Here is a 108,232-nt window from a genome sequence, read left to right as displayed (position 1 = left end):
TTCATGTTATTGCCCACTTGATTTATACTTGCCGACATTTTTTCTACAACTAGCAGGGTATCGTGAGTTTCGCCCAATTGTACTGACGCATCTTTTGCCATACCGGCAATCGATGCCGCCACCTGCTCGGAAGCCTGGGCGGAATTAGCGGAAATCGCCATTAATTCCTCTGATGATACAGCAAGATGTTCGGACACTTGAGCTGTTTCGGCAATCATGCTTTGTAAATTCGCCACCATACTTCCAATGCTGTTTTCAAGAATACCTATTTCGTTTTTTATCCCGTTACGTGGAACAATTATATTCAAATCGCCACCAGCAATTCCTCTTGCCACATTGGACAATGCTGTTATTGGCCGGGCAATTTTACTGGAAGTCATCATAGTAATGATCAAACCAACAATCAATGTGACAATACTTAACAGAATAATATTGTTTCTGATTTCTGTAGCGATTTTATAAAGCTCCTGCGTTGGAAGAAACGTAGCGATAACCCAGTCTGAATTTGGCGTTTGCTTTGAAACAACAGAATAATTAGTATCTTTGATTGTCAATTCAGTCTGAACCTGCGGTGCCGCCAGTATTTTTTCAATTCCCTCAATTCCGATATCCTTTAAATATTTGTTATTGTGTTGGGGGTTGCGGGGATCTGCCAAGACCACGCCGGATTTATGTATCAGGATGCAATAGCCGGTTTCGCCGATTTTTATGCCGTTTAAAAATTCTGTGATTCTATCTGAGGAAACGTCAACTTCTATAACGCCGATTCCCCTCAGAGTTTTTTATTGGCGTGGAGTTACTGACAATTAGATTGCCGCTTACCGAATCAACATAGGGCTCTGTCCGGGAAATTTCATCTCCGCCATTGAGGGCAGCTTTATACCAAGGCCTTTTACGAGGATCGAAGTTTGCAGAGTTGCTGCTTTCCGGCCATAGAACATAGCCTCCTAATTCAGTGCCTATAGCTATATAAAGAGTTCCCGGATGAGTCTTTCCATAATTTTTCAAAGAACAGGAAAATTTCCTGCTCTATGCCACCATTTCTTGAAGGTGTCATGACTTTCTTTGTATCTGTGTTATCCATGTATTGGGTTAAGGTATTATCTGCTTTTAGAATGAGGGAATTAGTAGCAAGCATTTTTATGTCTTTGTCAATTGCTTCCTGATACAAATTGATTGCTTCGTTAGCTGTCTCGATCTGTTGTTCTGAAGTACTGAAATAATCCTTGAGAAGAGCTTTTTGGACTGTTGCATTTAGTATTACGCCTAACGGCAATACCGCAATAAGTATTAACAATAGCGAGTTGGCAATTAACTTAAGACGAATTCCTTGAATTTTTTTCTGTGTCATTGAAACCCCGCCTTGTTCAGAATTTCAAAACTGTCAAATACAAGTGTAAAGGTGAGCAAAACCATTGCCAGCATGCTTTGAGTTTTGCTCACCTTTTCCTCAGATGATAGTTCGTGTTTTATTCCTATTGGGACTAAGCCCAAATATCGCCAATGGTATAACCATTAATAAACAGGTTGCTAGGATCAAGAACATACACGTGCTATAACCGTTTTTCTCAAGCCACTTCATTTGTTCATATACAGTATTGCCTGGAATCTTGGGTACGCCGCCGGTGATTACCCGCATAGGTTCACCGGAATGGGTTTCCGCTGCGTTGAAAATTCTTTCTGTGATTCCTTTCGGATGGATATCTTTAATCGCGAGTGGCCTGATAGCATTCCGGAGTGCAAACCGTGGCGGTTGGCGGCGCACAATCACAATCTGCATCGCTATCATCTACAACACCATGGTTTTCCATTGTCAGGCACTCGCTGCACAGTTTGAAGGCTGCGAAAAAGCAGAGAATCATTAAGAATGAAATGGGAAGTCCAATCAAAACAAACACGCCTTTTATAGAATTTACGCCACCGGACGCTACCAGCAGATAGGAAACGGTAGTAATAATGATCCCCATTAGGATTTTGATCTTTTTAGGCGCTTCATCGTCAATCTGAAGCCTGCGCACACTGAGCGTGGATAAAACCGCCGCCATAGGGTCTGCAAGGCAACAAAAAGAGATGCAGGTCGAGACTATGAACGCAGCTATTAGCAGTGATCCCAATGGCATAGTAGACAATATTTGGAAAATAGCAGTCTGCATTCCATAGGTGTTAACAGCCTCCCAGATGTTTAAAACTCCCTTGGTTTGTAGACTGAGGGTCATGCTGCCAAAGATACCGATCCACATCATACAAAATATCGACGGTACTACCACACTGACCAATACGAATTGGCGAACCGTACGGCCTTTAGCCAGACGACTGAGAAACATCCCAATAACCGGTGCGTACACGAAGAAAGAAGCCCAGTACTGGATGATCCAATCCGCCGACCATTTATCTTCCGGAACCATTGCGTTGAGTGTGGTGGTTTTAGTCCCCCATGTGTCAATCATATTGCCAACCGCTTCTGTGCTGAGTTTGCTCATAAATATGGTATCGCCAAAGACGACCACAAATACCAGTACGCTGCTGAAAATACAGATTTTGATCGTAGATAGCCTTTTGAGGCCGTTTCCAATACCGGCTACACAGGAAATGGTGAAAACAACCCCAATACCAACTGCAATAATCAACCAAATCATTTTCGACTGTGGTATACCAAACAGCTTTTCAATGCCAGCACCAACCTGCAGCAGGCCGACGCCCATTGAGTTTGCAACAGCACCGCACAAACAACAGATAACAAGTCCGTGGACAGCGGTTGTCAGCCAGGGAATGGGTCTGCGGAACACGCACTCAATCAGCGAACCGAAGGAAAGGCACTGTTTACGGTTATAGGTCACGAGGGCAAAGGCAACCGCGCACATGGCATACACGGAATATTGGATAAACGACCAGTTCCACATAGCCTGTGAAACTGCAAAGATAGCGGCTTTTCTGGAAAAGGGTTCCACGCCTGCGCCGGTAGGCGGCATGGCATAATGGAAAATGGGTTCGCCCATGGCCCAGAACAATATGCCGGTTCCGATGGAGCCGGAAATTGTCATTGCCAGCCAGTTAAAGGTTTTGAAATCAGGTTTTGCGTCCTCGCCGCCAATTTTTACATCTCCATATTTGTAAATAACAAATGCCAGCACAATAAATATACAGCTAAGCGATAACAGGTTGATATACCAGCCGAAATAGTCAGCCATGCCATACAACAGGCTGTTTAAGAAAGCCCCAAGCTCTTTCTGAAAGAAAACCCCGCTGCCGATGAAAATTGCCAATACTGTAATTGCGGGTCCAAATGCCCATAGGTTCATTTGCTGATCAAGTTCTTTTTGTTTCACTCCGCATCCCTCTTCTCTATAATCACGTTTCTAACATCGTGCATTTTCTGTCTTAACTTTGCACAAAAGCTACAGTCGCAGATACTGGCCACAGCAGCCTTTAGTCCAACCGTTCCATAGGGTTATTTCGATAGTAGCTTCAATAATAAAGTATTTCGTTTCTTAGTTTTGTTCAGGCATAAGATGTAAAACATTTACAAATTTTCAGTCTTTTTATTATAAAGGGGGCGCCAAACAACTAGCTCCCCCTTCTTTTTCTCCAGGCTTGAATAATGCTGTGCCAGTTTCCATACTCTTACTGGTTGCAGCTCGCTGCATTAGCTATCTCGTCATAATCCAGAACAAGCAAACTAGAGATTATGCCCAGATATCGCCAATCGTATAGCCGTTAACGAATGGATCGGAAGGATCAAGCACATACGTGCTATAACCGTAAATCCAGGACTGTCCACCAATAGTAGGAATAACACCCTTATATTTTCCAATCTGAACTTCCTCAACCAAATGACCTGTATACACAGTTCCCATCAGCCCTTCATGACGGAACGGCTCATTCAACTTTAACTTGCCCTTGGCATACAGTGTGGCCATTTTCGCACAAGTACCGGTTCCGCAGGGGCAACGGTCGAGCGCGCCAGTCCAGGTGGCAGGATTATTGAAATCTACCGCTCCGCTGGCAACAGTAACGGCATTTTTCCAATCGGCCTCTGGATTATCAGTTGGGCCGGAAAGCTGCGAAATGGTAATTCCAACACCGGGATAATCCGGGTGCTCTACCGGCAGTTGATCCTGGGCAGCTCTCAGAATCAGAGAGGAAATCCTGGTAATTTCCCGACCCTGTTCCGGCACCAGCTTCACCCAGTCAAATTGCCGTATATCGGCGATAACGTAGAACATACCGCCCCAGCCAACATCGACTGTTACTTTACCAAGTTCAGGCACATCAATCACAGTATCAATATAAGGAGCAAAAGCAGGCACATTTTTAAATGTTACTTGTGTAACTTTGCCATTATGGCACTCGGCTTTAATCCCAATCAAGCCGGCAGGAGCCTCAAGTTGAAACTCGGTAACCGGCTCCTGCATCGGGATCATACCGGTTTCCAGTAGAACTGTCGCTACGGAAATGGTATTTCCCCCGCTCATGACAGGGTATTCCACTTGCTCCATAATAATGTAACCTGCGGCAGCATCCGGGTGTTTAGGCGGCACAATCAGGTTACAGCACAGCGGCGGATAGCCTCTTGGCTCGCGCAGCATCAGCATGCGCACCTGGTCATCATTTTTTTCAAGCCACTTCATCTGCTCATAAACCGTATTTCCTGGAATATTGGGCACGCCGCCGGTAACTACCCTCATAGGTTCCCCTGAGTGGGTTTCCACTGCGTGGAATATTCTTTTGAAGCTCATGTCTCTTCCTCCCCGTACATTAGTATTAGATATTGCCTTCTAAACCACATTCTTGCTGTTACTGTACGATTTTTCTTTTTTGCCTGGAGACTTTGTCGATTGCCGTTGGCTGCAAAAGTAATCATAGCGGCTTCCAGCAGGGCATCAGCAGGGATATTTCCCGCCTCTACCAACACGCGGGCAGGTTTGTGACCTCTAAAGAATGCAGAATAAGCCTCGTTGATTACTGCAAAATCATCAAGGCTTTTCACAAACACATCAACTTTGGCTACTGCATTCAGTCTGCCGCCGCCAGCTTTCACGGTCGAGAGCAGATTACTAAGAACAATTTGCGTCGCCTGTTTGATTTCTGTTATCATTTCATTTGTTTTCGGGTCCAGAGGAATCTGACCTGAAGTGATGATACTGTCACCGTATTTCGTGCCATGGGAATATGGACCAATTGCCTGCGGGGAACCCGCGCTTTTAAGAATCTCCAGAGATATGAGTTCACCTCCTTTCGTTGTCTATTACATAATATAGCATATCAACGATCACAAGCAGGTATAAGCAACCGGACGGAGATTGGCTAAATAACACTATCCTAGCCAAGCCTGATCAATCCCGATAGCTGATTTGAATATCCCAGATATCTACATGGTAAAGCATTTTAGTCTAACACAACTTAACAAATGGCAATTCGAACCGGAGCATGAAATCTCTTCAGCCTTTGCCAGCCATCCATCTTATTGGTACATTCTCCATACAGACTGCTCACAAGCATATACCAACCTGTATATTACCGTTGTAATGCTACATTTGTTAGCTAATCTTCAGCATTTATGCATTACGCTTTATGAAGTCGCCTTCTTTCATAATGATTTCCATATTATTGACAGCAATTGCCCTGATATTTTTCAGGGGGATTCCCACAACAATACTTTAGCGCGATTTATGGTAGACGCAGTAATAGCATCCATTTCGCTAATACCGGCTTTTTCAACAAACGCACACAGCTCTCCGACAGCGGTATCGCCATATGGCGTCATCTGCGAATTGAATGAATCAGACCCAATTGTGAACAAGATTCCTTTTTCATTGGCTTTTCGCAAGTTTTTGTATAAGCGCAGGTGGGTCCTTGCCATCAATTAATAGACCACCTTTAAAAGCAACCTTTTTCAACCGTTTCGCCTCCTTAAACATATTTGACTAATAACGCATCTGCAATGGAAACTCCGTTCTCGGTAACAAGCACAGGATTTAAATCCAACTCTTTTATCTTTCCTTTATATTTATCAGCGGTTTCGCTGATCTTCACTAGTACCTTATCAAGGCTAATCCAGTGAATACTGACGGTCTATTTTTCGCAACCCTTTGTTGTCGTCAGTCGGCATACTTCCGGTATGCCGACCGCCTCCGCTTTGGGTTGCGAAAAACAGTCTCGTCATTATCCTACCGTTTTAGTGTTACCAAGCCGTCTTGGAGGTCACAGGGTCTGGTTGTCCGCAGGGCTCGCCTCAGCCGCTGCAGCAAGCACAGTCTCCACGGGTTCTTCCTCAATAAAGTCGTCGTCAGGGTCCAACCTGTGCTTCTTGCTACGATACAGTCCCTTGGCCGCCTTGTACACGCCAGGTATCAAAATTATATAGAAGATGAGCATCGGCAGCCCCCCTATTACCATGAAGCTTTGCAATGTGTTCATGGCGTTGTCGTCACCTATCCACACCAGAAGGGCCGCCACTGCAGCCAGCAAAACACAGAACATGGCCCGCACCCAGACATACGGAACATCCATGTTGGTGACCTGCGTGGACATACTGTAAGCTACGCCGGCACCGGTATCAACCAAGTGAAGAGCCACAAGGGCTATGGCTATCGGTATCCAGATGGAAGACAGAGGGATATGATGCAGCATGGTGAAAAGCACGGAAGGTACTCCGAAATTATTGAAGGCGGCAGAGATGACTCCGGGATTCTGTATCTCAACTGCTATGGTCGGGCTGCCCAGAATAGCAAACCAGAAGTTTGTGAAGAGGGGACACATGACAGCAATGCCGATAAGCACCTCCCGCAGGGTGCGTCCCTTGGAAAGGGTTATGACAAGCACGGCCATGGAGGGTCCGAAGCTGAGAAACCAGGCCTCATAGAAAACAGTCCAGATGCTTACCCAGGAGATGTCAGCGCGGGAGAAAGCCATCTTGAAAAAATCGGTTATATAGATGCCATAGCCGGTTATGAAAGAATCGACAGAGAACAGCCCTCTTCCGAAGATCATCATGGCCGCCCCCAGCACCACGGTGAGGTAGACGGTAGCTTTGGCCAGGTAATCCATGCCCTTGTGCAATCCGGTACAGGCGCTGAAGATGAACAGCACCATGGCCACCGCGATGACGATCATTTGGGTGGCGACAGTATCGGGCACGCCCCATAGATCATGGAGCACAAAAGATAGTTGCAGGCCAATAAAGCCGGTGGGCCCTACAGTGCCGGCCGCGACGCCGATAAGAGCCAGGCCGTCCAGCACCTTGCCGGGCACACCCCGGACGCCTTTTTCACCCAGCACGGGATAGAGCATGGAACTCGGGCGCATGGGCAGGTTCTTTATCTCTTTGGCATAGACCAGCAGGGGAATACAGAATGCGGACGCTCCCCACACCAGAACGCCCCAGTGCAGGAAGCTCTGGGCCATCGCATAGTTCACGGCTTCACTGGTTCCGGACTGGATGCCTGGGAAATGCGCAGGCAAAGACATAAAATGTACAAACGGTTCCGCTCCGGCCCAGAACATGCCGCCGGCAGCAGTCATGGTCATGATAATGATCGAATACCAGCTGAAGGTCGACACAGCCTTCTTGGCATTCTTGCCTCCAATGCGTATCTTTCCACATTTGGAAAGTGCAATCATCATGACTATAATCCAGAATACCACCAGCATTACTTGAAGTAATCCGCCGAAATATCCGGCGACGAAGTCGAAACAGACCTTTACTATACTATAGGTGACATCCCTGTTTATCAGACAGGCTATGATAAAAGAGAATAGGAAACCACTGGACATCCCAAAACTAGCCCAGTTCATCTGCGTTTTCCATGAGTCTTTTTTCTTTGACTCCTTCTCCATAGTATTCCCTCCTCTATTTTTCCGTAAAACACCATATACGGCGCCTGCGGCCGGTGCCGCATATGGGCTTTACATTATCGCGAAAGCAGTAACAGCCGCCTCTACCGTGGCCCCCTCGGCCAGATCTCCGGCCTGTACCGTGACGCGGGCGGGTTTGTGGCTGCCGAAAAACTCGGCATAGGCATCGTTGAAAGCGTTAAAGTCTTTGAGGTCTTTCAGATATACGTCCACCCTGGCAATGGTATCCAGCCTTCCGCCACCGGCTACGACGACGGACAGCAGATTGCCGAGCACCATTTTCGTCGCAGCCTTTATTTCCGTTACCATCTCGCCGGTCTTAGGGTCCATGGCGATCTGCCCGGAGGTCAGGATAATATTACCGTACTTCGTGCCATAGGAATAGGGGCCAACAGCCTTTGGCAGCTCGGGGCTGCTGATAAATTCGATAGACATGATTTTCACCTTTCCTTTTTATTATAGTAGTTGCAAATATTCACAGCCGGCCAACAACAATGATTTTTGAATTCTATTCATAACCGGACACATTTATAGAAACTGTCCTGACACCTTTCAACAGCTTGTGCGGCCGGGTGAAAGCACTAAACAGGCAGCACAACTTCTCCAGTTCTTCGCCTCTAACGTTGTAATCGTTAGTTGTTGACGGAGAGAGGTGTGGTAAGAATTTACCGATATTTAAAAATTTTCAAATAATTATTCTCTTAGAAAATTTATATAAACAACTTTGACAGCTTCATTATTCTGCCGGCTGCCACCACACGGTATTAGCGTCTTCAGCATGCTCCGGAACGAACGGTCACGCCGGCATTGCAGCCATAACTAAGCGGCCAAGCTCGAACCGGAGCACACATCAACATATTAGTATATGGCGGTCTGTACTACCGTTGTAATGCTGCATTGCCAGCTAATCTTCAGCATTTACGCATTACGCTTTATGAAGTCGCCTTCTTTCATAATGATTTCCATATTATTGACAGCAATTGCCCTGATATTTTCTAGGGGATTCCCATTAATAACAAGTAAGTCTGCACTTTTTCCCGCTTCCAGAGATCCTGTGATATGATCAACCAACAATACTTTCGCGCCATTTATGGTAGCCGCAGTAATAGCATCCATTTCGCTAATACCGGCTTTTTCAACAAACGCATACAATTCTCCGACAGCGGTATCGCCATATGGCGTCATCTGCGAATTGAATGAATCAGACCCAATTGTGAGCAAAATTCCTTTTTCATTGGCTTTTCGCAAATTTTCATAGATACGATTTAGTTCTTTCTCGGTGACAGTCTCCCCCGAATACTTGTCATGAAGTGCCGGATCATACACAGGCGGGAACGTCTTAAACCATGCAGGCATGAAGCTGATAGTCGGACAGAAGCCAATATTCTTTTCAGCCATAATGTCCAGCGTCTCGTCATCGAGCGATTGTCCATGAATAATCAGGCTGACACCTGCCTTAGCCGAATTAAGCGCACTGCCAAAGCAATGAGACCATACCGGAATATGCCTCATGTTGCATTCATCGACTACCGCCTGCACTTCTTCCATGGTATAGTGCTGATCCATAGCCGTTTCCCATCGCCAGATTCCACCGCCGGTAGCCCAAATCTTAATGGCATCAGGATTTTCACGAAGCCGTCTTCTGACAGCTTTCCGTAAATCCCAGGGGCTGTCAACACACTCTCCCCATGGATGTGCTGCCTTGTTTTGTTCAATGGATACCTTATGCGAGTCGCCGTGACTACAGGTTGCACAGAAACCAAGGCCACTGGCAACAACACGCGGTCCTTTCATTACACCGGCTTCAACCATGTTGCGGATGTGGATGCCAAAACGTGAAATCTCGCCCACTGTTGTTAGCCCTGTTTCCAGACACTCACGCGACTGCTGCACAGCGACAACGGCTTTCTGAAGGTTATCTTCCGTAACCCACTCACTGTCGTTATCTGTCAGATTGCCAGAAAAATGAAGGTGGGCATCAATTAAACCAGGCATTATGGTTTTCCCGGCAATATCCACAATTTCATAATCTGAGGAAATTGCCTTGTCAGCACCGGCATAGGTAATTCTTTTTTCTTCAACCAATACAAGACTATTGGCAATAGCAGGTGCGCCTGTACCGTCAATCAGCAGGCCACCTTTAAAAGCAACCTTTTTCAAGTTATTTATCCCCCTCTTCTTAGATAATCCCTTTTTGCTTATACATATCCAATTGTTCATCTGTGAGCCCAAATACTTCCTTGTTGTGCTGACCAAGCAATGGAGCCGGCGTTTCTACCTTACCAGGGGTTCGGGAGAATTTTATCGGACACCCCGGGATACGCATATCGCCTATAATTGGATGCTTTATATCGACAATCATTTCTCTGGCGATAATCTGAGGATGATCAATTGCCTCCTGCATATTCAGAACCGGGCCACAGGGAATCCCCGCCTCTTCCAAAATCTTTTCAATAGCATCCTTACTTTTACTTCCAACCCACTCTTGAATAATACCCTGCAAACTACTCTTATAATTTTCGATCCTCAAAATATTGGTCAGGTACAATGGATTGAGTGCCAGATCCGGCATACCAATGGCATCACAAAACTTCGCAAACAGCTTGTCGTTGCCAACGCCTATGGCGATATAACCGTCTGTTGCCTTATAGATATCAAAAGGAGAGATGTCATTGGCGCTATTGCCTCTCCGCTCCGGTATCTCGCCGGTCATCGTAGTTGTTACAACGGCGTTTTCAAGCAAGCTGAAGATGGTATCAAGCATAGCAACATCGATATGCTGTCCTTCTCCGGTACGTTCTCTGTTATAAAGCGCCATCATGATACCCAGACACAGATGAACGCCTGTCGCACTGTCAGCGATAGAAGGTCCTACCTTTGTCGGCGGAGAATCGGGAAAGCCGGTAATATTCACCATTCCGCCCATAGACTGAGCAACCACATCATAGGCCGCCCGGTGCGATAAAGGTCCATATTGGCCAAAGCCGGAGCCGGAAGCATAAACAATGCCGGGGTTCATTGCCCGTAAGGTTTCATAATCAATACCCAATTTTTTGGTTACGCCCACACGATAGTTCTCAACAACAACATCTGCAGATTTTACCATTCTGTAGAAGAGCTCTTTTCCTTCCTCAGACTTTAAATTCAGCGTAACTCCCTTTTTATTCCGATTTAAAAAGGCAAAATAACCGCTTTCTCCGCTTTTTTTATCAATTGGCCCCCAATTTCTAACCTGGTCGCCGCTGAGAGGTTCAATTTTAATTACCTCGGCGCCGTTATCCGCCAATAAGGCAGTACAAAACGGGCCATTATATGCATGGGTCAGATCCAATACCTTAAGTCCTTCCAGAACCTTCATAAGTCATCCATCCTTCCTATTACTGGCTACCTTGCCGTTGCCTGCTCATAGCCAATATGGTAGCATTCCAGGTTTTTCGGGCTATTGAAGCCTTTTTTCTCAAAGTATTCATTAAGTTCCCTACCAAACTTGCCTGGGTCAATGAGTTTGGTGGCCTTTATCATGGCACCTAACATGACCAGATTGGCTCCGCGGCTGTTCTCCAGATGGCTTGCCTGACTGGTGGCATCAATGGCGAATACCTTGACATGTTTAGGGAATTCGCGTTCTTCTACCAGTGAACTGTTGACAATGACATAGCCGCCGTCACGCACATCGCCGATGAACTTTTCATAAGATGGCTCGTTCATAACCACCAAAATATCCAGCTTGGTGGGATAGGGGCTGCCTATCTCCTCGTCCGAAACTACCACACTGCAGCTGGCGGTGCCGCCGCGCATTTCAGCGCCATAGGATGACGTCCAGCTTACATTTTTACCGTCACGAGCGGCAATATCGATTAAAATCTTTCCGGCGGTCAAAATGCCCTGTCCGCCGAATCCGGCAAGAATGATGTCTGCCATTACTTGGCACCTCCTCTGTCAACATAGGTTCCCAAGGGGAATACCTTCTCTGTTTGGTTTTTAACCTTCTCAGCAGTCTCAACCGGTGTCATCTTCCAGTTGGTAGGACAGTTGGAAAGTATCTCGATAAGCGAAAAACCCTTCTTGTCACGTTGATTCTCCAGCCCGCGCTTAATCATACGCTTGGTTTGGTCAACATGCTTGGCATCATACAAGGCTCCCCTGACAACATATTCAACATCAAAATTCTTGAATACATTGAGCATGTCGACAGGCTGTCCGGCCTGTTCTTTGGTGCGCCCTTTTTTGGAGCTAAGCGTCTTATCGCCCAACAGGGTGGTAGCAAGGCAGAGCTGGCCGCCGGTCATACCGAAGATACCGTTATTAACAACAATCATGGTTATCGGAATATCCCGGATGGCAGTGTAGCAGGTCTCAGCCAGACCGATAACATAGGAGGAGCCGTCACCGGCATGAACATATACGGTTTTATCAGGACGAACCTTTTTTACGCCGGTAGCCACCGCTGCACAACGTCCGTGCGGGCCGGCAATAGCGTCATAGTCTAATGCTTCCAGCGACCAGTAGGAGCAGGCTATATCCACTACACTGATTGTGTCATCTGCCATGCCGAGTTCTTCCAGGCATTCGGCAATCAGCCGCTGGATAACGCCATGACCGCAGCCGCCACAATAGCCGACAGGTTTGATAATGGATACAGGTTTTTCAAATTTTGCCATCTTACAGCACCTCCACGGGCTTAACTTTTCCGGCCAGAATCTGTTTACAGTTCTCAATAATTCCCTCAGCAGTGGGAACGTTAACCCCTGTCAAATGACCATAGAGAGGCTTATTGTGCTTGCAGGCAAGCAGTATGTCTTCACCCATTTGAGTGGAAAGGCTCATTTCCACTGTCACATAGCCTTTAACGCAATCCGGCATTTTCTCGAAAGCCTTACGCGGATACGGCCATACGGAAATGGGACGAAGCAAACCGAGCTTCAGACCTTCTTTCCGGGCCTGCCGGACAGCGGATTTGCACACACGGGAAGAAATGCCATAGGCGACAAGCACAAGCTCAGCGTCATCGGTCATGACTTCTTCCCAGCGTTGTTCGTTTTCAAACATGGCAACAAACTTGTCTTTCAATATGGTATCAGCGGCTTCGCGCCCAATGGTGCGGTCCAGATTGGTGACCTTATTTTTCTTTACGCCCCGAGGTTTGCCGGTCAGCGTCCAGTCAAATTTGTCCTTGTCATGCTCATAGGTTGGCGGCAGCGTACATTTTTCGATCATTTGGCTGATGGCGCCATCACTTAAAATAACAACAACATTGCGGTACTTTTCCGCCAGTTCAAAAGCTTCATAGGTCAGTTGCGCGCATTCACTCACAGATGCCGGGGCCAGTACAATTTGCCTGCTGTCGCCATGACCACCGCCGCGAACAGCTTGCCAGTAGGAGTCCTGGCCTGTATTTCTCCGTCCCCCAGTCCGTACCGCATAACGTCAACGATAACGGCAGGCAGGTGATAGGACGAAAGGTAGGAAATGCCTTCCTGCTTCAAATCAAAACCAGGGCCGGAAGAGCTGGACATGCAGCGCGCACCGGCTGCTGCTGCGCCCCAGAGCATGCTCATACTGGCAATTTCGTTTTCGCCCTGAATGAAGGTGCCTCCCCACTTTTCCATGTTGCTTGCCATATATTCCAGAATCTCGTTTTGCGGCGTAATGGGATAACCTGCATAAAAACGACAGCCTGCTCTAAGCGCAGCTTCGGCTATAGCCTCATTGCCTTTCATCAACATGTAATCTGAATGCAATTGAATTCTCCTCTCCTAAGTTATTTAATAGTGAAGACATAGTCTGGGCAAATCTTGTAACACATGCCACAACCGATACACAGGTCTTCGTCCACCTTTACAATCTCATATCCCTTTTTGTTGACTTTCTCCAAAGGAATAATTGCTTTTTTAGGACAGACACCCACACATAATCTACAGCCTTTACATAGTTCGATATTTGCTATTGCTTTGGCCATCACTGCGCTCCTCCCATTTAGATATTTTGAAACGGTATATAGCAATTTTGAAACGCTATATACTTATTTTGTAGCGACAGTATCATAGTACATCTTATTTAGCCAAAAGTAAATATAATTTTTTAAATTTTATATAATTATCCTCGCAATTAAATTTACGCTTAAAACAACGCAAAAATTTGATTTATTTTGAAATACACACATTCTATTTGACAATAAAAAAACATAGATTGTATAATAATTAAAAAGTCACATAAATTTATGTGACATAATAAGGAGATATATAGAATGCAAATACCATTGGATGAAAATAAGATGGGATCTGTTCAAGCCATAGATCGTGCGTTTCTAGTCTTAGAGACCGTTGCAAAAAACGGACCCCTTAGTATAAATGATTTGCATAACAAGCTCGGCTTAAATAAAGCATCTCTTTCGCGCATTGCATCTACACTTTGCAGAAACGGATATTTGAATAGAGATATAAAAACGGGAGATTTTTCCTTGTCCTTACGAGCATTTGAAGTCGGAGTAAACGCTATGCGCAACCTGGACTATATCAGTCTAATTAAAAGTGCATTAGCTGAGTTAGCTTCAAGTCTGAATGTTGTCGCTCAATTTTCTGTAGAGGATCATAATGAACTTCTTTGCTTGGAAAGCTTTGACCAGCAAAATACTGGCTTCTCAATTTACACACGGGTTGGGCAGCGTACGCCATTATACTCCACAAGCGCCGGAAAAGCAATTTTAAGCACGTATTCCAATGAGGAGATTATTGACAAATGGGCTAAGATGGAAATTAAAGCATTAACGGCGAATACAATCACTGATGTAGAGACACTGTTGGTGGATATTGCCCAGATACGTCAGCGTAATTATGCGTTAGACCTAGAAGAGAGTGAACCAAGGCTGTTTTGCATAGGGACGGTACTTTTAAATTACAATCGTAAGCCCATTGGCGCTATAAGCCTGTCCACAAATTCCATGACGGAAGGGGAACAGCTTCGTTACAGTGAAGCGTTACTGCAACGTGTACAACGTGTATCCAATATGCTTGGATACACGCGCCTATAATGGCTTTCTATAATTAGACATTGGAATTTTTAGAAACTGATAAGGGTAGAAGGGTATCATCCAAAGTACAACTATTAAACCGGGTTATGACAAAACAAATAAAAGCAACGCTCCCGCTAGAAAAATCCTGCGGATGCGTTGCTTTATGTCTGTTAATTATTTAGTCTTTCTAACCTCGCTTTCGTCCCCTTGGATAAAAATTTTTTCAGAGCGATGTGATTGATAACAATTAGGCCTGAAATACCTCGTCAAGAGCCATTCTAGCACGATGACCGGCATCATGAAATACGTTGAGATCACAAGGCATCATTTGAAATTGCCGTCATTTGATTTATTCTAAACTTTATCCCCTTTAACAACAAAAATATCAGACCCAAAAGCCTGATGTTTTCTTCCTTTGTCTGCGGAAACATAAACCATAATTTTCCACAGCCCGTGAACCCAGTCCCCGCCTGGCTTCACGGGCACAGAGTAGGAGGGTGAATTTTCACCCTCCCCTCATCAAACCGTACGTGCGGTTTTCCCGCATACGGCTTTCCGATGTTCTTCTTCCTTCAGCATTCGGCATTCAAGCCGACAGTTTCACTATCCCTTTTAGCTTCAATAAGCTGTACATCTGCTCCATGCTGCCTCGCCGGTACCTTTTCTGCCTCTTGCCATTGCTCCATATCACAAATCGCAGTAGGACGTAGTTATCAATTTGGGCCAGTTTCCATCTTTCGCCTTTCCCTATGGCGTAATAATTCTTAAACCCTCTCAGTACGCGGTTTAGCTCATTCACCATATCATCCAGGCTTTTATAGAACTCTCTTCTCGGAGCCAGCAGGCTCCTTATTTTCTCTCTCATCTTATTCCTGGATTCCTTCGACGCCCAGCGGGTAGCAACCACCTTCACCGTGCCGTCTTTTCTTTCTGCTTCGATCTTTTTATGATGAAATCCAAGAAAATTGAATCCCGGTTTGCCCAATTGATTATGTACGATTCGCGTCTTTGTCTGGTGCAGTTCGAGTTCCAGCCGGGCGAGCACATCACCGATGTATTTCCTGGCATGGTTGAGTTCTTTGTATCTCCTGCATACGATCACGAAGTCATCGCAATACCGGATCAGTTCCCCAAGGTGCGAGTAATTCCGCTCCCACAGGGTATCAAGGTAGTTCAGGTAGATATTCGATAGCAACGGACTGATGACGCCGCCCTGCAGTGAACCGATTTCACTCTCTACCAATTCCCCTCCGTCCATGATTCCGGCCTGTAACCATTTTCTTATCAGACTCACTATCCGCCGGTCACTTATCCGCATTTCCACCAGCCTTAGCAGCTTATCGTGGTTGATATTATTAAAGTAACCTTTGATATCGGCGTCTAATATCCAATAGTATCCCTGGTTGCGCAGGTCTTTGAGCCTGTTCAGCGCCATATGGGCGTTTCTTTTCGGCCGGAATCCGTACGAGCATTCTTTGAAGTCGGCTTCGAATACAGGTTCGATGATAATCTTTGCCGCAGTCTGAACCACTCTGTCCTTCACAGTGGGAATCCCTAACGGGCGTTTGCTACCATCTTTCTTGGGTATCTGTACCCTCTTTACCGGCATCGCTTGATAGGTACCCTCTAAGAGTTCCTTTTCGATCTCTGCAAGAAATTTCGCCTCGCCGTAGGTTTTGACATCCTCTATTGTTTGGCTGTCTATTCCCGCGCTTCCGGCATTGGCTTTTACCTGGTTCCATGCCTTGAGTAGTACGTCTTTGCGATAAATCTTGTCGTATAGGGCGTGAAATCTGCGTTTCTTGTTTATCTTGGCTGCAAGGTATAGCTTCCTCTGAAGTTGTCGAACTTTATCAATGGTGTTATTAGCCTTATGGGCATTCACTCGCTCTTACCTCCGTCGAAAGCCTGAACAAAGTTGAGCCCCTTCCCTGGCCAAAGTTTTGTTGTCTTTGGCATCATCGGTATTATGGGCTCTTCTGACTCTCTCTCATCAGGGTAACAATTTCACTTCATCAGCTTATATGCACCCTCTTTTACAGCTTGGCTGGTGATGAGTAGGGCCTCTCCAGTTCCGGACGCTGCTTTGCATACATGCCGCCACCTCGTACACCGGCGGGTTCTTTGAGAGTGCTTTTCAGGTTCTTCCCCTCGTCCATGGCCTTCGCACCAACACACAAGGCTCGGCTCCCGCTTGCTCCCATCTCATGATGGGCCAAAGATTTCGATGCGGCAGTGTTCATTTTCATTGCGGCCTGCATGCTCGCTCACAGTCTGTTTGACTACTTACCCCTGCGCTTCATACCCAGGATTTCTCCTACGCATGGCAGTTACGCTAACGGGCTCCCTGACGATTACCCGCACCGGACTTTCACCGGCTAGCAGCGTCCAGCTTCGCTGGACGCGATGTGTTTTCTTTTCAGCCAAACTGTACACTCCACGTGATACGTCTGTGGAAACATATCCACCGGCTGAATCTCCTTGGCCGGGTACCCATGCTCGGCCAACACGGCTAAATCCCTGGCCAATGACGCCGGATTGCAGGACACATATACCATCCGGTCAGGCTGCATCCGGGCAAATGTCTCCAATACGCTTCTCTCACACCCTGCCCTGGGCGGGTCAACCACAATGACTTCCGGACGGATGCCTTGACGTGAAAGTCTGGGAATAACGACATTGGCGTCGCCAGTGATGAATTCAGTATTGGTAACGCCGTTTTCTTTTGCGTTTTGCCGGGCGTCAAGGATGGCAGGTTCTACGACCTCGATGCCGTATACTTTTTTACTGTGCTTGGCCAGAAATAAAGTGATGGTCCCGGTACCGCAGTATACGTCCAGGACGGTTTCCCGACCGGTTAGGCCGGCATATTGGACGGCTTGGTTGTAGAGAACCTCAGCTTGTTTGGTGTTAACCTGAAAAAAGGAGCGGGCTGAAATGTTAAAGGAGAAGTCGCCCAGCCGGTCGATGATGGTGTTTTTTCCCCAGAGGGTTTTGTTCGTTTCGCCCAGTATGACGTTAGTTTGACGGGGATTGATATTCTGGATGATACTGACCAGGCCGGGAATGGCTTGCCGAAGACGATTGACGATTTCTTCCGCTTGGGGCAGCTGGGGCCGGGCAGTGACGATGACAGCCATAACTTCGCCGGTGGCGGTTCCCACCCGGCCTAAGACATGACGAATCAGGCCGATTTGGCGGGTTTCGTCATAAACCGGCAGCTGAAGGTCCTCCAGGATGCCGCGCACCGCAGCGGCGATCCGGTTATTGGTCAAATGCTGGATCTGGCAGTGTTCGCTGTCAATGACCGTATGGGTTCCCTGGGCGTAACAGCCGATGACTACTTTTTCACCGGCTGCTCCTACCGGAAACTGCATTTTGTTGCGGTAATACCAAGGGTCGGCAGCGCCGATGGCGGGATGAATCACCACATCCGGCAGTTTGCCGATCCGTTTGATGGCTTCCACCACGGTTTGCCGCTTTTGGACCAGTTGGGCCGGATAGTCCAGGTGCTGCAGCTGACAGCCGCCGCAGGCAAAGTAGATGGGACAGGATGGCTCCACCCTGTGGGGGGAAGGATGGATGACCTGTTCCAATTGTGCTTTGGCGTAGTTCTTTTTCACCCCGGTGACGGTTGCCGTCACAGTTTCACCGGGCAGGGCGTAAGGCACGAAGACGGTAAAGTCCTGATATCTGCCTACACCCTCCCCACTGTGCCCCAGGCCGGCGATTTCAATTGGATACTGTTTGCCGGCTTGTACCGGCGTGTTTTTTTGTGCCACGAATGCTACCTTCCATATCTGGTTTTATCAGGTTTTATATATTTTACAGAGATTGTTCCGGCGATTTATTTTCGCTTTCGGCTGCTTTCCCCAGTTTGAGTATCGTTTCTGTATAGCTCTTGAGTTTCTGGCTGACCCGGCCATGAATGGTGTCGGAGGGATAACTGCCGTCCGGCTGCCGTTCGCCAGCCGGAATTCCGGTCAACACTTCTATGCCTTCGTCAATGGTTTTGACGGCATAGATGTGAAATTGGCCGGCTTTGACCGCTTCCACTACTTCATCGTTTAAGGTCAGATTATCAATATTCTGGTGAGGGATCATAACTCCCTGCTGTCCGGTCAGGCCTTTTAGCCTGCAAACGGCAAAATAGCCTTCGATCTTTTCCGTAGCCCCGCCGATAGGCTGGATTTCTCCCTTTTGGTTAACCGAGCCGGTTACGGCAATAGCCTGACGGATCGGAACATCGGACAGGCTGGAAAGAATGGCATATAGCTCGGTGCCGGAGGCGCTGTCGCCGTCTACACCGCCGTATAACTGCTCGAAGGTCAGGCTGGCGGTCAGAGTCAGAGGCTGTTTTTGCGCGTATTTTTCACCCAGATAGCCGCTGAGGATCATGACGCCTTTGCTGTGGCTGGCACCGGAGGTCTTGGTTTCCCGTTCGATGTTGATGATGCCTGAGCGGCCGATATACGTATTGGCAGTAATCCGGGATGGCTTGCCAAAGGCGTATTCGCCTACGCTGGTCACGGCCAAACCATTAACCTGGCCCACCTTAGCCCCGTCAGTGTCGATCAGGATTTTGCCCTCAGAGAACATTTCCTGCAGTTTTTCTTCATATTTATTAGCCCGGCTTTTTTTCTCCTCAATGGCTTTCCGGATATGCTGCTCACTGACCACCGGGCTGGATTCTATGGTAGCCCAGGTATCCGCCTCGCACAGCAGTTCCACCATTTCGTTAAAACGGGTAGTCAGCTTCTTTTGCGATCCGGCCAGGCGGGAGGAGTGTTCCACCACCTTGGCGGCTGCCGACCGGTCAAAATGCTTCAGATGCTCTTTCTGCACCGTGGAGCTGATGAAGCTGACCAGTTTTTCGGTATTTAACGAACTGTTATCCATTTCTACGTCAAAATCAGCGTGAACTTTGAAGAGCTTGCGAAAATCTTCATCCAGGTCATACAGCAGATGATAAACATAAGGATTGCCGATTAGAATCACCTTGACCTGGATGGGAATGGGCTCCGGCTTTAAGGAGGCCATAGCCAGCATGCCATACTGCTCGCCCAGGTTTTCGATGTGCTGCTTTTTGGTTTTCAAGGCCCGCTTCAGGGCATCCCAGGCGCCCATATTGGTCAGAACGTCCCTGGCGTTAAGGATCAGATAGCCGCCGTTGGCCCGGTGCAGGGCGCCGGCCTTAATCATGGTATAGTCGGTGCTGACCATGCCCATCCGGGTCTCGTACTCCACCCGTCCGACAATGTTATAGTAGGTAGGATTGATCTCCACCACCACCGGCGCACCTTTGGTCTCCCGGTTGTCTACCAGCAGGTTGATCTTGTATTTTTCCTTAATGTCCTGACTGTTCTTTTTAAACAGCAGGAACGGATTATTTTCATCTTCATTGCTGGGCTTAAAGTCGTGAATATTCTTCACTACATCCCGTTTAACGGCATCCAGATAACTGAGCACCGACGGGTATCCGGCATATTTTTCCGCTAAATCTTCAATGAGATGCCCCACCGCAAAAAGTCCGATCTTGGCGTCCAGTTCTTTCAGTTCTTCCCGGACTTCCCGCTCCACCTGCTGCATGCGCCCGATGGCTTCCGTGGCTTTTTCGTGAATGGTCAGCAGTTTTTTTTCGATGGCTTCCCGTTTATCTTTATCCAATTTTTGAAATTCTTCCGGATTCAGCGGCTTGCCGCCTTCCATAGGGATACCGACAAAGCCGGTGCTGGACCATTGGGGCAATATATCCAGCTGGGTGGCCATTTCATTAAACTGCTCCACGGTCTGGGAGCGTTCTTCCTGCAGGCGTTTTACTACGGCGGCTTTGGCCTGCTCATAGTCATCACCGCTGAAAACTTTAGCTACATCGGTTTTCAAGCTATCGACGAATTCCGTCATATCCTGCCGCAGAGTACTGCCGGCTCCGGCCGGCAGGGAAAATGCAATCGGCTGGCCGGGATTCTCGAAATTATTGACATAGCACCAGTCATCCGGCGCCGACTGTTTGGCCGCCGCTTTTTCCACGGCATCCTGGGCGTAGGTTATCTTACCGGTACCCACTGTGCCGGAAATAAAGATGTTGTATCCGGGATTTTTGCTGAACAAACCAAACTCAACAGCCTTGACCGCTCTTTCCTGACCGATCATCACATCCAGAGTCGGAACGGATTCCGTGGTTTGAAACTCAAACTGGCAGAGGTCACAATTGTAGCGCAGTTTCTCCGCTGGCAATTCCAGGCTCTTGTTCATCCCGCTAATCGTCCTTTCTTTTTTTAAGTAACTCCTCCATACAGGTTGTCAGCCGGCCATTTTCCCGGTGGGCCGCCACACAGTCACAACAGCGGCCAAAATATATACAGTCCCGGTTCGGGCAGGGGCAATCCGCGCGATTGCCAGCGAGTCGAGGACAGGTATCATTGTACGTCATAAACAATCCTCCGTTAGTTAGCTTGTTTCTAATGTGCATTCGACTTACCTGGCAATTTTTCCTTGTGGTGCTTTGCCCATGAAAATGCACGAGCAAACTTAACGGTATCAACAAAAGTCCCCTGACTGCCGGCTGGCGTCAGAGGACTTTTGTTATTTCTTAATATAGGGGAAAGTGAATTTAAGACTTCAGATAGGCGCCAAACATCCAGGCGGTTTTTTCGTAGTATCCCAGGGAATCGATCAGGAGATCGGCGGTCACTTCATCGCCGGCGTCCTGGGCCGCTTTAATGTCTTTTTTCAAATCTGCGATCAACGCCTGAATATCGCTCAGCAGATTTTTGACAACCGCTTCGCCGCCGACGCTGGCCGCATCCGCTTCTTTCAGTGTAGCCAGCTTCAGATAAGCTGCCAGGGATGAACTGGGCCGTTGTCCGATAATCAGGATCCGTTCGGCTATCGCGTCAATCTCATCGGCAATATGTTCATAGATTTCCTCTAGTTTTGCGTGAACGGTAAAAAATTGTTTGCCTTCCACATTCCAGTGGTAGTTATGGGTTTTAGCGTAAAGAATGTGAAGATTGGCCAGATATTTGTCTAAAGATTGTCCTACTGCGGTATTGCTCATAATATAATCCTCCTCTGCGGCTATGCCGCTGTCCTTTATGTATATATTATTTGTTTCTAGTTATTATTATATATGATTATTTATATTTGTCAATAGTAATTATTAATTAATATTTTATACTTTATTTGAGATGTGTTTAAACAAAAAATGACGCCTGAAACAGGCGCCATAAAAGACATTTCCACGTTCTTATGAGATTCTTTCCCGCAGCAGCTTATTCACCAGTTCCGGATTGGCCCGGCCCTTGGTCTGCTTCATGATCTGCCCTACCAAAAAGCCGATGGCCCGTTCTTTGCCGGCCTTGAAGTCCGCGACTGACTGAGGATTGGCGGCGATGACCCCGTCCACGATGGCGATAATTTCAGCTTCGTTGCTAATTTGCACCAGACCTTGTTCCTGAACAATGATCCCGGCATCCTTGCCGCTGTTCCACATCTCTTCAAAAACAGTCTTGGCAATCTTGCCGGAGATGGTCCCTTTCTGGAGCAAAGCGAGGAGTCCGGCCAGCTTGACCGGCGTCACCGGAGTATTTTCCAGATCAATCCCGGCGGCGTTCAGGTGCTTGGCAAAGTCGCCCATCAGCCAGTTGGCGGTCAGTTTGGCATCCACGCCCTGGCTTACGGTGGCGTCAAAAAAGTCGGCCATAGCCCGGCTGGCAGTGACGATCGATGCGTCATAAGAAGGCAGGCCATACTGCTCCATCAGGCGTTTCTGGCGGGCATCCGGCAGCTCTGGCAGGTTGCGGCGGACCGCTTCGATCTTTTCCTGGCTGACCACCACCGGCACTAGATCCGGTTCGGGGAAGTAGCGGTAATCATGGGCCTGTTCCTTACTGCGCATGGAAATGGTGATGCCCTTGGCCTCATCCCAGGAACGGGTTTCCTGAATCACCCGGCCACCCTCTTCCAGCACTTCGGTCTGGCGGATGATTTCATACTCCAGACCCTTTTGTACCGCCCGGAAGGAGTTCAGATTCTTGATTTCGGCCTTGGTGCCGAAAGGAATTGTATCCACCGGGCGCAGCGAAATATTGGCATCGCAGCGCAGGCTGCCTTCTTCCATCTTGCAGTCGGATACATCAATATATTCCAGGATGGTTTTTAATTTTTCCAGATAGGCTTTAGCCTCTTCCGCCGAGCGGATATCCGGTTCAGACACAATCTCAAGAAGGGGCACCCCGGTCCGGTTGTAGTCCACCAGAGCATACTCCGAATGGGCGATGCCGCCTCCTGAATGGACCAGCTTACCGGCGTCTTCCTCCATATGGATGCGGGTAATGCCGATGCGCCGGGTCTCGCCGTTGACCTCCACATCCAGATAGCCGTCCAGGGCAATGGGCAGATCATACTGAGATGTCTGATAGTTTTTCGGCAGATCCGGATAGTAATAGTTCTTGCGGTCGAACTTGCTGAAGGGCAGAATCCGGCAGTTCAAAGCCAAGGCGGCGCGAATGGCGAACTCCACCACTTTCTCGTTCAGCACCGGCATGACGCCGGGCAGGCCTAAGCAAACCGGACAGACATTGGTGTTCTGCTCAGAGCCGAAGCGGGTGCTGCAGCCGCAAAAAATCTTGGAATGGGTTTTGAGTTCGGTATGGACTTCCAGGCCTACTACTGTTTCGTATTGCATTATTCCGCACCTCCTGCCGGCGCCAGTTGTTTATGATAATCATTCATTTGCTCCAGGGTATAGGCTGTGCGCAGAATGGTCTCTTCTCCCAGAGGCTTGCCGATGATCTGGAGACCGACAGGCAGTCCGCCGGCAAAGCCGCAAGGCATGGACAGGGCCGGCACACCGGCCAGGTTGATGGGTACGGTACACACGTCTTCTAAGTACATGGTCAGGGGATCATTCACTTTTTCCCCGACCTTGAATGCCTGAGTCGGCGCCGTAGGGGTAATCAAAACATCCACGGATTCAAAAGCCCGGTCAAAGTCCTGCTTAATCAGGGTCCGAACCTTCAGAGCCTTCAGGTAATAGGCGTCATAGTAACCGGAGCTCAAAGCATAGGTCCCCAGCATGATCCGCCGCCGGACCTCCTCGCCGAAGCCTTGGGTCCGGGTCTGCTTATACATGCTGACAATATCATTGCCCTGGCCCCGATAGCCAAAGCCTACACCGTCATAACGGGCCAGATTGGAGCTGGCTTCCGCCGTGGCAATGAGATAGTAAGCGGACAAGGCGTACTCAGTATGAGGCATAGAGACTTCTTTTACCACTGCGCCGGCCGCTTCCAGCTGTTTTACGGCTGCTTCCACATGCTGCCGCACCGCCGGGTTTAATCCGGCGCCGAAGTATTCCCAGGGCAGACCAATGACCAGACCCTTGACATCCTGCACCAGGGCGCGGGTAAAATCAGGGGCGGCCATATCAATCGAAGTGGAATCTTTGGGGTCATGCCCGGCGATAGCGTTTAAAACCAGGGCGCAGTCAGTTACATCCCGGGTGATGGGTCCGATTTGATCTAATGAGGAGGCGTAGGCCACCAGACCGTAACGGGATACCCGTCCATAAGTGGGCTTCAGGCCCACAACGCCGCAGTAGGCTGCCGGCTGGCGAATAGAACCGCCGGTGTCCGAGCCCAGGGCCCAAATCGTTTCGGCGGCAGCCACGGCAGCCGCCGAACCGCCGCTGGAGCCGCCGGGCACCGTGTCGGTATTCCAGGGGTTGCGGGTAACCATCATACTGGAGTTTTCGGTAGAAGACCCCATGGCGAATTCATCCATGTTGGTTTTGCCAAGGAGTATAACAGACTGGCTCAGCAGCTTGTCCACCGCCGTGGCAGTATAGGGCGGCACGAAATCGGCCAGAATTTTAGAGGCGCAGGTGGTTTTGACACCCTGCAGGCACATATTGTCTTTCAGGGCGCCGGGGATTCCGGCTAAAGGCGCTACCTTTTCTCCCTGGCGAATTTTCGCATCTACAGCTTTGGCTTGTGTCAAAGCCTGTTCTCTCGTTTGAGTGATAAACGCTTGCACCGTATCTTCTACCTGGTCTATCCGGTTCAGCATACCGGTAGTCAGTTCTACCGCCGATATTTCTTTGGCCGCCAGTTTATCATGCAATTCATGCGCGGTATAGCGAAATAATTCCGTCGTCATCCTTAGCCCTCCATAATCTTAGGCACTTTGAAGTAGCCGTCTTCCTGCTCCGGCGCATTGGACAGAGCCAGGTCCCGGGGCAGGGAGGGACGGACCGCGTCCTGGCGCAGGACATTTTTCAGCGGCAATACGTGGGCAGTCGGTTCCACACCGTCGGTATCGACCTTTTTCAGAACTTCCACATATTCTAAGATTGCATTGAGCTGTCCGGTAAACTTGCCCGTTTCCTGCTGGTCAAGTTCCAGGCGCGACAGCAGCGCCACATGTTCTACATCTTTCGGAGTAATCATTTCTTCACCATCCTGCCAAAAACTCATATTCATACGATGCGGTATGTCATGAAGCGCATCCGGTTAGTATTGATATATTATTATATCACGTCAGGCTAAACTTGCCAAAAGATCAGCCATTTTTCTCTCTTTTTTTACTCGGCAGCCGCGGTCAGCTCTAAAAATTGCCCTTCATCAATGACCGTAACGCCTAGTTCTCTGGCTTTATCCAGTTTGGAGCCGGCTTGTTCCCCGGCCAGCACAAAGTCTGTTTTCTTGCTGACCGACGCGCTGACTTTCCCCCCCAGCTTTTCAATAACCGAAGCGGCTTCCTCCCGGGTCATGGTCGGCAATGTACCGGTCAGGACAAAGGTTTTCCCCGCCAGTATCTGTTTAGCGACGGGAGCGGCCTGAGTTTCGGTAGTATCCACTCCCAGGTTCTGGAGATTACTAATGAGCTCCAGATTTTCCGGCTGTGCGAAATAGTGCAGAATACTGTCGGCAATTTTCGGCCCGATCTCATCCAGGGCGGTCAGCTCTTCTGATTCGGCAACGGCCAGCCGGTCCGCAGTCCGGAAATGCCGGGCCAGAATGGCGGCGGCCTTGCTGCCCACATGCCGGATTCCCAGAGCGAACAATAGGCGGGATAACCCTTGGAATTTGCTCGCCTCAATAGCGGCGAGCAAATTTTGAGCCGATTTTTCCCCCAGACGCTCCAAACGGGCAATATCCGGCGCCTGCAGGCGGTAAAAATCCGCGACGTCTTTGACCAGGCCAGCGTCGGCCAGGCTATTAATCACCGCCGGCCCCAGCCCTTCGATGTCCATGGCATCCCGGGAGGCAAAATGAATCAGCTTTTCCCGCAAAAGAGCCGGACAGTGAGGATTGGTACATTTATAGGCCGCTTCACTCTCCAGGCGGGCCACCGGGCTCTCGCACTCCGGGCAGGTTTTGGGCATCTCGAAGGATTTTTCCCGGCCGGTACGCTGGGAGGCAACTACCGACACCACTTCCGGAATAATCTCACCGGCTTTATGGATGATAACCGTATCGCCGATCCGGATATCTTTCTCGGCGATATAGTCGGCATTATGCAGGGTGGCCCGGCTGACAGTGCTGCCAGCCAATCTGACCGGCTGCAGCAGGGCGGTAGGTGTCAGGACACCGGTGCGTCCCACCCGGATCAGGATATCCTCGACTACCGTGACCGCCTGCTCGGCGGCAAATTTAAAAGCAATGGCCCAGCGGGGGTCCTTGGCGGTAAATCCCAGCCCAGCCTGCATATCCAGGCTGTTGACCTTGATCACCAGGCCGTCGATATCGTAAGGCAGCTCGGCCCGCTTCCCGGCCCAGCTGTCGCAATAGTCAATAACCTCCTGAATATTGCGGCACAGCCGGCAGTAGGGATTGATCTTAAAGCCCAGCTGCCGCAAAACGTCCATCCCCTGGTTGTAGCTTTCCAAGGTCAGCCCGTCATGCCGGCCGATGCCGTGGACAAAAAAGTCCAGGGTCCTGCCGGCAGTGATCCGGGGGTCCAGCTGCCGCAGCGAACCGGCAGCTGCGTTGCGGGGATTAGCGAACAAGGCTTCCCCCTTCTGTTCCCGTTCCCGGTTCAACCGGTTAAAGGCCGCCCGTGGCATGAAAACCTCCCCCCGTACCTCCAGTACATCCGGCAGAGGAAAGTCCGCCTGCCGCAGCGCCAGAGGAATCGAGCGGATGGTGCGGATATTGCCGGTCACGTCTTCCCCTATGACGCCGTCTCCCCGAGTGGCGCCGCGGGTCAGGGCGCCCTGGTCATAGGTCAGGTTCATGGCCAGCCCGTCAATTTTTAATTCCACAACATACTCGATTGTCTCGATATCCAGCATATTGACAATCCGGGAGTGAAAGGACTGCAGTTCAGCGACGGAAAAGACATTGCCCAGGCTATAGAGGGGAGACAGGTGAGTTGATTTGGCAAAACCTTCGGCCGGACGGCCGCCCACCCTCTGGGTGGGCGAATCCGGCGTCAGCAAATGGGGATAGGCGGCTTCCAGCTCCGTCAGCCGCCTGAAATAACGATCATACTCACTGTCCGGAATCTCAGGCGCGTCCAGGACATAATACCGGTAGCTATGATACTCAAGCAGCCGCCGCAGCTCCTCTATTTCCCGGGCAGCGTCCCTGTCTGGCTTACTGCCAGTCCCTTCCGTCATGACTGTCACTCCTCATTATTATTACTTTTATACTTTGGTTAAAGGCGCTTGCGTGGCCAATAAGTTCCGGATACCGGCGCCGGGAAAAGCGATCTGGACCTGCATGTTGTCCCCACTGCCCTTAACCGCCACAACTGTGCCGATTCCCCACTTGGCATGTTCGGCCTTATCGCCGGCTTTCCAATCCGAATACCGGCTGCCGCTGGGCAAGGAAACCGGCGCCGGTTTCTGCATGCCAGCCTGTCGGCCGTATCCGCCCTGTCGTGCCGGGTTCAGACCGGCAGCCGGTTTCGGCGCGGCCGGCTCACCCAGCAATTGCCGGGGAATTTCCCCTAAAAAGCGGGACGGCGGATAGCAAACTGTATTCCCATATATTGTCCGCCTTTCGGCATGAGAAATATACAGCTGGTGCTGGGCCCGGGTAATCCCTACATAGCAAAGGCGGCGTTCCTCTTCAATCTCGGTTTCATTTAGCAATGTCCGGGAATGGGGGAACAGGCCTTCTTCCATACCGGCCAGGAATACAAAGGGAAATTCCAGGCCTTTGGCTGAGTGCAGCGTCATGAGGGTGACTTTTTCGCCGGAGGAGTCAGCGGCGTCAATATCCGACACAAGGGCTACCTGGCTTAAAAAGTCCTCCAGGGCATTGCCGCTCTCGGTGGCGGCGAACTGTTTGGCCACACTCAATAATTCCTTTAAGTTTTCGATGCGGGTCTGGGCCTCAGGGGTGCCTTCACTTTCCAGTTCCGCCAGGTACCCTGAGTCTTGCAGCAATTTTTCCAGCAAAGTATAGACTGGGGTGGACTGAGCCAGGGCCATAAAGGAAAAAATCAGCGTCGACAAAGATTCCAGGGAGTTTTTTACCCGGCCGCTCAGACCGGGAACAGCCTCTGCATTGGAAACCGCGTCAAACAGGCTCATGTCATGTTCGGCAGCGTATTGCTGCAGCCGGCCCAGGGTCGTATCCCCCACGCCCCGCCGGGGAACATTGATGATCCGCAGGAGACTGACCGAATCCCGCGGATTGGCGATCACCCGCAGGTAGGCCAGCATATCTTTGATTTCTTTGCGGTCGTAGAACTTCAGGCCTCCCACAATCGTATAGGGGATGCCGTACTGCATGAAGGCGTCTTCAATGACCCGGGACTGGGCGTTGGTACGATACAGCACCGCGATCTTGCCGTAAGAGTGGCGGTATACCATATTCAGGCGCATGATGGTATCGGCGACAAAGCGAGCTTCATCCCGCTCGTCACGCGCCAAATAATAGGCGATTTTTTCTCCCTGGGCGTTTTCGGTCCATAGCGCCTTGGGCTTGCGGTTGTTATTGCGTTCGATGACGGCGTTGGCCGCATCCAGGATGACTTGTGTGGAGCGATAATTTTGCTCCAGTTTGATCACTTTGGCTTCGGGATAATCCTTTTCAAAGTCCATAATATTGCGGATATCCGCCCCGCGCCAGGCGTAGATGCTTTGGTCCGCATCGCCTACCACACAGAGATTGCGATGAGCGCCGGACAGGAGATGGGCCAGCAGATACTGAGCCCGGTTGGTATCCTGATATTCGTCGATCAAAATATAGCGGAACTTCTTCTGATATTTTTCCCGGATCTCAGCGTTGTTTTCCAGCAGCCGCACTGCAAACAGAAGCAGGTCGTCAAAATCCAGGGCGTTATTCTGCCGCAGGCTGTTTTCGTATTTCGCGTAGACTTCGGCGATTTTTTTTGCGTGGAAATTGTCGGCGCTGCGGGCGTAATCCGTCGCGTCCATCAGGGAGTTCTTGGCGTTGGAAATGGCATTCTGCACACTGGCGGGAGGGAACATTTTATCGTCTAAATTCAGTTCCTTCAAACTGTTTTTGACCACGGTCTGACTGTCAGAACTGTCATAAATGGCGAAATTCCGGCGATAGCCGGCGATATGCTCGATCTCGATGCGCAGAAAGCGGACGCAGAAGGCGTGAAACGTGCTGAGCCAGATATCCGCCGCTGCCGCGCCTACCATAGCATGAACCCGTTCCTTCATTTCGGCGGCTGCCTTGTTGGTAAAAGTAATTGCCAATATGTTATACGGGCTGACTCCCTGATCCAGCAAATAGGCGATGCGGCAGGTGAGCACCCGTGTCTTGCCTGATCCGGCCCCGGCCACAATCAGAAGCGGTCCGTTGATATACTCCACCGCTTCCCGTTGCTTGGGGTTTAAGGTATCTAAAATATGGGACATTGCTTGTACGTTCATGTCTGCCTCCCGGGGATTTGTTCAAATCTCATCTTCTTTTTGAATCGGATCCTTTTTCGACAGGGTCCGGATCTTCCATCTGATAGGATATAACGCGGCTGCGGCCGGTATGATGATAAATCCATACCTCGATCTGCCGCTGCCACAGGTAAGTTTCGGTGCCCTTGGAGATATCCCAGGCAGCCAGCGGCGGAGTACGCAGCCATTCTTTGCCGTAGGCTTCCCTGCCCAAGGGCAGTGCATCGGCTGTCCAGACCATAATCCGCTGTTCCTGACTCCACTGGGCAAACACATAATCCCCCAGCCGGATCAAGAGCAAGGCCTGACCCAGCTGGGAGGACACCAAACGGGCCGGGCGCCGGCTGGCTAAATATTCGCCGGTCCCGTCCTCTTGGCTCATGTTCTTCAAGCCGGGGCTAATCGCCAGCCAGGTCTGACTGATATAAGGGAGAAAAGCCTGCCAAAAAGCATAACGGTACATATTGGCGCGCCGTCGCTCTTCCAGCCGCCCCAGCAGGGAAAAAAACATTTCCAGATCCAGCCGGATAATCCAGCCGGTCATAACCGCCGCTGCCTTGGGGCTGACTTTCCGCCAGTAGAATCGTCCGGCGGCTGCATCCGGATCCCCTAAAATCCGCAAATATAAACAGCAAAGTAAATCCCGCACTTTCGCCGGCGCCTGCGGGCCGGCCCTGACAATAAAGGTGCCCGCCGTTTGGACGGCAATATCGTCAAAGCGGGCCACATCCTTGCCAGTTAAATCCTGACGGGTCACCAAAGCCGGCAGGCGTTCCAGAAAGCGAGGATAGGATTTAACCAGAGTTTCCAGCGCCCTGACCACGGCCTGACGTAAAAAGCCGGAGGTGGCAAAGCGACTATCAAAGCCCAGTTGTTCTAAGACAGCCGCCGCCGGCTTGGGCCCTTCCCCCAGCAGCCGGGCGGTTACCGGCAAGGCGTCGGTCACAAACAGGGTATCGGACCGGCGCCGCCATTTACTCAGGCTGGTACGGTTGCCGGCATAGCCTCTGACCAGATTTTCCAGTTCCCGCCGCACCGCCTCCTGGCCGGCCGCCGGCAGCTCAAACTTCATAAGATAGGCAGCGATAAACGCCCGCAGGCTGATCTGCCAGTTTTCCCGGAGCACCTGCAAAATATCGCTGCGAAAATAGTCATCGTCTATTACCCGGGGCGGCTGTTGGGAATAAATTACCCAGGGCAGCAGCTTGATTTCCCTTACCCGCAGCCAGCTGATTCCTTTTTGTCCGCCTTTAATCCACCGCCGCCGCAGGGTCAGCAGAAATTCTTCCACATCTTTTTCATGAGGAGCCGTAAACACGGCCTGAAACTGCCGGACAATGGCGTCGGCCTGCTCGGTCAGCCGCTGGGGCCGGCCGAAATCCCGGGCGGTTTGCAATTGTTTGATGCTGTCCGACAACTCGCCGGTCAGTAAACTGTTCATGATTCACCTCTTAGCGGTTGGCCGGGCGCAGGATGCCGGCGTCATCTTCAGTGGGAGGAGTCATGGAAAACCGGAAATCAATCCGCCGGTTTTCCCGGCGGTTCTTCTCGGTAGTATTGGGCTGCAGCGGACGGGTATCGGCATAACCGCTGCAGGACAAAACCGGTTCCCGCTTGCTGTTGGTAAACTGCTTCAGCCCCGTGGCCGCATCGGTTAAGGCGTGAAAGGTATTAATCGCCCGCTGGGTGGAAAGCTCCCAGTTAGAAGAAAACAGGGCGGTATGGATGGGTAAATCATCAGTGTGTCCTTCGATAAAAATAGTATCCACCGAATCGGCAAATTCAGGCCGGTTCAGCACATTTTCCAAAATCGGCCCCAGTATCCCGGCGGTGGCGATGCCGCTCTCTTTCAGACGGGCTTCGCCGGTGTCGAACAGAACCCCTTCCGGCAGCCGCAGTACACCATGCTCTATATCAATGATAGCATCCACATCTTTTTGTTTCAGTTCCCGCTGCACCGCCAGCAATATTTCCGTCCGCTTGCTCTGATTTTCACTGAGCTGAGCCGTTGCCTGCTGGAAGTTGAGAATATAGTAAATAAAGGCCAGGATAAAAATACTCAATAAGCTGGCCATCAGGTCGCTGATCGAAGCCTGAAACGGATCGTCAACAGCTTCCGGATTTTCCGGGTAATATTTTTTCCTAAACAAGCGTTATCACCCTCAACAGTCTATTTCGGCCGATTCTCTAATATCGGGTACAGATCCTCTACCGTTTCACTCAACTCGTTGATGACTGCGGAAAGCTGGCCCACACACTGGCCGAGGCTGTTCTGTGTCAATTGCAGGAACTGGGACAAGCTTTCATCGGTGATGGCCCGGTATTCTCTCAGGCCTTTGGAAATACTGTCGAATATCTGCTCCAGGTCGGTCCGCAACACTCCGAACTTACTCTCATAAGCCTGCCAGGAGATTTGAGTCTGCCGCAGTGATTCCTGAATGGTCTCCACCGACGCCTGCGAAACGCCAAGATTATCCCGTAAGCGCTGTTCCGAATCATGAATATAGCGGCGGAATTCGTCCTGGTATTGCTGCATCTGTTCCAGAGCCGTTTGTAACTGACGGGCGCTGTCATACAGGGGATGCGCGGCCTGCTCAAATTGTTTGGCAGTGCGGCCGGTCTGCTCGGCGCTCTGCCGGAATGCCTCCATGGTCTCTTGCACCTGTCCCAGTAAGACAGTTACCTGGTCCCGCTCTTTTTCATAACGGTTGGCCACATTTTCAAAGGCCTGGTGCAGAGTTTCAGCCACAGCCCGGGTTTCCTGCTGCATACGGCTGGCATTGTCAATCACACTGATTTCAAAGGCCTGCAGTGATCCTTTCATTTCCCGGGACATTTCGCTCATTTGATCCCGGAAGCTATCTCCTGCCTGACGGGTGGTTTCCTGCAGGCTTTTATCCATTTGCTGCGACATCTGGCCCATACGGGCGGCAAAATCAGCCGTGACTTTCTCCGTGGTGTTTTCCAGGCGTCCCTGCTGCTGCAGGAGAGATGCGGCCATCAATTCCAGGAGCTGCTGCATCTTGGCCTGAGTCTGTTCGGCCATGGCCTGCTGCCTGGCGGCAGCCAGATCAAGAACCTGATGGGTGGCTTGAACCATGGAGGCCACATTGGCGCCGGCCTGTTGGTTCATCTGCTCCTGCAGCGTACCCGCCCGCTCGATCGTTCCTGCCACCTCAGCCTGCTGCTGCCGCAGGCTGGCGGCAATCACGGCCAACAGGTCTTGCAGCCTTTGGCCGGTTTGCTCGTTCATTTCAGCCTGCCTGGTGGTCGCGCTCTGGATCATGCAATCGGTTTGCCGGTTCATTTCCTGCTGTCTGACGGCGGCCGCGTCCAGCACCTGGCGGAAGGTCTCAGCCATAGACTGCGTCTGGACAGCCATAGTCTCCCGCATTTGTTCCTGGACATCCGCCGAGCGGCCCACCGTCGTTTCCATGGTCCTCTGTACCTGAACCAGCATATCGCCCAGGGATTTTAACTGTTGGCCGGCGCCTTCGCCGATGGCGTGGGCAATTTGGCTGGTTCCGGCCTGCCGCAGGCCGTCAATGGCGGAGGCCAGCTGGAGAAAGACCGGGGTCATACGCTTCTCGAGAGCGGTGGCCATTGTTTCGGCCATCGTATTATTGATAGCTGTCAGTGTCCGGCTCTGGACCCGGCACTCCGATAAAATTTCAGTCAGCCAGGATTCCGGTGTGCGCCGGGTGACGAGCTGATTCAACAGATCCTGCAGCTCGGCCAGTTTTTCTCTGACTTGGGCCCGCTTGCGCTTTTCATACCATGACCAGGACAGAGAAAGGATGACCCCCCACAGAGAACAGCCAAAATCTGTGCCCATCCCATCCAGCAGCCTGCGAATACCTTCTTTTAAGACTTCAAGTTCAGGCGTACTTAGATTAATTTGACTTAACCCCAGCGTGAGACCCCAGAAAGTGCCCAGCAGGCCCAGACCGGTAAAATATCCCGGCAAAGCCTGGTAAAACTGCAGATTAAACCCTAAAGCGGCCAGCATTCGCTGCTCACTGAACACATACTCCGCTTCCGCCGAGCTGTAAGTGACGCCTTGATCAGCGGCAGCATCACGGTAAAAGGCAGATTCCCACTCTGTCCAGAGGGGCAGCAGCATCGGATAAGAACGGAAGGCATTGCGCAGCCTTAAGAGATGTTCTCTTTGGCTCAGTTCCGCCGGACGGACGGCAACCTGTTTCAGGTCGTTGAGAATAAGCAGCAGAGGCCGGATTCCCTGCAAGTAAAACCGCCGGTATCCATAGAAGTACAACAGCCAAAACATCAGGGCCATAAAAAGCAGCATACTGATATTGGCCGGCGTGGGCTTTTCTATAACCACTGCTATCGGAAATAACATTTGCAGTAAGTCAACCAGGATTTGCAATACTACCACCAAACCTTGAAAATATTTAATCCTTAGTCAATAAAACCCGCCGTCCCCGGCGGGTTCCACAGACTATTCCGCACTATTTGCTATTGCGCTTGCCCGATCAGCGCCTTGTACAGCTCCTGTTCAATCGGCTCGCGGCGATAATACCAGTAAAAAATCCGTTCCACCCGGATCGGCTCACAGATCAGCCTGATCGATTCGCCGCGAAAGGTAGCCGGAAAAAAGAACAGGGCGTCATCCGGAGGCGGCAGCGGCACCCGTACCGTTGATAAAGGCGCATAAACCAAAGAGTGCAGATTTTCCGCCCCCTTAGTATTGGCTACCCGGAAATAAGGGAAAGTACGGTCTTTCATCTGCTCATGCAAGGGTTGATTCTCTTTGATAAGATTGGCGCATTCTTGTTCGTACGCAGCAATCAGGTTATGTATCTCCTGGTTCTCTTGCGCGGCCTGCATCAGTTCGGCTTCAGCCTGGGGCATTACACATTGCGCATAGGTCTGCAGCAGCTTCTGCTTCTGCTGCGGATCATCCATTTGCGGGTCTGCCAGCAGCTGACGGTAGGCTGTTGCGTCATATTCCGCCGGCTTCAGCAATGTACTCTGCCGCATCACCACCTTTTCCACCTTCGTGGCGACCTGAAGAGTGTATTGATAAAGCAGCATAAACAATCCTCTGACAGCCTCATCGATTTTCCAGGCCAGACCCCAGTCCTGAAGCTGTTCCCGGGGGGGATTCAACTGCAGAAAGCAATTCTGGCAGAAACCGCCCTCCACATGCAAGTCATAAACAGCCGGATCAGTTTGGCCATATTTTTCCGCCAGGCGCTTTTGCTCTAAGATCCCTATCTCGCCGATTTGAGTAGATTGTGCTCCGCCTTGATATTCGATATGCAACTGATTTCCGCAGTGCTGACAATGAAAGATTTTTCCTTTAATTTGCAAAAAAGCCATGTTAAATCCTCCTTGAACAAAAAGCACTGGTTATCATATTCGCCGCTAGGTGACGACTACCTGCTTGCCAGGGAAGAAAGTGTCGGTTTTTAGTCAACAAAAAAGAGACTGTCTCATCGGCTGATTATCCGGCCCCGTTCGAGACGCCTCTTTCCTGTTTTTAGCGAAACAGACCGCACTGAATTTTACGGTGTCTACCGTTTCAGCTTATAAGACTGATATTTGTCGGCAATAATGCGAAGTGCAGTAATAATTGCCTTATTGGCGCTTCCCTGATAGGCATGGTTAATTTTTCCCACAAGTTTTCCGATATCGGGTTCCAGTTTTTGACCGACTATCAAACGGGATACAAACCGCTCCGCCAAACGGGTTGATAATGTAGAATCAACCTCGACAATCGTATCCGTCTCTATGTCCACTAAAACAACTAAAGCCATCACAGTGTACACTTCGCTCGAAACGGTTCCGGAAGGGAGTCTGGCATATCCTGAAAAAAGAAGAATGTTCGTTTTATCCATGAGATCTCTCCTGCAACCAGTAGCGGTTAGTTTTTGGCGAATGCCTTATGAATTTGCACTTCGTCTCACCCTAGTATTTCCTTGATTGCACCGCCTATATGCTGATCAAGTTGCATGTCATCTCTCCCCTGTCCCCTTTGCCAGGCTAACTTCTTCCGGCGTCAGGCGCAGCAGTTGAAACAACCGTGCGTCGATCTCGGTGAACAAAACCTGCCGGCCGGCATGGTCATGCGGCGTCGATGGGTTTTGAAGCTGCCGGGCCAGATGAGCGATTCCCGCCTGGCTTTCTCTGTCCGCCCGGGGTATCGGCAGTCCCTTTAAATTGGCAATCTTCACCTGAGCGTAAGCCTGACCCGCTTCGCCGGTATACCGAGTGTAGTAAAAGCGGCTTAGCTGCGAATTCAACACGGCCAGAACATACCAGGGATTAAATTCCGGATCAGTCACATAGGCGCTATGCAGCGTATTCATGTAATAATGCCCGGTCTCATCCATACAGGCGATAATCCGGTCAGCTGTCTGGCGGCTGAGGATCTTGGGCCGTTCAAAGATACCCGGCTCACGCAGTCTAAGACCTATCTCCCTCCCTGCCGTACGCTGCCGTTCCAAGGCGGTAAGCTTTTCTGAGTGATACCAGATATACTGCCTGCCGGGGGTCAGCTGATAACAGTGAATGTCCTGCCCGAACAGGACCGGTTTGGCATACCCGTCGTGGGTCGGCTTCTCTCCCAGAAACAGTTCATTGCCAACACGGCCTTGGATGATACCGTCCCGGACCTGGGCTATATCCCCTAAAAGCGCCGACCGGGAGCGGATGGTTTGCAGCAAACCCATTTCCGCCGTTGAGGTGTGAGTCTGAATATAAGCATGATCCGTTGCCAGGAACCGGTTTTGCTCCACGGGTTGTTCGCTGCATCCGGCCCTGGTCATGCGCCGGATCAGAGTCTTATCTCCGGGAGCCCACCGCTTGTTCCGGTTCAAAATGAGAATAACCGTGTCCACCACTGCTTCCGGAAAGACGGCTGCATCTGTCTCGAAGATTTCTTCGATCCAGGTGTTCTCCAGAACCAGCCGTCGAATACTGCCATACTGGGTATTCAGCAGCAGCCTGCCGGGCACAATAAATCCCGCCTTTTTGCCGGTCTTGGCAATGCACCGTTCCAGAAACAGGGCAAAGGCATTCATCCTGCCGGTGGCAGTTTGATAACGGGCCCGGTAGTACTGCTTCTGCTCCTGTGTCATCTGGGTGATAGGAATATACGGCGGATTGCCGACAATATAGTCAAACGTACGCTGCCAAAAACCGGCCGCCGCACTTTCCGTCTCACCGGCCGGCTGTGAGCGGGCTTCCCAGTGCATCAGGCTGTCGCAGGCAATCAAATGCCGCGGCCAAACCTCGCAGGCGGCGTCCCGCAGCGATAAATGCTCCGCCGCCAGCCGGACGGCAGCCCGGTCAATGTCGGCGCCAAATAAACAATGAGTCAGAATGTGATAGTGAATATGTTCTTCCTGCCAGTATTCACCGCCGGAAAGCGTGATCTGGCAATTGCCCTGCTGCCACTCATACGTAAGGGATCCGTATTTTTTCTGAAGTTCAGGTAACGCGGCGACAAACTTAGCCCGCAAAATATCGTATGCCGCCAGCAAAAAACTGCCGCTGCCGCAGGCCGGATCCAATATGCTGACGAAGGGATCGTCCCGTACATCAATTTCGCTGACAGTGCGCTGCAATATGTAGTCGATGATATACCCGGGGGTATAATACAGCCCCAACGCCTTCCGGACCTCTCTGGCCATGCTCTTCTCGTACTGCTCCCCCGTAATCGGCAAGCCCGGGTTATCCGGTTCGGTCCTCTTTCCCGTCATCCTCTCACCAGCCACTCTTACAGCCCTTTAATAAGGCAGGCTGTCATACAGTTTCAACTGTCCCCCGTCCTGAAACACGATCCGGCGCATTTCCCATTCTATTCCAATCTGTTCCAGGGGAGTATCCTGCAAAAGTTCGTCTTGCCGGCGAAAGGGGACAATATCTCGCCGCCAAAGCTCTTCTTTTGCCTCTCCCGGCGCAATGACGCTGGAATGAAGCATCGGCTGGCGCAGCAAAACTTTTCCTTCCCTGTTGCTGACAATAATGAAACCGCTTGTTTCCTTTATGGCGCGCTGCCCTACATTCTTTAACCGGTAAGGGAACCGTACTTCCTTGAAGAGTCCCAGGCTGTCCCAATCTCCCCGGTTAACAGGCATAGGCTCAAATGCAAGGGCCTGGGCCATTTCCTGGCGAATCCCGTCATTCAGGGCTGTGAGCTTGCTTTGCTCCAGTTCTTCCAGACGAGATAAGAACCGGGGCAGGTCATGGATTTCACTCACTCGCCAATAGCTGCCGGCATCCTTCATTTTCACTTCCAGCAGCAGATTCGCTTCCAGCCGGGCATGATAGAAAGTAATGCCCGCCAATGCCTGATCTCCGTCCCAAGCAACCGACTCCAGGTTTCGCCACTGGGCCCCCTGGCCCCCTCGGCGGTAAAGATGAACCAGTGTCATGAACGGGGAAGAATCCAGTTCCCGCTTTTTTTCATCCGTAAGAAACCGGTTCGACAGGGCTGTGCTCTGCGCAGTGTCTTTAGGAGCGGCTTTCAGTTTATCAATAAACTCCGACGCCAGACTCACCAGGGTTTCGTCATCCTGCCGCCCCACCGTTTTTTTATTGGCGTCCAAGGTTTGAGTGATCAAACCCGGCAAGAGACTTTCTATATCCACATATTTCACAAATAAACGGACATCCTGTTTTTCTATGGACTGCCTGATCTGATATAAAGCGTAATAGGGCGTCCGGGTCCAGTACCAGCAAGAACCGCCGACGATTAATGCCAGGGCCAGGACTGCCAGGGCCAGCCATTTTTTCTTCGCCGGTCTTTTCTTCTTTCTGTTCTGTCTGGATTCAGTCACAGTAAACTCAGCCGGGTCGATTTTGTGTATATTGATCTGACCGCCGTATTTCATCCGGATCCCTCCCAGTCGCAGCAACTCTATCAATAATTCGCTGTTTTATTACAATATTCGCCATAAAAAAACCGATCCCTTGCTGTTAATCAGCGATTGTGTATATACGATCCAATTATTGCAGTAAATCCCAGATTTGTTTGCTGATCATAGCCACAGTTACGCCTAAAAACAGCGGGCGGACATAGGTGCTGCCCTTCCGGATGGCGACCTGTGAACCGATACAGGCGCCGATCATCATGCCGATTCCCATGGTCAGTCCGTATACATACTGAACGGCGCCCAGCAGTACAAAGGTTGCCAGGGATCCGATATTGCTGGCAAAATTCAATGCCTTGGCATTACCGGATGCTTCCACAAAGTCAAATCCGAAAAACAAAAAGCCAAACAACAAAAATGAGCCTGCGCCAGGGCCGAAAAACCCGTCGTAAAACCCCAAGGCCACCGCCATTAAGCCGGCCAAAACCGCCATGCCGGCGCTCAGCCCGGTATACCGGGAATTGGTTCCCCAATTCTTTCTTAAAAAGGTGTAGAAAGCGACCAGAACCAGAAGCGAAATTACCAGGGGCCGCAGAAAAACCGGCGGAATTTGCTGCACGATATAGGCTCCTGCTACCGAGCCGGCCAGAGACAGCCAAAATAAATATTTTATAATATCCAGACGAATTTTCCCTGAACGCAAAAATGACAGGAAACTGGTCAGGCTGCAAACCGTCCCGGCCAGTTTATTTGTTCCCAGGGCCAGATGCGGCGGTAAGCCCACCAAAAGAAAGGTCGGCAGGGAAATCAGTCCGCCGCCGCCTACAACGGAATCGATAAATGCCGCGACAAAGCCTGCCGCTAAAAGAATTAAGATCACCTGTGGATCAATGGTAGTTACGAATGTGTCCATGATTTTTCATCCTCCCGTCTTATCTCTGGCTGCCATAGGATGGATTTAACAGCTGATGGAGATAATGGTCTTGCCAAACCCCGTTGATCTGCAGGTACTTTCTGGCCAGCCCAATCCGTTCAAAGCCGTTTTTCTCAAGGACCCGCAATGACCCGGCATTGTGAGGCATAACATTGGCTTCCAGCCGATGCAGCTTTAAGGTATCAAAAGCAAATCTCACCGTCTGCCCGACAGCCTCACCCATATACCCCCTGCCTTGCTGCTCCTGATCCAGCCAGTAGCCAAGGCGCCCATTCTGAAAAAAGGCGCGGGCGATTGCTGTCAGGGATATTCGCCCGATCAACCGGCCCGCAAGGAATATCCCCATCAAATAATTATGGGGATCATCTAATGTGGCGCCGATCATTTCCTCATGGCATCCCACCGTGTAGTACAGGTCATCTCTGACCGGCTCAAAGGGCTGTAAATATGCCCGGTTTTTTATATATAAGCGGGTTATTTCCTCTGCATTCTCAAATTGCAGTTCCCGGACCACTAACATATTTCTCACCTGCTCTCCTAATCTCTTCATGTCAATTCCATATTGCCGCCCGGGACTCCTTTTATGTTATAATAAATTATTGCCAGCTTATCGAACTCCTATATTTTATTCTACGGAGTATGGAGATGATCAATTTGGAGAACAATTGGAAAGCGCTGGGGGCCGGACTGCTGATCGGGGTGCTGAGCGGCCTTCTGGGGATTGGCGGCGGGGTTTTCATGGTCCCGATTATGGTCAGTTATTTCGGCGTGACTCAGCATATTGCCCAGGCTACTTCACTGGCTGTAGTAATACCCACCGCTATTGTCAGCAGTATTGTCTATTCCCTGCATGGCAGCATCGACTATTCTGTCGCCCTGCAGCTCATTCTGGGCAGTATAGTGGGAGCATCTCTGGGGGCGCGGCTAATGAAAAAACTGCCGGCTGTTCAGCTTAAACGCCTGTTTGCGTTCATGCTGATTTTGGTCGGGGTCAGGATGGTGATTGGTTAATGGCTGTTTTAACTACGATCCTGATGGGTTTGCTGTGCGGAATTTTAAGCGGCCTCCTGGGCATTGGCGGCGGCGTCGTCCTGGTGCCGGTGATGGTCCTGCTATTAGGTATAACCCAGCATATCGCCCAGGGCATCTCCATGCTGGTCATTATTCCCACATCACTGGCTGCCATTTATCAATTGCATAAGGCCAATTTGGTCGACTACCGTCTGGCCGGCTGGCTGGCCGGCGGCGCGATCGCCGGCGCCCTCGTCAGCGCCAATTTCGTCCAGTATATACCGGCAGAGGAATTAAAGCGAATTTTTGGCGTGTTTATCATTTTCTCGGGCGTGCGAATGTTAATTCCAAAGCCGGCAAAAGGCGAAAACAAGACAGAGAAATGACCGGCGGATAAGAGCAACAGCCTGGCTTGGCCAGGCTGTTGCTCTTATATTAGGGGCGCGGCGCAAGTTATGATAGTCACTCCCTTGACAGTATCACATTCCTCACGAACGCAAATCATCATGTCCTCCGCAAAAGAACATAAATGCTACATATTTTTGACCACCTGTGTATTGTTGGCGATTTTGCTTTTAATAGTTTATGAAATGTCTGATTTAATGCATAAATGTTAACCAATCCTGTATATTCGCTTAAACAAGCTATAATCAGTTATTTTTAATATTGACACCTTAAAAACGCACCCTTATAATATTCTTTACAGGGCTACAGATATATCTTGTGAGTGGACACGACCAATTTGAGACTGCTGTAGCATTTTAATCTGCCTGTAGGCCAACAGGTCCAGGCAAAAATAATAGGGGGCAAATATGTTACATAGCTCACGGAAAAAAAGCCTGTCAACCGCATTGATTGCAGTTTTTGCAGCAGCGGCATTGGTTACGGCCGGCTGCGGCGGAGCCAAACAAGCGAGCCAATCTGATGTGATCAAACTAGGCGCCAACTTGGAAATGACCGGCGGCAGCGCCACGTTTGGACAATCCGCCACTAACGGCGCCAGACTGGCGATTAAAGAAGTAAACGCCAAAGGCGGCGTAGTCGGCAAACAGCTTACTCTCATCGTCGCCGACAATAAGAGTGAGGCCGCTGAGTCAGCCAATGCTATGCAGAAGCTGGTCAGTCAGGACAAAGTGGTGGCCGTTATCGCTCCGATCGCTTCCTCCAGCGTAATCGCCGCCGCCCAAGTGAATCAGGGCAGCAAAGTCTTGGCCATCAGCCCTACCGCCTCCAATCCGAAAGTAACCGTAGACCCTAACACCGGAAAAGTGAGGGAGTATATCTTCCGCGCCGCATTTATCGATCCGTTCCAGGGTTCGGTTATGGCCAATTTTGCGCAAAAATCCCTGAAGGCCAAAACCGCCGCTTTATATATTGACAAGTCCAGCGATTACGCCATGGGACTGGGTCAGTTCTTTAAAGAAACTTTCGTAAAAAATGGCGGAACCATCGTAGCCGAAGAAGCCTACCTGCAAAAAGACACTGACTTCAAATCCACTCTGACCAAAATCAAAGCCCAAAATCCTGATGTGGTGTTCGCACCCGGCTATTACCAAGAAGTCGGCATGTTGATCAAACAGGCCCGCGAACTCGGTCTCACCGTTCCTTTCATGGGCGGCGACGGCTGGGATTCGGCCAAACTGCCGGAAATTGCCGGCGCTCAAGCTCTAAACAACACATTCTTCAGCAACCACTATTCCCCCGACGATAACAGCCCGGCAGTAAAAAACTTTGTAGAAAACTATAAAAAAGAATACAATCAGACACCGGATGCTTTTGCCGCTCTCTCTTATGATGCCACGATGATGGTGATCAAAGCCATAGAACGGGCCGGCAGCGCCGACTCTGTCAAAATCAAAGACGAATTGGCCAAAACCAAGGACTACGCCGCCGTTTCCGGCCTGATTAGCCTCAACCAAACCCATGACGCTGTGAAAAGCGCCGTTATCGTCGAATTTAAGGACGGCAAGCAGACATTTAGAGAAAAAGTGAATCCTTAACCGGCAGTTCCTTTCAAGACCCCTCATTGCTTTTCGATCCTTTCAGCGACAAACGGAGCTATAAAAAAATTAACCCGCATCTTCATGATGCGGGTTAATTACCGTTCATTATTCTTACATGGATGGACTCATTAACTCAGTTTTTACTTGCTGCATATCGGTTGGTGTAGCAGGAGCGGCCGGCTTGTAGTACCCTTTTTGCTGTGCCGTTTGAGCAATCTGATACTGCCGCTGTTCATCCTGGTTTCTCATTTGCTGAAAAGTCGAACGCAACTGAGGGTTACCCGTTTCGGCAATTACATTAGCATAGGTCGCTAAACTGCCTTTTATCATTGCCAAATAATCATTGAGCATATCTTTTTCATTCATAATACAGCTTCCTTCCTTATTGTAAAAATGACATAAGTTTCTGCTTTGAGCTTCGGGCTGCCGCTGCATCGTCCTGAAACATTTGTTTGAGCTGTGCATCATTACATTGCTGCGCGTATGCTTCCAGTTTATTGGCCACCGTTTCATGGCCGCCTATCATGTGCCGCAAGTGTTGAAGCTCCATTTGATTTAATTGCGCCAAATTTAACACTCCCTTCCATACATTACACAATTATTATTGATTGAATTATTCTTTGCTATTCAGGTAATATCAGGAAATCCCAAGCAACCGCGTACAGCCAGTAAGCCTTAAACGCATAAAACCACAGAATAAACTACCTCCGCCGGCAACCCGCTCAAACCTTGAACTTATAGCTAAGAAGAAAATCGGACTAACGCTCTTTAAAAGGCTTGCCGATAAATCCCCAGTATATCTTCTATATTGGTATCGCGCGGATTTCCCGGAGTGCATACATCGTTATAAGCCATTTGAGCCAATTTAGGCAAATCTTCTTCCTTAGCGCCAAATTCTCGTAGTTTTTGCGGTATCCCTATCGTTTTGGACAATGAAATCACAGCATCTACCGCCGCTCTGCGGTATTCGGCTTCATTCATGCTGTCAACATTGGCTACGCCCATATTGCGGGCGATTTCCCGGTATTTTTCACCGGTAGCCGGCGCATTGTACTCCATTACATAAGGCAGCAGCAAAGCATTGGCCACACCATGCGGGGTATCATAAACGGCACCCAGACTGTGAGCCATAGAGTGAACAATCCCCAATCCAACATTGGAAAAGCCCATGCCGGCGATATACTGTGCAATACCCATGCCTTCCCTGGCCTGTAAGTTATCAGGTTCAAAAACTGCTGCCGGCAGATATTTCGCAATTAATTCAATTCCCTTTAACTCGAACATATCCGTCATAACCCAGGCGCCCTTGGTAATATAGCCTTCAATGGCATGAGTCAAGGCATCCATACCGGTTGCGGCCGTGAGTCCCCTGGGCATAGAGGCCATCATTTCCGGATCGATAATCGACAGTACAGGTATGTCTTTCGGATCCACGCATACCATCTTTTTCACCGACACTTCATCCGTAATGACATAGTTAATGGTAACTTCCGCAGCGGTTCCGGCAGTTGTAGGCACGGCAACGATCGGTACCGATTTGTTTTTTGTGGCGGCCACTCCCTCCAAGGATTTTACATCGGCAAATTCCGGGTTATTCGTAACAATGCCAATCGCTTTCGAAGTATCGATCGAAGATCCGCCGCCAACCGCTAAAATAAAATCCGCTTGGGAAACGGCAAAGGCTTTCACTCCCGTAAGCACATTTTCAATCGTAGGGTTAGGTTTTACATTATCATAGATTTCAAAAGGAATGTTTGCCTGCTTCAGTATGGTCGTAACCTTCTGGGTCACGTTAAATTTGAGCAAGTCTTTATCGGTAACCACAAAAGCCTTGGTGAAATTTCGGGACGCAGCTTCTTGCGGAATCATAGCGATAGCTCCTATGCCGAAATAGGAAGTTTCATTCAAAACAATACGGTTTGCCATGTTAACCACCTCATGCATTTTTACTTTTGTCCTGTCTTGCCGCCATTGACCCAATCAGCCTAATCATTATCAAAATTCTTTATTCTTTAATGCAAGAAAATCTATGTCAAGGCAGGTAAAAAACTTGTTCCAATTTCGCCTGCGCCCCGGTTTGAGAATCCATGGCCATGGTCATAACGTCTTTCATATACTCATTCCATTTAGCAACAACCGGGCTTTTTCCCTGTACTTTGGCAGCATACTCCGCTCCTTTTTCGCATTCGTAATAACCAAACAACTCGTTTCCAACGCTCCAAATTGTATAATTGCAAATCCCCGCTTCTTTAAGAACGCTTTTCATATCCTCCCAAATTTCGTCATGCCGCTTCTTGTACTCCAGCAGCTTTCCTTCATGAACAATGGCTTTCCAGGCATATCGTTCCATACTGAACATCACTTCTCCCTCTTATCTCATATTCGCTGATATTCCTTGCGAGTATTTCGTTCCATAACGCTCTTCTTCAATCTGTTCCAGTGTTTTGCCGCTTGTATCCGGCGCTCCGATTGTGCCAATGATCAGACTGACGGCGGCAAAAGCAACCATCAGCACGACGGCATACCGGAAACCCAGACTCTCCATGATAATCGGGAAAGCAAAAGCCCAGGCCGCAGCGGCAAATCGCGTGACAAAGAAAGTGAACCCCTGCGCGGTTGCCCGGTAACGGGAAGGAAAAAGCTCACTGCACCAAAGCTGGTAAAAAGCTTGCTGACCCGCTCCGTTATTAATCCCGGCAAAAGCGGTAAAAGCAAAAACCATTGCCATTGTCATCGATTCCGGCGGCAGGAGCCACATCGACCAACCCGCAACGTAAATAGATCCGACGATAAAATAGAGAAGTCTGCGGTTGACGCGGTCGCCCAAGCCCATGAAGATAAAAAATGTTGCTAAAATAGATATTACAAAAGAGCCGACTTGCAGCGCATTGCTCATCGCATGGGAAAGATTGCCGACATGTTCAAAGATATACGGCATAAAGAAGCCCCAGGTGCTTGCGCATAAATTCCAGATTGAGTACATTCCGACAAGAAACAGCACTGTCTTAAGGTTAATTCCACTAAACAGCACGCTGTAAGAAACTTTCTGCATGCGGCCTGCGGCAAGCAATTCAGTTTCTTTCTTCTTGGTCTCCTGCCAGTCCTTGGATTCCGGCATTTGCAGCCGCTGATACCACACCCATGCCGCTACAAGGATCAAGTGCCCGAATACCAGCCTGTTTCCCAGGAGTCCCAAATGGTTTAGGAAAACGGACAGGAGCAGCACCACCGCCGGCCCAAGCGCCCAGGCAAACTGCGCCGAGCCGCAATGCCGGGCCCTGTTTTCCGCCGGAGCCTCCTCTGCAATCATCGTCCACGACGCCACGACATCAGCACCTACGCCCAGGCCCACAATAATATAACCGATTAACAGCATCGCATAATTCACACCAAAGACAATAAGCAGCATCCCGAGGATATACACAAGTAAATCATAGGTATAAACAAACTTACGGCCATATTTATCACAAAGGCGGCCGCCGATTAATGCTCCCACCGCAGCGGAGCCTGCATTGGAGCTCAGCGCTCCTAAAAGCCCCAGCTGCATTCCATTCATCCCCAGATAGGATTGCCACAGGCTCAAACCCGCAGCTCCCGCTACGATGGAGCCGGCATCAACATAACTTGTCATAGCGGCAATGATCGTTTTTTTCCATGCCGAAGGCTCTTGTTTGTCCATTGTCTCTACCTCTTTTCACATATTTTTACCGATAAATTCGGTATATTCCAATAATTTCAAGAAAACTCGGAGAAGAGAGGATTCCCCCTCATCTCCCGCCCGGTTCTCTCAGTCTAAAAATTCTTTGCGCAGATCAATCTGAAACTCACAAGCCAGGTCTTCAAAATTCCGGCTGGTGATCGTCTGTTTTTTCCCTCCCATTGCGATGACTTTTACACAAATCTCGGCAGACTTCTCCACTGTATCCATCAGGCCAAAAGTGCTGTCAAAGTCTTCGCCGGCGCAAAAAATGCCATGATGCGCCCAGATGGCCACATCATATTTCTTCATCAATTCCCCTGTAGCTATGGCAATATCCCTGCCTCCGGGAACCATCCAGGGTACTACGCCGATTCCCTGCGGAAAAATGACCGGACATTCCGTCATCATTTCCCACATGGCGCGTGTAAACGCTTTATCGGTTAAGGGAAGCACGAAGGTGAGAGCAATAACGTTCGCCGGGTGCGAGTGATAAATCACCCGGTACCTGTCATGGGTTAATTCCTTCTTGATACTATGGTTCAACAAGTGCGTCGGGAATTCGCTTGTCGGTCTTCCGCCATTAGCCAGCCCCCAGACAACGCTGTAGTTTTCCCCTTTTGCGTCAATTACCGCGATTGCAAGATTGTCTTCAGGGCACAGGATCACATTGCGCATATGCTTGCCGCTGCCGGTAACCAGAAAGTATTCTCCGGCAAGATTGGGCACGCTCACGCCAATCGGCGCGAATTTTTCCGGCGGCCGCAGCACAGACCGAATAGAAGCAACCTCTTCCGTTTTGATACGATAGCTGAAGTTTCCGCCATTGCGCTCATGCCAGCCTTTTTTAAACCCATCGTCTGTAACCCTGATAAAATCTTTTACAAATTTCGCTTCTGCAACATTCAATTTTTTATCCCCTTTTGGCTAAGACATTTTTTTCATATCCTTGAACGACTTTAATCCAATCCTGCATTGGAGGGACATTATGCGTCTCACAAAAATGATTCCAAACGTCACCGGCCGGATACAGCTTTAACTCTTCCTGCAGAGCCATCAATTCCGTGAAATTTCCTTCGTTTTGTAAGGCCTTCAGTTTTTCATGCGGCAGCAGCAAAGCAAATAGTAATGCTTTTTGCATGTTTCTCATCCCTACCACCCAGGCGGATATGCGGTTGATGCTGGCGTCAAAGAAATCCAGGCCGATAAATACGCGATCCAGGGCGTCGCATCGAACGATTTCTTTCGCAATCTCCCTTGTTTCATCATCAAACAATACCACATGATCACTGTCCCAGCGCACCGGCCGGGTAACATGAAGCGCCAGGCGTTCGTAGAACAGCAGCATGGAAGGTATTTTGTCCGAAACCGTTTCCGTCGGATGATAATGCCCGTTGTCCAGCAGGCACAGAACATGGTTCCTGGCGGCGTAATTCAGATAAAACTCATGGGAGCCGACCGTGTACGATTCCACGCCAATGCCAAATACCTTCGACTCCACACTGTCCGCGATGTACTTTTCGTCCAACTTCTCGGAAAAAATTTCATCCAGCGATTCCTGCAGGCGTTGTCTTGGCGTGAAACGGTCTGCCGGAACATCTTTATAGCCGTCCGGTATCCAGATATTATTTAAGGCAACCGACCCCAACTCTTTGCCGAAATATGCCGCGATTTTCCTTGACGCTTTGCAATGTTCAATCCAGAATCGTCGGATTTCCCTGTCCGGATGTGACAAAGTCAAACCGTCAGCCGCTTTGGGATGAGAAAACAGCGTAGGATTAAAATCCAGACCCAGTCCCCTCTCCCTGGCAAATTGCAGCCATTGATCAAAATGCCTGGGTTTTAATTGATCCCTGTCCACTTTTTCGTCTGTTATCGCATAGGAAGCGTGCAAGTTCAGCTTATGCTTACCGGGAATCAATTGCAGCGCCTGATCAATATCGGCCATCAACTCGTCCGGATTTCTGGCTTTGCCGGGATAATTTCCCGTAGCTGCAATACCGCCGCTTAACGCTGAACGATTTTCAAACCCGGAAACATCGTCACCCTGCCAGCAATGCAGCGATATTCTGATACCGGCTAATTTCTTCAGTGCGGTATCCACATCGACACCGATTGCCTTGTACAGCTCTTTTGCAGATTCAAATCTTGACATTGCCTTCACTCTCCTGCCGCTTGTTTTATATCAAATGATCTTTGAATGGTATCTCTTGCCTCCATAAGATCATTTAGATCCTTTGTCTTCAACATCTGTACAAGAATATTCCCAAGAGCAGTGGCCTCAACCGGCCCTGTATACACTTGTTTTCCGGTATACTTGGCGGTAAGCCTGTTCAAATAGATATCCTGACTTCCTCCGCCAATAATATGAATTTTTTCATATTGTTTGCCTGTGATTGCTTCTATTTCCCGGACCGTATCGGCGTAACTTTGCGCCAGGCTCTTATATACACAGGCTAAAATCTCACTTTCCGTTTCCGGCTTTTCCTGATTCGTCCGCTCGCAGTATTCCTGCAATGCCTGAATCATGCTTTTCGGCGCCAAAAAAGAACTGTCATTGACATCAACCGTAGACGTAAAGTAATCGCCGATCTTCGCCAGGGTAAACAGCTCCTGAAAGGTATAAGGATGTTTGAATTCCTTGCGAATGGATTGCATCATCCAGAGGCCCATAATATTTTTTAAGTAACGGTAGCGGTAATGATATCCGCCTTCATTCGTAAAATTCCGGACCCTGCTCTCTTCGGTACAATCGGGAATTTTTCGTTCGACGCCCATTAATGACCAGGTTCCCGAACTCAGATAAATATAATCCTCATCATTGGTAGGCACGGAAAGGATCGCCGACCCGGTGTCGTGGGTCGCCGGCAAAACAACTTCCGTATCAAAACCTGCCAACTCTTGAATTTCTTTGGTAAAATGCCCGACTGATGTTTTAGGCAGGTGAATTTCACCAAAAATATGCGCAGGCAGCCCTAGCTTTTCTATCAGCTCGAGGTCCCACTCTTTTCTGTCTGCATGAACCAATTGCGTTGTTGTCGCGTTTGTATATTCATTTTTCATAACGCCGGTCAGCAAAAAGTTCAAATATTCCGGTATCATAAGAAATGTTTTGGCCCGCCGCAGCACATCCGGCGTTTGCAGCTTTATGGCGTACAATTGGTAGATCGTATTAAACGGCAGCTTTTGAATTCCATTGCGGTAATAAAGCTCCGGCTCGCTGATGATTTCATACACCTTTTTATCCACGCCATGAATCCGGCTGTCGCGATAAGCCACTGTTTCACCTAAGATTTCCTGCCGTTCATCCAGTAAAACAAAATCCACACCCCATGTATCAATGCCAATGCTTTTGGGAATCCGGTTATATTTCTTACACCGCATGATTCCTTGAAGGATCTCCTGGAAAAGCTGTTCCAGATCCCAGCATAAATGACCATTTTTCTCAATAAGCCTATTCTCAAACCGATAGATTTCTTCAATCCAAATCTTTTCATTTTCGATCCATCCTAAAATATGCCGTCCGCTCGATGCGCCAATATCAATTGCCAAATAGTAATTTTTCATTTTCTCCTCCCCATTCGCCGGCTTATTGAATTATAATTGTTAGAATCTTTAAAACTCTTTGTTTAATTGTATATTATCACGTAAATAAATAAAATACAATATTTTATTTTTGAATTTGTTGTTTTATTCGTGAAAAATCTTTGTTTATTTTTGATTTGTTGTGTCATTTGTATGAACCTTACACGGCATTCTCAGAAATCAACAGCAATTCCGCCCGCTTTGATTGTCTTTTGAACGAAAACCTTGTATACTTAACACAAATGATACGATTTAATTTTCTGTGTATGCATTATGCAGAAACCAATAGAGGTGATCTTTATTTTAGGAATTGAACGGCGTCAACAAATTATGGAGCATTTGCTGCAAGACAATAAAGTGTACGTGGGTTCTTTAAGCAAAATCTTTAAAGTAACGGAAGAAACCATTCGGCGAGATCTGGAAAAGCTCGAAAATGAAGGATTATTGCAAAGAAGCCATGGCGGTGCAGTTCTTAAGGAGCCTACCGGTGAAGACTTTTCTTTCGCCAAACGCGCGGCTGTAAATTGCCCCTTTAAACAAAATCTTGCGGAAAAGGCAAAGTTTTTAATCAATGACGGCGACACGATCATGGTTGACTCCAGCACAACCGCATTAACCCTGATGCATTTACTGGTCAACAAAAAAAATATCACCATTATTACTAACTCGATTAAACTATTAAACGACTTTGCCGATGCGAATTTCAAAATGATTTCCTGCGGGGGCGACTTACGGACGCATTCGTGTGCCTTGGTGGGTACCGCAGCCTGCAGGGCGTTGACCCGCTATTACGTTGATTTTACAGTGATCAGCTGCAAGGGAATTGACCGCGAGAAGGGCATTATGGAGTCTAATGAAGCAGAAAGCCATATTAAACAGCAAATGATCCGCCAGGCTAAATCAAAACTCCTGTTGGTAGATCATACAAAATTTGACAAAATTGCTTTTACGAAAACGATGGATTTTAACGAAATTGATTATATCGTTACCGACCAGGAGCCGGATGCACTTTGGGTAAGCTTCCTTAGGAAGCAAAATGTCAAACTTATTTATTAATGCCGGAAGAAGACGGTTTATTGTGAAAACAAAGGGAATAGAATACACTATGCAAAAAACGAACCTGCTGGGGCCCCAGCAGGTTCGTCTCGCATCAAGGCCTGCTTTTGTACTGCCCGGAATATCCGGTTAGGCGAAAAGGCGGCTTCTCTTTTTATAAGATTCTCTAGACTAAGTCTATATTTTTCCGATTTAAATGAACTGAAACTACATAATCTAAGCATGAATACAATCTCTATCTAAAGGATGTTAAGGGTATGCCTGTTGAGTCCTTAATTCAATACTCTTCTATTTTTATCGCCATAACTGCTGTGATTATTGCCCGCAAAGAACTGAAACGGTTTATTCCCATCGGATTGTTTGCCAGTTTGTATGCAAACCTCTTTTGTTATATTGCAAACTATTTAAATTGGTGGGAGTTCCCGGCGAGACTTTTTCCCGGCGTAAAAGATATTTCCTTTACTTTTAATGTCATTATTGTGCCTGTCCTAGCGATGTTCTGGATAAGATACTCTCCCTTGACGAGGATCAAGTGGGCTTTGCTATGGACAACGATATTAACCGGACTTGAATATTGGTCCGAAAGATATACTGGGTTGATTGCCTACCACAACGGCTATGACTGGTATCACTCATTCATTTTATGGTTAATCACCTGGTATATCTGGTACTCTCTCCATAAATGGTTTTATAAAGACGGGGAACCTCATTAAGCAAATGGCTGCCTGCAGATACTATTCTTGGGTATATTTTTCAGATCGTTTTATTTTTTTGGTAGTGTTGTGAAAGGAAGGCCCATATGCAACAGCGATTTATTCCCAGACGCGCTTTTTTTGAACCCGCGGCGCTTGAGTTTCCGCTGGGCCGCCAAATACGCGATCACCTGGAATCCATGCAGGTTGACATACGCGTAACCGGCTCACATAACCGGGTAACCGGAATTCCGGGAAACACGGCGCAAGAGGGTTACCGTGAAGCGAAGCGAACTTTAGTGGTCGGCGTACGAAAAGGGTTGGACTTTGCCGCGTGCAAACCTTCGGCGCATTACCAGCTGCCGCTTAATACCAGTTGTCCCGGCATGTGTGAATACTGCTACCTGGCAACCACATTAGGCAAAAAACCGTATGTGCGGGTGTATGTCAATATTGAGGAGATCCTCAGGAAGGCTGGGGACTATATTGCCCAGCGCGCGCCTGAGATCACTCTGTTCGAAGGGGCGGCAACGTCCGACCCGATTCCTACCGAATATCTTACTGGCTTATTGGGCAGTACGATCGAATTTTTCGGAAAACAAAAATACGGCAGGTTCCGGTTCGTAACAAAGTTTTGCGACGTAGACTCGCTTTTGAGCTTATCGCATCAGGGCCACACCCGTTTCCGGTTTAGCCTGAACGCCGAAGCAGCAGCAAATCGTTACGAACATGCTACGCCACCGGTTACAGAGAGAATTAAAGCGGCGGCTAAGGTGGCGGCGGCAGGTTATCCTATTGGTTTTATCATCGCGCCAATCATGATGATGGATCATTGGCAGGAAGAGTATACTGCCCTGATGCAGCTGCTGGCAGATGCATTACCTGCTGATGCGGCAAGGGATATTACCTTTGAATTTATCACCCACCGGTTTACCAAACGAGCCAAAAACCAAATTCTGGACTTGTTTCCTCAAACCAGCTTGCCGCTGCAAGAGGAGGAAAGAGCGTATAAATTTGGCCAGTTTGGTTACGGCAAGTACGTTTATCAGAAGGAAGCCATGGATTCTGTAAAAGAGTTTATGAACAGACTGACGCAGCAATACTTTCCGCAGGCGCATGTGGAATATCTTGTATAAGGAAAATAGCCGGCAAAAATGTCCGGCTATTTCCGTATTGAGCGCATGCTATTGAAATTCCCCTCCGCATAGATGTTCGAGAGAGGTTTCGTGATGACGCTGCGGTATCGTACCTATTGTCTTTGAAGCGCTACCGGGACAACGACCGGTATCTTTTGCGGGAAATCTATATAAAAGTTTTGTATAAATGCTTGATCAGTTCGCTTCGCCCCCAATAACCGGCTGCCTCGAGCTCAGCCTGCAGTGCCTGAAAAAACGTTTCCGGGCTCCAGCCATAACGCTGCCGGAATGCCGATGTTTCCACAGCCATCAGTTCCCCGGTCAATATTCGCAGGCTGACGGCTTCACGAAACTTCCCCTGCGCGCCGTATTCCCGGATCAGCGTCTCGTATATGGCAAAATCGGCGTTTACTTTTTCATGGTACGAAAAAGAGAGTTCTTGCCGCACCGCCCATAACGGATCGGTCACGGGTCCGACCCGGTCCGGGTTTACGGCTTTCAGCCAGGTCAGGCATTGTTGTCTGCGGCCGATATGGCCGAATGCGATCGGCGATATCGCCGCCAGCAGCATGTATTCGATAGCTTTTCGCTCTTCGCGCCGCGACCGGTACAGCTTGGCCAGCATAAACAGCGCTTCTGTGTATTCATCTTTATTTCGTCCAGCAACACGAAAGTCAGTTGCAGGGTCAGGTCGTTCGGCATACCGTCTGTTGTAATGGAAAAAGGCACGTTATTTAATACGGCTTTACCGTTTTTTTCTCAACAGGACCCCACTAGCGATCCGTCTTATTGAAGAGCTTAACCCATTGAAAAATTCCAGTTAAGTATTCGTCCTAAATTCATTCCTATCCTTTAATCCTGCTTAAGTCGCTGTCAGCATGATAATAAAAAACACGGCGCTTTTTAGGTAAGCCGTGTTTTTTATACGAGGCTAATTTGTCTAAGCATTATCATTATTAACGAGATTTTTTCATTCAGTTCTCCCTGATTCAGCACTCCCACCCTGTGCGTTTGCAGCACAGCCGCCAAGCAGTCCTGCAGCATCCGCCCGGCAGCGGCGGCAATGATAAATCTGCGGCAAATAGACGGCTACTGATTTTCGTATGTAGGCCATTTCCACATCGCCGGGAGCCGTAAGCTCCGCAAAAGGAGTGCCATGGACGGGGATCAGGGGTATACAGTTCATAGCGTCGGCTTCCCAGGCGGCTACCTTGGCGGCAATAGCAGAAATATGGCCGGTATTAATACCGGGAAGAACGACCGTATTGATCTTGACCGTCATCCCTCTTTGTTTCAAGCCGACGACGGCCTCTTCCTGCCGGCCGAGAAGAATCCTGGCGGCTTCAAGTCCCCGATAGGTCTGTTGCTTTACTGTAACCGAAGCGTAAATCTGTTGACCGACATAGGGATCAACCGCATTGACCGTTACGGTGACGTGAGTCACTCCGGTGTCGGCCAGTTGATCAATATAGCCGGACAGATTCAGTCCGTTGGTGGATACACAAAGCAAAATCCCGGGATAGGCGGCGTGAACGGCGCGCAGAGTTTCCAAGGTCCGGTTCGGATCGCAAAGCGGGTCTCCCGGTCCGGCAATTCCGACCACGGCAATATCATTTCTTTGTTGCAAAAGCCGGCTCAAAGTCGTCAGCGCTTCCGACGGCGTGAGAATACGTCCGGTCACTCCCGGGCGACTTTCATTGACGCAATCGTAGAGCCGGTTGCAGAAATTGCACTGAATATTGCAGGCCGGCGCTACCGGCAAATGAATCCGGCCCCAGCGGGCACTGGCTTTTCCGTGAAAACAGGGGTGCTGATCACGAGACCTTTGTTCGCAGCGCTCACTCATTGCCATTCTTTCTTTTTCCCGAATTTTATAGCCCCGACAGGACAGATTTCGAGGCAGTCACCGCAATTCGTGCAATTCATTTCATCCGGCCGGGTCCCCATCTCGCATACTTGCATGCAGATATTGCAACCATTGCAGTCACTGGTTTTGAAAACGCGAAAGGCAGCCATACCCTTGAGCAATTCCAGTAAACCGCCGGTAGGACAGACAAAGCGGCACCACAGATTAGCCACAAGCAAGCCCGATGCTGTCAGCCCCAAAACAACAAACGTGCGGATTAGCCAAGCCAGGGAGGCGTGCTCGAAGGAAAGCCGGGTTGAACTCCAAAATTCACCAACCCTGATCGGCACCATCATCCTGGGGTTGTGCCAGCCAAACCAGATAACCGCTACCGCAGCCAGCGCCATAACCATTCCCGCCGGGGCAAATCGCACAAACCGGTTGCGCTTACGTATCTTTAGAAATGAGAACTTACCGACGATCTGATTGACGTACCCGCCGGGACAGAGCCAGCCGCAAAAAGCCCGTCCGACCAGCAAAACCGTCACCGGCAAAAACAGCCAAAAGCCCCAGAAGTAACTTGTGATCCTGCCCCAGCAGGTAAGAACCGGGCAGACCTGGCAGTTCACAAACGGGACAAGAAACGGGCAGCGAAAAATTCCATAATAGGCCCATGGCCCCAAAACAGTCAGCATGGCCAACTGAACTCCGCGGCGGATCTTCGTCAATGAAACCCTCGCTGGTTTTGTAAATTCTATTTGATTAGGCATCTTTTACCCCAGTGTCTCAACAAGAATCCTGCCTTTTGCCGAAATGGCCGGAATGAAGCCATGACGCTCAAAAATTGCCTGGGCCTCGCCGGAGCAGATGAAGTTCACGTAATCATCCGCCAAAACACGGTCCTTGGCGTACTTCATGACCCCGATGGTAAAAGTCAGCGGACCGGGCGGGAAAAGGGCCTCCGGAATGGGTAACACTTCCACTTTTCCGGCAAATGCGGCCTGGCGGGTAAGGCGTCTTTCCACGATAGAGGCCTCGCCTTTGCCGTTTATGATAGCCGGCATCATTTTGATGACACAGCTTTCTTTTTCGATCATATTCTTGAGGACTGCCTGGCCAACATTTGCTTTCTTTAGTATGCCCATGACGGCGTCTCCGCCCGGAGGCGAGGCGCCAAGCGGCAGAATAACCCTGACTCCCGGCCGGACAAGGTCCTGAACTGATTGGATTCCCGCCGGGTTCCCCAGAGGGGTGATCAGAACATATTCGGTAAAACACAGGGGTTTGAAGTAAAGCATTTTATTGTCGTTCCTCAGAGTTTGGGCCAGTTGCAGCACCCGTCCGGCAAATACCTCTGTGACCGCTCCCCCCAGAAGGGATTTACCCAACGCCGCAGCGAAGGCTCCCGTATAATTGATCCGGATGCCGTTTTTCTGCTCATACAGGCCATTTGCTTCCGTAAAGGCTTCAGCCAGTCCGCCGCAGGACCATACCTGCAGCGAATTTTCCTGAAACCGTCCCGCCAACATCAGGCCGGATACCGAAGCCGCAGCAGCAGCGCCGATTCCGGCCTTAAGAAATGACCTTCTGCTGAGTCCTTCTTTTTTATCCTCCATCATTGACTCCTTTTATTGATGACTTCGTCCGAAAACTCATTTCCTCGCTTTTCTCATCCAGTAAGTCCTTGCGGCGCCAATAGCGCCGGCAAAACGGGATAAATCCGAAGCTGCTACCGGCTGGCCAAGCTGTCTCTCCAGGGCGATTCGAAGCCCCTCCATGCCCGCCAAACCGCCTGTCAGCAGTATCGGCGGGGAAGACTCCACCCGGGCTGCCAAGGCGACTGCCCGGTCTACCACTAACTGAATAATACCGCCGGCCACTTCCTCACGGCTCTTTCCCGCTGCCAGCAGCGATATGATTTCCGAATCGGCAAACACAGCGCACATACTGCTTAACGAACAGCTTTTCCCTTCGGGCAGAAGGCTTGCAAATTCCGCCAAATCAATGCCCATACGGTTAGCCGACATTTCCAGGAAACGGCCGGTACCGGCGGCGCACTTATTGTTCATCTGGAAGGACCGGACCTGTCCGGCTTCCACGGCAATCACCTTTGAATCCTGACCGCCGATATCAATAACCGTGCGCACCCCCGGCAGCAAATAATCTGCGCCTAACCCGTGGCAGGTGATTTCCGTCACGGCCCGCTGGGCAAAATCGATGCTTACCCGGCCATATCCGGTAGCGACAATATGTACGTTTTCTCTTGCCAGTCCTGTCTTCGCCAGAAGCTGCTCCAAAACCGCCCGGGAAGTTTCCCGCGGACTCCAGCCGGTGGATTGCACACAGGAGGCAAGGACAGCGTCCTCTTGAAGGAGGACGCCTTTACATGAAGCCGAACCACAATCAATGCCGACGGATGCTTTTATCATTGCCTATAACATCTCGACAAAGGCGCCGGCCCGGGTGGACAGCTGGCCGATGTCGGCACTGCCATAGTCGGTTTCCAACTGCAGATAGGGAATGCCTTTTTCCTGCAGAAAGGCTTTAACGGAATGCGCTTCCACTGCGTAGGCATGACAGGCTTGCAGCGTCATTTCTACTACACCGTTAACCTGAAACTGTTCGCAGAGACGCCCCAAAAGCTCAAAGCGGTTGTTGTCGGGCGTCATGACAGCGCAGCCAATCTGCAGGTAGTGGTCGGCGATGTTGGTAAGCGGGTCGCCTTCTTCGCGGCATTGCCGGTCCATGGGCTTGGCGCCGGTGCAATTTTCAAAGGCAACGACGACCGCGCCTGCTTCCTCAATGACTTTAACAACCTTTTCTGTCACGCCGCCCATGGGACAGCCGGTAATCAGAATCCGGGGAACATCTGCCGGGACCGGTCGCTCGCCAGCTTCATAAGCTGCCCGGATGCTGTCAATGGCGTTTTGGATTTCCGCAACCTTTTCATCCCAGTTAAATTTAAACTGAGAGCCAAACAGGATTTGCAGCTGCCGCAGCCCGGTAATAGGAGGCGGCGCCATAGTACTCAGTTCATACAGTTCTTTCAGCAGCCTGCGCTCGATATTCCGCCGGTGAATCGCGTCACGCAGATGCTCATCGCTAATGGCAGCGCCGAAGTCCTTTTCCACCCGCTCCTTCAGGCGCACCAGTTCTGCCCGCCAAAGGGCCTTGGCTTCCGGTGTATCCTGCCGCCGCGGGAGTTCCAGGATGTGGACATTTTTCTTTTTAGCCAACAGTTCGTACATTTTCACTTTACCGTCGCAGGTAGTTTCTCCCACCACCAGATCGGAAAAATACATATAGGGGCATTTGTCGGTAATGGCAAAGCCATAGCTGGACTTAATGAGAGGGCATAGATTGGCCGGCAGTACTTTTTCCGCTTCGGGGATGGTTTCGTCGCTGGTAGAGCACAAGCCTACGCTGACCAGGCCTGCCGCCATAAAAATTTCCAGCGGGGTATAGGAACAGAACTGGCCCACCACGCCTTTGCCGTTGTCTTTCATTTTCTTCATGGCGAGAAATCCATTTTTCCTCGCTTCGCCAAAGCTTTCGAAAATTTGCGGCAATTCGGTTTTCTTCTGAATCATCCGCTTATCACGCCTTTCGCTAATAGAGTAAAAGAATTCGCTTTTCCTGATATTGAATGTTGTTCTTTTCCATCACCCGGAGCAGCGCGTCCTCCCATTGGGGCTCGGCGCACCAGGCAAGGCCGCAGCTGCCGCTGATCTCCCGGGGAATGGGTATTAATCGCCCCCATTCAGCCCCACAGGCGGCTTCCATGGCCATCGCGGCGGTGGTGGTGGGAAAAGTAATAATCAATTGGGGCTGTTTTGTTCGGTCCATCCTTTTAGTCATCTATCTCTGCCCCCATTCCGCGGCAATTTCGGCAACCGCCCGGATGCCCGTTTGGATTTCTTCTTCCGTATTGAAAGAGGAGAAACTAAAGCGCACCGCCCCCTGCTCCTGGGTTCCCAAGGCCAAATGAGCCAGCGGCGCGCAATGGGCGCCGGTCCGCACACAAATATCGTAGCGGGTTGCCAGGCGGTCTCCTGCTGCGCCTGAATCCAGGGAACCGATATTCAAGGTTACAATGGGAGCGTGAGGCATATCCGGATTTCCATAGATACGAACTCCGGAAATGGTTGAAATTCCCTGGCGAAAGAGTTTGGCCAATGCCAGTTCTCTGTTGCGCAGAGTATCTATATCCGATGCAAGAATGTATTCAACCCCGGCCAGTAAGCCGGCGATGCCATGGGCGTTGGCTGTGCCTGCTTCCAGAGCCTCGGGCATGCCCTCGGGATGGGTTTCGGAATAGCTGTGGATTCCGCTGCCTCCTACCTTGAGCGGCATCACGGCGAGCCCTTTCCGGATGCAGAGCCCGCCGGTCCCCTGCGGCCCCAGCAGTCCTTTGTGGCCGGTAAAGCAGACAACATCAATACCCAGCTTGTCCGCCTCAATGGGAAACACACCGGCGGTTTGCGAGGCATCTACAATCAGCAGCAGGCCGTTTGCTTGGCAGAAGTCGGCGATGAAAGGCAAATTGGTGAGGGCGCCGGTCAGGTTGGAGGCATGGGTGCAGATTACCGCTTTGCTGTTGGGACGAAGCGCGCGGTGAAACTCGTCATAATTCAAATTTCCCTTTGGGTCAATGCCAATGATCGATAGTCCCATCCCCTGGGAACGAAGTTTGTAAAGGGGACGCAAAACCGAATTGTGCTCCAGGACGGTGGTAATGGCATGATCTGCCCGGGTTAAAAGACCGGAGATGGCGATATTTAAGCTTTCTGTCGCGTTGGCGGCAAAAGCCGTCCGGCCGGCCTCCGATCCCAGCAGTCCGGCTACTGCCTTTCGGGCCTGAAAGATACAGCGGGTCGCCGCCAGAGAAGCGGAATGACCGCCCCTTCCGGCGCCGCCGAAGGTATTGATGGCCGCCAGCACTGCGCTTCCTACGGTCGGCGGCTTGGGCAGGCTGGTGGCGGCGTTATCAAAGTAAATCATGGGATCAGGGGCGGATGATGCGGCCGGCGTCGCGCATCTCTTCCACTATGCGGTACATATTGGTGACTTCCCCTACCCCGAGCTGCTCCGTGATCCCAAAATGATTCAAACAGGTGCCGCAGGTCATGACGGCAACCCCCGATTTTTCCAGAGAAATCAGGTCTGTCAGGGAGGCTGAGCCTTTTGCCGCCAGCTTTGCGCCGGTGTTATAGAGCAGGATAACATCAGGCAAGACATCTAACTGGGTGAGGGTAAACAGAAACCCCTTCATTAAGATACGCCCCAGTTCATCATCGCCGGTTCCCATGGTGTCGGAAGACAGAACGACAACCGTCTGAACGGCGCCCGTCTCGCTGTTGACGGAAGAATCACCTGGCTGGGGTGTTTCTTTGAGCAGCAAGATATGAAAAATACCGTCCTGTTGTGATACGTCAAATTGGCATCCCTGCGACGCGGCAAAACGGCGGATATTTTGGACAGCCGTCTCATTGTCTACTAAAACTTCCAGCTGGCCCTGTTCTATTTCGGCGAGACCCTTTTTGGTTTTAATGACCGGCAGGGGACAGGCGTCCCCGATGGCATTAATCTGGCGCATTGTTTCTCTCCTTTTGCTTCGTAGTATTCTTCTGCTTTTATCGTTTGCCGGCATTCTTATAATTCAACCGATTCTCCCTGGATCAGCATGCCCACACCATGCTCTTGCAGCAGTTTCACCGCTGCTCCCGCCTCATTCGGAGGGATTGCCGCGGCCAACCCCTCGCAACAGCCGCTCAGGGACCGGGGGACAGGAATCAGGCGGGCGGCGATTCCCTGTTGTTGCAGGATCGTTTCCGCCCGAAAGGCGTGACTGACCGAGACAAAAGTAATTACACAGGTTTTAGGCATAAAGCGTCTCCCTCGTTTGACTGCCGGCTGCAATCCCGATGTATCTCACTCACATAAGGCGCTTATGGCTTATGAATCAGAATGGTATACTCTCCGCCGTTTTCGCTGCAGTCCGCATGATAGTTTTGGGAACGGACAAATTTCAGGATGTTTTCTTTGGGCACCGTCTCATCCACAATGACCTTGACAGATTGGATCTTTTCCAGAGCCTTTTTCGTCTCTAAAAGGGGGATGGGGCAGCTCAGCCCGCGTAAATCCAATATTTTTTCTGTCGCCATGGCTTATGCCCCCTTCTGCACTGTCGCCAGTTTTTCCCGGCAGACAAACCCGATACCGCAAGTCAGGGCGATACCCAGAGCAACAGCCCACTGGCCGTTCAAGCCAACACCGGCAACGCTGCCGGCAGTGTTAAAGCTGTGAGCGATACCGGCGCCGACTAATAGGCCCAGCACGCAGAACATGGCATCGGTATTGCCTTCACCGGCCATAATAAGCTGGCGCAGCGGGCAGCCGCCGGCCAGGGTAGCTGACAGGCCGACTAAAAACAGTCCGAAGAAATTCCACAGATGCATGGTATGAGACAGAGGCTGGCCGGTAAAACCGAGCTTGAAAAATCCAAAGTACATATTGGCCAGCATGGCCGCAATAAACATCGCGCCATAGATTTTCAGAAGATAGGTATCCCGAACCAGAAAGAAGTCACGGAATCCGCCGCTTAAGCACATTCTGGACTTGGCTGCCACTAATCCGGCTGCCAATCCGGCTGCCAGGCTGATGAAAAAGGGTGCATGCTGCGCACCTACACCCTGGGCGCTGAAGTTTAAGAAAGGCGCCTGGACGGCGACAGCAATCGCTAAGACAAACGCCAATATCGCCGGAATGTACCCGGCAAACCTGACGCCGCCGCTATGAATCTGTGAGCGGCCCAGGTTAAAGCCCCGGCGTAAAAAGTAAATCCCGAAACCAATGCCGGTAACAAAGCCGGCCAACCCGGTAAGCCCGTTTAAGTCGCCGCCGGCTAAACGCAGGATAGCCCGCAGCGGGCAGCCGAGGAATACTAAAGCCCCCAGCATCATAACCACACCCAATATAAACCGAACCAAAGGATTAGAACCGCCCCGGGGACGAAATTCTCCGGTTGTACCGGCCAGAGCAAAAGCGCCCAACACCCATCCCAGTACTTCCGGGCGGGCATACTGTAGTGCAGCGGCTTTGTGAAGGCCAAGGGCGCCGGCAATATCCCGCAGATGACAGGCCGCACAGTAGCCATAATTTCCTGGATTACCGGCCTTGACCAGCAGAACCCCGCCCAAGCCGAAAATAATTCCTGTTAAAAGAATAAATCCAATTCCTGACATACTTTATCACTCCTGTTCTTCTCAGTTGCTGCATCAAACCCATTCGAAGCCAATATATAGATGCAGTCTATATCTAATGCCTAATTATTCTATAGCTATTATTTCATTCCTGCCGAATAAAGGAATTCATCCCTCTTGCACCGAAAAAATCACTGAAATATGAGGTGATCTGTGTGCATTTTTTACCATCGCTTCCTATATTCTGGCTGGTGGCGGAAGAAGGAAGTTTTTCGGCTGCGGCTAAAAAGCTGGATCTCACGCAACCCACTGTTTCCTTCCATATCGATCATCTGGAAAAAGAATTTGGCTGCCCTCTTTTTGTGAGAACAGCCAAAGGCGTGACCCTTACCGTATACGGCAAGGCTTTATTGGAAAAAACCCACTCTCTTCAAACCATCCTGGATGAGACTTATAGCCATATCCGCCAGTTAGTGGCCGGTGATGCCGGCCATATCACCATCGGCGCCAGCACAATACCGGCTGAATACATTCTGCCGGAGATTCTGGCAGGATTTCTCGCCCAATATCCCGATGTCAGAATATCGCTGCAGACCGGCGATAGCAGCGTCATCTTACGCAAATTCCAGGCAGGCAGTTTACCGCTGGCCATCATCGGCTTTCAGCCGGAGGTCCATCACTATCCCTTATGGCGGGATGACCTGGTCCTCGTGGCCCATCCGGATTTCCCCCTGCCTCACCTGATCGACGGGCAGTTAACTGTAACCGACATCGTCCATTATCCGCTCATCCTGCGGGAAGCTGCATCCGGCACTCGCCAGACCTTGCTGTCAGTCCTATCCCGCGGCGGAGTATCATGGGAAAATTTAAAGATTATCATGGAAACCAGCGGCAATGAATCGGTAAAACGTGCTGTCATGGGGCAGGCCGGCATCAGCTTTATATCCCGCTGGGCGGTGGTCAGGGAACTGGCTGAAGGCAGTCTGCGGAACATTCCGGTCCGGAATATCAAGATTGACCGTACATTTTACGCCCTATGGAATCCGCCCCTTTGGCCGACCTGCCTGGAAAATCTCTGGCAGGCTCTTTGCCTTACATCTCCCTTTCAGTGTTCACCAGAGGCGGAACGATCTGCTTCTTCCGGGACATAACCGACGGCAGATATATAACCCCGTTGCCGTCAGGCTGCCCAAAGGCCCGTGTGACCAGTCCCGCCGGCTGGCCCGCAAACACGAAGTGAGTGGCTTCTTTAATGATATCGGTAATCATCAGCGCCGCGATATCATACCCTTCTTTCTGCCGCATTTCTTCCAGATAGGTGTGAATCTCATTTTTTCCCTCCAGCACTTTCTCCGGATCCAAAACCGATATCTGACTGATGGATACCCGATATTCGCCGATCTGAAATTCTTTCAAATCGCGGTGAATATAGTCCGACGGCGTGGATTGGGACAGATCGGAGCCTGCTTTTAAAATCTCCATGCCAAAGGTCTCGATATCCAGTTCGGCAATGGCCGCCAGCTTGGAGGCTGTCTCCCGATCCTGGGGAGTTGATGTGGGAGACTTAAACAGGAAGGTATCGGAGATAATAGCCGCCAGCAGCAAGCCGGCGATATCCCTGGGCAGAACGACTCCCCGGTGCCAATGCATGTTGGCCACAATGGTGGCAGTAGATCCCACCGGTTCATGCCGGATAAAGATTGGTTCGCTGGTCTCCAGTCCGCCTAAGCGGTGATGATCAACGATTTCCACAATTTGTACCTCCTCGATTCCCTCCACTGCCTGCGTCTTTTCATTGTGGTCCACCAGAATCACTTTTTCCTTTTGCTGCACAATCAAGCGGTCCCGGCTGATCATTCCCACCAGTTTGCCGTTGGCCACGACCGGATAGCTGCGAAACTTGGTCTGAATAATGGTCTCTTTGATATCCGCCATCAGCTCGCTGGGGTTAAAGGTAATTACGTTAGTCTGCATCACCAGCTGAACCGGAATGCTTTGATTGATCAGCCGGGCGCAGGTATAGGTATCATGAGGAGCACGGATCATGACGACCCCTTTCGCCTCGGCTGTTTCCAGCACCGGTATGGAAATCTGGGCATTGCCCGTAATGATCAGGCAGTCGACCCCTTTATCCATACAGGCCATCTGTGCCTCATCCCTGTCGCCCACCAGTACAATATCCCCGGACCGGATCATCTGCAGCATGGTATGAGAGCGGGCGGCAGCAATGCGAATCTTACCGTTCACCCTGCGCTGCAGGTCACCGGTAACAAATGTGCCGTTTAGAGCCCGCAAAATGGCGCCATAGGTCACGCCGGCCTGGGATAGATCCTGAATCTCCAATTCGTCAAAATATCGTTTTGCCAGGTCGCCCACACTAACAATGCCGTATAAGGTGCCGTCCTCTCCGGCAACTGGAACGGACTTCGCATTGGCTGTTTTCATGACCTGTCCTAATTCCCGCAAAGTATCCGTAGGGCGCACCGTTGTTGTAACTTCGACCATGACATCCCGGACTCTGGGGTGAAGATCATGAATGAGGGGCGGCGCGTCCCATCCGAAGTATTCCAGGACGAACTTGGTTTCCGGGTTGATTTTGCCGGCCCTGACGGCCATAACTTCGTACCCCAGGGCATCTTTCAGATGGGCATAGCCGATAGCGGAACAAATCGAGTCGGTATCCGGATTGCGGTGCCCGATCACATAAGTTGGTTTAGACATAAAGGCCTCCTAGTAAAATAAATATAAAATAAATCATTAAAGCAAACAAAAGGACAGAAAAAGCGTGTAAGCTTAGTCTATCCTTTTTCATTCACGACCACGACAAAATCTAAACCGTGAATTTATTCACTGTCCGCCCCAAATGCTCGGACAGGTCCGCCAGACGCTCGGCAGTATGGGTCAATTCAGTCATTTGAGCGGTCTGCTCCTGAGAAGAAGCGGAAATCTGCTGAATAGCAGCGCAGCTTTCGGCGGCAACCGCCGCCACTTTTTCCATCACTGCCATCACTTGATCAATGGATTTCACCATGCCTTGGGCCGAATCAGCAGCCTGTTCCGCCGAATCCAGTATCTTGCCGAGAGACTGACCGAACGCGGCCAGACTTTGGCCGACTTGGTAAACGGTCTCAACCCCTTTATTTACTTCCTGAGAGCCCTGTTCCATGTTCTGGGATATATCGGTAATTTGATTCTGGATGCCGCCAATGATCGCGATAATTTGTTTGGCCGCGCTTTCCGACTGTTCAGCCAGTTTGCGCACCTCGTCGGCTACCACGGCAAATCCTCGGCCCTGTTCACCGGCCCTGGCCGCTTCAATAGCGGCATTTAAGGCTAACAGATTGGTCTGTCCGGCAATATTCGTAATGAATTCGACGATTTGGCCGATTTCCCGGGATTTATCCTGAAGGGAGTGAGCTTCCGTCACATTACTGCTGCTGCCGCTGGCAATCTGCTTCATGCGCTGGATGGCATCGAAGACAGCTTTGGCGCCATCGGTACTGCCGGCGTGAGACTCCTTGGCAGCCTGCATCATCTTCTGGCAGTGACTGTTCAGCACCTTGCTGTCCTCAGCCAGACGCCTGGCCAAATCAACCGCAATACCGGCTTCATTGGCTTGTTTTTCTGATCCGCCGGCAATATTCCGAATATTTTTCGTTATTTCGTCCGCCGCCGTATTCGTTTCGGCAGCGGCAGTCAGCATTTGCTGCGAAAAACCTTGCACCTGGCCTGCGGCCTGGCCCATATCCACAATAACTGTGCGAAGGGTAGTAACAGTATGATTCAGGGCTTGGGCCAGCTCTTTGGCTTCACCTTTTTGTCCGGTAAAAGTCACTTCGGAGGTCAGGTTGCCTTTGGCGAGTTCTTCAGCGTCGTCCAGCAGCCGGGTCAAATGCTGGCTGCCCTGCCCGCCGGTCCGGCGCAGCAAGAGGATCAGAACGATCAGGACCACCAGCCCGCCGCCCATAATGCTGTATATTGCCTGGCGGTTCAGTTGTGTCACTGAGTTCATGCCGCCGGTAGCCGCCTGCCGATATTGTTCCTGCAGGCTTTCCAGCATATCGATCAACCGGTCGTTCTGCCGGGTGAATTCAGCGATCATTTTATTGCCGGCCACCGGCCCCCCTACTACATAGGCATCCGCCATCCTGCGGCCAAATTCATAACAAGCGGCAAAGGCCTGATCAATCTGCTGGATCTCATTGGTTTTCTCCGGCGTGAGTTTTAGAAGCGCATCCCTGGACTGTTTAAACCGTTCCGCCTCACCGGCCGCCTTTCTCAGACCCTCAGCCAGTTCCTGCTCTGACTGTATCGCGCTCACATCGTTGAGATACTGATGCACCTGCATCACGGATTTGGTCATGGCATCGACCTGCGTCAGAGCGGGATAAGCGTTGGTATTCACTATCTCTACCCCGTTGTTGGCCTGCTGCACGAAATAGGTGCCAGCAAACAGCGTTGCCGTCAAAAGCAAACTAATGGTAATAATTCTTCCCGCTGCACTATGTAAAGACATACCGAACATATTATTGCTCCTTTGCAAATTACATGTACTGCTCATTTTTGGTATATCAGGGTTCTCTATTTTATCATTTTTCTTTTTCCTGACAACAACAGAACTTGACTCTATGAGAAGGGCCTGCACCTGAACTGGAGCATGTTTTCGACAAAAACATACCAAATCCCTCTTTTGCTTTCGCTGTTCATTGCATATAATGATTAAAAAGACCTAAATCCGGTACCATTGAGACTGGCCCTGATGAGCCTGTTTCAATGGCCGCCAAAGGAAGGGATCGCATGATACCACATGTCTCGCCGGCCATGCTGCAGCCGGATTTCTGGACAAACAAACTGGAACGCCCCTCGGCCGTCTTGCTCGACCCAGGTACGGTATCCGGCCTCAACCAGATTACCCGTGAAAAGCTGCCGGAGTTTGTGACGGACCTGACAGCCTATCCGGAAACGCTGCCCCGCCAAACCTTGCTGAAACAGATTGGCGAATATGAGTGGGGCCGGGAACCCCGCTATTTAGACGGTGTCCTGCTGCCGGATTCCTATTGCCGGTCTCTGGAGCTCCGCATGGGGCTTGAGACCATACCGGCCATGGCGCAGATGCGCTATGCCTATACCGTCCGGCGGACCAATGTAAGGACCGTGCCGACGGAAGATTTCGTCACCAACCGTCCTGATGACCGGCTGCTGGACAGATGCCAGGAAACAGCCCTTGATCCGGCCGAACCGCTGGTCGTCCTCCATGCCGGCAGTGGGCAGCAGTGGTATTTTGTCCAGGCCTATAATTATCGCGGCTGGGTCAACAGCCGCGATATCGCCCTGACCGATGACCGCAAGCTATGGCGGAACTATCAGGAAACAAACCGATTTCTCGTAGTCACCGGCTACAAGGTGGCCTTAGGAATAAATCCGGTTTCTCCTGATTTCTCGCAATTGGTATTTTCCATGGGGGCAAAGATTCCCCTGGCGGTGGAAGATGATTGGGGCGCCATCGACCTGCAGACCCCTGCCGGCAATTATGTGGTCAATCTCCCCTGGCGGCAGGCTGACGGACAGTTAGCCTTTCGCCTGGCTCTTGTCCCTTTGTCCGCCGATGTATCAGCCGGTTATCTCCCGGTCACCCGGGAAACAGTCATCCGGCAGGCATTTAAACTGCTGGGCAATCGCTATGGCTGGGGCGGGCTGTTTGAAAGCCATGACTGCTCTGCTCTGATTTTGGATGTGTACCGTTCTTTTGGCATTATCCTGGCGCGCAATGCCGGGGAACAGGCCTTGGGCGCAGGCTCGGTTATTTCCCTTTCAGCCGGGCAGAATGAAAATGAACGCCGGGAAACCCTGGACCGGGTCCAGCCTGGCGCCACACTGCATCTGCCGGGTCATGTGATGCTGTATCTGGGGAAACATGATTCCCGCTACTATGCGATTCATGCCTTTGGCGGCTATGGTGACCAAAGCCGCCCGCAAGCGGACGGCTCTTTGGCCAGCGTGCCATTATACGGGATAGTTGTGACCGATCTTGCTCTGCCCCGGACCACGGGCTGCAGTTTATTAAATTCTTTAGAAGCTATTAACCAAATTGTATAAGGAAGGACCGCTGAAAAAGGCCCATCTGCGTTGTCGGTCCTGCGGGCGCGCGTTCGACGTACCCTCCAAACGTACAGTCTCACGCGCGTCCTTGTCCTTCCTAGCATCTGGACCTTTTTGAACGGTCCCAATCAGCAGCTTGTTTTTTTTATAAATACTGACGAGTTATCGGCCGTATTCACACCAGGGTTCCTCGGCCAGGTAGTCCCCGTCAGAATAGTAGTAAGCCCGGGCCCGGCAACCGCCGCAAACATCCGAGAAGCCGCAGGCGCTGCAGCCGCCTTTCAGGACGTCATGGCGCAAGGAGTTGAACAAGGGGCTGTCCCGCCATATTTCCGTGAAGTCAGTTTGCTTCACATTGCCTGCCTTCATGGGCAGGTAAGGACAAGGCTGTACGTCTCCGTTGGGGATAATCACGCAGTAGGAAGTCCCTGCTAAACATCCCCTGCTGTAGCGCATGGGGATGTTTTTTTGCTTGGCGATGCGCATGAATTGCGGGGCGCAGGTAGGCTTGATCTCAATGGGCACTTGCTGTTTTTTCTCCAAAATCCGGGTCAGCAAGGCTTCGTAAGCTTGGGTCTTTAATGTGGTCTCCTCGATATTCTTACCCCGTCCGGCGGGAACGAGAAAAAAGATGTGGTGGGCAATAGCTCCTACTTTGACCGCCAAATCGGTAATATCGGTGATCTCGTCTTCGTTTAAGCTGGAAACCGTAGTGTGGATCTGAAAAGGCAGTCCAGCCTCCTGACAGGCTTTCATGCCGGCCAGGGTTTTCTCCCAGGATCCATCGCTTTGCCGAAACCAGTCATGCTTGGACTTATCCTTGCTGTCCAAGCTGATGCCGGCCACTGCCAGGCCGGCTTCCTTGAGCTTCACGGCTACCTCCGGGGTAATCAGCAGGCCGTTGGTCCCCAGCACCGGGCGCAGACCCACTGACCGGGCATGGCGGATGAGGTCATAAATATCACTGCGCATCAGCGGCTCGCCGCCGCTTAAAATCATGATTTTAAAGCCGGCTTGGGCGATTTCACTCAGCAGCTTCTTGCCCTGCTCGGTAGACAGCTCATCATCCTGTTTGGCGCCGGCGTCCCGATAGCAGTGCAGACACTGGATGTTGCAAGCCTGTGTCGTGTTCCAGGATATAATCATAGAGTTCTTCTCCTTTCTCAAAGGGACCGTTGAAAAAGGCCCATCTGCGTCACGTCAGCCTACTGCGGGCGCGCTGTATCAGAATCCATGGCTTTCTCCAGAAAGCGGTAACAATTGGATGATCTCTCATGAGTGAAAAGTCACCTGAATTCTTCATTACGGAGACGCAGGGTGTCTCTTTTACCTAGCATCGGGACGTTTTTGAACGGTCCGAGACCATAGCTAAATATTGCAGCATACTTTTTTATCTACCTTCTATTTTAACCCCAGTTTATCCTGCAGCATTTCTTCCAGGATTTCGCCCGTATCCCGGACAAAACCGACGCATAAGGCGTTCCGCAGGTTTTCTCCATCCATTCACGCCACTTCTAAAGCTCAAGTTTCATTTCCGATAAAAATTCCTGAAACTCTTTTCTCGCCGCCTTAATGAACTCCGGGTCCTGCTTGTCCAGTGCGGCTTCAAACTTTCTTAGGGCCCGTTCGATAAAAATACGGTTGTTTCCAATGCTTTCTTCGTAATACCTCTCTCCCTGCAGCAGCAGCAGCTTGTTTTCTTCCCTTTCGCGGGGATGGATTTTCATATACGAAAGTTCCTGCAGCCGCACATTGATCTCTGCCTCGGTCATGTCTGTCTCGTTGTTGATGATGATCTGCCGGATGGTTTCTCCGGTAGAAACTGATTTGACCTCCACCTCTAAAAGCGAATTTACATCATACGTATAAGTGACATCTATAGCCTCTTCACCAGCTTTGGCCTTGGGGACTTCAATACTCAGCTCGCCAAGGGACAGGTTGTTCTTGGCAAACCGGCTCTCGCCCTGCAAAATATTGACCCGCACTTTGGTTTGATTATCCCTGACTGTGTACAGACGTTCTGTCCGGCTAGCTGGAATGATGGTGTTCCGTTCGATAATCGGACAAAACAAGCCGTCGATGAACTGATTATCCCCATTGTCCCGCACCACCTCTGTCCCCAGGGTAAAGGGGCATACATCGGTCAAGATCACTTCGCGGACTAACGCATTTCTTTCTTTCATGGCGCCCTGGACAGCAGCTCCCAAGGCAACGGCTTCATCAGGATTGATGTTGAAGTAAGGAAGGGTCTTAAACAATTTGCTGACAAAGCTGCGGATGACGGGAAGCCTGGTAGCACCGCCCACCATAATCACCTTATGGATGTCTGGAATTCGTATGTTGGCATCAGCCAGACTCCGTTTGATCGGCTCTTTGATTTTTTCCAGCAAATTCTCGCAGGCGGTTTCATATTCCTCTATGGTAATTACTGCTTCATAAACCGCTTCGTTGATAACACAGCGGAATTTAACCTTACGGTCCTCTGAAAACCCATGCTTGCAAAGCTCCGCCTGCTTATAGATATGCGCCAGCTGCTTGCCGGTAAGCTGAGCAGGATTCAGCGCCGGCGTCTTTGCCAGGAAGATTTCTTCCAGGACCCGGGTGAAATCCTCGCCGCCGAGAAAATTATCGCCTGCCACGGCTCGTACCTCAATAATACTGCCGTATAACTCCAGTATGGAAACGTCAAAGGTCCCTCCCCCCAGGTCGAAGACCAGGAATTTTGCGTTTTGATTCTGGTTTTGATATAAACCATAGGCTATGGCAGCAGCGGTAGGCTCGCTGATAATTCGTTCCACCTTAAGCCCCGCCAGCTCGCCGGCCCTTTTGGTAGCGCGCCGCCGCTGTTCGTTGAAGTAAGCCGGCACACTGATCACCGCCTCAGTGACCGGCTTCCCCAGATAGCTTTCAGCATCCTCTTTCATGGCGCGAAGGACAAACGAGGACAATTCCTCTGCCGTGAATTTTTTATCTAAGAGCGTATACTCTCGCTTGCTTCCCATGTCCCGCTTAAATACGGCCGCCGCGCTCGTTTGATTGAGCCAAAGACGCTCTTGTGCTGTTTCACCCACATAAATCTGGCCTTGTTCATCCATGCTGACCACCGAAGGGGTTAATGGCTTGCCTAATCGATTGGGAATGATCCTTGGTCCTTCTTCGGTGAAATACGCCGCCAGACTGTTAGACGTCCCCAGGTCAATGCCGATAATCATAGATACCTCCAAATGGTTTTGAAAATGTTGTCTTTCCTATTGTTTTTCTTATTTGTTAGTTCGCTGAGATGTCTTTTATAGAGGGCGCTGTTATCTAAGGCCATCGCCTTTTTGTAATACTCCTCCGCCCGGTCAAACTGCTTCATTTCCTCGTATAATCTGCCCAGTCCGTAATAGCCGTCAAAGCACTCTTTCGCATGACAGCTTTTACAGGGCAAGTTATCAACAGCCTGCGTAAAATAGTACTCTGCCCGGCGGTGCTCTCCCAGAATCAGATAAATCATGCCCAAGCGCCAATGATACATTCCGCCATAAGGCTTATACGCGATAAATCTTTTTCTGTCGCCATACATATCCTCTATGGCAGACAGTGCCTGAGTGGCCCATTGTCTTGCTTCCCGTGTCTTTCCTTCATCAAAATAGACTTGAGCCAGATACAAACAACATAGGTAATAGGATTCCGTTTTTGGGGAGCCGGCATTTGCGATGGCTTTTTTCAAAGAGCTTTTGGCCCTGAAGTACTTACCTATGGAAAAATAAAACATACCAGTCCTTTTCAGGACCTCCACTGATTTTCCGTTATGTAGTACGGCATTACAGGCATAAATAAACGCCATCCAGAATTGTCCCGCGCCCTCGTAAATTTGCATGATGTGATAACATGCCTCTTCCTTGGGAAAATCATATTTTTTAATCAGATCTTGATAGACCTTGACCGCTTCCTTGGGTTTGCCCATTTTTGCTAAAACAGCGGCGATGTATTCATGTATATCTTGACGGTCAGGCCAGTGCTTAAGTATTTCCCGGTAACAATCCAGAGCTTCTTCATATCTGCCAAGAATCTCAAAACAGGTTGCCAAATTGCTGTGAGGCAGCAAAGAGTCGCCTGGCTCCATTAATTCCAGGGCTTTTTGGTACTCGCCGATCGCCTCGTCATATTTTTTCATATTCTTTAATACATACCCGGCATTATTATGAGGCCATAGATTTTTGGGATTGCATTTCACTGCCTTTTGGTAACACTCCAGGGCTTTAGCAAATTGATAACCCTTATCGTAAATGATGCCTACATGGACATAATAATAGCTGCTATCCTGTCTCAGCTCAAGCAAATGCTCGCCGTAACGCCTTGCCGTTTCGTAATGTTTTACATCTTCCTCCCGCTCGTACACGCGTATATATAGGTCTCCGAGTTTCTCCAGGGCGTCCAGATTGTCCGGATTGATTTCCAACGTTTTCCGGTAGATCCGTATAGCATCATATTCGTTATCAGTTTCCTCATAGCATCTACCCAGGCGGGTGTGGGCATATTCCGCCTTGGGATAGGTTTTTATGAGTCTCTCCAGGATGATAATCGCCTCCTCATACCTTGCCAAATCCACGTACAGATAGGCTTTGGTGAAGTGGTAATCATCCTTCTGAGGATTTTGTTGGATAGCCGCTTCCATGGTCTCCAGCCCTTTGGGAAAATCACCAACATTGGCATAGGCCTTGGCCAGTTCGTGCAAGACCTCTCCCAAATCATGAAATTCGTCTTCACGCTGATCCCGGGGATCTTTTATCTTTTCCGACAAGGCCAGAATAACCTGTAAGGCCGCTTCTTCCTCTTCCTTGCTTTTTGACATAAAACGCAGGCACTTACCGTAAAGCAATTCCAGCTCATTGCTTTCCAGCTTTGCTTCCCTGGCCCGGTTAATGACCCCAAAAGCATCCTCGTATTGATCATTAAAGTAAAAAACCTTGGCAGCTAAGAGATAGGGCTTTACGTTAGAAGGATAAATTTCAATGGCCTTATAGTAATCATCAATCACTTCCTGGCCGTTGCGCATATTGTAATGGGCTTCCTGGCGATTGATATAGGCGGGATAGTAACCTTTACTTTGCTTGAGAATCTCATCGCAGACATCGATACAGGCCTCCGGTTTGCCCGATCGCAATAAAGCCGAAGACAGGTGCTGCATCGTGTCCAGCTTTTCACCCGAATTTTCCTCAAGGGAAGCAGCCTGCTGCAAGTAGGGGATGGCCTGTTCGTAGTCCTTTTCATTAAAACAGCATGCGCCCATCAGCCGATAGCAGATCGCTAAGTCCCGCCTCCCCTCCCCGTCCTCGGGAGGATTTTTTAGCAGTTCCAGCCATTGAGAGGAGTAATCTAAGGCTTTTTTAAATTCCTCTTTTCTAAGATATACATAGCTGTGTATTTTCAAAAACCAGGGCTCTCTGCTTGTCTCTGCGGGAAACTCAGCTAACAATTGGATACACTGATCCAAAGAATTGTTTTGATAATAACACCAGGCCAGATCTTCCTTGACCTTTAGATTAGCAGATTCCGCTTGGCAGATTGCCTCATACTCCTTGATCAAATGCTCATTGGCCTCAACCAGCAGCCGATGGATATCTTCATCCCTGGGGTAGGCCCTTAATAATTCTACTGCCCGTTCATTGGCCTCTTTATAACGCCCCTTGTAAATGTCATATGAGATCAGACCAATCTGGGCGCTATAGTGAGCAGGCCATTTTTGACGCAGCTTTTCCCAAATAGACGCCGCTTCATCGTGGTGATTGACGGCGGCATGAGCTTTTGCCACGATGTAAGCGATATAATCGTCCGCCAAATATGGGGCCAGCTTAGGAATCAGTTGTTCAATTTCCGGTTTATGATCAAGGGAGATAAAATACCTCAGCCTTTGTGCATCCGCATAGGGATGATAAATCGGCAGCGTATCTATTGTATTAAATTCATCTTGCACCGCTTCTGTCTGATTCTCATTCAGCAGACGGTTTATGTTGTAGCAGGAACGCATATAGTCATCCACCGAAGCATCGCCGCTGACAGTAAGCAAGTTCAAATCAATCTGCGAATAATCTTGAATCTGATTGATGACATATTCAATAAAATTCTCGGAGAAGGATTGCAGCAGAGTTTCTTTATTCTTGATCAGATCAAAGGCACGGTCCAGCATAAGCCAGACCTCATGGGGCAAATAATAGTGGTCCATTATGTAGGCCAACAGCTTTTCTCTGGCTTCCAGCCAGGTATCCAGACCCTGGCAGACATCATTGGATAATAATTTTTCCCAGAGGCCTGGTTCTCTCCGTTTACGGATATCCTGATAGATGTCGTCTGCCTGTTCTAACCATAGATCCATATCGCTTTTCGCTTTTGCCGGCGCTTCATCCACTGCAGGCTCAGAGCTTAACCGGATGGCTTCTTCATAAGCCTTTCTTAAGTTGATAAATCCCTGGGCATCATCTTCAGGATTAGTATGAAGCAGTTGGGTACGATATGCCCCCCGGATCAATCCAGGATCTTTTGTTTTATTAATGCCTAATATCTGCCAAATAATCTCTTCTTTCATCAAAAATCGCCTCGTATGCATAAAATATAGGATTATTATACTACTTTGTGTATGGCTTTTCCATTTATCATTTAAAAGGAAAGTATTGAAGTAGAGCAAACCGTATCGTTTACAAGGTAGATGGCGACCCATTAATCATTGCTCAATGCGGCAAGCCTCATGATGATTAAATATTGGCTCTTGCATATTCAACCGGATTATGATAGGATAATTTACAAATTAGTCTATATTTTTAAAGACGATGACAGGAATAGTACGCGGTATGTCCATAGCACAGAGAGCCGGGTCTGGTGTAAACCGGTCTGAGAACGTCCGCCGAATGCCTCCCTGGAGTTGTAAGGCCGAACAAAGTAGGCCATTCCGCTGCCCGGCGTTAACGGGATTGAGTGAGTCCGGTCGCGAACTGGCTAAACTAGGTGGTACCGCGGGAAGATAATCCCGTCCTGGCGCAAGAATTTTCTTGCCGGGACGGGATTTTTTTGTTGCCCCCCCAAAGACTAAAAATGCAGAAATGGAGCGAAAGAACAATGATGCGTGAATTATTGGAGTTACTGGAAAAAGATCATACTCTGACTGCTGAACACCTAAGCCGGATGTTAGGCCGGCCCAAAGAAGAAATTGAGCGGGAAATTACCCGCCTTGAACAGGAAAAAATCATTGTCAAATACCAGACGATTATCAACTGGGAAAAAGCTGATGCGGATATGGTCACCGCCATTATTGACGTTAAGATCACCCCGCAGCGGGAAGTAGGCTTTGATGCCCTGGCTGAACGCATTTACCGCTTTCCGGAGGTCCGCAATCTCTATCTGATGTCCGGCGCCTATGACCTGTCGGTCATGGTCCAGGGGAAATCCCTAAAAGAAGTAGCCCGGTTTGTCGCTACTAAGCTGGCCACCATTGAGGGGGTTATCAGCACCACCACCCACTTCATGTTAAAGTGCTACAAAGAAGAAGGGGTTATCATTGATGATAAGGAAGAAGATCGCAGACTGGCGGTGACGCCATGAACTGGTCGGAACGGATTTCTCCTGCCGTACGGTCCATTCCGCCTTCCGGCATCCGGCGATTCTTCGATATTGTCGCCGAAATGAAAGATGTGGTCTCATTAGGAGTGGGCGAGCCGGATTTTGTGACTCCCTGGCACATCCGGGAAAGCTGCGTGGAAGGACTGCAGCGGGGTTATACGGCTTATACCTCCAACTACGGGTTGCTGGAGCTGCGGCAGGAAATCGCCAAAACAATCTGCCGCAAGTACGGCGTAACCTATGATCCGAAACATGAGGCTTTGGTAACGGTAGGAGTCAGCGAAGCTCTGGATCTGGCGATGCGCGCCATTCTGGCGCCTGGCGACGAAGTGCTGGTGCCTCAGCCCTGTTATGTTTCATATCCCGCCTGCGTCACTCTGGCCGGCGGTCATCCCATCCCGGTGGCCACCACCGTGGAGACGGAATTCCGGCTGACTGTGGAGCAATTGGAACAGGCTATTACTCCCAGGACCAAGGCTATCTTGCTGGGATACCCCAATAATCCTACCGGGGCGATCATGCCCCGGGACGAGTTGCTGAAAATCGCCGCTTTCGCCGAGGACCATGACCTCATTGTCATTTCTGATGAGATTTATGCCGACCTGACATACGAAGGAGAACACACCTGTTTTTCTTCCCTGCCCGGTATGCGGGACCGGACCATTTTATTAAACGGCTTTTCCAAGGCTTATGCTATGACCGGCTGGCGCATCGGATACGCTCTGGCGAATCCCGACTTTATCGCCGCCATGACCAAAATCCATCAGTTCACCATGCTGTGTGCCCCGGTTACCGCCCAGGTGGCGGCCATTGAAGCGCTGCGCCACGGGGAATGCCACATGAACAGCATGGTGGCCGAATATAACCGCCGGCGCCGTCTGATGGTGGAAGGATTCCAGCGCATAGGACTCCCCTGTTTTGAACCGAAAGGCGCTTTTTATATCTTCCCGTCCATCCGGGAAACCGGGATGACCTCTCTAGAGTTCGCGGAAGAATTGCTCAAAAAGCAGAAGGTCGCGCTGGTGCCCGGCGATGCCTTCGGCGCAAGCGGCGAAGGTTTTGTCCGCTGCTCCTACGCTTCTTCTGTCGCCAATTTGTCAGAAGCGTTAACCCGCATCGAGAAATTTTTAAAGGGCCGTTGAAACGGCCCCCGGGCTCCTCTAGCTTCCCCTTACATCCTGAAAAACGACGGCAGGACAGGTCAGATCAAAAATTTTCGGTTCCAGGCGCTTCAGTTCTTCCACAACCCAGCCCTCGCTACGTCTCTCAATCATCTCATATGCTTCATCCAGCGAATCCGCTGCCACCGCCAGCACCGCATCATTATACATGGCCTGGTGCACATTGGGCTCGTTGATCATGCTATAACTGTGATATTTGCGGTTATGCCGCCAGACAAATACCTTCATGGTCTCATTCTATCCCGTTTATACGTCTGAAGCCGCGTCTTGTCCCGCCAGCATCCGATCCGGCCAACAGTACGGCCAGTACTGCTGCCACGAGGGTGATCAGGGCGGTCATTCCGGCCAGGATCAATCTCAGTTCGTCCATGTCCCCGGCGAGCTTGCCCTGTTCTTCCGCCAGCGTCTGTTCATTGTGCCTGATCAGCCCGCTGAGATATTTCTCAATATCCCGGCCGGCGCTGGCTTCATGACGGGCCGTGCGGACAGCTATTTCCTGCAGCACTTTACCCGAAAGCGGCTGTGTCTGCAGTTTCAGCAAATCATCCTGTTCTTTTTGCCAAACCTGCCGGGCCGCGGCATAGTCTACCCAGATCTGGCTTTCCCCGGCGTCTTTGGCCACGGCCTCATAGGTATTCCAGGCTTGGTTGACGGCCTGCGCCTCTGCCTGGTATTTCTGCCGGTAAGCATCAACCTGTTTACTGTCCGCAAACCCATTTAATATGGCAAAGGAATACTTCTCCATTGTCAGATGAGCCTGCTTCATTGCCCGGAGAGCCTGAAGCTTTTGCCCTCGCTCGTTCGCGGCGTCCTGAAGCGCCGTCAGGGAAGCGTTCAGATGCTGATCCGCAAAATATCCCGCCGTTGAAAATAAAACAATAATTAAAACAAATCCTATGGCAAACTTACCTGCCATACTCCAGTTGCGCTGCATTACCAATTCTCCTCCTATTCTTTAGAGCATGATCCTTTTTCAACTGCTTTCCTGATTTCTTCATAGCGGAAGCACTGGGTCACATGATCGTTAACCATGCCTACTGCCTGCATAAAGGCGTAACAAATCGTCGGACCGACAAATTTAAATCCCAGACGGGACAATTCTTTGCTCATGGCCTGGGATTGTTTGGTTTCTGCCGGGACATTCTGAATGGTGGCCCAGGCATTCTGCACAGGTTTTCCATCGACAAATTTCCATATGAAAGAGTTGAAATTGCCCTGCTTGTCCTGTACTGCCAGATAAGCGCGGGCATTGGCCACCGCTGCCGCCAGTTTCAGCCTGTTGCGGATGATCCCCGGATTCGCAAGCAGCCGGGTCAGATCCGTTTCAGAGTAGGCAGCTATTTTGCCTGCATCAAATCCATCAAAAGCCTGACGGTAATTCTCCCGCTTTCTGAGCACTGTAATCCAGCTGAGTCCGGCCTGAGCCCCCTCTAAGATCAGAAATTCAAACAACTTCCGGTCATCATAAACCGGAACACCCCATTCCTGATCATGATACCTTACATACAACGGGTCTTCTCCGGCCCATTGACATCGGTGGTTCATGGGATCACCTCACTCAATATATGGCCTGATTTCTTTCATCCGGGCTTTAGCGCCTGTGACCAAGCCTTTTAAAAATATGGATTTCACCGGTTTAAGCGCCAGCAGCGCCCGAACCGGACCGGATTTCTCCAAAAGTGTCGCCGTCCTTGCCAATGCCCGGGCACTGAGACTCTCCGGCTGATCAAACAATAACTCGGCTACTTTGCCCCGTTCGATGGCCATAGCCACATTCTTATCAAAAGCAGTTTCCGGCACATAGACCTTCTGAGGCCGCGACCGCAGACTAATAGCTCCGAGCGGACAGGCAGTATGGCATACGCCGCAGCCAAGGCAGAGGCTTTCGTCGCAAATGACTGACGGTTTGAGACCGTTTTCCGGCTGGTTGACAAAAGAAATGGCTCCTGCCGGGCAGGCGGCCACACATTTGCCGCAGCGGCGGCACTTTGAGGCATCAAGGCCGGCCAGCCAGTTGGAAGTCACAATGGCGCCGCGCATATGGAGGCGGCGGACGGACTGGAACATACTGCAGCAGCAGCCGCAGCAATTGCAGATATAGGACAGATTTCTTTGCACATTATCGCCGGTCTGAGCCAGTCCGGCCTCTTTACATTTTTGCAGAATCCTCAAGGCTTCGCTTGCCCCAACGGTCCGGGCCATTCCCCGTCTCACCAGAATATCGGCGGCATAATTCATGGACAGGCACACTTCCTGCGGCGCTTGGCAGGCTTGTCCCAGATGGCTTTGTTTATGGCGGCAGGCACACAAGGATACTCCGATGGATTTGGCCTGTTCAATAACCTTGCTGGCTCTTTCCCAATCCAAAATTTCGGTGCTGTCAGCCGGCAGAGCCTCTTCCCGCACCAGAGACCGTCCGATCTGAGTTTCACCTTGGAATACCGCATGGGGAAAAGCAGAATCAGAGGCATCGGACATCATATATTCTTCAAATAAAGCCGCCAGTTCCGCCATCGGCAATTCGTCCCGTGTGCGCATGAAGGTGAATTCAAAAAAACCGATGACCACCGGCGCCAGCGAAAAATAACGCTTGCCGTTATACTCCAGGTCGATGATCAGGCCTCGTTCGGCCAGATCCGTAAGTTTCTCATCCAGTTGCGGCTCCGGCAGGCCGGTGCGCCGCGCCAGCACTGCCAGCGGCGTCAGCTGCCCCGGCAGCTTAGCGGCCAACTCAGCCTCCGCCGGCGAGAACAGCATCTGCAAAATCCGCATCAACACCGGCGAAGCCGGCGCTCCGGTCAGCGTCCGGTCCAGACGCTGCTGCAGCAACTGATATTTGTCTTGGTTGTATCTGTGGCCCAATATTTATTCCTCCGGACAGGTATGTTATGTACGAAGCCGCAGCGATCGTTTTCTATCGTTTTAATATCCTGAAATAATTAATCTCAGCCGCCGGCGAATACCGGCGCAAACCGGCATGAATATCGAACAGGTGATGATACATAGTGGGCTCAGAGAGACCGGGAGGTCCGTAAAGAACCAGCATCACCCGCCGGGTATCCGATGTGACCCGGGTATGAAAAGCAGCGCCGCCAAACAGGCTTGATATCGTGCCCTGTACATCCCGGATGATCATATCCCCTTTGGGGATTTCAAACTCTTTGCCGTTATCCATGGTATAACGGACTCCTTCACCGGCTACATCCAAAACCAGCGGGTCGGTAATTTCATCGGCGTCATGACAGTAAGTAATCAGCATATTCTGGACATCATTGGTAAAAACCACTTCGGTAAAGGGACTGATCTTAGCCTTACCCCGTTCCTGATACACTACTGTCTCCAATTGATAATGAAGGTCGTAAATCCGGTTAAATCGTTTATAGTAAGCATCATAGGCCTTTACAGGTCCCAGTTTGACCAAATCGGACCGGAACAGACGGGAAAAACGGGCGCGCAGTAAATTTTGCATGTCCTCGCGAGTTTTGTCATTTTCCGGCCGATGGGCGGGATTGATGATATTAGACATGACCATAACCGCCACTTTTGCTTTGGGGTATGTCTTGCCCCAGGCTTCCGAGATCGTAAACATGTGTGTTACCTACCTCCTGCATTTGCCGCATACATAGAATTGAGATTCGTCTATCCTCAAATTATTCCGGTAACTTAATTCACCGTTTTATTCATAATCCGTAGGTTCCGGATATTATTATACTACTTTTACACTGCTTGAGGATAGCACTAACATCCTAATTTTCTCTATAACAATCCTGCAATAGCAATAATACGGCGCGCATTGCTTGTGTCCCGCAAGGCGCGCCGCTGTCAACCGTCTGTTTTATACTTTCAGCCTGGTTTGAATCCTTTGAATGGCTTCCGCCGTGTTTTCGGCCTTGCCAAAGGCGGTCAAGCGGAAATAGCCCTGGCCGCTGGGGCCGAAACCAACTCCCGGCGTACCGACAATATGAGCTTCGTGCAGGAGCTTGTCGAAAAAGGCCCATGAATCCATATTATTGGGGGTTTTGAGCCAGATATAAGGGGCGTTGACCCCGCCATAGACCTGAAGACCGACGTTCTGTAAGCCTTCACGGATGGTTTTGGCATTGGCCATGTAGTAATCGATCATAGCCCGGGTCTGTTTTCTTCCTTCATCCGTATAAACCGCTTCGGCGCCTTTTTGAACTATGTAGGGCACACCGTTGAATTTGGTTGTATGGCGCCTGTTCCATAATTTATTCAGCGAATAGGCCTCGCCGCCGGCCGTATAGCCCATTACGGTTTTCGGCACTACCGTAAACGCGCAGCGGTTGCCGGTAAAGCCGGCGTTTTTGGAGAAGGTGCGGAATTCGACGGCTACCTCTTTGGCGCCTTCGATTTCATAGATGCTGTGGGGAATATCTTTTTCCTGAATATAAGCCTCATAAGCCGCGTCAAACAGGATGACTGTCTTGTTGGCCCGGGCGTAATCCACCCATTTTTTCAGTTCCCCTTTAGTCAGAGTCGTGCCGGTAGGATTATTAGGGAAGCACAGATAGATCAGATCCACCTTTTCTTTCGGCAGCTCCGGAATAAAATGATTGCCGGCATGACAGGGAATATAGGTGATATTGGCATAACGGCCGTCCTGGCCCAATGCACCGGTACGGCCGGCCATCACATTGGTATCGATATATACCGGGTATACCGGATCGGTCATAGCCACCCTGATATCTGTGCCGAAAATTTCCTGGAAATTGCCGGTATCGCTTTTTGACCCGTCACTGACGAAAATTTCGTCTTCGCCGAGTTGAATGCCCAGAGGCGCGTAATCATGCTGAGCAATCTTTTGAATCAAGAAATTATATCCTTGTTCCGGGCCATATCCGTGGAAGGTTTCGGCCTTGGCCATCTCATCCACCGCTTTGTGCATCGCATCAATGACCACCGGCGGCAAGGGCAGCGTCACATCGCCGATCCCCAGACGAATCACATCGGCAGCCGGATTCTGTTCTTTAAACGCGGTAACCCGTCGGGCAATCTCGGCAAATAAGTAGCTGCCGGGCAATTTTAAATAATTTTCATTGATTCTAATCATTACGATACCCCTTTCAGCCTTCTCTCTATCGGGAAACTACAATTCATGCAGCGACGTTTGGCGTGCTCATTTGTATAATGTATATTATTCCCGAAGCGAAATATATCACCCATATTTCGCTATTAGAATCTGCAAGTCCTCCTGTTTTGCCCGCTAATGAAAAATTTCCGGTCAAAACCGGCAAAAGTAAGAAAAAAAGCCGTAAAAACGGCTTTTAACTAAACTATTTATAGGGACTGAACCTTGGCTATCGTCCAGTCATGCCCGGAGGTCCTGACTAAATCTACCCGGAAAAACCGTCCGGTGCGGTCTTGCCTGACCTGAACCGAGGCCGACCTGGCTGACTGAGACACAAGGGTAAAGGAGTCACGGTAACGATCGAAACCATAGCGGGAGGCATAATCTTTCACAAAATCCACCGGACTGCTGACAGAATACGCATAGTCGGAGTAACGACTGGAATCGCTGCGGTAATAAAGGCGCCCGTCCTTATATAACACATGATTTTCATCGGAGCTGGGCCAGCTGTGCCGGTGTTCATGCCAGCCATAGTTACGCCGTTTTTCCTTCGATGGACGTTCCTTGTGATGGTCCTTGTAACGGTCCTTATAATGATCTTTGTAATGATCCTTATAGCTATTCTTATCCAGTTTAACCACCTGGGCGGTCTTTGCGTGGGACTGATCGAAAGAAGGCCGTTCAGCGGCCAGAGCTGTCGCAGCCGGAATACCGGGCAATGCAGCACCGGTAAGAATAGCCGCGCCTGCCGCCGCCCCGGCAACTGTCGCGGCATAGCGTTTCATTTTGCGTCGGAGAAATTTATGCCTGGATGATTTTTTTTCCATACAGATTCTCCTTTCTTCTATTCTTCTATCTTAGTGTTTCAAAACTTTCATCAGCCCAATCCCGGTAATTTATAGCGAAGGTTTACAAAATGGCGGCCTGGAAACAAAAAGAAGCAAAAAAGAATTTTCTTTGCTTCCCAGAATATAATTCGTTGCAAGTAACCGTTGCTTTTCACGGTGGGATAAGGCAAAATAGGAATAAAACGCTTGCAAATGAAATGGCCGGGGAGAACCCCACAAAAGATAAGGGGAGGTATTGAGATATTTATGAGTTTACGCAGCATAACAATCCCTGTCAAAGACATGCATTGCACAGCTTGTGAAGGCCGGATAGAAAACGCCTTGAAAAATTTGAACGGTGTGTTGATGGCAAGGGCCAGTTTTGCCGCGGCTGAGGTAACCGTGACCTATGACCCGGCGCTGGCGGACAACGCCATGTTTGCCGCAGCTATTGAGAAGTCCGGTTACAGCATTGGCAAAGCACCGAGGTATGGGAAACTCCTCGGCCTTTTGCTGATCTTCACCGCCATCTTCCTTCTGGGTAACCTCACTGACGCCTATGATATTGACTCCCAGCTCCAGAATAATGTTTCCTATTTTGTGTTATTCAGTATCGGCGCTCTAACTTCCCTGCACTGTATAGGAATGTGCGGCGGTTTGATGCTTTCGCAAAGTATCCGCCAAGAAGCCGGCGGGCAACCGGGGACGCTGCCGGCTTTAGCCTATAATATCGGCCGCATTCTCTCTTATACCTTGCTGGGGGGAGCCGCAGGCGCCCTAGGCTCGGTATTTTCTCTCACTTTGGCGATGAAAGCGGGTATTACCCTTTTCGCCGGATTATTTATGATCCTGATGGGCCTCAATATGGCCGGGTTGTCCCCATTTAAAAGGTTCAGCATCCGCTGGCCCTGGTCCGGGTATGCCGTCCAAACTACCCGGCGGAGCCCCTTTGTCGTCGGATGTTTAAATGGACTCATGCCCTGCGGTCCTTTGCAGACGATGCAGCTTTACGCTTTGGGCACTGGCAGCGCGGTCAACGGAGCAACCGCCATGTTTTTCTTCGCTTTGGGCACAGTGCCTTTCATGCTGACTATTGGTTCTCTAAGCGGATTCCTGAGCAAAGGCCACAGCCAGAAAATCGTAAAATTCAGCGGCGTACTGGTTCTTGCTCTGGGCCTCATTATGGCCGACCGGGGTCTGGCCCTGTCCGGAATGGAGCTACCCGGCCTGAGCTTCTTCCGCGCCAATACCACCCGGCAAACAGCGGCCATCAAAGCCGAAATCAAAGACGGCGTCCAGATAATCCATATGGCGGCCAACCGCCAGGGCTATGTCCCCGGTATCCTCTATCTGCAAAAAGGATTGCCGGTACAATGGATCATTGACGGGGAACAGCTCAATGCCTGCAACAACGCCATCATCATACCGGCGCTGCATATTGAAAAGCCCTTGGAACCCGGTGAAAACACCGTAGAATTCATGCCCCTCAACGAAAAAGAAATCAATTTCAGTTGCTGGATGGGCATGATCCGGGGTGTATTTAAAGTAGTAGACGATTTAGCCGCCATAGATGTGTCCGAGGAAAAACCTTTGCCGTCTTCCGGCGGATGCAGCGGCTCATGCTGCGTTCGCGGCTAGGCAAGAAAATAACAAAAACCTTCTCCAGCAATGTCGTGGAGAAGGTTTTTTGTTATTGTTTACATGAGTTTTTATGGGAGCTGGCACCGCATTCACCGCAACCCGGACACTTTACTCCCCTTTTTTTGTCCTTGACAATTTTGTAGATGGCAAGAGAGAGGATTCCAGCGATTATGCCAATTACAATAACATCTGCCGTGCTCATATTTTGGCCGATCCCATTTCCGCTACGGTTTCCGTCTGTTTACCGCCTTTATTCATAAGGTAGACAACTGCCGCTACGATAGCCGCCACCGCGATAAACCCTCCGGCAAAGCCTTCTCCTACCGACCCGGTCGTCATGAAAGTACCAATCTGGTAAACCAGGAAAGCCAACACATAACCGGTGCCCAGTTGGAAGGCAATAGCACCTGCCAGCCACTTGCGGGATTCCAGTTCGGAATTCATGGCGCCGATAGCCGCAAAGCAAGGCGGCGTAAAGAGATTAAACACCAGATAAGAGAGACCGGCTACCGCAGTGATGCCAAAGACCGAACTGACTTCCGCGCCGCTACCTACGAGGGCCAATTCCTCCGTATCAATAAAGTTCGTGATGCCGAAGCAAACGGCTAAGGTCCCCACCACATTTTCCTTGGCGATAAATCCGGTTACAGCCGCTGCTGCAAACTGCCACAGGCCAAAACCCAGTGGGATAAACAGAATTGCCAGGGGTGTGGCAATGCCGGCCAGAATGCTCGTCTCCGGCGCGCTTTCCGCTACGACCTGAAGTTCCCAGTCAAAGGTCTGTAATATTTGCACCGCAGCATTGCAAACCAAAATGATCGTACCTGCTTTGACAATGAAAGCCTTTGCCCGCATCAGCATGGAGATGACGGCTCGCTTGATGCTGGGAAAGCGGTATTCGGGAAGCTCCATGATAAAATAGGACTGGGAATAGTCACCAGTGATTTTTCTGACAATCAAGGCGCCAAAAATAATGACGATAATGCCCAGAAAATACATTGAGGTCCCTACCCAGCTGTTGTCGCCAAAAAATACGCCGGCGAAAAGAGCGATGATAGGAAGTTTGGCTCCGCAAGGCATAAATGTGGCTAACATTGCCGTGGTGCGTCTTTGTCTTTCATTTTTTATAGTCCTGGTAGCCATAACGCCGGGGATACCGCAACCGGTGCCGACGACCATCGGAATGATCGAGCGACCGGACAAACCTACCTTTTTCAGGAATCTGTCCATAATAACGGCGACACGGGCCATATAGCCACAATCTTCCAACAGTGCCAGACAAAAGAACAGAACCATGATCAGCGGCAAAAATCCAATAACTGCACCTACGCCGCCAATGATACCGTCAAGCAGCAACGCGCTTATCACCGGATTTACATCTTCGCCCAGCAACTCGGCTACGCTTTCATACAGCAAATCGATCCAGCCCACAAAGGTGTCGGCAAACCATGGCCCGACCCAGGTCTGGGAAACGGAAAATACAAACCAAATGACTGCGGCAAAAATTGGAATTCCCAGCCACTTGTGAGCAATGATCCGGTCGACCGAATCCTGAACGGTTTGTTGTTCCGAACTGAGCTTTCTTCTTTCTACTTCCGCCGCAATTTCATTGACAAACGCATACCGTTTTTCATCCGCCTTGGCAGCCTGTTGCTCATCGGCAGCGTTTTGCGCACCGCTAATTTTCGGGGAAACTTGCTTCCGGCCCGACTTGCCGACGGTTATAGCCGCATCGATCAATTCCGGCAAACCATTGTTAACTGATGCTGTCGCCACAGTCTTTATGACGGGGCATTTCAGCGCGTCGCTCAAGCCTTGAATATCAATGGTAATTCCTTTGGTTTCAGTCAGATCACTCTTATTAAGTGCAATAACAACAGGTATTCCCAATTCCAATAATTGCGTGGTAAAGAACAAACTCCGGTTTAAATTGGCGGTATCCACAATATTGATGATAACGTCAGGTTTTTCAGTGAGGACAAACTCTCGCGTGATCGATTCTTCACTGGTATACGGCGACATGGAGTAAGCGCCGGGCAAGTCTACCACAGTCAGATTTTCTTTTTTCGGGTTCAGGTTCTGTTTAACATCGCCTTCTTTTTTCTCCACAGTCACCCCGGGCCAATTTCCCACATGCTCCACTCTACCCGTAATCGCGTTAAACAATGTTGTTTTGCCGCTATTAGGATTTCCCGCTAAAGCAATTTTCATGGTCTTCCTCCTCTTTATCCTTAGGTATAATCAGCATTCAGCCAATTACTCTTTTTTCTAAGTAAAACTGCCTATATCATGATGGCGTTGGCCAAATCCTCGTCGATACTGTACCTGGCATCTTTGATATTAATGATGTAGTTTGCCGGCAACTTGGAAATAATGGTCACTCTTTCGCCGGGATAACAGCCTAGGGTAAATAAGAATTGTCTAAGATCGTCCTGGGTCGTATTAATGCTATGGACTGTATAAGGTGTATTCAGTTTTCCTTTTGCCAATGACATCATGAGCATCTCCTTTTGCACAAACCCTTCTTGGCCGACGATCTTCATGGCTGCGCTGACCGACGGACTACTAAAATTTATATCACTTTGAAATATGGTTATTTCTGATAGTCTGTGATACTGATTTTCATTTTCATCATCACTATAATAATAATGACGATTTGTTACTTTGTCAATATCTCCCCCCTTTCTTTTGAAAAACTACAGAAAAAAACTCCAGGCTGTAAAGCCAGCCAAAATCATATTGACTAGAATTCTTCAGCAAGATATAATCTAAATGATTTTGATTATCAACATCATTTAGATTATCGCTGACCGATGTCAGTCAGTAATGGTCTAAATAAAAATCCTTGTAAGGAGGTGTTTTGTTTAGTGGCTGAGTTTAGTCATCAAATCTAATCATTCAGCAATATACTGAAAGGAGTTTTCTGACGCATGAACAAACAGTCCAAATTATTATGCTCCCTCGTCAGCACCGTGCTGTTGCTAAGTATGACTCAGGCAGTTTCAGCTGACGCGAACACGGAGCAAAACGATACCGTGAATGAATTCGTTGTGACCGCCAATCGCATCCCCCTTAAACCCACGGAAACTGCCGCCAAGGTTACCGTCATCACCCGGGAGGAGATCGAAAAAGGCGGCTACACCAGTGTCCCGGATATTTTAAAGCACTCGGATGTAAACCTGCAGCAAAACAACTTCAGCAGCGTGCTGCAGCTCAACGGGGATGACCGGGTGCTAATCCTGGTAGATGGCCGCCGCATGAACTGGCAGCACTTGGTGATCAGCGGCAACGACTATGCCGGCATGAATCTGAATCTGCTGCCGGTGTCCAACATCGAGCGTATTGAGATTGTCCGGGGGGCAGCCTCTTCCCTCTATGGCAGCGATGCAGTGGGCGGGGTTATCAACATCATCACCCGCAAAGCCGACACGGTTCAAACCGCTGTAAACGCCGAATTCGGCAGCTGGGGGTCCCGTCGCTACAACCTGCGCACGGAAGGAGCGGAAGGCAGCATCAGCTACCTGTTGACCGCCGAACACTCCAAGCAGGACAATTTTGAATATAAGGACGCTGCTTCCGGCACTGTCAAAACCCATCCAGACAGCCAATTTGACCGGAAGCTGTACTCTCTGCGCCTGGACAAGGAGCTCTCAGGCGACCGCTCCCTTTCCCTGCAGGTGGAAAGAATGGAAGATGAATTTGGCTTCGGCGGCTACATAAAAACTGACGGCAGTGTAGCATATCCCGGCGGTTATGCAGTCACCACCGACAACAACCTGGCATTGACCTATCAGTGGAGCCGGGATACAGGCAGCGAGAACTCACTGCGGGTTTATCACAACCAATCCGAAGGCAATTACTATAATTCACTGGCAGGATTCTATGACCTGGAGGCCACCGGCGCAAACTGGCAGCAAAGCTGGAAACTGAATTCCAGCCACACTTTGGTGGGCGGCACCGAATGGCGTCAAGACCGGCTGAACGATGGAGCCTCTATTGACAAAAGCCACACTACCACAGCCCTGTTTGCCGAAAACCGCTGGGAGCTTCCCTCCAACTGGACCTTGTCCCTGGGCGCACGTTATGATGACCACAACGTTATCGGCGGTCGCGCCACATCCCGGGTGTCGGTCAACCGGGAAATCAACGCCACAACCAATATCTACACCTCCTGGGGCCAATATGTCAAAAACCCAACCATGGCCCAGCTCTTCAGCAATACAGAATTTTGGAAAGGAAACCCGGACCTGCGCCCTGAGACCGGCCAAACCGTAACCGTAGGCATGAACACTGAGTTAGCCGGGCTGAAACTGAGCGCCACCGCCTACCAAAGCCGGATTGAGGATGCTCTGGACTGGGAGTGGAAAGACTGGGAAGGAACCGGCACTTCCTACACTAAATATATCAATGTGAATCGGGAGAAGCGCCAGGGATTCGACCTGAATCTATCCCGGCAGCTGTCGTCCCAATGGAGCGCCTCCGCCGGCTATTCCTATGTGCAGATCCAGCGCAAGGAAGATGCAGCCGATTATGCCTCGGACCCCCGTAACAGCCAGCCCAACGGCTATCGCCTGAACCTGGGGTACGACCAGGATAAATGGAGCGGCGGCCTGACTTTAAAAAGCGCCACCGGCCGGGATCTCAGCGCCTTTACCAGCCGTTCCTACCTGACAGTGGATATGACGGTCAATTACCAAATGGACCCCGACACTCGCCTGTACGTTAAAGGATACAACCTGACCAATCGATCCTATGAATTATTGGGCACCATTTGGAGCGGCCTGCCGGGAGATTATCCCATGCCGGCCCGGAGCATCTATGCCGGCTTGGAACACAAAATCTAACAAATAAGCAACAGGGAAGGGGGATTGCCTGCGGACAAGCTCCCTTCCCCCCTGTTCTTCAGACCGGTCTGCGCCCTGCCGTAAACCCACATAAACTAAATACCGGAGGATACCATTGATGCGACCGATTTGGCAACTCATCTATGAAGCCAAAACATACTACCGGCCTCTCGCCGGCGCAGTGGCAAGCATTATCGCCTGTACCGCCATGAATCTCATTGGCCCCGACCTGATCAGCAAGTTGATCGATCTGCTAACAGGAAGCTTTAGTCAGGGGGACATTCCCCGGGTGCGGGACCTGGCCCTCTTGCTGCTGGCCACTTTTGCCGGACGGGCAATTTTTCGCCTGACCGGTGATTACTTGGCGCATTATGCGGCCTGGAACATCGTGGCGGAAATGCGGGCCAGAGTCCATGACCACTTGCAGAAATTATCGCTGCGCTACTACAATGACAAGCAGACCGGCCAGCTCATGAGCCGGGTTATCAACGACACGGCCCAGTTTGAGATACTGATTGCCCATGCCATTCCCAATATTCTCAGCAGCGTGCTGATTGTGGCGGGGGTAGCCGTATTACTTCTCTGGATCAGCCCCTTGCTTACTCTGCTGACCTTTCTGCCCCTGCCTCTGATCCTGCTATTCAGCCTGCGTTACGGCAAAAAAATTTACCCGGCCTACAGCCTGCACCAGGCCCGGCTGGGAGACATGAGTGCGGTTTTGCATGATAACCTGGCCGGACTGCGAGAAATCCACCTGTTCGGCCGCCAGGAAAGCGCCTCGGAAAAATTTCGCGCCCAGACCTGTCAATGGCGGGATGCGGTCATGAGCGTCGCCTGGCTGAGCGGCATGTACCATCCAATTGTGGAAAGCATACTGTCCGCCGGAACGGTCATCGTGGTCGGAATCGGCGGCGCAATGGCTCTGGACGGGGCTCTGAGCATCGGCGATATCGTGCGCTTCCTGCTGTATCTCAGCCTGTTCTATACTCCGGTCACTACGCTGGTCATTTCCGTGGACAGCCTGCTGCAGGCCGGCGCCAGCGCCGAGCGGGTGTATGCCCTGCTGGCCGCTGATGCAACAATTAAAGACAAACCGGATGCCGTTGAATTAACCGCCGCCCAGGGACGCCTCTCCTTTGCCAATGTTCGCTTTAGCTATGACGAAAAGGGGCCGGTTTTGGATAATATCTCCTTTGAAATATTACCCGGTCAAATGGTGGCGCTGGTGGGTCCTACCGGTGCAGGCAAAACAACCGTCGCTTCCCTTTTAGCCCGTCTTTACGATCCCGAAGCCGGCCAAGTAAAATTGGACGGACTGGATCTGCGGGATATTTCCCTGGCCTCCCTGCGCAATCAGATCAGTGTGGTATCCCAGGACGTTTTTCTGTTTAATGGCACCATCGCTGAAAATATCGCCTATGGCAAGGCCGGCGCCACCCGGGAAGAAATGATGGAAGCAGCCCGCCGCGCCTGTATCCATGATTTCATCAGCACACTTCCCCAGGGCTATGATTCCCTCGTGGGGGAACGGGGCGTGCTTTTGTCCGGCGGGCAAAAGCAACGGCTGGCTATCGCCCGGGCTCTGCTGCGCAATACTCCGGTATTGATTCTGGATGAGGCTACAGCCTCGGTGGACCAGGCCTCTGAAGCGGAAATTCAGGCAGCGATCCAGCAGCTGGCCGGCAATCGCACCCTGCTGGTCATCGCCCACCGTCTCTCTACCGTGCGCCGGGCTCATAAGATTCTGGTCCTGGACCAGACCAAAATTGTGGAGCAGGGCACCCATGAGAACCTGCTTAGCCAGGGCGGGTTGTATGCGCGGCTGTGCGCTTGCCAAATCATTTAGGGGGACGTTGAAAAGGCCCGGATTCGAGGCCCAAGATGAATTTAAAACACACTCTTTAGAGGAAAGTGTTACAATATCCAATAGAAATGGGAGATCTGTTATGACAAAGTTTGATACCCTCATGCGGCAACGGCATTCTTTCAACATGGTATTAGCGGGATTAGGCGCAGCGGTGGTTTTGTCCATTTTACTGGCTGTTTGCGTCGGCATAGTGCCAATCAGCCCGGCGGAGGCCTGTCATATCATCCTGTATAAAATATGGACCTGGGCTGGCGGAGATACTGTTCACCAGTTCTCCCCCGTCCATGCGGACATCATTTGGCAGCTTCGCCTTCCCCGGGTCCTGATGGCTGCCGTAACCGGGGCAGGATTGGCCCTGTGCGGCGCAGTGATGCAGGCTTCTCTGCAAAATCCCCTGGCCGAGCCTTATATTCTGGGCATATCCTCCGGCGCCTCCCTGGGCGCCGTGTTTGCCATTCTGGTCGGCGCCTCGGCTTTCGGAATTCCCTTTTGGGCCTTTACCGGTGCAGCTGTCGCCTCTTTGCTCGTCATACTGCTGTCTGGCGGCGGGCCGCTATCCTCGGTTAAAATGGTCCTGGCCGGCGCTATTGCCAACACTTTATTCACCGCCGCCGCCAACTTTATCATCTATGCCGCTGGCAGCGCCGAAGGAATCCGCACGGTAGCCTTCTGGACCATGGGCTCATTGGCCGCCGCCAAATGGCCTTCTCTTCTCCTGCCGGCCCTTGCGGTCACTGTGTCTTGCCTGTTTTTCCTGTCTCAGCACCGTACCTTGAATGCTTTGCTGCTGGGGGAAGAGACAGCCGTCACTCTGGGGATTGACGCTGCGCATGTCCGGCGAATCTATTTTACTATTACGGCCCTGATGACCGGTTTGATCGTAGCCTCCTGCGGGGTCATCGGCTTTGTGGCGTTTGTAGTCCCCCACATTATGCGCGGTCTGGCCGGCTCTGATCACAAAAGACTGACTCCGGCCGTTATTTTAGCGGGGGCGCTGTTTTTAACCTGGGCGGACGTGCTGGCCCGCACCGCTCTCGCCAGCGGCGAGGTGCCCCTCGGCATCATCACCGCCCTGATTGGTGGCCCCTTTTTCATGTACATCTTATGGAAACAATCATATAGCTTTAACAACAGATAGGAGAATCGCCATGGATTTACTGTTGGATCAGGTCAGGGTTGACCTGTGCCGGAACAACATCGTGAAGGATATTTCCCTGTCAGTAAAAAAAGGGGAGTTTGTCGGCCTGCTGGGCCCCAACGGCAGCGGCAAGTCAACCTTGCTGCGCACTGCCTACCGGGTAATCAAACCCACCAGCGGCACGATCCTGCTGGGGGGGGAAAACCTGCAGGAATTAAAACTGAGCGAATCAGCCAAAGCCCTGGGAGTAGTAAGCCAGTTTAACCATCTCAATTTTGACCTTACGGTATTTGAAATAGTGATGCTGGGCCGAACCCCTCATAAAACTGCCTTATCGACTGATCAACCCGAGGATTATGCCATTGCCTGGGAGGCCCTGCGCCAGGTTGGCATGGAAGACTACGCTGACCGCAGTTTCACCTCCCTGTCCGGAGGTGAAAAGCAGCGCATTATTCTGGCCCGTACCCTGGCCCAGCAACCCCAGATTCTGGTGCTGGATGAACCAACCAACCATTTGGATATCAAATATCAGCTGCAATTGCTATCGATTGTGAAATCCCTGGGGATTGGCGTGCTGGCGGCTCTGCACGACCTGAACCTGGCCTGCATGTACTGCGATACAGTGTATGTGCTAAAAGGCGGAAAATTAGCGGCTTCCGGGCCGCCGGATCAAATTCTTACCCCGGAACTGGTGCGGGATGTGTATGAGATTGACTGCAGCATTTACAAAAACCCGGCTACAGGATACCTCTCCATTGTCTATTGTCCGGGGCATCCCGTAGGAGCTGCAATATAACAAACCTTTTTTCAAAGAAGAGGAGTTCATTATGCAAAAAAAGATCCTGCTGCCCTTCTATCTCTTCCTTTGCTTCCTGCCGGCTCTTACTGCGGCCGGCTGCAGTCACCCCGACGCCCCCTCCTCTCCCCCTCTGTCTGCGGCCTCAAACCAGGCTGACGGCTATCCGGTGACCATCATGAATTTTGACGCCGCTGAAAATCCGCTGGCTGTCACTGTGAAGCAACCACCCGGGAGAGTGATCATTACACATCCCAGCGCCACCGAATTGCTGCTGGAACTGGATCTGGAGGACCGGATCCATTCCACGGTAGCGCCTTATGGCGTTCCTCTGGCCCGACTGCAGGAAAAATACAGCAAAGTCACTGTGATGCAGGCCCCATTTGTTCCTTCCCGGGAAGAAATGCTGGTGGCTCAGCCCGATCTGATTATCGGCTGGCCCCACCACTTTACCGATACGATCCTGGGCGAGGCAGCCACCTGGCACAGGCGGGGTGTAGCCACATACATTATGCCCAACACACTGACCAAACGCCAACCCACCCTGGAGAATACAGTCTACGCCTGTCTCGACTCTGTCGGCAGGATGTTTAATATACAGGAAAAAACCGAGCTCTATATCAAAAATCTGCGGCAGCGGGTGGCTCGCGTCCGGCAGGCGGTCCAAAACATACCGCAAAGGAAAACCGTCCTGGTGGTGCAAAACCATTTAAACGGCATTTTTTCCCTGTATGATAAAAGTTACCTGATCAGTCATATGATCGATACCGCCGGCGGCATAAATCTTTGCCAAAACCCGGCCTTCCTGATAGGGGCGGAACAGGTGCTGGCCTTTGATCCGGATGTTATTATTTATGTATCGCTGAGCCGCCAAGGCCTTGTCTCTAATCTAACCGAGGCGGAGGCGCTGGCCGAACTGGGGGAAATCAACGAACTGCAAAACATGCGCGCCATCCGCGAAGGCAGGATCATCAGCCTGCCGTTTTTCACCGTCAATAACGGCGGCGTACGCACAGTCGACACTATAGAAAAGATCGCCCGCGCATTGTATCCCCACATTTCTTTCTAACTCCGGCTTTGCCAAATACTGCTTCAGGCTGGCTTGACAACATATTCCTGTTTATCTTACAATGTAAACTGATTTCAGTCAGTCACAAAGCGAGGTGTTCCCCATCGCCAGAGTTACGAAAGATCCCCAGGAGCGCCAGGCAGAGTTGATGGATACCGCCCTTGAACTGTTCCTGTCCCAGGGCTATCAGCAAACTCTAATCAGTGATATCGTCAAAAAAGTCGGCGTGGCCCAGGGAACATTCTATTATTATTTTGCGTCAAAAGAGGCTGTTCTGGAAGCCATTATCGCCCATCATATAAAACATATGATGACGGCGGTTCAAAAAACCGAATGGGACCAGACTGCGCCCCTGGAGCAGCTGCAATTATTTGTGAACCATTTTTATAAACTGCATTATACCGGCAGCATCGGACTGCTGGGCAAGGTGCTGTACCGGGAAAATCAGGGCGTCCTGATCAACCGGCTCTGGCGGCAAACCCATATCAGCACTAAGCCCCTTCTGGTACAAATTCTGGAGCACTGCAATCAGGCCGGCGCCACCCAGGTGACCCGCATGGATGAGACTCTCGGCTTTTTCAGCGGCATTATCGGTTCTCTCCTGGAGGCCAGTTCTCCTCTGGAATTTGGCCATGAATCCAATCCTGATGTTATGAAACATAAGCGAAGGATTGCCGAAAGACTGTTGGAAAGTCTGTTCGATACTCCTGCCGGCAGTATTTATCTGGAAGAGGTGTCGGCGCAAGAGCCATGACAGAATATCAAAAGACGGCTCCCGGTTTTTTGAACCGGTTGCCGTCTTTGTGTCCCAGGCAGTAGATTCGTCACTGATTTTTTAACGTTTGCAGGTAATCGGCTCGCCACAGGAGATTGCGGGGTTCCTGACCGGCGCCGCTATGGAACAGATGAGGATATTTTTTCACGATCAACTCCTCCTCCAGGTCTAACTCGTGCAAATGACGCTGGAAAATGTTGCACATCAGTTCGGTGTCCCGGGTCTGTAAGGCATGCAAAAGCCCATTGTGCTGACGCAAAATCTCCTGCAAAATGTCCCGGTCACCACAGGTTAACAGTCGTATGCGGCGGTAATGGCCTCCCAGACCCTGAACGGCTTGCAGACAGAACAGTTTATCCGTCGCTGCGTAAAAAGTCTGATGAAATTCCTCGTCGAGCCAGAAGAAGCGGCGGATGTCCATCTCCCTGCTGTCGTACAAATCCTGCTGCCGACCCAGCGTCTCCTGCAGCAGCGCAATATCCGAGGGTGTGTGACAGGCCATAAACAGCTTCATGACTTCTTCCTCTACCGCCAGGCGCAAAAACCGTTCCTGTTTCACCCGGGAAAAATCGATGCGGGAAATCATGGTACCCCGCTGAGGCAGCAAGGTCACCAGCCCTTCCTGATCCAGCCTCACCAGAGCATCGCGCACCGGCGATCGGCCTATGGCAAAGTGCTCGCAAATATCCTTGATGCTCAAAATAGCGCCCGGCTGTAAATACAGCTCCACAATGGCGCGGCGCAGCATAGAGTAGACCTGGCCGTCACCCAAAGCCTGCTCTTTTAAAATCATTAATTGATCATCGTACTGCAATGGCAGCTCTCCTTTGGTCAAAACGGCTCGGGGCAAGCGGCCAGCCGCTACAGCCGGGACATTTTGTCAATGGCCTCCCATAAACCGTTAAGATAGTTAGCCCCCAGGGCCCGATCGTAAAGGCCATATCCCGGCATAGCTTTCTCGCCCCAGATGGCCCGGCCGTGATCGGGGCGGATGGGCCCGTCAAAGCCGATGTCGTAAAGGGCCTGCATGATTTTAAACATATCCATGGAGCCGTCCCGGGAAAGATGTGCCGCCTCTTCAAAGTCACCGGGGCCATTATAGCGCAGATTGCGTACATGGGCAAAGTAGATGCGGCCTTTCAGGGCATGAATCGTATCTGGAATATCGTTGGCCGGATTGGAGCCGAGACTGCCGGAGCAAAGCGTTACGCCGTTATACGGATTATCCACCATGCGCAGAAGGCGCAGAAGATTGTCCTTGCCGGTCATGATGCGGGGCAGCCCGAATACCGGCCAGGCAGGGTCGTCCGGATGGATGGCCATTTTGATGCCATACTTTTCACAGGTAGGCATAATACATTCCAAAAAATATTTCAGATTGGCAAAGAGCTTCTCATCATCCACGTCTTTATACAAGGCAAACAACTCTTTGATGCGGGCCATGCGTTCCGGCTCCCAGCCCGGCAGCACAAATCCGTTGGACTTGGCATCCATGGAGGATAGCATATCATCGGGATTGATTTGATCGATGACTTTCTGATCATAAGCCAGTACAGTGCTGCCATCCGGGCGCACCTTAGCCAGGTCGGAACGAGTCCAGTCGAACACGGGCATAAAATTGTAGCAGATCATATGGATATCCGCCTGCCCCAAACGCGCCAGAGTTTTTATGTAATTGTCGATATACCGGTCCCGGTCAGGCGAACCAATCTTAATGGAATCGTGGATATTGACACTTTCAATGCCGGCTATCGTCAGTCCGGCGCTCTCCACTTCGACCTTCATGGCGCGAATGTCTTCGTCCGGCCAGAGGTCTCCCGGCTTCGTGCCATACAGAGTGGTAATAACTCCCGCCACACCCGCCACTTGACGGATCTGGGTCAAAGTGACTGAATCATAGCCGGTCCCAAACCAGCGCATCGTCATTTGCATATAAAATCACTCCTTTCATGCCGTCGCAGATTATTTCATCTAATATATTAAACTAATATACCAGTTGGCGCAATCCTAAATTTTTATACCCGGAACAGATATAATCTTTTTTATTTTCTTCTATTTGGCAATATTGGCAAAGGTAATATAGTATGATACTATTTGATATAGAGTAACTTATGTATCATACTTTTACTGATAATCGTCACCAATGTTGCCTCAGAGTCTTGCCGCACAGCCAGGCTCGCGGGTCTGCGGACTATGTGCTACTCTATTATTAAGAAAGGTGATAAAATGAGCCAGCTTACCGGAACGGAACTGCTTGATCTATTTACCAAATTAGCCCCTTACCTGAATGATATTCTTGCGGCTGACGTAGGAATCACCATTGTCAGGGGCGATCGGTATTCCCTGTATATTCCCGCCAGTGATTTAGACCTGGGCACAAAACCCGGCGAAACGGTACGGCCGGGAGGCACCCAGCAGGCCTTGGAAACCGGTAAACAGGTAGTAAAGGTCATTCCCCGTGAAAAATCTGCCTATGGTATGCCTTATCTCGTTTGCTCCCTGCCGGTAAAAGACGACGGCAGAGTGGTCGGCTGTATTACCACCACACAAAATATGGCGACCTCGGAACAAATAAACCATGTTTCCCAGTCCCTGGCTGCCTCATCCCAAGAGTTTACGGCCAGCATGGAAGAAATGGCCGGCCGGGCCGATGAGGTAACCCGGACCAGCAAACAGCTGGATGATATCGGCCAAAAACTGCGGGAAACTATTAAGCAAACCGACCAAATCGTTGAGTTCATCAAATCAGTCTCGGCCCAGACCAACTTGCTGGGCCTGAATGCCGCCATTGAGGCGGCCCGGGTCGGTGATGCCGGCCGGGGATTCGGCGTAGTGGCGGAAGAAGTCCGCAAATTGGCGGTGGCCAGCGCCGATTCCGTCAAGGGGATTACCGCTTCCATGAACAGCATTTATGAAGTTATGGCGGCATTATCGCAAATGATTCAAACTATTGACAATCATACCGCCGGACAAAAAACCACCATTACGGAAATGGCCAAGTCCAGTCAGGAGCTGGCCGCCATGGCGGCGAAACTGGCCGAGACGGCCCAGGCGATGTATCAGTATACTGAAAATTAAGGCATTCTGTTGTTATTTTCAAAAAGGCCAGGAAAGAGTTCATTGTCTGCTGCGAACCCTCTCCTGGTCTTTTCATGTCCTTTTTGCTTCTGCCATGCAACCGAGCCCGGAGCCTGTCAATTACCAGCCGGGCTAAAGCGCTTTCGCCTTTAGCCCCGGCCTTTTCCTTGGCCTGATGAGAGCGTTAATCCGGTCAATCAACACTTTGTTAACTATAAAAAAAGGGAGACCGTTTGTCTTTGTTTAATAAAAACAACAAGACGTAAAGTCTCTTTTTCTATCGCTGGGTGTTTTTATGTATTTGACAGTGTTTCCGCACTATATTATGATAATGTAAGAATTGATAATCATTATCATTATACTGTTAATGTACCTCACCTGTTACGTTAAAGCGATTGGCGCCTGGAGGAATTATTATGAAACCCGTTTATGTTGGATTAGGAGTATTATTTTTAGGACTGGGAGCGATTGGCGTCGTAGTGCCGCTGCTGCCGACAGTTCCCTTGTTACTGCTGGCATCCTATTTTTTCACCAAAGGCTCCGACCGGCTCCATGCCTGGTTTCTTTCTACCTCTATATACCGCAACCACTTGCAGGAGTTTGAACGAAACTGGGCCCTGCCGTTAAAATCAAAGATTTATATCCTGACTTTCTCCACTTCAATGATGCTATTACCTGTTTTTATGACCGATAATGCAATTATGCATCTATTGATCCTGCTATTGCTGCTGATTAAATATTATATTTTCGTTGTTAAAATAAGAACAATTCGCTAAGTCACATACTAAGGATTCCATAGGAGGCGGCCAACATCATGATCTCCAGGATAAAAACCGGTCGAATTGACTTGGCGAAATTGGCTTTAAAGTAATCCAGGGTTACTACCAGGCAAAGATGCGCCGGCGATAGCATGTGTCCGGCGGTACCGGCAATGAAACACACCGTGACTAAGAAAATGTCTCCCGGTGACAGCAGAGCGATAAAAGGAAAGGCGATAGCGACAAATCCCTGGGATGTACCGGTAAGAAGTCCGCCCAGGAAAGCAATGATGCCCACAACCAGCGCCGCCGGTATGGCAAAACTGTTCAGCAACACCGTGATATCCGTCACTGCGCCGGATAGCCGCAGGATGTTCTGGAAAAAGAGAATGTTAAATACTCCCCACAACAGCTTCTGATCCAGGGCATGATTCAGCATGGCCCGGATGTCAGAGGCTCCCTGCCGCAAGATGATGGTCATAGCCACTACCACGATGGTCATGGATATCGCAGCGCTGATCTGAAACAATACTACCAGCGCCAGATTGGCTAAAACCGGACCGGCAGCCAGCAGGATATACCGCCACTTTTCATTTTCTGCCTGCTGCTCTGGCTGAGCTGCTTCGTTCCGGCTTTTGAGTTTAAGGGGCGAAATGAGAAAAATCCAGCCGATAATGAAGGCCAGAATCGTGACCCAGGACATGCTGACCACCAGCCGGCTCAGGGGAATGCCGGACAACTGACTGGCCAGCAGCATGCCGGTGAATAAAGGGTTGGTAAACTCCCACACATGGCGGAACCAATAGTTGATCACTGTCTTTTTTTCCGCTGTCAATTCATAATCTTTACCGGCATTTTCCACCAAGGGGGCGGAAAAAATAGCGCCGCCCAACGAAGGCAGAAACCCAAGAAATGACGGCATCACCACCAGCAGCAGGCGATCGCTGTTAAAAATACTGCGAGCGGAAGCCATAAATCCGTCGATAATGCCCTTGGTCCGGAGCTGATACTCCAGACACATGACAAAATATAAGGCAAAAATGATCTCCCAGGTGCTGGGACTGACAAGAGTAGTTGAGACAGCCTCACTCACCTTGCCCATCGAAGGCCCGGTCCAAAAAAATAACAGCGCGGAACCGGCCAGCATCGAATTGCCCAGCTTCACCTTGCGGTTCAATAGGATGACAATCAAAATTAAAACGACGAGAATCTTAATCACAGAGACCATATACCCTTAACCCCCTGTTTATTGAACATTATTTGAACATTATCTGAACATTATCCTTTATATTTTCTCTATTCTTTCGCTGTTGCCGGACAAATCCCCTTCGTCCTCTCCGCTCCGGGGCGTCGCATGTCGTCATGTTCTATTCTATGCCCCGTTGACCAGAATACCCCCACGCAGGACAAAAGGCGTCAAGCCAAGAAATTTCTTGGCTTGACGCCTTTAATTATTCGGATGATCTCCCGTTGCAAAACCCATCTTTAGCCTAGCATCTGGGACCGTTCAAAAAGGCCCAGATGCCAGGTAAGAGAAACGCTTGCGCTTCCATGCTAGTGAAGAATTCAGGCGCCTTTTCGGCTTAAGGGATCACCTGCTATTACCGCTGTCCCGAAAAGTCGTGAAGCCTGATACAGCGCAGCGAGGACGGCCCTTTTTCAACAGTCCCCTACTTAGTTTTAAGTTCGGACCAAATCTCGTCGTACACTCTGGTGGCTTGCCCCAGATCCTTCAGGAACTCGCCTTTTGCCAGTGCTTCCGTGGGGGGATACACGGCTTTGTCTTCCAGCAGGGCCTTATCCAGCAACTTGACCGCTTCCATATTGGGGTTGGTGTAGGGGAATTCTTTGGAGATCAGCAGGCTGATTTCCGGCTCCAGAATGAAATTCATGAACAACTCGGCTTCCCGTTTATGAGGGGCGCCATGAGTCAGGACGAAATTGTCCTGCCAGAGATACATGCCTTCCTCCGGGAAAACCACTTCAATGGCGGGATTTTCTTTCTTAGCCAGGGAGGCCTCGGCATTCCAGACGTAGCCGATGGCGGCTTCGCCGTTGATTAAGAGAGTTTTGGGGCTGTCGCTGTCATAGGCTTTAATATTGGGAATGAGTTTTGCAACTTGTGCTTTGGCCTCGGCCAATTTCCGGGGATCGGTTTCATTCAGGGAATAGCCCAGGATTTTCAGGCCAATGCCGATAATCGCCCGTTGGTCGTCTAAGACCACCAGAGAATTTTTGAGACCGGGATTCAGCAGATCCTTATAGCTTTTCACCGGTTCTTTTACCTTGTCGGTATTCACGGCCAGCAGCACGCTGCCGCACATATAGGCCACGGTGTATTGGTTGTCCGGATCAAAGAATTTGTTTTTATATTGGGGGTCTATGTTTTTCAGGTTAGGAATGTTGTTGACATCAAAGGCCTGAATGATCGGCTGTTTTTGCTTGAGCATGATCTCCACCATGTAGTCGGTGGCTACTGCCAGGTCATACTGGGAAGCGCCGCCGGCCTGAAGTTTGGCCAGCATTTCTTCGTTGGAAGAATAGTGACTCAGATTGACCTTAATGCCGTATTTCTCCTGGAATTTATCCAGTACAGCCTGAGGGATGTATTCCGACCAGATGAATAGGTTCAGTTCGGAGGCCAGTTTTTCCTTATTCCCAGAATCCCCTGCTTTTTGTCCGCCGCAACCGGCTACCAAAAAAGCTGCCAGAATCATAATGCATAAGACCTTTGCCAATCTGCTTTGTTGCACTGTTTTTCCTCCTTATACGTTAGGTTGTTTTACGTTGATTTAAATATTCCGCTACCAGGACCATGAGCAGTGTCAATAACAGCAGCAGCGTGGATAAAGCATTCACTGTCGGTGTTACGCCAAACTTCACCATGGAGAAGATTTTTAAGGGCAAGGTCATAGTGGCGGGACCGGAAACAAAGAAGCTGATGATCACATCATCCAAAGACAGAGTAAAAGCCAGCAGCGCGCCGGAAAGAATGCCGGGCATGATAATCGGCAGAACGATTTTGGTAAGGGTCTGCCAGTGATTGGCCCCCAGATCCATGGCCGCTTCCTCCAGCGATGGGTCAAAGCCGTCCAGGCGGGCCCGGACCACAATGACCACAAAGGGTATGCTGAAGGCCACATGGGAAATCAAGAGAGTCATAAACCCAACGGGAATCTGCAGCAGGGAAAACAAGGCCAGCAGGGACACACCCATGACAACTTCCGGGATCAGAATCGGAATATATAACAAGCCGTCGAGAATACTCTTGCCGCGAAAATGATATTTATACATGCCTACTGCCGTCAGAGCGCCGATCATGGTAGAAGCCAGGGTACTGACCAAAGCCAGGGTCATGCTGAGTTTAAAGGCATTCATAATAGCTGCGTCCTCAAACAAGGCAGCGTACCATTTCAGGGTAAAGCCCATCCAGACCACGTTCAGCTTGGAGTCATTAAAGGAAAAGGCCATCAGGACAAAGATCGGTATATACAGGAAAAAATAAATCAGGCAGGCATAGCCAATGGTCGTCCAGCGCAACAGTTTCACTGGCTAAAACACCTCCAGCTTATCTTTGCTGCCGGCATTGCGGAAGTAAAGATAAATCAAAATCAGGGTGATCGCCATCAGAATAATCGAAATGGCCGAGCCAAAAGGCCAGTCTCTGGCGGTAAGAAACTGATTTTTCACCAGATTGCTGATCAGCATGGCTTTACTGCCGCCCATCAGTTCCGGAATGAAGAAATACCCCAGGGCCGGAATAAAGACCAGAATGGAGCCGGCCATAATGCCGGCTTTGGTCAGGGGAAGCGTAACCCCGAAAAAGGCCCGCACAGGATTAGCCCCCAAATCGCCGGCTGCCTCTAATAATGCCGGGTCCAGCTTCTCGATAGAAGTAATCAGAGGCAGCACCATGAAGGGAAACAGCACATACACCAGGCCGATCAGAATGGCTGTTTCGTTGTACATCATGGCCAGAGGCTGAGATACAAGACCGATTTTCAATAAAATGGTATTGATAAAGCCTTCGGTTCGCAGCAGCATGATCCAGGCATAAGTCCGTACCAGGGAGTTGGTCCAGAAAGGCAAAATCACCAGCAGCAGCAGGATGTTGCGCCAGCGTTTGGGAGCCTTGGCCACAAAATAGGCAAAGGGATAGCCCAGAATCAGGCACAGCAGCGTGGTTATAAACGAAAGGACCAAAGAGTTCCACAGTATTTTTATATACATGGGATTAAAAATACGGCTATAGTTATCCAGGGTGAACTGGTATTCGATGCCACCGTACAGTCCCCGCTGCATAAAGCTCACCAGCACCACCAGCAATAAAGGTAAAGCCACGAAACACACCATCCAAAAGGTGCCCGGCCCCACCATGGTCAGGATATGCCGTCTCCGGTCAACTGCTGTTTCCCCGGCAGTTTCAGAGGGAACTGCCGGACCGGAATGTGAATTGTTCACAGGACCACCATCCATTATCAACATGATTTAACCTACCAGTTTGGCAGCCTCTGCCGGCCCAGCCGAAACGGAACTTCCTGCCGGGTCTTTGACCAGCACCGCATGATCCGGATTCCAGCTCAAAAACACTTCCGTTCCCTTCGCCAGCTTTCCGGTCTGGGCCCTGCCCACCGGTTCACTGACCACAACCTCCAGCTTCTGATTCAGATGAATGATCGTCTTCATCGTCGAGCCTACATAAATCTGCTCTTTGTACCAGCCCTTCAGGGCAAAAGGCTTGCCATCAGGGGAATCACTGAGTTCAATCCGTTCCGGCCGCACGGCGATATAGGCTGCCTCACCTAAGCTCAGCCCCCGGTTGGGGACCGGTGCCCGGCCATTCTCCATTTCTAAGACGGCGTAGTTCCCGTCGAGACCGGTCACTTTACCGCTAAATAAATTGGTTTCGCCAATAAAGCCGGCGACAAATTTGCTTTGGGGCCGTTCATAAATTTCATCCGGGTTGCCGGTCTGTTCAATAACCCCTTCATTCATGACAGCGATCCGGTCGGACATCGTCAGGGCTTCTTCCTGGTCGTGAGTCACATAGATAAAGGTAATGCCCAGTTTTTTCTGCAGCCGTTTCAGCTCGATCTGCATTTGCTTGCGCAATTGCAGATCCAGAGCTCCCATCGGCTCATCCAGCAGCAGCACCTCAGGATGATTGACAATCGCCCGGGCAATGGCTACCCTTTGCCGCTGTCCGCCGCTCAATTGGTCCGGCCGGCGCTGGGCGAACCCGTCCAGTTGGACCAGGGACAGCGCTTCATTAACTCTTTGGCTGATTTCAGCTGACGGAGCCTTCTTCATGGTCAGCCCAAAGGCGATATTATCAAAAACGCTCATATGGGGAAACAGGGCATAACTTTGAAAGACGGTATTCACATTACGCTCGTAGGGTGGTTTAGCCTCCACATGCTGACCGTCCAGCAGAATAGAGCCGCTGGTGGGCTGTTCAAAGCCGGCGATCATCCGCAGCGTAGTGGTTTTTCCGCAGCCGCTGGGCCCTAAAAGTGTGAGAAACTCCCCTCTTCTTACATCCAGATGAATATGATTGACTGCCGTTGAATCTTCAAAAACCTTAACCAGATCGACGAGCTGTACCGCCATGTCCTGCATCCTATCAGCGCTCCTTTTATTTGCAAGTCCTCTAATTTGAAATAACTTAAAGCTCACTTAAAGATAAGCATATGAAAAGATAAAAAAGTTTTCTCATGCCGGCATAAATCCGGCCAAGAAAACCTCATTGCTATTTACTACGTTGAAGGACCCGCGCCCGATTCTCTTGTATCTGGCGCAAGCCGGTCTGCAGGTTATGAAATTACGATAATGTTACCTGTAGAATCACCTGATTTCCCGTAATTTTTTCACTGTAAAAGCCGTAAAAAGTGAAACTGGTTATAGTATATAACCAGTTTCACTTTATATCAAGTAAATTTTATGTTTCGTAAATTTTATGGTTGTTAGCGATAATAATCAGCTTATACTTCCCGGCCTCATAACGGGAATTCAGCCACAGCATGCCGTCGGCCGAGGGGGCGATAAAGCTTTCCTGCCCGTCCGGCAGCTGCAGCACCATGCTGCGGATGTTGCCGGGGCTAAGGTCAATCAGAGATGAACCGGCTGTTAACCGGTATCCCCGGAATAAAATTCCGTCTTTTTGCCTCACAGTGCCGGCTGCCTGCAATACCGCCGGAATCCGCCGCGGCGCAGCCGGTTGCGCCGGACCGGGATGAACCACATAGGCTACTTTGGTCCAGGCCTCTTCAAACTCTTCCGCCAGGTACTCTCGCAGCACGCCTGGCCGGTTCCCCGCTGCCGGGTCATTCACCAGGACATACTCTTTGCCGTCTTTGTAGAAAAACCCGCGAATGACGACAATATGACCGGCTGTATAGGAAATGGGAGCATTCGTCAGGATAGGATATGTCTTAGCGACCGTAACGCTGTTGCGATAGCGCACACTGGCAATCACCGGATAGCCTCGGGCAATTTCCTGTTTTACATCCTCCAGGGAATTATAGAAGGCAACATAGGAGGTCAAACCCAGACTGCCGGCATAGGCGGTATTAAAAGACCAATTGCCAAACAGGTCCCCCTTATAATCCATAACTCCCCAGGCTGTTTCTTCCGGGGTCTGGTAAAAACCGTAATATTCTAAAACCATGTTCAGACTGGTTGGACTGCAGATCCGGCTGGAAATGCGGGGGTCTCTCAGTCCCTGGGAATACATCGGTACGGCTAAGTTTTTGTCCAGCCTGAAAGATGACGGGGAGTTCTCTCTTTGCTGGCTGTCGCGAGCGGTGACGGCCACCAGGCGTACCGCCGGAGTCAATTGGGGATTATCGCTATGTAGGGTCAACCGGTAGCGAACCGCTGTAGCTTTGCCACTCTTGAGGGTCAGGGTATCAATATCCATATCGGCGAAAGAATTTTTCGGGTTGCCCAGGAACGAACCGGTATCAGTGGTGGTGCTCCATTCCCCCCAGGAAAACCATTCCGACCATTGCTCCCCCGCCGCAACCTGAGCTTCGACCTTGATCCAAGTCCCCGGCGGCGTAACCGCGTTCCAGGAAACCACCATTTCATCAAACGGGGCGAGTCGGATGACCGACGAGGTGTAGACCCCGGCAGCGAATTTCCCCCTGGGGCCGGCCAGTTCTATAACTGGTTCTTTTGCGCCCGCAGCCGTGCCGGCAAAAGTGCCGGCAGCAAAATCAGCAGCGGTGTTTTGAATCACCGTACCGGCTGATACAGCTGAAATCCCGCCCGGGTTGCCGTCATCCGGCGCCGCCTTCCCTGCCTGGCCGCAAAGCAGCAAAAAAAAGAGGATTACAGCTAAACCCGCGAAAGGTAAAAAACTAAAGTGACGCAGCTTGTTGTTTTTCATATCATTCTCCGTATTTTTCTCTGTCGAAGCTTGTTGCATCTATTCGCCGCTGGCCGGCCTATTCCCTGCCCGCGGATTCAATCCTGCATTCGCTCTGACGACAAGGTCATCCGCTATGGCGGCGATGAGTTTTTGACCATTCCAAGCGCTGCTTCCGGGCCGCAGCGCTTTTTGTTCGTGCCTATACGAATATAAATAAACAGGGAAGGGATCAGGCCAACCTGGTCCCTTCCCTGTTTTATCCGGTATTATTGCTCCCACCCGCCCCCGGCTTTTCCCGGTCCTGGTTTTTTCTTAATTGCTGCTTAACAGCCTCGGGAAAACTATCCGGGTCAAACGCTGCCTCATGGCAGTGACCGGTTCCGTCCTGTCTGTTATCAATACTCGGCAGCAGACGGCTACTCACGGTTTTCAGCAGTTTTTTCAGCATGCGTAATTCCCCTTCCGTACAAAATCTGGCAACTTCATTATAAAACTTTCCGGCTGCCAGGGAAAGGCCAAACGGGTAAATTCCATTAGCAGAGGATCACTGAATCCATGCATCAAGTATTTACTTGTTTCAATATATGTGCTACTATATTCCTGTAATTATAGTTAATTATGCTATACTTTTTCGCGAAAAGTCTGAAAAGTGTTGCATGGATCGGAGGAGAAAACATGAGTATCAGAGTCGCTGTTAATGGTTTAGGCCGTATTGGCCGCATGTGTCTGCGCGCTGCCTGGGAAAGGCCGGATATTGAGATTGTTGCGGTCAACAGCACAACCGATGCTGCTGCCTTGGCCCACTTGCTCAAATATGATTCGGTGCACGGAAAATTTCCCGGTCAGGTACACGGTGAAGGCAATTTGCTTACGGTAGACGACCGGAAAATCGCAGTGGTTTCCGAGCGTAATCCAGCTAATTTAAGCTGGGGCAAACTGGGTGTCGACATCGTCATCGAAGCCACGGGCAAGTTCAATTCGACCAAAGATGCCAGCGCCCACATCGCCAGTGGTGCGCAAAAAGTCATCCTTACCGCCCCCAGCAAGGATGACGGCAAAACGATCGTTATGGGTGTCAACGAAGCAACCTACCGGCCGGAAATCGATCATGTGGTATCAAACGCTTCTTGCACCACTAATTGCCTGGCTCCCATTGTCAAGACTATTCACGAACGGTTCGGCATTGTCAATGGACTGATGTCAACTGTTCATGCCTTTACAACCGACCAGCGCAGTCTGGACAATTCTCACAAAGACCCGCGTCGCAGCCGCGGCTGCACGCAATCTATCGTGCCCACCTCTACCGGCGCGGCCAAAGCCATCGGCCTGGTCATACCGGAACTTAAGGGTAAACTTAATGGCATTGCCATCCGCGTGCCTGTGCCCAACGTATCCTTAACCGATGTAGTCCTGGAACTGGAACAGGATATCACCGCAGCCGCCATCAATCAAGCCCTGTATGAAGCTGCGCAGGGCAAACTGTGCGGTATTCTGGAGTATTGCGAGGAGCCGCTGGTGTCCGTCGACTTTGTTGATAACAGCCATTCGGCCATCGTGGACTCTCTGTCGACTATGACCATCGGAGAACGCACTGCCAAGATACTGGCCTGGTATGACAATGAATGGGGCTACTCCTGCCGGGTACTTGATCTGGCGGTATTCATAGGCTCTCAGTTGAATTCGCGGCATCACTCATCCAATAAACTGGCAGTGTAGTCTGATCCTCAGCGCACATCCCGGCAATGTTGGCCGACATCAGACGTTGCCTCTGATTAAAAAGGCGAATACATCGCCAGCCGCAACAGCGGCTGCATCGAAACCGCCTGCCTTCTGCCGCGGTTCCGGTATCTTCCAGGCGATGTAAATGCAGCAGGGCGGCCGCAAAACGTTTTTGAAACGTATGCGGCCGCCCCCTTTTTTTATTGATTTCAGTCTGGTTCGCTTGTCAGATGAGTTTTTCCAGTGTATCCTCGCTTTATTCGCCGCCGGTCAAAGCATCAATCGGCCGCTAGAACTGAATATTCTTAAAGGCTTTAACCTGAGCGGCGATAGCTCTTTCCGTCGGCAGCCGCTCCATGCTGGAAGCCCCGTAGAAGCCGATGACCCCTTTGGTTTTGCTCAAAACATAAGCTGCGTCTTCGGGCTCGGCAATAGGACCGCCGTGACAAATCACCAGGATATCCGGATTGATGGCTTTAGCCGTGTCATGAATGGCCTGGATCTTTTTGACGCAATCATCCAGAGTCAGAGCTGTTTTGGCACCAATGCTCCCCTTGGTGGTCAGGCCCATATGAGCCACCAGAATGTCCGCCCCGGCCCGGGTCATTTTCACCGCCTCATCTTCGGAAAA

At 50.4% G+C, this 108,232-nt stretch carries 99 protein-coding genes, 3 pseudogenes and 1 other annotated feature (1 of these 103 running past the window's edge); of the genes and pseudogenes, 22 read left to right on the top strand and 80 right to left on the bottom strand.

The genetic code is table 11. The features are described from left to right. The 16 genes and pseudogenes from ALO_RS03075 to ALO_RS03010 form a co-directional block, all read right to left on the bottom strand. Positions 1-656: pseudogene (locus ALO_RS03075) on the bottom strand (hypothetical protein); the annotation flags it as partial. 91 nt (positions 657-747) lie between these two features. Next, positions 748-1,008, bottom strand: a complete 261-nt coding sequence (locus ALO_RS23730; RefSeq protein ID WP_413788491.1) for a PDC sensor domain-containing protein — start codon at positions 1,006-1,008, stop codon at positions 748-750. Next, a complete protein-coding gene (locus ALO_RS03070) occupies positions 953-1,351 on the bottom strand; it encodes a hypothetical protein (protein ID WP_040292572.1) in 399 nt (132 codons plus the stop codon). The genes ALO_RS23730 and ALO_RS03070 overlap by 56 nt, the downstream gene beginning before the upstream one ends. 355 nt (positions 1,352-1,706) lie before the next feature. Next, positions 1,707-3,326: a BCCT family transporter gene (locus ALO_RS03065; RefSeq protein ID WP_004092759.1), complete on the bottom strand. Its 1,620-nt coding sequence runs from the start codon at positions 3,324-3,326 to the stop codon at positions 1,707-1,709. Positions 3,327-3,683: 357 nt separating this feature from the next. Next, positions 3,684-4,736 carry a proline racemase family protein gene (locus ALO_RS03060; RefSeq protein ID WP_004092757.1) on the bottom strand — a complete coding sequence of 351 codons (1,053 nt, stop codon included), beginning with the start codon at positions 4,734-4,736 and terminating at the stop codon, positions 3,684-3,686. Continuing rightward, the gene (locus ALO_RS03055; protein WP_274427888.1) at positions 4,733-5,209 is read right to left on the bottom strand and encodes a RidA family protein; all 477 of its coding nucleotides are present in this window, start codon (positions 5,207-5,209) and stop codon (positions 4,733-4,735) included. The genes ALO_RS03060 and ALO_RS03055 overlap by 4 nt, the downstream gene beginning before the upstream one ends. Before the next feature lie 346 nt (positions 5,210-5,555). After that, a pseudogene (locus ALO_RS03050) lies at positions 5,556-5,842 on the bottom strand (metal-dependent hydrolase family protein); the annotation flags it as partial. A 68-nt stretch (positions 5,843-5,910) separates the two neighbouring features. Then, positions 5,911-6,054 carry an acetate--CoA ligase family protein gene (locus ALO_RS23725; RefSeq protein ID WP_413788492.1) on the bottom strand — a complete coding sequence of 48 codons (144 nt, stop codon included), beginning with the start codon at positions 6,052-6,054 and terminating at the stop codon, positions 5,911-5,913. Positions 6,055-6,201: 147 nt separating this feature from the next. Continuing rightward, positions 6,202-7,836: a BCCT family transporter gene (locus ALO_RS03045; protein WP_004092747.1), complete on the bottom strand. Its 1,635-nt coding sequence runs from the start codon at positions 7,834-7,836 to the stop codon at positions 6,202-6,204. A gap of 69 nt (positions 7,837-7,905) precedes the next feature. Continuing rightward, positions 7,906-8,289 (bottom strand): RidA family protein, encoded by a 384-nt coding sequence (locus ALO_RS03040; protein ID WP_004092745.1) that lies wholly within the window; start codon positions 8,287-8,289, stop codon positions 7,906-7,908. Positions 8,290-8,772: 483 nt separating this feature from the next. Beyond that, positions 8,773-10,014 carry a metal-dependent hydrolase family protein gene (locus tag ALO_RS03035; protein ID WP_004092743.1) on the bottom strand — a complete coding sequence of 414 codons (1,242 nt, stop codon included), beginning with the start codon at positions 10,012-10,014 and terminating at the stop codon, positions 8,773-8,775. 19 nt (positions 10,015-10,033) lie between these two features. Continuing rightward, positions 10,034-11,212 (bottom strand): CaiB/BaiF CoA transferase family protein, encoded by a 1,179-nt coding sequence (locus ALO_RS03030; RefSeq protein ID WP_004092741.1) that lies wholly within the window; start codon positions 11,210-11,212, stop codon positions 10,034-10,036. 26 nt (positions 11,213-11,238) lie between these two features. After that, complete coding sequence (locus tag ALO_RS03025) at positions 11,239-11,775, bottom strand: 2-oxoacid:acceptor oxidoreductase family protein (RefSeq protein ID WP_004092739.1); 537 nt, start codon at positions 11,773-11,775, stop codon at positions 11,239-11,241. Next, entirely contained in the window at positions 11,775-12,515 is a 741-nt protein-coding gene (locus tag ALO_RS03020) for a thiamine pyrophosphate-dependent enzyme (protein WP_004092736.1), read from the bottom strand. The genes ALO_RS03025 and ALO_RS03020 overlap by 1 nt, the downstream gene beginning before the upstream one ends. A 1-nt stretch (position 12,516) precedes the next feature. Further along, a pseudogene (vorB, locus tag ALO_RS23885) lies at positions 12,517-13,595 on the bottom strand (3-methyl-2-oxobutanoate dehydrogenase subunit VorB). Positions 13,596-13,615: 20 nt separating this feature from the next. Continuing rightward, entirely contained in the window at positions 13,616-13,813 is a 198-nt protein-coding gene (locus tag ALO_RS03010; protein ID WP_004092734.1) for a 4Fe-4S binding protein, read from the bottom strand. A 288-nt stretch (positions 13,814-14,101) separates the two neighbouring features. On the opposite strand from ALO_RS03010, the gene ALO_RS03005 reads away from it, so the two are divergent. Next, entirely contained in the window at positions 14,102-14,884 is a 783-nt protein-coding gene (locus ALO_RS03005; RefSeq protein WP_004092732.1) for an IclR family transcriptional regulator, read from the top strand. 568 nt (positions 14,885-15,452) lie between these two features. Here the strand turns inward: ALO_RS03005 and ltrA are convergent. The 19 genes from ltrA to ALO_RS02910 all read right to left on the bottom strand — a co-directional run bounded on the left by ltrA (position 15,453) and on the right by ALO_RS02910 (position 40,044). Further along, positions 15,453-16,751 carry a group II intron reverse transcriptase/maturase gene (gene ltrA, locus ALO_RS03000; protein WP_004092728.1) on the bottom strand — a complete coding sequence of 433 codons (1,299 nt, stop codon included), beginning with the start codon at positions 16,749-16,751 and terminating at the stop codon, positions 15,453-15,455. 151 nt (positions 16,752-16,902) lie between these two features. Then, positions 16,903-17,046: a hypothetical protein gene (locus tag ALO_RS22310; RefSeq protein WP_169313116.1), complete on the bottom strand. Its 144-nt coding sequence runs from the start codon at positions 17,044-17,046 to the stop codon at positions 16,903-16,905. 198 nt (positions 17,047-17,244) lie between these two features. Beyond that, positions 17,245-18,648, bottom strand: a complete 1,404-nt coding sequence (rlmD, locus tag ALO_RS02990) for a 23S rRNA (uracil(1939)-C(5))-methyltransferase RlmD (RefSeq protein WP_004092725.1) — start codon at positions 18,646-18,648, stop codon at positions 17,245-17,247. Between the two features lie 43 nt (positions 18,649-18,691). Continuing rightward, positions 18,692-21,121 (bottom strand): Lon protease family protein, encoded by a 2,430-nt coding sequence (locus ALO_RS02985; RefSeq protein WP_004092724.1) that lies wholly within the window; start codon positions 21,119-21,121, stop codon positions 18,692-18,694. Between the two features lie 358 nt (positions 21,122-21,479). Further along, complete coding sequence (locus ALO_RS02980; RefSeq protein ID WP_004092722.1) at positions 21,480-21,926, bottom strand: Dps family protein; 447 nt, start codon at positions 21,924-21,926, stop codon at positions 21,480-21,482. A gap of 189 nt (positions 21,927-22,115) precedes the next feature. After that, positions 22,116-23,555: an Asp-tRNA(Asn)/Glu-tRNA(Gln) amidotransferase subunit GatB gene (gatB, locus tag ALO_RS02975; protein WP_004092721.1), complete on the bottom strand. Its 1,440-nt coding sequence runs from the start codon at positions 23,553-23,555 to the stop codon at positions 22,116-22,118. Continuing rightward, positions 23,555-25,027 (bottom strand): Asp-tRNA(Asn)/Glu-tRNA(Gln) amidotransferase subunit GatA, encoded by a 1,473-nt coding sequence (gene gatA / locus ALO_RS02970; RefSeq protein WP_004092720.1) that lies wholly within the window; start codon positions 25,025-25,027, stop codon positions 23,555-23,557. Before gatA ends, gatB begins: the two co-directional genes overlap by 1 nt. Before the next feature lie 2 nt (positions 25,028-25,029). Further along, on the bottom strand, positions 25,030-25,317 hold the full coding sequence (gene gatC, locus ALO_RS02965) for an Asp-tRNA(Asn)/Glu-tRNA(Gln) amidotransferase subunit GatC (protein WP_004092718.1): 288 nt from the start codon (positions 25,315-25,317) through the stop codon (positions 25,030-25,032). Between the two features lie 134 nt (positions 25,318-25,451). Further along, entirely contained in the window at positions 25,452-27,491 is a 2,040-nt protein-coding gene (gene ligA, locus ALO_RS02960) for an NAD-dependent DNA ligase LigA (RefSeq protein ID WP_004092716.1), read from the bottom strand. Positions 27,492-27,518: 27 nt separating this feature from the next. Further along, a complete protein-coding gene (gene pcrA, locus ALO_RS02955; protein WP_040292612.1) occupies positions 27,519-29,714 on the bottom strand; it encodes a DNA helicase PcrA in 2,196 nt (731 codons plus the stop codon). Between the two features lie 43 nt (positions 29,715-29,757). Next, positions 29,758-31,188 carry an EH signature domain-containing protein gene (locus tag ALO_RS02950; protein ID WP_004092712.1) on the bottom strand — a complete coding sequence of 477 codons (1,431 nt, stop codon included), beginning with the start codon at positions 31,186-31,188 and terminating at the stop codon, positions 29,758-29,760. Positions 31,189-31,198: 10 nt separating this feature from the next. Continuing rightward, positions 31,199-31,897, bottom strand: coding sequence for an OmpA/MotB family protein (locus ALO_RS02945; RefSeq protein WP_004092710.1), 699 nt, complete (start codon positions 31,895-31,897; stop codon positions 31,199-31,201). Positions 31,898-31,917: 20 nt separating this feature from the next. After that, entirely contained in the window at positions 31,918-34,137 is a 2,220-nt protein-coding gene (locus ALO_RS02940) for a hypothetical protein (RefSeq protein WP_040292570.1), read from the bottom strand. Positions 34,138-34,226: 89 nt separating this feature from the next. Beyond that, positions 34,227-35,093, bottom strand: a complete 867-nt coding sequence (locus ALO_RS02935; RefSeq protein ID WP_004092705.1) for a hypothetical protein — start codon at positions 35,091-35,093, stop codon at positions 34,227-34,229. A gap of 194 nt (positions 35,094-35,287) precedes the next feature. Next, positions 35,288-35,611, bottom strand: a complete 324-nt coding sequence (locus ALO_RS02930; protein WP_004092703.1) for a DUF3870 domain-containing protein — start codon at positions 35,609-35,611, stop codon at positions 35,288-35,290. Positions 35,612-35,728: 117 nt separating this feature from the next. Continuing rightward, a complete protein-coding gene (locus ALO_RS02925; RefSeq protein WP_004092701.1) occupies positions 35,729-37,477 on the bottom strand; it encodes an N-6 DNA methylase in 1,749 nt (582 codons plus the stop codon). A gap of 27 nt (positions 37,478-37,504) precedes the next feature. Beyond that, entirely contained in the window at positions 37,505-38,611 is a 1,107-nt protein-coding gene (locus ALO_RS02920; RefSeq protein ID WP_004092699.1) for a DUF2939 domain-containing protein, read from the bottom strand. A gap of 115 nt (positions 38,612-38,726) precedes the next feature. Next, complete coding sequence (locus ALO_RS02915) at positions 38,727-39,503, bottom strand: TSUP family transporter (protein ID WP_004092697.1); 777 nt, start codon at positions 39,501-39,503, stop codon at positions 38,727-38,729. A gap of 19 nt (positions 39,504-39,522) precedes the next feature. Continuing rightward, a complete protein-coding gene (locus ALO_RS02910; protein WP_004092695.1) occupies positions 39,523-40,044 on the bottom strand; it encodes a GNAT family N-acetyltransferase in 522 nt (173 codons plus the stop codon). Between ALO_RS02910 and ALO_RS23655 the strand changes: the two genes are divergently transcribed. The 3 genes from ALO_RS23655 to ALO_RS02895 all read left to right on the top strand — a co-directional run bounded on the left by ALO_RS23655 (position 39,972) and on the right by ALO_RS02895 (position 42,535). Then, entirely contained in the window at positions 39,972-40,535 is a 564-nt protein-coding gene (locus ALO_RS23655) for a sulfite exporter TauE/SafE family protein (RefSeq protein ID WP_337998853.1), read from the top strand. The genes ALO_RS02910 and ALO_RS23655 overlap by 73 nt on opposite strands. After that, on the top strand, positions 40,535-40,921 hold the full coding sequence (locus ALO_RS02900) for a sulfite exporter TauE/SafE family protein (RefSeq protein WP_004092693.1): 387 nt from the start codon (positions 40,535-40,537) through the stop codon (positions 40,919-40,921). The genes ALO_RS23655 and ALO_RS02900 overlap by 1 nt, the downstream gene beginning before the upstream one ends. 426 nt (positions 40,922-41,347) lie before the next feature. Next, positions 41,348-42,535, top strand: coding sequence for an ABC transporter substrate-binding protein (locus ALO_RS02895; protein ID WP_004092691.1), 1,188 nt, complete (start codon positions 41,348-41,350; stop codon positions 42,533-42,535). 114 nt (positions 42,536-42,649) lie between these two features. Here ALO_RS02895 and ALO_RS02890 read toward each other — a convergent pair whose 3' ends face one another. From ALO_RS02890 to rhaB, 8 genes are all read right to left on the bottom strand, one after another. After that, positions 42,650-42,904, bottom strand: coding sequence for a spore coat protein (locus tag ALO_RS02890; protein WP_004092689.1), 255 nt, complete (start codon positions 42,902-42,904; stop codon positions 42,650-42,652). A 16-nt stretch (positions 42,905-42,920) separates the two neighbouring features. Next, a complete protein-coding gene (locus ALO_RS02885; protein WP_004092687.1) occupies positions 42,921-43,106 on the bottom strand; it encodes a hypothetical protein in 186 nt (61 codons plus the stop codon). A 200-nt stretch (positions 43,107-43,306) separates the two neighbouring features. Next, a complete protein-coding gene (fucO, locus tag ALO_RS02880) occupies positions 43,307-44,464 on the bottom strand; it encodes a lactaldehyde reductase (RefSeq protein ID WP_004092686.1) in 1,158 nt (385 codons plus the stop codon). A gap of 106 nt (positions 44,465-44,570) precedes the next feature. Beyond that, positions 44,571-44,888 (bottom strand): L-rhamnose mutarotase, encoded by a 318-nt coding sequence (locus ALO_RS02875; protein ID WP_040292608.1) that lies wholly within the window; start codon positions 44,886-44,888, stop codon positions 44,571-44,573. Between the two features lie 21 nt (positions 44,889-44,909). Then, entirely contained in the window at positions 44,910-46,217 is a 1,308-nt protein-coding gene (locus ALO_RS02870) for an MFS transporter (protein ID WP_004092679.1), read from the bottom strand. Between the two features lie 108 nt (positions 46,218-46,325). Continuing rightward, positions 46,326-47,144, bottom strand: coding sequence for a rhamnulose-1-phosphate aldolase (gene rhaD / locus ALO_RS02865; protein WP_004092678.1), 819 nt, complete (start codon positions 47,142-47,144; stop codon positions 46,326-46,328). 4 nt (positions 47,145-47,148) lie between these two features. Next, positions 47,149-48,399, bottom strand: a complete 1,251-nt coding sequence (locus tag ALO_RS02860) for an L-rhamnose isomerase (protein WP_461781515.1) — start codon at positions 48,397-48,399, stop codon at positions 47,149-47,151. Then, positions 48,396-49,802: a rhamnulokinase gene (gene rhaB / locus ALO_RS02855; protein WP_004092673.1), complete on the bottom strand. Its 1,407-nt coding sequence runs from the start codon at positions 49,800-49,802 to the stop codon at positions 48,396-48,398. Before rhaB ends, ALO_RS02860 begins: the two co-directional genes overlap by 4 nt. 318 nt (positions 49,803-50,120) lie before the next feature. Between rhaB and ALO_RS02850 the strand changes: the two genes are divergently transcribed. The 3 genes from ALO_RS02850 (at position 50,121) to splB (ending at position 52,704) form a co-directional block, all read left to right on the top strand. After that, entirely contained in the window at positions 50,121-50,876 is a 756-nt protein-coding gene (locus tag ALO_RS02850; RefSeq protein WP_040292607.1) for a DeoR/GlpR family DNA-binding transcription regulator, read from the top strand. 257 nt (positions 50,877-51,133) lie between these two features. After that, the gene (locus ALO_RS02845) at positions 51,134-51,589 is read left to right on the top strand and encodes a CBO0543 family protein (RefSeq protein ID WP_004092669.1); all 456 of its coding nucleotides are present in this window, start codon (positions 51,134-51,136) and stop codon (positions 51,587-51,589) included. Positions 51,590-51,675: 86 nt separating this feature from the next. After that, the gene (gene splB, locus ALO_RS02840; protein ID WP_004092667.1) at positions 51,676-52,704 is read left to right on the top strand and encodes a spore photoproduct lyase; all 1,029 of its coding nucleotides are present in this window, start codon (positions 51,676-51,678) and stop codon (positions 52,702-52,704) included. 166 nt (positions 52,705-52,870) lie between these two features. Here splB and ALO_RS02835 read toward each other — a convergent pair whose 3' ends face one another. From ALO_RS02835 to yedE, 12 genes are all read right to left on the bottom strand, one after another. Beyond that, entirely contained in the window at positions 52,871-53,329 is a 459-nt protein-coding gene (locus ALO_RS02835; protein ID WP_004092665.1) for a hypothetical protein, read from the bottom strand. Positions 53,330-53,674: 345 nt separating this feature from the next. Next, the gene (locus ALO_RS02830; RefSeq protein WP_004092663.1) at positions 53,675-54,556 is read right to left on the bottom strand and encodes a radical SAM protein; all 882 of its coding nucleotides are present in this window, start codon (positions 54,554-54,556) and stop codon (positions 53,675-53,677) included. Further along, positions 54,547-55,278 (bottom strand): 4Fe-4S binding protein, encoded by a 732-nt coding sequence (locus ALO_RS02825; protein WP_202945718.1) that lies wholly within the window; start codon positions 55,276-55,278, stop codon positions 54,547-54,549. Before ALO_RS02825 ends, ALO_RS02830 begins: the two co-directional genes overlap by 10 nt. Positions 55,279-55,323: 45 nt before the next feature. Beyond that, positions 55,324-56,166 (bottom strand): substrate-binding domain-containing protein, encoded by an 843-nt coding sequence (locus ALO_RS02820; protein WP_040292568.1) that lies wholly within the window; start codon positions 56,164-56,166, stop codon positions 55,324-55,326. Between the two features lie 36 nt (positions 56,167-56,202). Further along, entirely contained in the window at positions 56,203-56,979 is a 777-nt protein-coding gene (locus ALO_RS02815) for an acyl-CoA dehydratase activase (RefSeq protein WP_004092659.1), read from the bottom strand. Positions 56,980-56,982: 3 nt separating this feature from the next. Beyond that, a complete protein-coding gene (locus ALO_RS02810) occupies positions 56,983-58,140 on the bottom strand; it encodes a double-cubane-cluster-containing anaerobic reductase (protein ID WP_004092657.1) in 1,158 nt (385 codons plus the stop codon). 19 nt (positions 58,141-58,159) lie between these two features. Further along, a complete protein-coding gene (locus ALO_RS02805) occupies positions 58,160-58,408 on the bottom strand; it encodes a DUF3343 domain-containing protein (RefSeq protein WP_004092654.1) in 249 nt (82 codons plus the stop codon). Continuing rightward, positions 58,409-59,551, bottom strand: coding sequence for an aminotransferase class V-fold PLP-dependent enzyme (locus ALO_RS02800; RefSeq protein ID WP_004092652.1), 1,143 nt, complete (start codon positions 59,549-59,551; stop codon positions 58,409-58,411). It abuts the gene before it with no gap. Between the two features lie 4 nt (positions 59,552-59,555). Continuing rightward, a complete protein-coding gene (gene yedF / locus ALO_RS02795) occupies positions 59,556-60,146 on the bottom strand; it encodes a sulfurtransferase-like selenium metabolism protein YedF (protein WP_004092650.1) in 591 nt (196 codons plus the stop codon). 56 nt (positions 60,147-60,202) lie between these two features. Then, entirely contained in the window at positions 60,203-60,436 is a 234-nt protein-coding gene (locus tag ALO_RS02790) for a DUF3343 domain-containing protein (protein WP_004092648.1), read from the bottom strand. Between the two features lie 62 nt (positions 60,437-60,498). Beyond that, positions 60,499-60,714: a sulfurtransferase TusA family protein gene (locus ALO_RS02785; RefSeq protein ID WP_004092646.1), complete on the bottom strand. Its 216-nt coding sequence runs from the start codon at positions 60,712-60,714 to the stop codon at positions 60,499-60,501. Positions 60,715-60,717: 3 nt separating this feature from the next. Further along, a complete protein-coding gene (gene yedE, locus ALO_RS02780; RefSeq protein WP_004092644.1) occupies positions 60,718-61,794 on the bottom strand; it encodes a YedE family putative selenium transporter in 1,077 nt (358 codons plus the stop codon). A 173-nt stretch (positions 61,795-61,967) separates the two neighbouring features. On the opposite strand from yedE, the gene ALO_RS02775 reads away from it, so the two are divergent. Then, the gene (locus tag ALO_RS02775; protein WP_004092642.1) at positions 61,968-62,903 is read left to right on the top strand and encodes a LysR family transcriptional regulator; all 936 of its coding nucleotides are present in this window, start codon (positions 61,968-61,970) and stop codon (positions 62,901-62,903) included. On the opposite strand, the gene ALO_RS02770 is transcribed toward ALO_RS02775, so the two are convergent. Further along, entirely contained in the window at positions 62,845-64,473 is a 1,629-nt protein-coding gene (locus ALO_RS02770; protein ID WP_004092640.1) for a putative manganese-dependent inorganic diphosphatase, read from the bottom strand. The two genes, ALO_RS02775 and ALO_RS02770, sit on opposite strands and share 59 nt — an antisense overlap. Before the next feature lie 109 nt (positions 64,474-64,582). Next, a complete protein-coding gene (locus ALO_RS02765; protein WP_004092638.1) occupies positions 64,583-66,277 on the bottom strand; it encodes a methyl-accepting chemotaxis protein in 1,695 nt (564 codons plus the stop codon). Between the two features lie 272 nt (positions 66,278-66,549). Here ALO_RS02765 and ALO_RS02760 point away from each other — a divergent pair, with 272 nt between their 5' ends. Then, complete coding sequence (locus ALO_RS02760; RefSeq protein ID WP_004092636.1) at positions 66,550-67,848, top strand: SH3 domain-containing protein; 1,299 nt, start codon at positions 66,550-66,552, stop codon at positions 67,846-67,848. A gap of 165 nt (positions 67,849-68,013) precedes the next feature. Here the strand turns inward: ALO_RS02760 and nirJ2 are convergent, their stop codons facing one another. The 3 genes from nirJ2 to ALO_RS02745 all read right to left on the bottom strand — a co-directional run bounded on the left by nirJ2 (position 68,014) and on the right by ALO_RS02745 (position 74,419). Then, positions 68,014-68,997, bottom strand: a complete 984-nt coding sequence (nirJ2, locus tag ALO_RS02755) for a putative heme d1 biosynthesis radical SAM protein NirJ2 (RefSeq protein WP_004092635.1) — start codon at positions 68,995-68,997, stop codon at positions 68,014-68,016. 368 nt (positions 68,998-69,365) lie between these two features. Then, on the bottom strand, positions 69,366-71,063 hold the full coding sequence (locus ALO_RS02750; RefSeq protein WP_004092633.1) for a molecular chaperone HscC: 1,698 nt from the start codon (positions 71,061-71,063) through the stop codon (positions 69,366-69,368). Further along, on the bottom strand, positions 71,060-74,419 hold the full coding sequence (locus tag ALO_RS02745) for a tetratricopeptide repeat protein (protein ID WP_004092632.1): 3,360 nt from the start codon (positions 74,417-74,419) through the stop codon (positions 71,060-71,062). The genes ALO_RS02750 and ALO_RS02745 overlap by 4 nt, the downstream gene beginning before the upstream one ends. 232 nt (positions 74,420-74,651) lie before the next feature. Beyond that, positions 74,652-74,868 (top strand) — a binding site (T-box leader). An 81-nt stretch (positions 74,869-74,949) separates the two neighbouring features. On the opposite strand from ALO_RS02745, the gene ALO_RS02740 reads away from it, so the two are divergent. Next, the gene (locus ALO_RS02740; protein ID WP_040292603.1) at positions 74,950-75,429 is read left to right on the top strand and encodes an Lrp/AsnC family transcriptional regulator; all 480 of its coding nucleotides are present in this window, start codon (positions 74,950-74,952) and stop codon (positions 75,427-75,429) included. Then, entirely contained in the window at positions 75,426-76,589 is a 1,164-nt protein-coding gene (locus ALO_RS02735; protein ID WP_004092628.1) for an aminotransferase class I/II-fold pyridoxal phosphate-dependent enzyme, read from the top strand. Before ALO_RS02740 ends, ALO_RS02735 begins: the two co-directional genes overlap by 4 nt. 18 nt (positions 76,590-76,607) lie before the next feature. On the opposite strand, the gene ALO_RS02730 is transcribed toward ALO_RS02735, so the two are convergent. From ALO_RS02730 to ALO_RS20665, 7 genes are all read right to left on the bottom strand, one after another. Continuing rightward, positions 76,608-76,856 (bottom strand): hypothetical protein, encoded by a 249-nt coding sequence (locus ALO_RS02730; protein WP_004092626.1) that lies wholly within the window; start codon positions 76,854-76,856, stop codon positions 76,608-76,610. Between the two features lie 4 nt (positions 76,857-76,860). Further along, positions 76,861-77,562 (bottom strand): MCP four helix bundle domain-containing protein, encoded by a 702-nt coding sequence (locus tag ALO_RS02725; RefSeq protein WP_004092624.1) that lies wholly within the window; start codon positions 77,560-77,562, stop codon positions 76,861-76,863. Between the two features lie 14 nt (positions 77,563-77,576). Next, the gene (locus ALO_RS02720) at positions 77,577-78,173 is read right to left on the bottom strand and encodes a DNA-3-methyladenine glycosylase I (RefSeq protein WP_040292566.1); all 597 of its coding nucleotides are present in this window, start codon (positions 78,171-78,173) and stop codon (positions 77,577-77,579) included. 9 nt (positions 78,174-78,182) lie between these two features. Beyond that, positions 78,183-79,490, bottom strand: coding sequence for a 4Fe-4S binding protein (locus ALO_RS02715; RefSeq protein ID WP_004092620.1), 1,308 nt, complete (start codon positions 79,488-79,490; stop codon positions 78,183-78,185). Positions 79,491-79,542: 52 nt separating this feature from the next. Then, on the bottom strand, positions 79,543-80,217 hold the full coding sequence (locus ALO_RS02710; RefSeq protein WP_004092609.1) for a B3/4 domain protein: 675 nt from the start codon (positions 80,215-80,217) through the stop codon (positions 79,543-79,545). Positions 80,218-80,463: 246 nt separating this feature from the next. After that, the gene (locus ALO_RS02705; protein ID WP_004092608.1) at positions 80,464-81,699 is read right to left on the bottom strand and encodes an LL-diaminopimelate aminotransferase; all 1,236 of its coding nucleotides are present in this window, start codon (positions 81,697-81,699) and stop codon (positions 80,464-80,466) included. 227 nt (positions 81,700-81,926) lie between these two features. Beyond that, the gene (locus ALO_RS20665; protein WP_004092597.1) at positions 81,927-82,544 is read right to left on the bottom strand and encodes a hypothetical protein; all 618 of its coding nucleotides are present in this window, start codon (positions 82,542-82,544) and stop codon (positions 81,927-81,929) included. An 89-nt stretch (positions 82,545-82,633) separates the two neighbouring features. Between ALO_RS20665 and ALO_RS22305 the strand changes: the two genes are divergently transcribed. Next, positions 82,634-82,804, top strand: coding sequence for a hypothetical protein (locus tag ALO_RS22305; RefSeq protein ID WP_004092595.1), 171 nt, complete (start codon positions 82,634-82,636; stop codon positions 82,802-82,804). Between the two features lie 7 nt (positions 82,805-82,811). Continuing rightward, positions 82,812-84,182, top strand: coding sequence for an urease accessory protein UreH domain-containing protein (locus ALO_RS02690; RefSeq protein WP_004092593.1), 1,371 nt, complete (start codon positions 82,812-82,814; stop codon positions 84,180-84,182). Between the two features lie 52 nt (positions 84,183-84,234). Here the strand turns inward: ALO_RS02690 and ALO_RS23720 are convergent, their stop codons facing one another. The 3 genes from ALO_RS23720 to ALO_RS02680 all read right to left on the bottom strand — a co-directional run bounded on the left by ALO_RS23720 (position 84,235) and on the right by ALO_RS02680 (position 86,683). Beyond that, positions 84,235-84,387 (bottom strand): FeoB-associated Cys-rich membrane protein, encoded by a 153-nt coding sequence (locus ALO_RS23720; protein WP_072031803.1) that lies wholly within the window; start codon positions 84,385-84,387, stop codon positions 84,235-84,237. Beyond that, positions 84,384-86,396: a ferrous iron transport protein B gene (feoB, locus tag ALO_RS02685; RefSeq protein ID WP_004092592.1), complete on the bottom strand. Its 2,013-nt coding sequence runs from the start codon at positions 86,394-86,396 to the stop codon at positions 84,384-84,386. Before feoB ends, ALO_RS23720 begins: the two co-directional genes overlap by 4 nt. 71 nt (positions 86,397-86,467) lie before the next feature. Then, on the bottom strand, positions 86,468-86,683 hold the full coding sequence (locus tag ALO_RS02680) for a FeoA family protein (protein ID WP_040292564.1): 216 nt from the start codon (positions 86,681-86,683) through the stop codon (positions 86,468-86,470). Between the two features lie 432 nt (positions 86,684-87,115). On the opposite strand from ALO_RS02680, the gene ALO_RS02675 reads away from it, so the two are divergent. The 6 genes from ALO_RS02675 (at position 87,116) to ALO_RS02650 (ending at position 94,653) form a co-directional block, all read left to right on the top strand. Continuing rightward, positions 87,116-89,029, top strand: a complete 1,914-nt coding sequence (locus ALO_RS02675; protein WP_004092587.1) for a TonB-dependent receptor plug domain-containing protein — start codon at positions 87,116-87,118, stop codon at positions 89,027-89,029. Between the two features lie 118 nt (positions 89,030-89,147). After that, entirely contained in the window at positions 89,148-90,875 is a 1,728-nt protein-coding gene (locus ALO_RS02670; protein ID WP_004092585.1) for an ABC transporter ATP-binding protein, read from the top strand. 100 nt (positions 90,876-90,975) lie between these two features. Next, positions 90,976-92,034: a FecCD family ABC transporter permease gene (locus ALO_RS02665; RefSeq protein ID WP_004092584.1), complete on the top strand. Its 1,059-nt coding sequence runs from the start codon at positions 90,976-90,978 to the stop codon at positions 92,032-92,034. Positions 92,035-92,044: 10 nt separating this feature from the next. Further along, positions 92,045-92,830: an ABC transporter ATP-binding protein gene (locus ALO_RS02660; protein ID WP_004092583.1), complete on the top strand. Its 786-nt coding sequence runs from the start codon at positions 92,045-92,047 to the stop codon at positions 92,828-92,830. Positions 92,831-92,861: 31 nt separating this feature from the next. Next, positions 92,862-93,899, top strand: coding sequence for an ABC transporter substrate-binding protein (locus ALO_RS02655; RefSeq protein ID WP_004092582.1), 1,038 nt, complete (start codon positions 92,862-92,864; stop codon positions 93,897-93,899). A 148-nt stretch (positions 93,900-94,047) separates the two neighbouring features. After that, positions 94,048-94,653, top strand: coding sequence for a TetR/AcrR family transcriptional regulator (locus ALO_RS02650; RefSeq protein WP_004092581.1), 606 nt, complete (start codon positions 94,048-94,050; stop codon positions 94,651-94,653). Between the two features lie 70 nt (positions 94,654-94,723). Here ALO_RS02650 and ALO_RS02645 read toward each other — a convergent pair whose 3' ends face one another. Together ALO_RS02645 and uxuA are read right to left on the bottom strand one after the other, a co-directional pair. Beyond that, positions 94,724-95,488, bottom strand: coding sequence for a GntR family transcriptional regulator (locus ALO_RS02645; RefSeq protein WP_004092580.1), 765 nt, complete (start codon positions 95,486-95,488; stop codon positions 94,724-94,726). 47 nt (positions 95,489-95,535) lie between these two features. Continuing rightward, complete coding sequence (gene uxuA / locus ALO_RS02640) at positions 95,536-96,606, bottom strand: mannonate dehydratase (protein WP_004092578.1); 1,071 nt, start codon at positions 96,604-96,606, stop codon at positions 95,536-95,538. A 294-nt stretch (positions 96,607-96,900) separates the two neighbouring features. Between uxuA and ALO_RS02635 the strand changes: the two genes are divergently transcribed. Both ALO_RS02635 and ALO_RS02630 read left to right on the top strand, forming a co-directional pair. Beyond that, positions 96,901-97,752, top strand: a complete 852-nt coding sequence (locus tag ALO_RS02635; protein ID WP_004092576.1) for a methyl-accepting chemotaxis protein — start codon at positions 96,901-96,903, stop codon at positions 97,750-97,752. Positions 97,753-98,168: 416 nt separating this feature from the next. After that, positions 98,169-98,528, top strand: coding sequence for a DUF454 family protein (locus ALO_RS02630; protein ID WP_004092575.1), 360 nt, complete (start codon positions 98,169-98,171; stop codon positions 98,526-98,528). A 1-nt stretch (position 98,529) separates the two neighbouring features. On the opposite strand, the gene ALO_RS02625 is transcribed toward ALO_RS02630, so the two are convergent. From ALO_RS02625 to ALO_RS02595, 7 genes are all read right to left on the bottom strand, one after another. Then, positions 98,530-99,738: a DUF401 family protein gene (locus ALO_RS02625; protein ID WP_004092574.1), complete on the bottom strand. Its 1,209-nt coding sequence runs from the start codon at positions 99,736-99,738 to the stop codon at positions 98,530-98,532. A gap of 442 nt (positions 99,739-100,180) precedes the next feature. Beyond that, a complete protein-coding gene (locus tag ALO_RS22740; RefSeq protein WP_040292562.1) occupies positions 100,181-101,263 on the bottom strand; it encodes a polyamine ABC transporter substrate-binding protein in 1,083 nt (360 codons plus the stop codon). Between the two features lie 19 nt (positions 101,264-101,282). Further along, complete coding sequence (locus ALO_RS22735; RefSeq protein WP_040292561.1) at positions 101,283-102,059, bottom strand: ABC transporter permease subunit; 777 nt, start codon at positions 102,057-102,059, stop codon at positions 101,283-101,285. 3 nt (positions 102,060-102,062) lie between these two features. Further along, complete coding sequence (locus tag ALO_RS02610; RefSeq protein WP_139025302.1) at positions 102,063-102,887, bottom strand: ABC transporter permease; 825 nt, start codon at positions 102,885-102,887, stop codon at positions 102,063-102,065. Between the two features lie 111 nt (positions 102,888-102,998). After that, a complete protein-coding gene (locus ALO_RS02605) occupies positions 102,999-104,129 on the bottom strand; it encodes an ABC transporter ATP-binding protein (protein ID WP_004092572.1) in 1,131 nt (376 codons plus the stop codon). Positions 104,130-104,448: 319 nt separating this feature from the next. Next, positions 104,449-105,900 carry a C39 family peptidase gene (locus ALO_RS20660; protein WP_004092566.1) on the bottom strand — a complete coding sequence of 484 codons (1,452 nt, stop codon included), beginning with the start codon at positions 105,898-105,900 and terminating at the stop codon, positions 104,449-104,451. 238 nt (positions 105,901-106,138) lie between these two features. Then, positions 106,139-106,330: a hypothetical protein gene (locus tag ALO_RS02595; RefSeq protein WP_004092564.1), complete on the bottom strand. Its 192-nt coding sequence runs from the start codon at positions 106,328-106,330 to the stop codon at positions 106,139-106,141. Positions 106,331-106,557: 227 nt separating this feature from the next. Here ALO_RS02595 and gap point away from each other — a divergent pair, with 227 nt between their 5' ends. Beyond that, complete coding sequence (gap, locus tag ALO_RS02590; protein WP_004092563.1) at positions 106,558-107,598, top strand: type I glyceraldehyde-3-phosphate dehydrogenase; 1,041 nt, start codon at positions 106,558-106,560, stop codon at positions 107,596-107,598. Between the two features lie 292 nt (positions 107,599-107,890). Here gap and ALO_RS02585 read toward each other — a convergent pair whose 3' ends face one another. Continuing rightward, positions 107,891-108,232, bottom strand: the 3' end of a protein-coding gene (locus ALO_RS02585; protein WP_004092562.1) for a phosphoenolpyruvate hydrolase family protein. Its footprint extends 486 nt past the window's final position; 342 of the gene's 828 nt are visible here — the last part of the coding sequence; its start codon lies beyond the right edge, outside the window; it ends in the stop codon at positions 107,891-107,893.

Source organism: Acetonema longum DSM 6540 (assembly GCF_000219125.1).
Taxonomy (GTDB): Bacteria; Bacillota; Negativicutes; order Sporomusales; family Acetonemataceae; genus Acetonema; species Acetonema longum.
The sequence above is the reverse complement of the archived record's forward strand: the minus strand, read 5'-3'. Positions and strand labels throughout refer to the sequence as shown.

Excerpts from the sequence above, each read along its gene's own strand:
- ALO_RS02635 (WP_004092576.1), top strand. The coding sequence starts at position 96,901 with ATGAGCCAGCTTACCGGAACGGAACTGCTTGATCTATTTACCAAATTA.
- ALO_RS03040 (WP_004092745.1), bottom strand. The coding sequence starts at position 8,289 with ATGTCTATCGAATTTATCAGCAGCCCCGAGCTGCCAAAGGCTGTTGGC.
- ALO_RS02920 (WP_004092699.1), bottom strand. The coding sequence starts at position 38,611 with ATGAAATACGGCGGTCAGATCAATATACACAAAATCGACCCGGCTGAG.
- ALO_RS03070 (WP_040292572.1), bottom strand. The coding sequence starts at position 1,351 with ATGACACAGAAAAAAATTCAAGGAATTCGTCTTAAGTTAATTGCCAAC.
- uxuA (WP_004092578.1), bottom strand. The coding sequence starts at position 96,606 with ATGCAAATGACGATGCGCTGGTTTGGGACCGGCTATGATTCAGTCACT.
- ALO_RS02670 (WP_004092585.1), top strand. The coding sequence starts at position 89,148 with ATGCGACCGATTTGGCAACTCATCTATGAAGCCAAAACATACTACCGG.
- ALO_RS02930 (WP_004092703.1), bottom strand. The coding sequence starts at position 35,611 with ATGGATAAAACGAACATTCTTCTTTTTTCAGGATATGCCAGACTCCCT.
- ALO_RS02765 (WP_004092638.1), bottom strand. The coding sequence starts at position 66,277 with ATGTTCGGTATGTCTTTACATAGTGCAGCGGGAAGAATTATTACCATT.
- ALO_RS02730 (WP_004092626.1), bottom strand. The coding sequence starts at position 76,856 with ATGAAGGTATTTGTCTGGCGGCATAACCGCAAATATCACAGTTATAGC.
- ALO_RS02760 (WP_004092636.1), top strand. The coding sequence starts at position 66,550 with ATGATACCACATGTCTCGCCGGCCATGCTGCAGCCGGATTTCTGGACA.
- ALO_RS02950 (WP_004092712.1), bottom strand. The coding sequence starts at position 31,188 with ATGAACAGTTTACTGACCGGCGAGTTGTCGGACAGCATCAAACAATTG.
- ALO_RS02815 (WP_004092659.1), bottom strand. The coding sequence starts at position 56,979 with ATGATAAAAGCATCCGTCGGCATTGATTGTGGTTCGGCTTCATGTAAA.
- ALO_RS02895 (WP_004092691.1), top strand. The coding sequence starts at position 41,348 with ATGTTACATAGCTCACGGAAAAAAAGCCTGTCAACCGCATTGATTGCA.
- ALO_RS03010 (WP_004092734.1), bottom strand. The coding sequence starts at position 13,813 with ATGGCCAAAGCAATAGCAAATATCGAACTATGTAAAGGCTGTAGATTA.
- ALO_RS03030 (WP_004092741.1), bottom strand. The coding sequence starts at position 11,212 with ATGAAGGTTCTGGAAGGACTTAAGGTATTGGATCTGACCCATGCATAT.
- ALO_RS02750 (WP_004092633.1), bottom strand. The coding sequence starts at position 71,063 with ATGATTATCGGCATTGACCTGGGGACGTCTAACAGTCTGGCGGCGTAT.
- ALO_RS02830 (WP_004092663.1), bottom strand. The coding sequence starts at position 54,556 with ATGGCAATGAGTGAGCGCTGCGAACAAAGGTCTCGTGATCAGCACCCC.
- ALO_RS02915 (WP_004092697.1), bottom strand. The coding sequence starts at position 39,503 with ATGGACACATTCGTAACTACCATTGATCCACAGGTGATCTTAATTCTT.
- ALO_RS02705 (WP_004092608.1), bottom strand. The coding sequence starts at position 81,699 with ATGATTAGAATCAATGAAAATTATTTAAAATTGCCCGGCAGCTACTTA.
- ALO_RS02870 (WP_004092679.1), bottom strand. The coding sequence starts at position 46,217 with ATGGACAAACAAGAGCCTTCGGCATGGAAAAAAACGATCATTGCCGCT.
- ALO_RS22305 (WP_004092595.1), top strand. The coding sequence starts at position 82,634 with ATGGCGGCCTGGAAACAAAAAGAAGCAAAAAAGAATTTTCTTTGCTTC.
- ALO_RS02785 (WP_004092646.1), bottom strand. The coding sequence starts at position 60,714 with ATGGCGACAGAAAAAATATTGGATTTACGCGGGCTGAGCTGCCCCATC.
- ALO_RS02680 (WP_040292564.1), bottom strand. The coding sequence starts at position 86,683 with ATGATGTCATTGGCAAAAGGAAAACTGAATACACCTTATACAGTCCAT.
- ALO_RS02630 (WP_004092575.1), top strand. The coding sequence starts at position 98,169 with ATGAAACCCGTTTATGTTGGATTAGGAGTATTATTTTTAGGACTGGGA.
- gatC (WP_004092718.1), bottom strand. The coding sequence starts at position 25,317 with ATGATTACTCCGAAAGATGTAGAACATGTGGCGCTGCTGTCGCGCCTG.
- ALO_RS20660 (WP_004092566.1), bottom strand. The coding sequence starts at position 105,900 with ATGAAAAACAACAAGCTGCGTCACTTTAGTTTTTTACCTTTCGCGGGT.
- ALO_RS23655 (WP_337998853.1), top strand. The coding sequence starts at position 39,972 with ATGCCCGGTTTTTTATATATAAGCGGGTTATTTCCTCTGCATTCTCAA.
- ALO_RS02735 (WP_004092628.1), top strand. The coding sequence starts at position 75,426 with ATGAACTGGTCGGAACGGATTTCTCCTGCCGTACGGTCCATTCCGCCT.
- ALO_RS02745 (WP_004092632.1), bottom strand. The coding sequence starts at position 74,419 with ATGAAAGAAGAGATTATTTGGCAGATATTAGGCATTAATAAAACAAAA.
- ALO_RS23720 (WP_072031803.1), bottom strand. The coding sequence starts at position 84,387 with ATGAGCACGGCAGATGTTATTGTAATTGGCATAATCGCTGGAATCCTC.
- ALO_RS03045 (WP_004092747.1), bottom strand. The coding sequence starts at position 7,836 with ATGGAGAAGGAGTCAAAGAAAAAAGACTCATGGAAAACGCAGATGAAC.
- ALO_RS02650 (WP_004092581.1), top strand. The coding sequence starts at position 94,048 with ATGGATACCGCCCTTGAACTGTTCCTGTCCCAGGGCTATCAGCAAACT.
- ALO_RS02595 (WP_004092564.1), bottom strand. The coding sequence starts at position 106,330 with ATGCTGAAAAAACTGCTGAAAACCGTGAGTAGCCGTCTGCTGCCGAGT.
- ALO_RS03020 (WP_004092736.1), bottom strand. The coding sequence starts at position 12,515 with ATGGCAAAATTTGAAAAACCTGTATCCATTATCAAACCTGTCGGCTAT.
- ALO_RS02660 (WP_004092583.1), top strand. The coding sequence starts at position 92,045 with ATGGATTTACTGTTGGATCAGGTCAGGGTTGACCTGTGCCGGAACAAC.
- ALO_RS02820 (WP_040292568.1), bottom strand. The coding sequence starts at position 56,166 with ATGGAGGATAAAAAAGAAGGACTCAGCAGAAGGTCATTTCTTAAGGCC.
- ALO_RS02900 (WP_004092693.1), top strand. The coding sequence starts at position 40,535 with ATGGCTGTTTTAACTACGATCCTGATGGGTTTGCTGTGCGGAATTTTA.
- ALO_RS02690 (WP_004092593.1), top strand. The coding sequence starts at position 82,812 with ATGAGTTTACGCAGCATAACAATCCCTGTCAAAGACATGCATTGCACA.
- fucO (WP_004092686.1), bottom strand. The coding sequence starts at position 44,464 with ATGGCAAACCGTATTGTTTTGAATGAAACTTCCTATTTCGGCATAGGA.
- ALO_RS02910 (WP_004092695.1), bottom strand. The coding sequence starts at position 40,044 with ATGTTAGTGGTCCGGGAACTGCAATTTGAGAATGCAGAGGAAATAACC.
- gatB (WP_004092721.1), bottom strand. The coding sequence starts at position 23,555 with ATGCAATACGAAACAGTAGTAGGCCTGGAAGTCCATACCGAACTCAAA.
- ALO_RS02810 (WP_004092657.1), bottom strand. The coding sequence starts at position 58,140 with ATGATTCAGAAGAAAACCGAATTGCCGCAAATTTTCGAAAGCTTTGGC.
- ALO_RS20665 (WP_004092597.1), bottom strand. The coding sequence starts at position 82,544 with ATGGAAAAAAAATCATCCAGGCATAAATTTCTCCGACGCAAAATGAAA.
- ALO_RS02925 (WP_004092701.1), bottom strand. The coding sequence starts at position 37,477 with ATGACGGGAAAGAGGACCGAACCGGATAACCCGGGCTTGCCGATTACG.
- ALO_RS03025 (WP_004092739.1), bottom strand. The coding sequence starts at position 11,775 with ATGGCAGACATCATTCTTGCCGGATTCGGCGGACAGGGCATTTTGACC.
- ALO_RS02605 (WP_004092572.1), bottom strand. The coding sequence starts at position 104,129 with ATGCAGGACATGGCGGTACAGCTCGTCGATCTGGTTAAGGTTTTTGAA.
- ALO_RS03060 (WP_004092757.1), bottom strand. The coding sequence starts at position 4,736 with ATGAGCTTCAAAAGAATATTCCACGCAGTGGAAACCCACTCAGGGGAA.
- ALO_RS02790 (WP_004092648.1), bottom strand. The coding sequence starts at position 60,436 with ATGCCTAAAACCTGTGTAATTACTTTTGTCTCGGTCAGTCACGCCTTT.
- rhaB (WP_004092673.1), bottom strand. The coding sequence starts at position 49,802 with ATGAAAAATTACTATTTGGCAATTGATATTGGCGCATCGAGCGGACGG.
- ALO_RS02665 (WP_004092584.1), top strand. The coding sequence starts at position 90,976 with ATGACAAAGTTTGATACCCTCATGCGGCAACGGCATTCTTTCAACATG.
- gap (WP_004092563.1), top strand. The coding sequence starts at position 106,558 with ATGAGTATCAGAGTCGCTGTTAATGGTTTAGGCCGTATTGGCCGCATG.
- ALO_RS02610 (WP_139025302.1), bottom strand. The coding sequence starts at position 102,887 with ATGGTGGGGCCGGGCACCTTTTGGATGGTGTGTTTCGTGGCTTTACCT.
- ALO_RS02800 (WP_004092652.1), bottom strand. The coding sequence starts at position 59,551 with ATGATTTACTTTGATAACGCCGCCACCAGCCTGCCCAAGCCGCCGACC.
- ALO_RS02675 (WP_004092587.1), top strand. The coding sequence starts at position 87,116 with ATGAACAAACAGTCCAAATTATTATGCTCCCTCGTCAGCACCGTGCTG.
- ALO_RS02770 (WP_004092640.1), bottom strand. The coding sequence starts at position 64,473 with ATGTCTAAACCAACTTATGTGATCGGGCACCGCAATCCGGATACCGAC.
- ALO_RS02980 (WP_004092722.1), bottom strand. The coding sequence starts at position 21,926 with ATGAGCAATACCGCAGTAGGACAATCTTTAGACAAATATCTGGCCAAT.
- ALO_RS02935 (WP_004092705.1), bottom strand. The coding sequence starts at position 35,093 with ATGGCTTTTTTGCAAATTAAAGGAAAAATCTTTCATTGTCAGCACTGC.
- yedF (WP_004092650.1), bottom strand. The coding sequence starts at position 60,146 with ATGCGCCAGATTAATGCCATCGGGGACGCCTGTCCCCTGCCGGTCATT.
- ALO_RS03005 (WP_004092732.1), top strand. The coding sequence starts at position 14,102 with ATGCAAATACCATTGGATGAAAATAAGATGGGATCTGTTCAAGCCATA.
- gatA (WP_004092720.1), bottom strand. The coding sequence starts at position 25,027 with ATGACGACGGAATTATTTCGCTATACCGCGCATGAATTGCATGATAAA.
- ALO_RS02805 (WP_004092654.1), bottom strand. The coding sequence starts at position 58,408 with ATGACTAAAAGGATGGACCGAACAAAACAGCCCCAATTGATTATTACT.
- nirJ2 (WP_004092635.1), bottom strand. The coding sequence starts at position 68,997 with ATGATTATATCCTGGAACACGACACAGGCTTGCAACATCCAGTGTCTG.
- ALO_RS02625 (WP_004092574.1), bottom strand. The coding sequence starts at position 99,738 with ATGGTCTCTGTGATTAAGATTCTCGTCGTTTTAATTTTGATTGTCATC.
- yedE (WP_004092644.1), bottom strand. The coding sequence starts at position 61,794 with ATGTCAGGAATTGGATTTATTCTTTTAACAGGAATTATTTTCGGCTTG.
- splB (WP_004092667.1), top strand. The coding sequence starts at position 51,676 with ATGCAACAGCGATTTATTCCCAGACGCGCTTTTTTTGAACCCGCGGCG.
- ALO_RS02740 (WP_040292603.1), top strand. The coding sequence starts at position 74,950 with ATGCGTGAATTATTGGAGTTACTGGAAAAAGATCATACTCTGACTGCT.
- ALO_RS02875 (WP_040292608.1), bottom strand. The coding sequence starts at position 44,888 with ATGGAACGATATGCCTGGAAAGCCATTGTTCATGAAGGAAAGCTGCTG.
- ALO_RS02710 (WP_004092609.1), bottom strand. The coding sequence starts at position 80,217 with ATGTTTACGATCTCGGAAGCCTGGGGCAAGACATACCCCAAAGCAAAA.
- ALO_RS02890 (WP_004092689.1), bottom strand. The coding sequence starts at position 42,904 with ATGAATGAAAAAGATATGCTCAATGATTATTTGGCAATGATAAAAGGC.
- ALO_RS02845 (WP_004092669.1), top strand. The coding sequence starts at position 51,134 with ATGCCTGTTGAGTCCTTAATTCAATACTCTTCTATTTTTATCGCCATA.
- feoB (WP_004092592.1), bottom strand. The coding sequence starts at position 86,396 with ATGAAAATTGCTTTAGCGGGAAATCCTAATAGCGGCAAAACAACATTG.
- pcrA (WP_040292612.1), bottom strand. The coding sequence starts at position 29,714 with ATGTCCCATATTTTAGATACCTTAAACCCCAAGCAACGGGAAGCGGTG.
- ligA (WP_004092716.1), bottom strand. The coding sequence starts at position 27,491 with ATGACGGAAGGGACTGGCAGTAAGCCAGACAGGGACGCTGCCCGGGAA.
- ALO_RS02725 (WP_004092624.1), bottom strand. The coding sequence starts at position 77,562 with ATGCAGCGCAACTGGAGTATGGCAGGTAAGTTTGCCATAGGATTTGTT.
- ALO_RS02720 (WP_040292566.1), bottom strand. The coding sequence starts at position 78,173 with ATGAACCACCGATGTCAATGGGCCGGAGAAGACCCGTTGTATGTAAGG.
- ALO_RS02985 (WP_004092724.1), bottom strand. The coding sequence starts at position 21,121 with ATGAACAAGAGCCTGGAATTGCCAGCGGAGAAACTGCGCTACAATTGT.
- ALO_RS02835 (WP_004092665.1), bottom strand. The coding sequence starts at position 53,329 with ATGCTGGCCAAGCTGTACCGGTCGCGGCGCGAAGAGCGAAAAGCTATC.
- ALO_RS02655 (WP_004092582.1), top strand. The coding sequence starts at position 92,862 with ATGCAAAAAAAGATCCTGCTGCCCTTCTATCTCTTCCTTTGCTTCCTG.